This is a genomic window from Ruegeria sp. BG3 (assembly GCF_056538485.1).
In genome coordinates this window covers 338364-449577 of record NZ_JBQFTE010000002.1, presented here as the reverse complement: position 1 = coordinate 449577, position 111214 = coordinate 338364, and the positions used below count along the sequence as shown (strand labels likewise).

The window sequence follows — 111214 nt, the reverse complement described above, 5'->3', positions numbered from 1 at the left end:
CCATGGGCCAGTTGCGCAGTTTGGGGCGGTCGGGCCAGTAGGGTTGGGTGACAAAGGGAATGATGATCCCGAGAATCAAACCAAAAACGAGCGAGTTTAACGACCCGTTATTGGCAAGCAGAACCCAGACCAGTGTCAGCAGAAAGCTCAGGTGAGGGTGCGGGAATATGCGGTGTAGCAGCTTGATCATTCTGCCTCTCCCAATACGGCCGAGATGTAGTCTTCGGGTGTGAACAGTTGCTCGGCGGTTTTGCTGGTGTATTCGAGCGCGGGGCCCGCAAACAAGGTCAGCAGGACCAGACCGCCGACCAGACCGAAGACCGCTGTAAATGCCAGACCCGGGTGCGGTTCAGGGGTGGGTTGCGGCTCGGCGTCTTCCTCCTCGGGCTGAGGGTTATGGTCCGCGTCGTGGCTTTTCCAGAAGATCAACGTGCCGGCCCGTGCGAGACCCACGATGGTGACAAAGGACCCGATCAGGATGACCGCCCAGACAGAGGTTGCGTCAGGTGCATCCCGGGCCGCATCCAGAACCAGCAGCTTGCCGATAAAGCCGGACAGCGGAGGCATCCCGGCCATCGCAATCGCCCCCACAAAGAACAGCGCTGAGATCAATCCGGTCTGCGCCATTGGTATTGTGGGCGCGATGGCACCACCGCGGCGTTCCATCACCAGATCGGCTACAAGGAACAACAGGGCCGTCGCAAGCGTCGAGTGGAACACATAGTAGAGCGCGGCTGCACTGGCATCCGGCGTGAACAGCGAAATGGCGATCAGCAGCGTACCCATCGAGGCGATAGCACAAAAGGCGACCATTCGCGCGATATGTTTCGAGCCGAGGATGCCGATAGCTCCGACGGCAAGCGTAACTAACGCGGCAGGTTGCAGCCAATTGCCGACCAGCCCTTGCGTTGCTTCAACCTCGGGGCCGAAGGCCAGAGTGTACATCCGGATAATCGAATACGCCCCAACCTTGGTCATGATCGCGAACAAGGCCGCCACGGGTAGGGGCGCGTTGGCGTAGCTGGCCGGTAGCCAGAAATGCAACGGCAGAACGGCGGCCTTGATACAGAACACCAACAACAGCAACACGGCGCCAACCCGCAGCAGCGCGGTATCCTCAGGCGGTATCTCGGCCACGCGCAGGGCAATGTCGGCCATGTTGAGCGTGCCGGTCACACCATAGAGCGTGCCCAGGGCGAACAGGAACAGGGTCGATCCCAACAGGTTATAGGCCACGTATTGCACGCCAGCCTTCAGCCTGACCGATCCTCCGCCATGGGTCATCAGACCGTACGAGGCGATCAGTAGGACCTCGAAGAACACGAACAGGTTGAAGGCGTCTCCGGTCAGGAAGGCCCCGCACACGCCCATAAGCTGGAAATGAAACAGGGCGTGAAAATGCTTGCCACGCTCGTCCCAACCCGAACCGATGGCGTAGAGCACAATAGGCAGGGCCAGTAGGGCGGTCAGCAGAACCATCATGGCTGAAAGTCGGTCCAACACCATGACGATCCCGAAGGGGGCGGGCCAGTTGCCCAGCTCATAGACCTGAATGTCGCCTCCCGCGGCCTGCGCGGTGATGGTCAGGGCAATGCCTAACAGGCCAACGACCCCCGCGACCGAGAAGATGCGCTGCAGGTCAAGGTGATAGCGCAGGACCATTATGATGAATGGAGCCAGGATCGCAGGAAGAACGATCGGCGCAACGATCCAATGGTTCATGCGTCTTCTCCCGGCGCGTCCACGCTGTCATGCGGGCTCATGTCGATATGGTCATCCTTCGAGGACAGATAGGCCGAGAGCGAGATCATCACGATCACCGCCGTCATCCCGAACGAGATCACGATGGCCGTCAGCACCAGCGCCTGCGGCAGCGGATCGGTATAGGGAACGTCTTCGTATTTGTTCAGAACGGCAGGTGAATTCAGCGCCAGACGTCCGGTTGCGAACAGGAACACATTCACCGCATAGGTGATCAGCGACAGGCCAAGAATGACCGGGAATGTCCGGCGACGCAGGATCAGGAAAATCCCGGCGGCGGTCAGAATACCTACGGCAGAGGCAACGAGCGCTTCCATCAGGCCTGCTCCTTCTCTTGTTCTTCTTCCGGCGGAGCGTCCCGCAGCGGGTTGATATCCATCGGGAATTCCTGCGCCATGCCCGGCTGCCACGCAAAGCGCGACAGGCTATCCAGCGCCAGCATCACCGCGCCCAGAACGGCAAGGAACACTCCGGTGTCGAACAACATGGCAGTGGCCCATTCGAATTCTTCCAGCGGGGGCCAGTTGATGTAGCCAAAATCGCTGGTCAGGAAGGGGCGTTCATTGAACCAGGCACCGAGACCGGTGGCGGCGGCGATCAGCACGCCCCAGCCGATGGTGCCGTGATAGTAGAACCTCTGCCGTTCGATCGCCCAGGTGTAGCCGCTGGCCATGTATTGCATCAGATAGGCGATGGCGACGATCAGGCCGGCGATAAAGCCGCCTCCGGGCTGGTTGTGGCCACGGAAGAAGATGTAGGCACCCACCATCAGGGCAATCGGCATCATCACGCGGGTCACGACGACCATCATCAGCGGATGCGAGTCGCCCGATTGCGGCCAGTGTGGCTTGCGGTTCAGCAGGTAGCCTCGGACATTGCTGCTCAGGACTGCTTCGGTCAAGGCAAAGATGATCAGCGCTGCGATGCCCAGAACGATGATCTCGCCAAAGGTATCAAAGCCCCTGAAATCCACGAGGATGACGTTCACCACGTTGGTGCCGCCACCACCTTTGTACGAGTTGGCAAGGTGGAATTCGGAAATCGTCGGGAAGGCGAAATCACGCAGCATGATCGCATAGACTAGAGCACCTGTCCCAATCCCGGCCACGACCGAGATCGCGGCATCCCGCCAACGCCGCGCGGCGGTACTGTCCCATGGGGTCTCGGTCGGCAGGAAATTCAGCGACAGCAGCAACAGGATCATCGTCACCACCTCGACTGAGATCTGCGTCAGTGCCAGATCCGGAGCCGAGAGGTAGTTGAACGCAACCGAAACGATCAGCCCGACAACACCAATCAGAACCAGCGACAACAGGCGGTTACGGTGGAACCACATGATGCCCAGCGTTGCGCCCACCAGACAGATCCAGCCAACGATCGGAATGATCTGCGCAGGCAGCGGCACGCGGGTTTCAACTCCGATCGTCCCGGTGGAATAGGCGTAGTAGCCAAGGCCGACCGTAAAGGCGACAAAGATGATCGCATACCGGCTGAGGACACCATTGTGCAGCTCATCTGTGATCCATTGGCTGAGCCGCGTAAACGCATTGATAATGGCCTCAAAGATCACTTTGGCCTCAGGCCGGGGCAGGGTGTTCCAAAGCTGCTGCGCGCGTTTGTGTTGCGACAGCAGGAACAGACCGCCCAACGTCGCGACAACGGACATATACAGCGCAGGGGTAAAGCCGTGCCACAGTTTCAGCGAATAATAGGGCAGCTTTTCGCCACCGATCACGGCGCTGGATACGACGGCCACCAGCGGGCCGACGATGGCCGCTGAATAAAGGCCGATCAGCACGACCAGAACGACCATGAAGGCGGGGGCCAGCCAAAGCCCGACCGGAGGGTCATGCGGATGGGCCGGGTAATCCTCGCGCTTTGGTCCAAGGAAGACATGGCTGACAAAGCGGAAGGAGTAGGCCGCCGAGAACAGCGCTGCCAGCAGGGCCAGACCCGGCACCAAATAGTGAGAGTTCAGCCATGTGGTGTGGACGGTCTCCTCCAACATCATCTCTTTCGATAAAAAGCCGTTCAGCGGAGGCAGCCCGGCCATGGACAAAGCTGCGATGGTGCCGATGGTGAAGGTGATCGGCATCAGATGGCGCAGGCCGCCCAGCCGCTTGACATCACGCGTCCCGGTTTCGTGATCCACGATCCCGGCAGTCATGAACAGCGCGGCTTTGAACGTCGCGTGGTTGATGATGTGGAACACGGCGGCCACGGCTGCAAACTTGGTGCCAAAGCCCAGCAGCATGGTGATCAGGCCCAGATGTGACACGGTTGAGAACGCCAGCAGAGCTTTCAAATCGTCCTTGAACAGGGCGATCACGGCCCCCAGCAACATGGTCACCAGCCCGGTGGTTGCGACGATATAGAACCAAGCCTCCGTCCCCGCCAGAACCGGCCACATCCGCGCCATCAGGAACAGCCCGGCCTTCACCATGGTGGCCGAGTGCAGATAGGCGGAAACCGGCGTCGGGGCGGCCATAGCGTGAGGCAGCCAGAAATGGAACGGGAACTGCGCCGATTTGGTAAAACAGCCCAGCAGGATCAGGATCAGCGCGGGCAGATAGTATGGCGAGGCCTGGATCAGCTCTTTGTTCTGCAAAATCACGCTGAGGTCATAGGACCCGACGATATTCCCCAAAATCAGCATCCCGGCAATCATCGCCAAGCCACCGCCTCCGGTGACAGCAAGTGCCATGCGGGCGCCTTGTCGGCCTTCGGGCAGGTGTTTCCAATAGCCGATCAGCAGGAATGAGCTAAGCGATGTTAGCTCCCAGAAAATTAGCAAAAGCAGGATGTTATCAGACAGAACAATCCCAACCATCGCGCCCTGGAACAGCAACAGATAGGTGTAGAACTGCCCCATCGGGTCCTCTCGCGACAGGTAGAATCGCGCATAAAGGATGATCAGCAGGCCAATGCCGAGGATTAGCAGGGCAAACAGAAAACCCAGCCCGTCCAGCATGAAATTCGCGTTCAGCCCCAGCCCCGGTATCCAGTCAAACCGCGCTGTCACGACATCGCCGCGCATCACGCTGGGGATATGGATCAGCAACCCCATCAGGGCGAGGAAAGTGGTCAACCCTGCGGCCGAAGCGGCTGCATTTCGTCCCGCCCGTATCAGGAGGGCTGGGAAAACAGCTCCGAGGAAGGGAAGGGCCGCGATGAGGAATAGGGACAAGTGCGATACTCCGGTCTGGGCGGTCAATATGACAGATTTTGTAGGATAATTTAATGATTGTCCAAAAATTGCAAGGTTTTGACAGATGTTAAAAGGTGTATATCGAACCTATCTTTCTGCGTGATAATGACGCGAACTTGATCCTGCTGCCGGAATTCCCCGGCGCGCGATTGCAACCCTTGTGATAGAACCAAGCCATGAGTGCAGGAGAACGCCATATGGCAGACGGGAAAAGCCGAACGCGACGGTGGGTTTTGATGGGCGGGGCAGGCGCAATTGCCGCAGGATTTGCCATTCGTGAGTACAGCCTGATCCCGCAGGATTATGCGGGTGGTCAGCTGGAGGTGACGCAGGCGCATCAGAAGGCTGTCGCCGGAGATGTGTTGCTGGTGGACATCCGCACACCTCGGGAATGGAAGGCCACAGGCGTCGGACAGGGGGCGAAGCCGCTGGATATGCGGCGCGAGGATTTCATTCCGGCATTGGTGCAAATGGCAGGTGGAGACATGTCCGCCCCTGTGGCGTTGATCTGTGCGCGCGGGGTCCGTTCGGCACGGTTGAGCAATCAACTGACCGCAGCCGGGTTTGCCAATATTATTGACGTGCCTGAGGGTATGTTGGGTTCGGCCGCCGGGCCGGGCTGGGTGCGGGCCGGTCTACCGGTTGAGACCTTTGTTGAGGGGGCGTGATGAAACACAAATACTGGCTATCTTTCTGTCTGACCGCAGCGGCGCAACCGGCCTTTGCCGATTGTGGCCCGGATGAAGGCACCTGCGAGATCGCCTCGGGCGCGTATCACATCGAGCTGCCCGAAGCTGACAACCCGCCTCTGGTCGTGTTTCTGCATGGTTACGGAGGCAGCGGCTCAGGAACCATGAACAATCGCAGCATGGTCGAGCCTCTGCTGGCGCGCGGCTATGCGGTGATGGCGCCGGAGGGGTTAGAGCGGCCAGACCGGGGCGGCATTCAAAGCTGGAACTTCTATCCCGGCTTTGGTGAGCGTGACGAAACGGCCTTTCTTAGCGAAGCGGTGGATGACGCTGCGGAACGGTTTGGAATTGACGGCGAACGCGTTGTTCTAGGAGGGTTTTCCGCCGGCGGTTTCATGGTGAATTACCTCGCCTGCGACGCGCCCGAGACCTTCTCGGCCTATGTTCCCGTTTCAGGAGGTTTCTGGCGTCCGCACCCGGAATCCTGCGCTGGGCCGATCCGAATGTTTCACACCCATGGCTGGATCGACAATGTCGTCCCGCTCGAAGGGCGTTTGCTGGGCGGTGGCCGTTTCCATCAAGGTGATATCTTTGCCGGTCTTGAGATCTGGCGCGAGGCAAATGGCTGTGTTGATACCAAGCCCAGCGGGTTTTCGACCACGGGCCAGTTCATGCGGCGCAACTGGATGGGATGTGCCGAGGGCAGCGCTCTGGAGTTCGCGCTGTTCCCCGGCGGTCATACGGTGCCCACCGGGTGGGCGGACATGATGCTGGATTGGTACGAAGGATTGCCCGGCGGTTGATTATTCCGCCGGGGTCATGCTGCCCTTGCCCTCGATCAGGCGCTTCAACTCATTTCGGTGACGACGGGCCGAGCGGGTGATGGCGGGCTCGGCAAAATCCTCACGCATACCGACCATACGGCGGGCGGTTCCGGCGGATACACCGCTGAGCGCCGACAGCGGGATCGCCAGTGCAAGGCTGATCGCAATCGGGGCCAGCCAGACCGAGACCAGCCCGGCCAGAATTCCAACGCTAAGTGCTATGCCACTGAAGGTTTCCAGCGCGTGGCACAAGACCAGTGTCCGCAAGGAATAGCTGCCACCGTCGCGCGCCTGCGGGGACCAGCCTTTCTGGATGCCCAATGCGGTGCGGAACACGGCGATCATCTGCTGCACCATAAGGATCGGCGCGTAGAGGATCGACAGGATGACCTCGAACAGGAACGAGGTGAAGAACCGCCGCCAGCCGCCGAAATCGGAATAGCGCACTCCGCTGAGGGGGAGGGCGGCCACACCCAGCACTTTGGGGGCTAGTAGCATCGCATACATTACGAGAATGATCAGCACATGGCGTGTCTCAGACATCTCCGGCCATTGTGGGAACAGGGGGTTGTCGGGGCTGAAATAATGCAGGACCGAGGCGTCCTCTCCCTGACCAATCAGTGCCCACATCAGAAGCAGGGCGAACCACAGCGGCGACATCAGATAGCCGACCGCCCCATGGAACATATGAAACCGCGAAACGGACCGAAACCCGCGCGAGCCCAGCAGTTTCAGATGCTGAAGGTTCCCCTGACACCAGCGGCGGTCCCGCATGGCGTGGTCGATAAGGGTGGGTGGTGTTTCTTCGTAAGAACCGCGGATACGGGGCAGAAACCGCACGGCCCACCCCGCACGGCGCAGCAGACCGGCCTCGACAAAGTCGTGGCTCATGATCAGCTTTTCCTGCCCGTTTAACGCGCGCAGCTTGGGCAGTCCGGCACAGGTGGCAAAGGCCTTGGTGCGGATGATGGCGTTGTGGCCCCAATAATTGCCCTCTTGCCCACACCAGCGGGCCAGACCTTCGGCGAAGGCGATGCCGTAGACGCCATTGGCGAATTGCTGCATCCGGGCAAAGACCGACTGAGCACCAATGAGTTGAGGGTAGCTTTGAATCAAGCCCGCGCCGGGATCACGCGCCAGAGAATCCGTCAGCCGGGCAATCGCGCGGCCCGTCATCAGACTGTCGGCATCAAGCACCAACATCGCGTCCCAATCCGCGCCCCAGCGGTTGACCCAATCGGCGATATTGCCAACTTTGCGGTCGGTATTCTGTTCGCGACGGCGGTAGTAGAGCTTCAGGTCGGGGGCCAGCGTCGTGCGTAGCGCCTCGATACTGGCTTGTTCTTGCGCGGCAATGTCCGGGTCGCGGGTGTCCGAAAGGATGAACATTGCGTATTCATGCTGTCCACCTCGGGCGCGCAGTTCTTCCAGCATGGTGCGGGCATTGCCCAGCACGAACCACGGCACCTCGTTGTAGGTCGGCATCAGCAGGGCAACCCGCAGCGGTTGCGCGCGCTCTTGCCGGACGGGGCGCTCTTGCCGGGACAGAGAGATCATGCCCAGCAGCACGGTGCAGACCGTGAAGGAGATCCAGAAGAAGTTGAACGAGATCAGCGCCAGCAGGATGGCCTCGACAAGGTTGATGCCTTCAGATCCGAACCAGTCGCTCATGACCCATAGCAAACCCAGTGTGGCTGCCATTGCGGGCGAAAACGCCAGCGCACGCCAGAACCCGGCCGATGGGCGGGTACCCGCAGGGACCTGCGCATCGCGGAACCCACTGCGGAAGTCCTGCGCGGGCATTGCAAGCGGTGCCTCGGGTGGCATGATATGCAGGTCGCGGCTCATGCGGTCCAACGGTACAGCCATACTTCGGAGGCGGGTTGCTTTCCGACCAGCAATTGCGCGCGAAGCTCCACATGGTCTCGTTCGCCCGGCTGGAACGAGAACGCCAGACGCACACCGCCGGTATCGGGGTTGCGCTGCAACACACCGTCCGAGGTTTCCGCATGAGGCGAATTCGCGAAAATGCTGACCGCCTCCAGATCGTCGAACAGAGGGCTGGGCTCAAAATCGATTACGGCCAGACGGCCTTCGCCAAAGGTGTTTTCACCCATCGCCGTGTTGATGACCCGCGGCATCGGCGTGCGCTGTGGTTCCTCACCCCAGATTAGGCGGTAGCTCAGGTCTACCTGGCTGCCTGCGGCATAGGGCTCGGCGGGCCGCCAGTAGGCGACGATATTGTCATAGATCTCCTGATCGGCGGGGATCTCGACTAGCGTCACCGTGCCCTTGCCCCAATCGGAGCCGGGCTCGACCCACAGGCTGGGACGCTTATGATAGTTCGCCTCAAGATCCGCGTAGTCCGAGAATTCGCGCTTGCGTTGCATCAAGCCAAAGCCCTGAGGGTTCATGTCCACGAAAGACGAGATTTGCAAACGGGTCGGGTTCGCCAAGGGACGCCAGATCACCTCACCCGCGCCGTTGCGGATCAGCAGCCCGTCGCTGTCATGGACGGCAGGTCGGAAATCGTCGAACCGGCTGTGATTGGTCTGATCGAACAGGAACATTGAGGTGCCGGGCGCGATACCCACATGCGGCAGCTCTTCGCGGGGGAAGAGGGTGGCCTCGATATCCATAGTGCAATCTGCACCGGCGGTGACGTTAAAGCGGTATGCACCGGTTACGCTTGGGCTGTCCATCAGGGCGTGGACAACCATGTTGCGCTGGCCGGGTTCGGGTCGTTCCAGCCAGAATCGGATGAACTCGGGGAATTCCTCGCCATCCGGGTCGCCGGTTTTCAGGGCCAGACCGCGCGCGGATAGGCCGTAGACTTCGTGCAGACCAATCGCGCGGAAATAGCTGGCCCCCTGCCAGACGCAGAATTCATCGGTCTTGCCGGGGCGGTGCATTTCCGTGCGCAGGCGCAGGCCCGAGAAGCCAAGCGTTTCGTCGATTGGAAGGGTCGGGACCTCTTCGGCCTTGTCGAACATCTCAAGGTCGAAAGCGACCGGCTTTGTCATCCCGTTCTCGACGGTCGAGACCTTGACGGTGCGTGGGAAATACAGGCCGGGGGTGAAAAAATCGACTTTGAAAGGGGTCTCGGTCTCGTACCAAAGCGCGCGGTCCAGCCGGAACCGGATCGAGCGGTATTGCGTGTAGGTCAGGTCCTGCCATTCCTGCGGCACCATCTCGCGCTCGGCAAAGGGGCGGCTGGCCAGTTCTCGGGCCAGTTCAACCACGTCGTTGCGGTCGAACGGAACCTCTGACCCCGAGGCAAAGGTGGCCGGCGCCAGAAACAGCGCAGAGGTCGAGGCCAGAAATGCGCGGCGAGTCAGATTCATTTCTTTGATTTCCATGGCTGAGATTTGAACCAGGCGGCCAGATAGGCCACCCCGATGATCATGGCAAAGCCAATCATGTTGGCGACAAAGACACTGGCAACATCCCGCTCGGTCTGATCCAGCGCGACCCCGATCAGGCGGGCTGCGGCCATCGAGAAGACAAAGACCGCCAGCGATTGCTGCCCGACTTTAGTGATCAGTTTCAGAACCACCTGCCAGATGCGCGCGCCCAGAGAGTGCCCGGTGGCGATCAGACGGTGACCATGCTCACCTGCAACGACCCAGCCCAGATAGGCCAGCGACAGGAAGTGGATGTAGCGGAACAGGCCGAACTCGGTCTTACCACGCAGTTCTTTGGTCAGAGGCCAAATCTCGCGGATTTGCTCGGCCAGACCGGGGGCCGCGGATTGAACCCACAGGAAAACCTTCCACGATCCAAAGGGCGCGGACAAAACCAGAAAGGCAATGGCCGCCCAGATCAGCGTTTTTGAGACCGGAGGGGCCGGAATCCAACCGCGCATGAAGGCGAAGCCGGTGAAGAACAGCAACTGCCAGCCGAACGGGTTGAAGAACCATTGACGGTCCGACCAAGGCTCAGCCGGAAGGGCCAGCGCGCCGGTCTGTGCCACAAGCCAGATCGCGACCGACACAGCCGCCATCAGCCAAAAGCTGACGCGGTAGAGGGCCATGTAGAGCGGCATCATCGCCAGAACGACCAGATACATCGGCAGGATGTCGAAGTAATTGGGCACATAGGTCAGGGTGAAAATCCCAACCATTTGCGGCAGCGGGTCATTGAAGAAATGCTGCAGGTTCAGCGATGAGACATAGCTTTTTTCAAAAAGGCCAGAGTTGTCCAGCGCGGCCATGCTCATGGCGACAAAGAAGAACAGGCAGATATGCGCCCAGTAGACCTGCCAGATGCGGAACGCAACGCGGGCCGTGCCCATCCACCAGCCTTTGCGCAGGAACGCGCCGCCGAATGCGATGGCCGACGCCATGCCCGAGCAGAACACGAAGATCTCGGTCGCGTCCGAGAACCCGAAACGGGCCGGGATCCATTTGGCCCATGGGTCGTTCGGGATATGGGCGATCAGGATGATGAACATCGCGATGCCGCGATAGAAATCCAGTCGCGGGTCGCGCACACGGGCAGCGGGCGCTGCGGCCGGGGCCGCAACAGGCGCAAAATCAGAAGCGGGCGAAACAGTCGCCATACGTTTTCTGTCCTTCTTGGTCTTTTTGTTATTCAGCCGGAACGCTTTGTGCGTCGCCGTTGTCGCGGGCCGCGCCGATCAGGGCGCGGCGCGCGAGTGCGTAATTGTCCTCGCCTCCGGCGCGTTTGGCGCGGCGGTCATCCAGAATGCGCTCGACCGCATCCAGACGCCCCGCGCGCAGGCCGGAATCAATTGTGATGCGCTCGAATACATCACGTTGGGCGTGACTGCCACCGGCCAACTGCATGCCAGCGCGGGCGGTCGACAGGAAATCAAACGCCGCGCCGTACAGCCCATCACCAAAGGCCTCTAGCCCTTTGGCAGCGGCAATGCCGGGGTCAGACATGCGGATCGGCGTGTCACCTTGATTGCGCTGGGCGTCTTTCTGGATGCGCTGCAGCATCTTGCCCGTCGCGTCCGAGCGGTTGTCGCCGGTCAGAGCCAGCAGATAATGCAGGTCGGCGAAAATCAGGCAGCCATCTTCGGTGCGGGCGGCGCTGAGATCGGCCAGCTCCTCCCACCGGTCGCCAACATCAATGCCTTCAAGCTCCATCCGGGACAGCAGCGAGGTTGCGTTGGAGATATCGCGATAATCGTCGGTCTTGTCTTTGCGGATATGCTGGTCATAGAGGTCAATGACCTGATCGACCTGACCCAGATCCAGATGCATCAGCGCCTTGTGCCACCAGACGTGATAGCGGAAGTTGTTGCAATGGGCCCAGGCATCCTCACGCCCCGCCAGCCAATCCAGACCCAGCTGCGCATTGCCCGTCATCTCGTGAACATGGGCGACCGCGTGCAGACCCCAGGCATCGTCGGAAACCATCCACAGGGCCTGACGACCGGCAATCTCGGCCTTTTCGTAGGAACCGGTCTCTTCTAGTGCGAAGGAATGACAGCCCAGCAGATAGCCACGGCCCGCATGATCCGGCTCATAAGCGGGCATGACGCGTTCGATCGAACGCCGCATGCCCTCTGCATCGCCAAGCACAAACCGGGTCGCATGGCTGAGCTTCATCGCCAGCGAATCCGTCGGATGGGCGCGCAGCACCTCTTCGAATTTCTGCACGGCCTGCGAGGGCAGGTCCGCCACATAAAGGGACAGGGCCTCAACAAATAGCTGCTCGCGCGTAGAGACGGGCTGACGTTTCATCGCTTCTGTGGCGGCGCTCAGCGCGTCGACGGCGACGGGTAGCATCTCGCGTCGGCCCAGAAGAACCATGAACAGGCCCTTGACCGCGTGGCCCAGAGCAAAGTCGGGCTCAAGCTCCAACACTTTTCCCAAATGCTGAGGAGTAATCGCCGCATGCGCCATGAACCCAAGCAGAACACCGTCCCATGCCTCGACGGCCGCCGGGTGGGTCAGAGTGTTCATCTGTCCAAAAACGTCTTGTTTCATACTTGGGTCCAATCTGGTTGCGGTATTTGACACTGTTCGATTTACCAGAGTCTGCGACGGCCTCGTAACAGTATCGACCCTGCTCTCGAATTGGTGAAATCGCGTGTGTGAAAAAAGTGAAAAAAACCGCCGATTCAAGGGCATGTTTCAGCAAGTTGCCGCCGAAACATGCAAGTGTTTCAATCTTCGAACGGGTTTTCAGCGCTTAAAATATCATCAGTATCGGCCCCGAAGACCGGCGGCGCATGCCGATATGTTACAGGCGTGAGCGACAGGTTCAGCGGATTGCCGATCAAATTCACCTCTCCCGGTTGGGCTTGCATGGCGATCTTCATCTGCCGCGCGGCGACCTGATCGGTGTCAAACACCTGATCCAGCGTTTGCACCGGGCCGACGGGCACTTTGCGGGCCTCAAGCTCGGAAATCACAGTCGTCGTCGGATGCTGTTTCATCGCCGGGCGCAGGATCGCGTTCAATTCGTCACGGTGCTCCAGCCGGGCTGGGTTGGTTGCAAACCGGTTGTCGTCGGCAAGATCGGCGTGGCCGATGAATGCGCAGAACCTGCGGAACTGGTTGTCATTTCCAACGGCCAAAATCACGTGGCCATCTGCTGTCTCATACACCTCATACGGGACTATATTCGGATGTCCGTTGCCGCGTCGCTGAGGGACCTGGCCCGAGGTCAGGTAGTTTGTGCCCTCATTGATCAACCATGAGATCTGGGCATCCACCAACGCAAGGTCGATCTGTTGCCCTTCACCAGTTAGGTCGCGGTGGCGCAGCGCGGCCAAAATGCCGACGGTTGCGTACATGCCGCACATCACATCGGCGATGCCCACGCCCACCTTCATTGGCGCGCCCTCGGGGTCGCCTGTCAGGGACATGATCCCACCATACCCTTGCGCCATCAGGTCATAACCAGGTTTGCTGGAGTTGGGGCCTGTCTGCCCGTAGCCGGAAATCGAGCAATAGACGAGGCCGGGAAGATCCTGCGACAAGCTGTTGTAATCCAGCCCGTAATTCGCCAGCCCGCCGGGTTTGAAATTCTCGATCAGGATATCAGCATGCGAGGCCAGCCGCTTGATCTCGGCTTGTCCTTCAGGCGTTGCAATGTCGATGGCAACGGATTTCTTGTTCCGGTTGGCCGACATGAAATACGCGCTCAGGTCGGAACGGTTGCCCGCTTCATCCTCAACATACGGCGGGCCCCATTGCCGCGTATCATCGCCTCCGGTCGAGGGGTTTTCGATCTTGATGACGCTTGCGCCCAGATCGCCCAGAAGTTGGGTGCAGGTCGGTCCGGCCAGAATGCGCGACAGGTCCAGAACCTTTACGCCTTTGAGCGGCCCATTAGATTCGGCCATCATATCCTCCACGCTCGATCTCGGCAGCGATGACGGTGAAGCGGTCGGCTTTGACCGCCTCATCAAGTGCTGCACGCAGTTCTGCGCGGTTGCGGACCGTGTGTCCATAGCCTCCGAACGCGCGGCCTAGGGCGGCAAAGTCATGGCGGTCAAAATCGACCCCGTTGTTACCCATCTGCCGTTGGCGTTGTTTCAACTCGATCAGGGCGAGGGAGGCGTCGACAAAGACGAGAAAGATCGGGTTGCCGCCCATTTCGGCGGCGGTCGACAACTCTCCGGCTACCATCAGGAACCCGGCATCGCCCGAAAAGCTGATCACCGGTCGGTTCGGTTCTGCCAGTTTCAGCCCGATCGCCATTGGAACAGCGCAGCCCATGGTGCAAAGGGCTGAGGACTGGATCAGCCCGCGTGGCTCCGAACACTCCCACATCTGGCTGAGGAGAATGCGGTGCGCGCCGCTATCCGCGGTTGCCAAAGTATTCGCGGGTAGGGCGGCACGGGTTTCGGCGATCACGCCAGCTGGCCCCCAATCGTCATTCTGTGGGAAGGCTTCCGCCAAAGCGGCTTTGACCTTCGCAGGCTCTCGGGCAGGCCATGTGGCGCGGGCGGGGTTGCCTTTGGCAATGGCTTCAAGGGTCTGGCCAGTATCGGCCACAAGGTTCAGACCGGCCTGATGCATGTAGTGATCATTGACCACGGCCGAGATATCGATGACGCGCGTTTCTTCGGGATCCCAGATCTCACGCCAGCCGGGGCGCATTTCGATGGGGTCATAGCCTAGGCACAGAACCAGATCGGCCTGTTCCACCAGCGGGACAAGGTGTTTGTCGGCCAGAGGGGACAACCCGGCACCGCCCAGACACAAGGGATGATCTTCGGGCACTACGCCTTTTGCTTTGTAGGTCGTGACGAAGGGGATGCTGAAATGCTCCAGAAACGCCTGAACCACGCTGCGTGAATCGTCATAGAGGACGTCCAGCCCGATGATCGCAATCGGACGCTCGGCTTCGGCCACCCAGCGACGGGCCTTGGACAGGCAATCGCCTTCGGGCGCCACGGCGGCAACCTTGGCCAGACGGCGGCGTTTCGTCGATGAGACGTGGGTATCCGCGACCGAGATCGGCACGTCGATGTGCACCGGGCCGGGGCGGGGCTGGTTTGCAAGCGACACCGCCTTGTCGGCGATGATATCCGCGCCCTCAGCGGTGAGGGTAAAGGTCCCTTTGGTGATCGAGCGATAAACCTGGCTGTGGTCCATGACCTGATGCGTGTAGGTCAGCGCCTCATCCGCGTCGACGCAGCCAGTCAGCACGATCATCGGGACCCGGTCTTGCAGCGCGTTGGCTACTACGTTGATCCCGTTCATCGCGCCGGGGCCAAGGGTTGCAACCAGTATCGCGGGCGCGCCGTCGCGGTGATGGACGGCTTCGGCCATGAACCCGGCTGCGTTCTCGTGCTTGGTCAAATGAAAGGTGATGCCGGCCCGTTCGAGGGCATCCACCAGCGTCAGAACCTCGCCGCCTGGCATGCCGAACGCATGGCGGCACCCTGCCTCATACAATCGTTGAGCCAGTAGATCCGCCGCGCGGGGAGAGAGGTCCTGCATCAGTCATGCTCCGAGAAAAAGATATGTGACAGCAAATGTCTGACACACCAGCAAGAGGCAAGCGGGTTCACATCAGTGTGACTATTTGACGGCTGTTTTCGCGATGGATTGAAACTTTTGGTCCAGTTCTGCGGCAATATCGGACAGGGCCTGCCCGCCCTGATCCGCGTAAGGCGCAAACACAAAGCTGGGGGTTTTGTAGGACAAGCGCGCGCTGCCGTCGTCATTTTCGGTGACATAGAGGCGAATCGGCGCCTCGATCATCGCCGCGGTCGAGGTTTCCAGCACCCGCACCGCATAGTCGTTGTTGAACACGCCGATCACGCGATTGCCCGGAATGTTGATCCCTCGGGCCGCCGCCGCTTTGGTCGGCCCGGCCTGAGTGACAACGATCAACCCGTGTTCCTTGACGGCAGCCTTGGTGTCGGCCACCAGCGCGTCATAGGTTTTCCCTGTGTCATGAACGGCCCATCCCGGCAGGGCCTGATCCGCCAGAGCAGGCGAGGCCAGCAAATAGACAGCAGCGCAGATTGCTCTCATCAAAGGGTCTCCGTCTTGTTGGTACCCAACTAGAGCAGGTTTCGCCCATCGCTGCATTCACATTTTCGTATGAGTCTTCAGGGTGACCGCTTTTGCAGCAGGTAGATATCCATGATCCAACCATGATCGGCGCGTGCCTGCGCACGGGTGGTCAATATAGTCTCGGCCACCGCATCCAGCGGGCCGTGGATCAGGATCTCTTCCTTCATGCCGACATAAGCGCCCCACCAGATATCGAACGCCTCCATGTCCAGAGCCTGGAACGAACACTCGCCGTCCAGCATCACGGCAACCTTGGTGGCGTCCGAGGGCCAGCCTTCGTCGCGGATGCGTCGGCCAGTGGTCACCACATAGGGCGCGCCGATGTCGTTGATGGGAATGGCATGGGCGGCTGTCAGCGCTTGTAGCGCGGTGATCCCCGGAATCACGCGTTTACGCGGCTGCGGGTCCAGCCGCGCTGCAATGCGAAGCGAGCTGTCATAAAGCGAGGGATCCCCCCAGATCAACAGGGCGATCTTCGAGGCCTCAGGATGCGCCGCCATCGCCTCTTGCCAGCGCAGGGCAATAGCATCATGCCACTCGTCGACACCTTGCAGATATCCGTCGTCGGATCGGCGCTTGGGGATGTCAAAATATGCGATCTGCGGAGGGGTCTCAGTGACCTTGGCTATGATCTCCTCCCGCAGCCCGGCCAGATCGGCCTTGTTTTCACCCTTGTGCGGGATCAGGATCAGATCCGCCTCGCGGATTGCCTGCGCGCCTTGCAGGGTTACGTGGTCGGGATTTCCGGTGCCGATGCCGATCAGGGACAGTTCATACATCCTCGAACTCCGCCAATGGACCGTATAGGATAAGGGCAGGGGCCGTTCCGATCTCGGATTTCAGCGTGTCGGCCAGCGCGCCAATGGTCGAACGGTGCAGCTTTTGATCTGGCGTGGAAACAGACTCCGCCATCAGGGCGGGCGTATTCAGCGGCAGGCCGTTGGCGTGCAGGTCCTCGACCAGCAGCGGAAAGGTCCGTTTGCCCATGAAAACAACGGTGGTCGCCGCAGCATCCGCCAATGCGGTCAGGTTCAGATCGGGGGGCAGCTGCCCGCTGACATCGTGGCCAGTGACGAACTGTACCCGCCGGGCCGTCAACCTGCGGGTCAACGGAATACCGGCAGCTGCTGCGGCTGCGATGGCAGAGGGGACGCCTGGAATGATCTCATAATCGATCCCGGCAGCACGCAGGGCGACGATTTCTTCCTCAAGCCGTCCGAACATGCCGCCATCGCCAGATTTCAGCCGCACGACACGCTGTCCGGTCTGCGCGTATTCCACGAGCAGGCGGCTGACATGATCCTGTTTGGGCGAGGGCCGTCCGGCGCGTTTGCCGACGCCCACAAGATCAGCATCGGGTTGCGCGTGGCTCAGAATGGGCCCGCTGCTCAGATCGTCGAACAGAACGGCGTCGGCCTTCTGCATCCGGTCCACGGCCTTCAGGGTCAGCAATTCCGGGTCTCCCGGACCGGACCCGATGAATGACACAAACCCACTCATGCCGAGGCCTCAGCGATGAGGTGAAAGAACGTACCGGTGACATTGCCACGGCGCGATCCGGTCTGCGGGCCTTCATCCCCTTCAGCATCGAACACACGCGCCAGCGGGGCATCAGGCTGTTCGATGATCGAGGAATAGTGGAACTCATGCCCCCGCAGCGATGCGCCCTGCGCAAACCCTGGCATCGGAGTCAGCAGTTCGGCTCGGCGATACCCCAGATTGAATTTGCGTTTCTGGTACGAGGTCTGCAGCCCCAGCAATCCAGCCATCTGGTGCGGTACGCCCTCTTTGTCGATCAGAACCTCACCAAGGGCCATGTAGCCACCGCATTCCCCATGCACCGGCTTGGTTTCTGCGTGTTTCCGCAAACCGGTCAGGAACGTGTCCGCGGCGGCCAGAGTGCCTGCGTGCAGCTCCGGATACCCACCCGGCAACCAAACCAGATCGGCATCATCTGCGGGGGCTTCATTGGCCAATGGCGAAAACGGCAGGATCTCGGCCCCCGCCGCGCGCCATCCCTCCAACAGATGCGGATAGGTGAACGAAAACGCTGCATCCCGGGCCAGCGCGATTCGTTGCGCCGGAGGCCGCGGCAGCGCGGCTGACGATGGCCCTTTGGGGCCTGAGGAAACCGCTAGTTTGATTGCCTCAAGGTCCACATGCTCCCGCAGGAATGCCGCATAACCCACAATGGCACTTTCCAGATCGGGATGCTCAACCGCTTGGATCAACCCCAGATGACGTTCCGGCAGAGTCAGGTCTCCGCGACGGGGCAATACGCCCAGAACCGGCAGGCCTGCCCGTTCCATACCCAACCGTGTCAACCGCTCATGCCGAGGGCTGGCGCAGCGGTTCACGATCACTCCGGCAAAGGGCAGATCGGGGTTGTACATCTTGAACCCCAGCGCGGTCGCCGCTGCCGATTGGGCCTGACCGCCCACGTCCAAAACCAATACAACGGGCCAGCCCATGCGTTGCGCGGTTTCGGCACTGGACCCGTGGCCCAGCTCGCCGGGTTTGGCGACGCCATCGAAAAGACCCATCGAGCCTTCGGCCACCACGATGTCCGCCCCTTCGGCCTGATCCGAGATCGCGCCAAGCAGCCCGTCGCCCATCGCCCAACTATCAAGGTTGAACGAAGCTCGCCTCGCCGCCGCGCGGTGGAAGGCCGGGTCGATATAGTCGGGGCCGCTCTTGAACGGCTGCACGGTGAGGCCATCCTCGGCCAGCGCCCGCAAAAGGCCCAGCATCACGGTGGTTTTGCCAGTCCCCGAAGAAGGGGCCGAGATCAGAATGCCCGGAGGGTTAGTCATCACCATGACTCCAGCTTGACCATGGGCTGTCTGCGCTCTGAGGGCGATAGCGGCGGTCATAGTCTTTCGAATACAGGCAGCTCTCGTCGAACCCTTCACCCGCTAGCGCAGGCCCAACCATGATCAGCGCGGTGCGCGAAATGCTCTCATCCAACGCATCTTTGAGGGTGGCCAGCGTCGCGCGGATGATCCGCTCATCCGGCCAGCTGGCCCGGTAGACGACCGCTACTGGGCAGTCCGCGCCATAAGCAGGGCTCAGATCGGCAATCACCTTGTCCAAGTTGCCGATCGACAAATGAATGGCCAGTGTCGCGCCGGTGCGGGCGAAGTTCTCCAGTGTTTCGCCTTCGGGCATTGAGGACGCACGGCCCGGGGTCCGCGTCAGGACCACCGATTGCGCCAGGCCGGGCAAGGTCAACTCAGTGCCCAAAGACGCCGCAGCCGCTGCGAATGAAGGTACGCCCGGGGTAACGCTGACGGGGATGCCCATCTCTTTCAGACGGCGGATTTGTTCACCCATTGCCGACCAGACCGACAGATCGCCCGAGTGCAGGCGTGCCACGTCTTGACCCGCCTGATGCGCCGCGTCGATCTCGGCCATGATCTGATCCAGATCCATCGGCGCGGTGTTGATGATCTTCGCGCCGTCGGGGCAGTGGCCCAGAATCTCTTCGGGCACCAGAGATCCCGCATAGAGGCAAACAGGGCAGGACGCGATGATATCGCGCCCGCGCAGGGTCAGCAGATCGGCGGCGCCCGGTCCGGCGCCAATGAAATGAACGGTCATGAGTGTCCTCCGATGGCTATGGCGCATGTCGCCAGCCGGTCGTCCGAGATATGTCTGGGTGAAAGAAGCCGCGCGCCAGTTCCGGCGGCGGCCAATGCGGATGCTTCGGCCACGCTGCCGGTGCCATAGGTGGCGCGGCTGCGGTTCGAGCATGTCAGGGTGCGTTGCCCGGCCAGATCGGCTGCGGCAACGAAATGCACGGGCAGGGCAAGGCCTTCTGCGAAACTGGCCAGAGCCAGGTGGCCCTCTTTGTCGGCAACGGTTGCCAAGGCTTGAACGTCATGATCAGCGGCAGCGGCGTTATAAGCCGCGCGCAGGCTGTCCACTGTTGCGCTTGATGAAAAGCCAAGGCCAGCGACGATCATAACGTCACACTCCATTGCACGACCGGATAGGCTGATTTCCACCCACGCCGAGGGCCGAGAGGTGCCGATTGCGCAAGCTCAATCCGCAATAGATCTCCGCCCAACTCTTCGTGCCAGCGGGCCAGCAGCGCTTCGCTTTCCAAAGTAACGGCGTTGGCGACCAAGCGGGCGCCTGATGGAAGGGCATCGCGCAGCCACGCCAAGAGATCGGCGCTGAGACCGCCTCCGATGAAAACTACATCAGGTAAAGGCAGACCTGACAGCGCATCTGGCGCCGTGCCGTGCACAACGTTCAGGCGGTCTTGCCCCAACGCATCTGCATTGCGCCGGATGCGTTCGGCGCGATCTACGCGGGGTTCGATGGTTGTAGCCGTCAAGGTCGGATCACACATCAGCCATTCAATGCTGATCGAGCCCGTGCCACCACCGATATCCCACAGATGCTCACCGCGTTGCGGGGCCAGCGCCGACAGGGTGAGCGCTCGGATCGGGCGTTTGGTGATCTGGCCGTCGGTCTCGAAAATCTCGTCGGGCTTGCCCGAGGCTTTGGGGAAAACGCGCCCTTCGCCCGCAACCTCCAGCCCGACGCAGACCGGGTGATCGAACGTGCCCAGAAGCGCTTCGGTCAATGAGACCGAGCGCGCGCGTTCACGCGGGCCGCCCAATGCCTCCATCACGTGCAACTGGGTATCGGCGAACCCGGTCTCAGTCAGATAGGTCGCAAGCTCTGCAACGGCAGCACCATTGCGCAACAGGATGATCGCCCGCAGCCCCGGAGACAGGTGCGGTCGCAAACGCGTCAGAGGAGCGGCGTGCAGGCCAAAGGTCTGGGTGCCCTCTAACGGCCAGCCCAAACGCGCGGCGGCCAGCGAAAAGGTCGATTGGCCGGGCCGCGCGGTCCACTCGGCAGCCTCGAAATTGCGTGCAATCACCGAGCCCGCACCGAACCAGAAGGGATCGCCCGAGGCCAGAACCACCGTCGCACGACCCCGAAGCCCGGTCAGAATCGGCAGACCGTCGGAGAAAGGCACCGGCCATTCGATCCGCTCAGCCCCTGTTTCGGGCACCAGTGACAGGTGGCGAGGCGGGCCCATGATGACCTCGGCCCGATGCAGCACTTGACGGTTTGCGGGCGACAGGCCATCAAGCCCATCTTCACCCAGGCCCAGAACGGTCAACCACGGAGTATCAGACATGACCCACCTCCTGATCCCCAATGTGCTTATTCTGGGCGGCACGACCGAGGCGAACGCTCTGGCCAAAGCCGTTTCCGAACAGGGGCTTGCGGCGACCTATTCCTACGCAGGACGGGTTGAGAAACCGCGCCCGCAACCCTTGCCGGTTCGGGTCGGCGGGTTTGGCGGCGTGCAGGGGCTGGTTGCTTACATCCGCGACAACGGGATCAGCCATGTGATCGACGCGACCCATCCCTTCGCCTCGCAGATGAGCCGAAACGCGATTGAGGCCTGCCGTGAGGCGCAAACGCCATTGGCCGCGCTGACGCGACCTGCATGGCGCGCGCAACCCGGCGATGACTGGCGACACGTTCCCGATATCCCCGCCGCAGTTGATGCGTTGAACGTCGAGGCGCAACGCGTTTTCCTTGCCGTTGGCCGGATGCATCTTGAGGAGTTCGCGGTCCAGCCCCAGCATCACTATCTGCTGCGTCTTGTTGATGCGCCCGATGAGTTGCCCTTGCCGAATGCCGACGTGGTTGTCGCCCGCGGGCCGTTTGCCGAGGCCGATGACCGCGCGTTGATGCAGAGGCACGAGACGCAGTTGGTTGTGTCCAAGAACGCAGGCGGCACCGGCGCGCGGGCCAAGCTGGACGCGGCGCGGGCGCTTGGCCTGCCGGTGCTGATGATCGACCGTCCGATCCTGCCAGAGCGGACCGAGCTGTCGACGATTGCACAGGTTCTGGACTGGTTGGCTCATTCCGGTGTGAACCTCGGCGTGTAGACGATGGGCGCGCCGTCGCGCTCGATCACGCGGGTGCGCGATGATCCGACAATAACCACCGTCTGCATATCGGCCATCTCGGGCGTGGCCTCGGCCAGAGTGGAAATCCGGATCGCTTCGTCCTCGCGCGACACGGCGCGCGCGAACAGGATTAGACGTTCAGGCTCACATTCCTCGCGCAGGATTTCCAGCGTTTTAACAAACCCTTCTGGCCGCGACTTCGAGCGCGGATTGTAAAAGGCCATCGAGAAGTCCGCCTGCGCCGCCAGACGCAGCCGCTTTTCGATCAGGGACCAGGGCTTGAGGTTGTCACTAAGATTGATGGCGCAGAAATCATGCCCCATAGGCGCACCGGCAAGAGCAGACGCGGCGAGCATCGCAGTGATCCCCGGCAGCACATCAATCTGAATGTTGCGCCATTCGGCGGGGCCGTTCTCCAGCGCCTCAAACACCGCAGCGGCCATCGCAAAGACACCCGGATCACCCGAGGACACAACAACCACGCGTTTCCCCTCGGCCGCCATCTGCAACGCATGTTGCGAGCGATCGATCTCAACCCGGTTGTCACTGGCGTGCAGCGTCAGGCCGGGGCGTTCGGCCACGCGCGCGACATAGGGGATGTAGCCGACCACATCGGTCGCCTCGGCCAGTGCAGCGGAGACTTCGGGCGTGACCAGGTCTTCATTTCCCGGCCCGAGGCCCGCGATCTTGACCCAGCCGCTCATGGCCGTCGCCCCTGACCGTGTACCAGAATGATCGAGAAATAGGGGGTGATCCCCTCACAATTCTCGGACAATTTGCAGACCCGCTGGTTTGGCATTTGTGCGTATTCCACGATCCACGCCCGGTCATACATCCCGGCGGTCTTGAGCGCGCGTTTGACTTTGTCGATATTGCGCCCGATCTTCATCACGACCAGCGCATCGGTCTGTGCCATGCGTTCGGCCAGAACCTCCTCGGGTAGGGTGGCGGCCAGAACGGTCAGGATATCGTCGCCCCAGGTGATCGGATCGCCTGTTGCTGTCCAGGCGCCGGACATGCCGGTGATGGCCGGGACGACCTCGACGAGGGCGATATCGCGCAAACGGGTGTAGAGATGCATGAACGAGCCGTAGAAAAACGGGTCACCTTCACACAGGACAACGACGTCTTCGCCCTTCTCAGCAAGGGCTTTCAGATGGTGCGCGCAGTCCTCATAGAACGCGGCCAACAACTCATTGTAGCGCGGATCGTTCAGAGGGATCTCGGTTGTGACGGGGTATTCCATCGGGAACTCCACCACACCTTCCGGGATCATACCATTGACGATTTTACGTGCCTGACCACTGCGGCCCGGCTTGCGGAAAAACGCCACGTGGCGGGCATTGCGCAGCAGGCGGTCGGCCCGCACGCTCATCAGGTCGGGGTAACCGGGGCCGAGACCGACGCCATATATCTTGCCCGCGCTCATTCGGCGCGGCTCGCGATGGCGTTGATGGCGGCGACTGTGATGGCGCTGCCACCGAGACGGCCTTTGACAATGCAGGACGGCACCGGCTGTGCCTCCCACAGGGCGTCCTTGGATTCGACCGCGCCGACAAAGCCCACGGGGCAACCGATGATGGCGGCGGGGCGTGGGCAGTCAGGGTCTTCCAGCATGTTCAGCAGGTGAAACAGAGCCGTCGGCGCATTGCCGATAGCGACCACAGCGCCCTCAAGATGCGGGCGCCACAGCTCAAGCGCTGCGGCCGAGCGTGTGTTGTTCATCTCAGCGGCTAAGGGGCGCACGCGCTCGTCATGCAGGGTGCAGATCACCTCATTCTCGGCGGGCAGGCGGAACCGGGTCACGCCTTCGCTGACCATACGTGCGTCACACAGGATCGGTGCGCCGTTTTCCAGCGCGGTGCGTGCGGCGCTGACGAAACCGGGCGAGAAATGTACGAATTCTTCCAGCCCGACCATGCCAGCCGAGTGGATCATCCGAACGGCGACCTGCTCTTCATCGGCGTCGAACCGGGCCAGATCGGCCTCGGACCGGATGGTTGCAAAGCTCTCCTTGTAGATCGCCGCGCCGTCGGTTTCGTAAGTGTAGGGCATCAGGTGAAGTCCATCGTCATCAGTGTTGCGGGGGTCAGCCCGCGCAGGATTGGCTCATCCCCCGCGCGGCCCTGTTTGACAAGATCAAATCGTTCGTTCTGGCCGACTAAAGTCACATCCGCGGGACTCATCCGAGCGCACCCTTTGGAACAGCCCGAGACATGAAGGGTGCCGGGCACACGCGGGGCCAACGCACGGGCAATATCGCGGGTTTCCGCTTGCGCCTGCGGGCAGAACGGAGCGCCGGGGCAGGCGTCAGTGGTCATAAGCGGGTCGGTGCCGTCCGTGACAAAACCCGGTGCGGGTATCGCCGCCCCGCCTTCAAGCAGGATCAGTCGCCAAGGGGTGACACGCAGGGCAGAGGCGCCGCTGACGCGGATCAGCGCGTGCAACTCATTTGCGGGCAATTGCCCTAAGGCCGCTCCGTAGAGGTTGCCCAGATCGCAAGCGCCTGGTTGTAACGACGCGCCAATTGGTCCGGGGTCGCGGCCCTGCCATTCCGCAGGCAGACCAAAAGCCGCCACGGCCCGGGCCATGCGGCGGGTGTCTGGTGTGAAGACCTCGGCAAACCATGTGGCCAGAGCAATCAGGTGATCAATGGCCTCCGCCTCGGAGACGACACGTCCGGTCTGCGCCCCATCTGCGCGAAGGATCAGACGTTCGGCGGAACGCTCCAACCGGATATCGGCCGAATCCGCCGCCAGCAGGCGCGCCGGTCCTGTATCGATGGCAAAGCCGAATTTGGCCGGCAGCGCGGGCAACTCGTTCAGGCGGTCGATCAATTCCTGCGCTAGCCGCGCGGTCAGGTCACCCGACCGGTAAAGCGGTGAGACCAGAATGTTGCGCCGGACCTCAATACCCGGCTCCGTGTCCAACAGCCCAAGCGCGGACAGCTCGGACAGCAATGCTTGGTGATCACCTTCCTTTACGCCACGCAACTGCAGGTTTGCGCGGTTGGTCAGGTCGATTGTGCCATTGCCAAACTGCTGGGCCAGTTCACACAGACCAAGCGCTTGTGGTGCGGTCAGCCGAGCCAGCCGAGGGCGCACGCGCACCACCAGCCCATCCCCAGACATCATCGGTCGGTGGGCGCCGGGGCACCAACCTTGGACGACTGGTTTTGGGCTGGGCGCGCTCATCCCAGCCCCTCCAGATCCGCCCGGATTGAGTTGCGCCGGGTGTTCCACAACCCGGCATCCAGCAGTGCGCGGAACCGGTCCTGCATCGCCTGATGGGCCTGCGGATTGGCCTGCTGCAGGAAGGCATCCACGTATTCATCGCCCAGTGTGGCATCGTGGTAGAGGTCGAACAGATGCGGCGCAACGGAACCCGACAGATGCGCAAACGAGGCCATGTGATCCAAAGTCGCCGCGATCTCGGCCGCGCCACGGAAGCCATGCCGCTGCATCCCGGCGATCCAGTCCGGATTGGCAGCGCGGGCGTGGACGACGCGGCTGATTTCTTCCGGAAGGGTGCGGGCGCGCGGGTTTTCGGGATTGGTATTGTCCAGATGATACAGCTGCGCGGTCCCACCCGTGGCCTTCTTGGCGGCGGCAAAACCTGCCTCGTGCGTGGCGTAGTCATTGGCCAGCAGAAGGTCTGTTTCGGTCAGGTCCTGCAGGTGAACAAAACTGTCGGCATGCGCCACGCGTTGGGTGATGCCCGCTTTGTCTTGAACGATATTCTCTCCCTCCAGCGCGAAGGAGCTGGCCTCAAGCCACGCCTCACCTGCCTGCGCGCGCGCCTCGTCGGTATAGATCTCGGACAGTTGGGTCATGTTGACGCCATAGCTGCCGGGCGCGGGGCCGAAGACGCGGGCCGACGGGGCCTGACCGGCATAGGGGTTCCAGTCGGTCGCCTCATCTCGCGCGGCCAACGCGCGGATAGCCTGACCGTAAAGCGCCGAGAGGGTCGGGAAGACGTCCCGGAACAGGCCCGACACACGCAGCGTCACGTCCAAGCGCGGGCGGCTGAGATCAGTGATCGGCAGCACCTCGATCCCCGAGACCCTTTCGGAGCCTTTGTCCCAGACCGGTTTCACGCCCAGTAGGTGCAGCGCCATGGCGAATTCCTCGCCTGCAGTGCGCATGGTGGCCGAGCCCCATAGGTCGACGATCAGCCCCTTGGGATAGTCGCCTTCTTCCTGAAGGTGACGGCGGACCAGTTCCTCGGCCAGTTTGACGCCTTGGGTGTAGGCCGCCCGCGTGGGCACCGAGCGGGGGTCGGTGGTATAGAGGTTCCGCCCGGTCGGCAGAACATCCGAGCGACCGCGATAGGGGGAGCCGGACGGCCCGGCCTCAATCCGTTTCCCGGCCAGCGCGTCGATCAGAGCGCTGCGTTCCGCATGGGCCGAAGGCGCGGAGTCGAAAGTGCCGGACACCTCCGGTGCACGGCCATAGATATGCAGCCCGTCGCCGAACTGGCTTTCCTTGATGTCACAGACAAAGCGGTCGATGCGGGTAATCGCCTCGGCGGTGCAGGTGGCCTGATCGAGGCCCAAATCGCTCTCCAACCCGATGGCCTGCGCCTCGTCGCGGATATCTTCCTGAAGGCGGTCGCGGCGTTTGGGATCCAGTCCGTCCGCATTCGAGAACTCATCCAGCAGCGATTCCAGACGCACCATGCGATCCGGGGTGCCGCTTTCCTTCATCGGGGGCGGGATATGGCCCAGCGTGACAGCCCCGATCCGACGCTTGGCCTGCGCGGCCTCGCCCGGGTCATTGACTATGAAAGGGTAGATCACTGGCAAGTCGCGGATCAGCGCCTCGGGCCAGCAATTCGCCGACAGAGCAACGGACTTGCCCGGAAGCCATTCCAGAGTGCCATGCGCGCCGATATGGATCAAAGCGTCTGCGCCCAGCCCCTTGCGCAGCCACAGATAGAAGGCGACGTAGCTGTGACGCGGGGTGCGAGACAGGTCGTGATAGTCGTCATCGCGCAGTTCGGGTGTGCCGCGTTCGGGCTGTAGAGCAACGAGCGCGTTGCCTCGGCGCAGGGCGGAGAAGTGGAACGCGCCTTCAGTAAAATCCGGGTCGTCTTCGGGCTTGCCCCAAACGGTTTGGAGATCGGCGCGCAGTTGCTCGGGCAAGTCAGCTAGGGCTGCCTTGTAATCTTCCAGAGGCCACGAAATGCGCGCGTCCAGCAGGGTTTCCGCAATCGGCTCAGCCGGCGCGGTTCTGTAGCCCTCGGCCTGAAGATCGGTCAGCATCGCCTCGGCCGAGGCCAGTGCGTCGAGGCCCACCGCATGCGCCATTTGCCAGTCTTTGCCGGGATAGGTCGACAGCACCAGCGCGGGCACCTGATCCGCCTTGGGCTTGTCATGCAGGGTTAGCCAGCCGGTGACGCGGTCGATAATCGCTTCGATCCGCTCTTGCTCGGCCCGGTGGGCAAAGCGGGAATATTCCAGATGCGGATCACGCTTGCCCGGTTCCTTGAACGAGGCGATGCCCGCCGAAATGCGTCCGTCGACTTCGGGCAACACCACATGCATGGCGAGATCGGCGGGGGAAAGGCCGCGTTCCGCCTCGGCCCAAGCCTTGCGGCGGGATGTGGCGAGGGCCATCTGAAATACCGGCACGCCTGCTGCGTCGAGAGGGGACGTTCCCGATGCGCCTTTGCCCGAGAAAGAGGTGGCGTTGATGATCGCCGAAGGCTTCAAAGCGACGATGTTGTCACGCAGCCATTCAGCGGCAGCAGGTGCTTTGAGCGAGGGGGCAAAGAGGCCCACGGCCTGAAACCCGCGATCCCGCAAGCTGCGGATCACGGCGGCGACAGGGGCCGTATCCGCCGAGGTCAGATAGGCGCGATAGAAGGTGATGACGATACGTTTTGCGTCGCCCGCAAAGGCTGTATCAACTGGGATCACGCCGCGCACAGGGCACCACGCGCCGGATTCGGGCAGGGTCTTGGCCCCCATAACAGGGCCGGCGTAGAGCCCCGCCGCCAATGCCATCTGCGCCAAGGCGGCCTGTGCCGCGACTTCACCGCCGGTGTCGCAAAGATGTGCCAGACGGCGCAGGGTCGAGACGGGCAGGGTTGAATACTCATCCAGCCGCGTATCCTCACGCCCGTCGGCGGGAAGGACGGCCAACGCGATCCCCTTGGCCTGCGCCAGCGACAGAACTTGCTGCAACCCGTAGGCCCAGTAAGGCACGCCACCAATCAGGCGGATCAGAATGCCCTTGGCGCCCTCAAGCGTCTGTTCCACGTATGTGTCGACGGACAGAGGGTGTTTCAGCGCCGTCAGATTGGCCAGTCGCAGGGTCGGCATCCGCCCCTCTGGCCCGCCACCACGGTGCCAGCCTGCCGCGAAAGCGCCAAGGTCGCTGTCCGAGAAGGACAGCACCACCAAATCCGCCGGGCTCTGGCCCAGATCGGTTGGGGTTTCTGTTTCTTCTAACCCGTGGCTTTCGCGGAAGACGACGTGCATTGGTCTTACTCAGCGGCCTCGGTGACACCAGCGAGGATATCGCGGATTTCTGCTTCTCTGATGTCGTCATGTTCGGCGATCACCACCATACGCGAGCGGCGGTCTTCACCGGGCTCCCACGGACGGTCATACTGGTGACGCACACGAGCACCCACGGCCTGAACCAGCAGGCGCATAGGCTTGCCTTGAACGGCGGCATAGCCTTTTACGCGTAGGATGTTCAGTTCATTGGCCAGACGCTCGATCTTGGCGACCAGATCGGAAGGATCGGACTGTTCCGGCAGATCAACGATGATACTTTCGAAATCGTCGTGCTCGTGATCGTGGTGACCATCGTGATGCGACGGGCGAGCGTCCATGTCATCCTCGGCTGCGGCCTCAAGACCCAGAACGACGCGCACATCCACGGCGCCTTCGGCCACTTCGACAACGGGAAGCGGGCGAGGGGCCTCGGCGGCGATGATCTCTTTCGCTTTGGCCACGCCTTCGGGACCGGCCAGATCAGGCTTGGTCAGCAGGATGATGTCGGCGCAGGAAATCTGATCCTCAAACACCTCGGATAGGGGTGTTTCATGGTCGATCGAGTCGTCGGCCAGGCGCTGAGCGTCCACGGCTTCGACATTCGGAGCAAAGCGCCCATCTGCGACGGCCTCAGCATCGGCCAACGCGATGACGCCATCAACGGTGATTTTTGATCGGATATCGGGCCAGTCGAACGCCTTCAGCAGCGGCTTGGGCAGGGCGAGGCCCGAGGTTTCGATCAGGATGTGATCGGGGCGCGGCTCCAGCGCCATAAGGGCTTCGATGGTCGGGATGAAATCATCGGCCACAGTGCAGCAGATGCAGCCGTTCGCCAGTTCCATGATGTTTTCCGCCGGACAATCCGGGATCGCGCAGGATTTCAGGATATCGCCATCGACGCCGACATCGCCGAACTCATTGACCACCACGGCCAGACGCTTGCCCTGCGGGTTCTGCATCAGGTGCTTCACGAGCGTGGTTTTGCCCGAGCCCAAGAAGCCAGTGATCACGGTGACGGGGAGTTTTTCCAAGTTGCTCATTTCAGGGCTCCAATCGGGGGAATGCGGGCTGCGCAGTTTTTGCGGAAATGTTCGGGGCGTTCGCGCCATTTGACCAAGCCGTCCTCGGTCGCGAGGTACTTGGTGGCGCCGTCAACGATCACGTCGACATGGTCTGTTTCGTTCAGATGTTCATAAACGAAGGTCCAGCGATCCGGGCCGCCGCGCAGCACGATGGAGCAGCCCTCGTTGCAGTTCGACAAGCATTCCACGGCTTTAAGGGTAATCCCTTCCGGCAGGTCCGCCTGCTCAAGCGCCTTGTGCAATAGGGTGCCGGGGCGTTGCGCATCGTCTTCAACGGGCAGCCCGCGACGACAGGTGGTGCAAACCAGCAATTCGACCGGAGCGGTCTCGGTCATGTCTCTCATCCCCCCAAATCCTCATCGTGGGGGACGGGGTTTCATGCGGGTCCCTTGACCCGACACCGGAACACCCCGTCCGGTTTCATCTTCGGGCGCTGGCAGGTCTCCCGGCTTGCGGATGTCAGAGGCGTCCTCTGTCGGATGTCCCGCCTTCCCGGCTTTGCGCCAGTGGCTTGGGCACCCTCTCCGGTCACGGTCGCGGGGGCGGCTGCGTTTGGCGGAAAACCCGTTGACGCATTCCCTTTTCATCTGTTCTCACAGACACCAACACGAGGCTCATGCGGCACGCACCCGCAGCTTGTCAAGCGCGATGCAGCCCAGACCGCTGCGGCACGTTGAAAAGCGACCTGCCAGCGTCGCTAGGCGGCATGAACATGGCGCTGATGCATGGTCGCATGGCCTCAAATCGCAAACGGAGGCGAAATCCATGAAAGTAGGTTTTATCGGGCTTGGGAATGTGGGTGGCAAGCTGTCGGGGTCATTGCTGCGCAATGGAATCGATCTGACAGTTCATGACCTGAGTTCCGATCTGGTCGAGGCCTTTGTCGCGCAAGGCGCCAAAGCGGCTGAAAACCCGGCCCAGATGATGCGCGATTGCGATGCCGTGATCACCTGCCTACCGTCGCCTGCGGCCTCGGACGCGGTGATGCAAGAGATGCTGCCTGAGGTTGGCCCCGGTAAGATCTGGATGGAGATGTCCACCACCGACGAGGCTGAGGTCAAGCGGTTGGGGGCATTGGTTCTGGAGCGCGGAGGGGCCGCCGTCGATTGCCCTGTCTCGGGTGGCTGCCACCGCGCGGCGACCGGCAATATCTCGATCTTCGCTGGCTGCGATCGCGACACCTTCGAACGCATTCTGCCCTTCCTTACGACCATGGGGCGGCGCGTTCTGCACACCGGAAAGCTCGGCTCAGCCTCGGTTCTTAAGGTGCTGACCAACTATCTGGCCACAGCCAACCTGATCACTTGTGCTGAAGCGTTGGTTACCGCCAAGGCCGCCGGGATGGATTTGAACACCACCTATGAGGCCATTAAGATTTCGTCAGGAACCTCGTTCGTGCACGAAACCGAAAGCCAGGTGATCCTGAACGGCTCGCGCGATATTTCGTTTACGATGGATTTGGTGAAAAAGGATATCGGCCTGTTTCAGGACGTCGCCGACCGCGCCGGTGTTCCGCTGGAAATCAATCCGGTAATGATCAAGATTTTTGAAGACGGCATCGCCCGGTTTGGCGAGCGTGAGCTTTCGCCAAACATCATCAAACGCCTGGAAGAGGCCACGGGTTTGGACATCCGCGCACCGGGTTTTCCTACGGAAATGCAAGACGATGAGCCGGAAGAACCAGGGTACGAGGTTGTGCCTCAGGGGCGTTCCTCCTGAAAACTGATTTCCGGAGATGGTATTAAGAGGAAGGGGATGTGGAGGCGAGTACCGGAATCGAACCGGTGTACACAGATTTGCAATTTGCCGGATCTAACTGTTCACGGATCAAGGTCCGGATTTCTTCACGATAAATAGCTTCTACGTCCATAGTCTAACTCCTTATAGATAAACAACTATATCGGATTTTTCATTATTATAGTGTGAAAAGTTCTCATAACTTGTGGGTACCAAGTTAGGAGAATGAAATGGCCAGAGGATTAGATTCCACGGACCGTGTGACGGTTCCAATGAAGCCGGAAACTGAGCGTCAGATCGACACCGTTGCAAAGAGCAAGGGCGTGTCGCTGGCAACGATCAGTCGCTGGGCGATTGAGAAGTATCTCAAAGATGCGGAGAACGCCGCATGACGCCCGGTCGGATGAATTCGGATCAGCTATACCGCCCTAATGGAAGAACGCGAACTGACACTACTTGACAACGCGCTAAAGGATTGGGAACCGCAAAAATGAAAAGATGGTGGTTCGGTTCCATTTCATCATCCAGTGAAAGCACTCAGAGGAAGACTTTGTGGGGTTCTCCGGCCGTATTGGCACCATTGTTTTAAAGCCAAAGCAAAGAATACCGAGCAGAGGCCAATCTCAAGCAGTCTATGAACAGCGCGAGGGCAGTGAGTCTGGATACTAGGTAGGTATTGCCAGTACTCGCAGCGCAATGCTCCACTGACGGAAGCACTGCGCAGAGTCCGTTTTTTCAAAAACAGCTATCTGGACGTTCGTGATAGTCGGCGATGTCGCATTGCCTTACTCGACTTGATTGGGTTCAATCTCGAACTTCTAACTCCTTTATTTCTTTGCCGATCATACAACTCAGAACTTGGCGTGCGGGATCATAAATCGCGATAAGCTCTTTCTTGCTCTCTGCGAAGTCAAACCAACCTAGAGGTTGTCGGGTTTTTCCTCGGCGTTTCGAAGAATACTCTCCTAACAATACCGAACCGACGAATCGGCCGTTAATTGTAACGTCGTATGTGTCCTTTGGCTTCTCTTGAGTGTCTGTCACTGAAGCTGTAAGAGCATTCTCTGCATCCGTTTTTTCATAGCTACCAGATGCTGTGACACGATCATTTTCCTTGCTAACTGCAAGCGAGACGCCACCATCTATCCAAACGCGGCCAATTTCAGTAGGGCTGGGCTGCCAGATACAATGACCAACCGCTGAAAGAAATTGGCTTAGTTCAGGTGCCCCATCCAACTTTTTTGCTTTGTCTTCTTCTTCATCCAACGGAATCGAGTCGAGTCTCACTTGCGATTTCGCGACGTTCTTGTGAGCTTCTTGGTCATTTGCGCGTTGAAGCTCAATCTGAGCTTCCTTTAAGAAACCTGCCGACATGAGCATTTCGGCTAGATTGCTCATTGCCAACGTTTCGCCTTCGTCGGCAGCAGTTTGATAAGCAGATACCCAACGATCATAGGCCCACTCTCCGCTCAACTTACAGATGACGGTCTTGTGGTGGAGGTGATCTTCCACACGTTGCTTCGCAGCGTTTCCAGTATTTGTTCTTAGTCCCGGCCCGTCTATGCAATTCGGCCTCACTGGAACGCCTAAAAATTACGTTGGTGGCGACATCTCGAACATAGGCAATACATGCCACTGCGCGATGGTCAGGCGGGCTGTTGTCAAAGCTGGTGAACAATATCGCGGCTCTGATAAGAGTGGCCATCCTGAGTATTGCTGACCAACCCGGTGTCAGTGAAATGACCAGAATGCGTCCGATGATAGCTGCGAACATCATAGCGGGGTTCTCAAATTGGAGCAAAACGGTTTCCCAGACGCTTGTTCAGCAAACGAAATCTGATCACCATGTGAAATACATGGCGAGATTCGAATGTATTTGTTCAGCTAAGCCAAAAAACCGTTAACTCCCTACTTTTTTGGCAGAAATTCAAATGCAAGTATTTAGCATAGTTCTTATTTCCAGCTTGAAGGAAAGGAGAACTAAGCGATGAAGATCAAAAAGACAATTCCAGTATTTGCTGTGTGTGGGACTCTGCTCACAACCGCCTGCGCACAACAGCCGGGGGCAATCGCGCCTGTTTCCATGGGTGATACTTATGGCGATGTATCGTGTTCCCGCGCTGCAAATTTATACAAACAAGAAGCGGCAAAAGTTCCCACACTGGTGGCGGCGCAAAAAAACGCCGTAACTGGCGATGCTTTGGGCGTTTTTTTGATTGGCGTACCGGTCTCCAGCCTTTCAGGTGCCGATTTGGAAGGAGAGATTGCTGCGACAAAAGGTAAACTAATTGCTTTGGCAGGACGTCTAGAAGCATGTGGCACATCTCCCGCTGCCGTGGCGTGGGGTTAAGCCCCCCGTATCGCCGAAAGGCGCAAGCCGCAATATGAACCGCGCATCCCCAAGTGGTAGGTAGAAAAGGACTAAAATGTATATCTCTGAGATGCCTGAAGTTCTGCGCAGAGGACCGAGCAAAAACAAGTTCAAGAACATGTGCATGCTCAAACGCGAACGACATGATGTGTTTGGCGTAAAAGACGATTGCATGATCTGGCAGGGCTGGACCAATGAGAATGAAACCGCGCCCCGCCCGAAACTACTCTACCAAGGCCGCAAGGTTTCGGCGGTTCGTCTGGCATACAATATGTGCTGTGATCCTAATTTTCCGATTGATGGTGGGCAGGGGCATAAAAATGGGGTTGTGCGTCATCTGTGCGGAAATAGCCTTTGCATCAATCCCCATCATTTGATTGCAGGTTCTCAACGGAAAAACAAAGCTGATGATGCCCTGCTTGGTCTTTTCAAGGCTATGACGCGTGTGTTCGAAGACCTGTCTCTGTCTGAAGACTCTAAGGAAAAAGTGGGGGTACACCTTGAATCTGTCGTGGCCGAGTTGCGCAAAAAATATCGGGTTGCGTGATGGATGGCCGCAAATGCGCCAAATGTGCTGTGTCACTGGATGGCCATAACGCCCGGACCAAGTTGTGCAGCCTGAAGTGCCGAATGGCCCCACATGCGGGACCGACGACGGAAGCAAGGCCTCATAGCCGATGGCAAGTCGCGTGCGATTGGTATGGACCCAACCGAGTTTGACCGGCGCGTGATGGAAGGAGTTGAACGGCGTTTGTCTGTACTGCCGTGCGAACAGAAGCCTAGCGCGTGTCCGAAGTAGATGGACAAACTCTTGTGGGCGGCGGGGTATCTTATCGACGTCGATGATGAAACCAAATGGAACAGACTGCGCGAACCGGTAAAACTCGAAGCCGCTGAACTGCTGGGGGCCATATGCAGCAAGTCGGAAAGAATGACAAAAAGTCCGATCAAACTGGCAGACGACCGGGCCAATAAGTTTCGAATAACCCCATATGCTACGGTGAGTTTTTTAACCGTTAGCGAAAAGCAGCCCTTCCCAGAGGTTCATGATGTCCCGACGTTGTTTGAGGCGTCGAGACCGGTTGTACGTCCTCTGTACCCCTCTGGCGGTCGCTGCGGCCTGATGGTTCAAGATCCGGTCGACATCGTTTTCATCCGCGCCGTGTTCGCACAGATGCGTGGCGAAAGATCTGCGGATGTCCCGAAGCTGGAAGCGGGTGGTCGGAATGTATGCGTCAGCAAACCAGCGTTTTTTGACGTGCGCCGTGGTCTTGTAGTCCTGAAACCGATTTGGCTGCATAGCGGCCAGAACGAAAGCCCGACCAGCTAACGGGATGACATGGCTGGTACCGTTCTTGGACGACGGGATGACCATGCACTGGTCGCGCACCAGAGCGGGGTTGAACTGCATCAGATCGCTTGGCCGTTGCCCGGTCAGGATCAGGAGTTGCAGGAACTGCGACCACGCCTTGCCCTGATAGTCTGCGACCCGGTACAGCATCCGAAGCTGATCCAGCGCGAGAACCACGTCACGCGGATTCTCCTTGGCCGTCAGGATCGTCGGCACCAGCGATGTCCAGTCATTGGCCCGACCGTACCGCCAGAAGTGCGAGATGGCCGCGATGTACCGATTCCTTGTGGACGTCTTCCACCGACTCAGTGCGGTCGACAGGTCGGAATTTGTGATGGTGTGCATCTCGGAACATGAGTTTGATTCAAGTACCCGTTCCAACTGCGTCAGGCGTTCGTCGCCGTGCTTCAGTGAGTCGAGATGGTCGGTCTTGTAGCGCGTCAGCGCGTGCTTGATCAGCATAGGCGTTCCCCTAAAATCCGTGAACATGCCCTGCTGACAACCGTCAGGGTCGATTTGTGCAGCCGTGGCAACGGCTTGCAGTTTGGAGGCGAGTACCGGAATCGAACCGGTGTACACGGATTTGCAATCCGCTGCGTCACCACTCCGCCAACTCGCCTTTTCAAGTAAAATCAAATACTTGACGTGGTGTGGTGGGCGTTTTAGCAGCTTTCATCGGGGGCGTCCAGAGGATTGGCGCCGATTTTGGGTAGCAAATCAATATTTGTGGGCGGCCGGTTTAAACGGATCGTGAACAAGGCTTGCGGCATCTGGGCCGTTGTCGAGACAGGTCGAGTGTGGCACAAGCCAAATACCCAAGGGATTGAAAAGAGAGATCAGATGTCAGATTTCGCAGCCCGGCGCCGCACCATGGTTGATACGCAGGTACGACCCTCGGATGTGACCAAGTTTCCAATCATCGACGCGATGTTGTCCGTTCCGCGTGAAAGCTTTGTACCGACCGCGCAGCGCGAAGCGGCCTATGTCGAAGGGTTGATCGATTTGGGCAACAACCGCTGCATCCTTGAGCCGCGCACTCTAGCCAAGATGTTGGATACGCTGAATATCTCGAATGACGAAATGGTCCTCGATATCGCGTCGGCCTATGGGTATTCGACCGCCGTTGCCGCGCGGATGGCGCAGCTGGTAGTGGGCGTCGAATCCGACGAGCACCTTGCCTCTGAGGCGCAAAGCGTGCTGACCGAAGAAAACGTCGACAATGCCATCATTCATTTTGGACCTCTGGAAGAGGGAGCGGCTGAGCATGGCCCTTACGACGTGATTATGATACAAGGCGGTGTAGAGCAGGTGCCCGACACGGTACTGGACCAATTGAAGGATCAGGGCCGGATCGCCTGTCTGTTTGTGGATGGGCAACTGGGTACGGTTCGCATCGGTCGCAAGGCCGGTGGTGTGGTCAGTTGGCGGGATGCCTTCAACGCCAGTGCGCTGGTTTTGGACGGTTTTTCCCAAGAGTGTGCATTTTCGCTATAGTCCGCTGACTGTTGTTTCCACCACCTTGATTAGTTGAACATAAAGACGCAAACTGCCGGAGAGGCAGCGTAATTTCGATTTGAGAGGATTTGGTATGCGTGGAAAGACAGCGGGAAAGCTGGTCAAAGCGCTTGCAGTGACTGCGGCCATTGCCCTGAGTACTGTTCCCGGACGGGCCGTCTGGGCTGACAATCTGACAGATGCGTTCATCGGAGCGTATAACACCAGCGGTCTGCTGGAACAGAACCGAGCCCTGTTGCGGGCAGCGGATGAAGACGTAGCAATTGCACTTTCCGCGCTGCGCCCGATCATCAACTGGACGGTTCAGGTCAGTCAGGATTACACGAGAACAAGAACTGACTCCGTCAGAACAAGCACCGACCCGTCGCGATTCTTCTCGGGTCTGACGCTCAGCCAGCTTTTGTATGATGGCGGGGCATCGGTGCTGGGCAAGCAGTCGGCACAGGAAACGGTTCTGTCGACGCGCCAGTCGCTGATCGATATCGAGCAGCAAGTTCTTTTCCGGGCCGCAACCGCGTATCTGAGCGTCCTGCTGCAAGAAGAAACAGTTCAGATTCGGCAAAACAACGTCGATCTGTCGAGCGAGGAACTTCGGGCCTCGAACGACCGCTTCGAAGTGGGTGAAGTCACGCGTACCGACGTGGCTCTTTCCGAGGCGCAGCTGGCCAGTTCACGCGCGGATCTTGCGGATGCCAGAGGGGATCTCAGCACCGCTCAGGCCGAGTATGTTAATGCGGTCGGCAAACTGCCAGGGCGTACGGCTGGGCAGCCGGGGCTTCCGAATCTCCCACGCTCGCAATCCGAGGCAATCAGCCTCGCGCAGCGTAATCACCCGGCGATTCTATCGGCCCAGCACCAGGTGCGGGCACTGGATTTGATCGTGCAGCAACAACGCGCCAACCTAGGGCCCAATGTCAGCCTGAACGCGGATGCGGGTGTGACGCAGCGATATGACAATGATGATTACATCAACGACGCCACTGTTTCGCTGAACTTCAACCAGCCGATCTATGCGGGTGGTCGTCTTGCGGCCAACGTGCGTCGCGCGATGGCAACCCGGGACTCTTCGCGGGCCAATCTGCTGAATGTGCAGAAGAACATCACTCAGGGCGTGACAGACGCCTTTGTGCGGTTTCAGACGGCCACGGCCAGCCTGACGGCCTCGACCGAGCGGGTTCGCGCCTCGCAAGTGGCCTTTGACGGGATTCGCGAAGAGGCAACGCTGGGCGCGCGGACCACGCTGGACGTGCTGACCGCTCAGCAGGATCTTCTGGATGCGCAATTGGCCGAGGTCGCCTCGCGCACCGAACGGTCTTTGGCAGCATACCAGCTGCTGCAGGCGCAAGGTCTTCTAACGGCTGAACGTCTGGGGCTTGCGGTGCAGATCTATGACCCGACGCTGTATTACAACCTGGTCAAAAAGGCTCCGGCGCAGGTCAGCAAGCAAAGCAAGGATCTAGATCGCGTTCTCAAAGCGTTGCGGCGGGACTGATCTATACTACTGGTTGTGACGCCCGACGTGTTTGGCTACACTTGGTCTCAAGAATAGAGCGGTAGAGAACAATGTCGGATAGCGTCATGACCTCAGGTATCGAGGATGTACTGTCGTCGGTAAAACGACTGGTGAGCGAAGACGGTCGCAAAGTGTCGGATGCCGATACTGCGACCGCTCCACGCAAGCCGGGCCGATTGGTCTTGACGGACGCGCTGCGCGTTGGTGACGCGCCAAAATCCGAACCCCTAAAACTGGAACCCAAATACAGTCCCGAGGATTCGGCAAAGCCGATGCTCCTGCGGGCCTGCGATATTGTTCAGCCGGGCGAAGCAGCCAATCACGATGGTGCTGAGGAGGTCGGTGACGAGACCACGTCGGAAAACCTATCTGGCAGCCTGAGTGCCAAGATTGAAGCCCTTGAGGCCGCCATCGCGCGAACCGAGGACCAATGGGAGCCGGACGGAGACAGCGACGACGCGTATTCCGGCACGCCCTCGAAGGCGCTTCACTGGATACCTGCGCCCACCTTTGAAGAAGAGGATGCCGAGGATGTGGATGCGCCCTCAGGCGAGGCGGATGCTGCGACAGAAGAACCGGCGACATTCGTTCGGCATGGGGACACTCCTAAAGCAGACCCAGTGGAAGACGACGCGTCTGAGGAAACGATCGAGGACGAGATCGGGTTGTCAGCGTCCGAGGAAGAAGCTCTGCGTGAGATGATCGCCGAGGTTGTCCGGTCCGAGCTTCAGGGCGCGTTAGGGGAACGCATCACCCGCAATGTCCGCAAGATGGTTCGGCGTGAGATTCACCGCGCGCTGACCGCCAAAGAGCTGGAATAGAAGCTCAGGCCCGTTGCGGCGTCTGAGCAAGCTCCAGCAGTAGATCCAGATCCATATGCTGTTCAAGATGGTCTGCCAGATCATCCAGCGCCTGTTCGACTCCGTCTTCATAGGCGTTCTCGGATGTGACACCCAAACGCGATAGGTATTGCGCGCGGAAGGCATCGGATGAGAAAATCCCATGCAGATAGCTGCCCAGAATGCGCCCATTGGCACTGGCTGCTCCTTCAGGGCGTCCTTGCACCTCAAGCCAGGCACGTGCGCAATCGGGCCCTTCGGTGCGGCCCATGTGAATCTCGTAGCCGCTGACGGGTTCGCGATTGGGTAGGGCGCAGGCCTCGGTCAGAGTCACGTGTTTCTTGCCCGCCATGACCGTGTCAACGTCCAGCAGCCCGAGGCCCTCAACCGTGCCGGTGCGGCCATCCACGCCTTCGGGGTCTGAGATCGTTTTCCCCAGCATCTGATACCCACCGCAAAGGCCCAGCACGTGACCACCACGGCGTACATGCGCGTATAGGTCGATATCCCAGCCCTGCTTCCGGAAATAGGTCAGATCACCGATGGTCGATTTGCTGCCGGGCAACAGCACCAGATCGGCATCACCGGGCAGAGGATGGCCTGCGGGAATGATCTCGACACTGACGCCGGGCTCAGCCGACAGAGGGTCCAGATCGTCGAAATTAGCCATGCGCTCCAGTTGGGGCACCACAACCTTGCAGGCCCCACCGGTATGAGAGCGGATGTCCATCATATCCTCGGCGGGTAGTTTCCAAGCGTCGTGGAACCAGGGCACAACACCCAGACAAGGCCAGCCGGTCCGCGCGGCGATATCATCGCGCCCTTCATCAAACAGAGATACATCGCCTTTGAAGCGGTTGACGGCAAAGCCACGGATCATCGCCAGATCGCCCTCGTCCAGCACGGCCTGAGTGCCAACGATCTGCGCAATAACGCCGCCCCGATGGATGTCGCCCACCAGCACCACTGGAACTCCGGAGGCACAGGCGAAACCCATATTGGCGATATCACCTTTGCGCAGGTTGGTCTCAGCCGGGCTGCCCGCGCCCTCGATCAAGACCAGATCAGCGTCGCCGCACAGCCGGTCAAAGCTTTCAAGCGCGGCCCCCAGCAGTTTGGATTTGTCCTTGCGATAGTCGCCCGCCTTCATGGTGCCGGCACGCTGACCTTGCACGATGATCTGCGCTCCGGTGTCGGTTTCGGGCTTGAGCAGGATCGGGTTCATATCCGTATGAGTCGGGCGTTTGGCTGCGCGCGCTTGCAGGGCCTGTGCGCGTCCGATTTCGCCTCCGTTTTCTGTCACAGCCGCGTTGTTCGACATGTTCTGGGGTTTGAACGGAGCGACCTTCAGACCGCGCCGCGTGAACGCCCGCGCCAACCCGGCAACCAGAACCGATTTGCCGACATTGCTGCCGGTGCCTTGAATCATGATGGCGCGAACCATGGGCGTCTCCTATACGTTGGGGGCAAATGACCTGATTTGACACCAAAGGGAAAGCCCCAGATGAATACGCCTGCGCATCTTTTGATCGGTGCAGCCGCCTTTGCGCGGCCTGCACGCGGGCGCATACTCTGGGCGGCTGTGCTGGGATCGCTGCTGCCGGACCTGTCGCTCTACCTGATGGCGGGGGTATCGCTGCATATTCTGAACATCCCGCCCCATGTGGTGTTCGACGAGTTGTATTTTTCACCGCAATGGCAGACGGTTTTCGCCATCGACAACTCGTTCATCCTGTGGGGGCTGGCGCTGGCGCTGGGGCTCTGGCGGGGATGGCGCGTCCTGACGGTGGCCGCGTCGGCGGGTTTATTGCATTTGCTGATGGATTTCGGGCTGCATGCGGGGGACGGGCGCCCTCAGTTCTGGCCGCTGAGCGATTGGGTCTTTCACAGCCCGGTCAGTTATTGGGACACGTCGCACCACTCGATTTGGGTCATGCCGGTGTCAATCGTGCTCTGCGTCGGTTCTTATGTCGTGCTTTGGAGCAGGGGGCTGTCGGTATCCGCAAAGCTCTTCTTCGCGCTGCTGCTGGCGGCCGAGATCTGGGTCGCGCGGCAGTGGGTTCTGTTTTTCTAGGCAGAGCCAAAGAAAAACGCGCCCCAAAGTCTGGAGGCGCGCTTTTTCGTAGTGAAATCGCCTGGGATCAGGCGGCTTCGGCTTGTTGGGCGGCGTTGCGACGCTCGCTTTCTTCGCGCGACAGGGCGACGGAAGTCCGCACACCGCGGCCAACGAAGTCCATCAGTCCGCTGACAACCCGCTCGTTCGGGTCGATACCCGCGCAGGACAGCACCTCGCGACCATCGCGCGAGCGGGCCCAGCGGGCGATTTGTTCGGGGCCATTGCCGTATTTTTTGTCATCGGCGATGGCATCATCCAGTGCGGCCAGCACAACAGCCGCGAAAAGTTTACGCGCACGATTGCCTTGCTCATTGTTAAAGGCAGTGCCGTCAACGAAATCTCTCATCTCGTCTTCCTTGTTGTTCTTGCTCTTGCATTTTCGGCGTGACGGTCCTTATGACCTATTAGCTCCGATTCGGATACAGCTAAAATGCATAGTTGCGTTGCGTCATTTGCATGGCTTGCTGCATGTGCAGCACTAGGTGTCGTTGTCTTGTCAGGGATGGTCCTGCCAGATATAGGGACGACAACTGACGCATCAACCGTTTGTGAAGGAATTATGTCATGCCCAAGATCAATGGGAACGAAATTCGCCCCGGCAACGTGCTTGAGCATAATGACGGGCTGTGGGCGGCTGTAAAAGTAGACCATGTAAAGCCCGGTAAAGGCGGCGCTTTTGCACAGGTCGAACTGCGCAACCTGCGCAACGGGTCTAAATTGAACGAGCGGTTCCGGTCGGCGGACAAGGTCGAGCGTGTGCGGCTGGAACAGAAGGATCAGCAGTTCCTGTACGAATCCGACGGCATGCTGGTGTTCATGGATGCCGAGACCTATGAACAGATCGAACTGCCTGCCGACCTGCTGGGCGAGCGTCGCCCGTTTCTGCAGGATGGCATGACCATCGTGGTCGAGTTCTACGAATCCGAGGCGCTGAACGCCTCGCTGCCACAAAAGGTCACCTGCCAGATCGTTGAGACCGAACCGGTGGTCAAAGGTCAGACGGCTGCGAACTCGTTCAAACCGGCGGTTCTGGACAATGGCGTGAAGGTCATGGTGCCTCCGTTCATCGGTCAGGACGAGATGATCGTGGTGAACACCGAAACCATGGAATATTCCGAGCGCGCCTAATAGCCGCCTATGTGTATATTGGAAGAGACCGCGTCAGCCTGCAGCTGCGCGGTCTTTTTTATGCGCGGTGGCGATAGCGTGTCGGGTCGGAGCCAAACAGCTCTAGCATCAGTTCATATTTGATCCGGTTGGCGCTGACTTGCCGGTAGAAGGCGATCAGGAAGGCCGTGGGTCCCTGAATGCGGCCGAGGCCACTGGTGGCGGCCACAACCGTCCCCACATCGGTTTTGCCTTCAAGCACCAGCCAGCCGCCTAGCATCAAAATGCCGACCGTTCCCGCGCCGTTGATCACGCTCAGCAGGAACTTGGCCGAAAGCTTCCACAGAAACATTCGTTTGCGGGTTTCATAGATGTCGTCGAACAGGGCGTTGATATCCTGCTCGACCGCTTCAAGATCCTCGGTTGTTAGTTGATCTGTCGCACTGCGCAGGATGCGGACGCGCTCGGCCACGAAGACATTCACTTTGCGCTGCGAGACCAGAACGATGATGATCTGCGGAACGATCATAGAAAAGGCGATCAGACCCAGCCCGGGTTGCGTGGATGAGATGTAACCAATCACACTGATCAACGTACCGATCTGGACCACCGGGTCCGAGAATGCGCCGCCTGCGAATTTGCCCAACTCCTCCGCCTCGGCCGAGATTGCGGTGGTCATGGTGCCTTTGCGCACGCTCTCGCCGGTTTCGTTGATGTCTGAGGATCGCCAAAGCAGGCGTTGGCGGATCAGGCGGATCATGTCCTCACCCAACGTACCGGCGCGGAAGCCCAGAACCCATTTCAACGCGAGGCTCAGCAGGATCACCCCCATCATGCCGAGGCCCAGAAAGACAATGCGTTCCGCCCCAACATCGAGCGAGGTCAGGTGGTTGATGATGTCGCGTTGAAACTCCAGCGGAACAGCGGCCAGAGCGGCCACGGCCACCGAGAGTAGGATCAGTAGGATCTGACGCCCGGCGCTTGCGCGCCAGATTGCGGAATAAAGTCTGAGCATGCGGGTATCCGGTTCTTTCGAATAGCCGCACTGTGGCAGGCCAGAGACCGGGGTTCAAAGGGTCAGCGTTGAGACCGCTTTGGTCACGTGCCGATTGGGCAACAAAAATCAGTCGATCAGACGGATCGTAGCCGCGTCGGCCTGCATGTCACCGGTTGCCCGATCAAAGCGCAGATAGGCGATGGCGTGGCCGCCCGATTGCGTGAACAAGGTGCCCACCGGCTTGCCATTAGCCTCAATCGCGCTGCCCACAGGTGCTGCCCCGTCGATGGCGACGCGACACAGACCTTTGCGCAATTCGGTCTTGTGTTTCATGCGCGCAGTCACTTCCTGACCGACATAGCAGCCCTTTTTAAAGTCGACGCCTTGCAGCGGTTCGAACCGGGATTCGAGGATATAGCTGTCCGGGTGCAATTCGATTCCGGTTTCAGGGATGCAATGGCGCACGCGGATTGCGTCCCAATCGGTCCCATCATCGCTTTCCGTCGACGCGATATAGGCCCGCCAGCCCAAGTCAGGATGACGCGGGTCAGGCAATGCGCCCTCTGGCGCGGGCCCTGTACCACGATGCAGATTCAGGTCCGAGGCCTCGATCGCCACATCCGCCCGCAGTTTGTACATGCTCAACCGTTTGATCAGGCCATCCGCCAACGACTCGGCCACGTCCAGCAACACGGCGTTGCCGTCGCGTTTTAGGAAGAAATCGGCCAGATATTTGCCCTGCGGCGTCAATAAAGCCGCATAGACCAGCCCTGCATCCAGCCCGCTGATGTCATTGGTGATCAGGTCCTGCAAAAAGCTCTCGGTATCCGAGCCGGTCAGGCGCAATATGCGACGGGTTGGCATGGCGTGGTCCTTATCATCTGCGTCGGCCCCGAGATATAGGGAGTTTTGCGGTCAAGACCAGTGGGTTTCGGCGCTTTGCAACGCCCGAACTAGCTGTCTGTCTGCGGTTTTCTTGGGCTGTCAGGCGCTGTTTCGGCCACCTCCTGCGGCGCGTCGGGATGCAGCGTTGTGCGCAGCTCGACAATGGATTTCCCCAACCGGAAGGGCGCGGCAAAGCTGACGAGGCACAGCGCCACGATCTGTAGAACAAGAATGTGGGCGTTGGCCTGCAGATACTCCCATTCATCTTTCAGCTTGCTGACCTGCTCGATCAATTCGTCGTAGCTTTGGGCGAGGATCAAATAGTCCCCAGCAATCGCGGGGACTTTGCGGCGCATATTGTCGATGGCGGTTTGGGTTTCTTCATCCAGCGAGGTGAAGACCAGAAACTGTTCAATATCGAAGGCATCGGCTTTGGCGGCCATTTCCTCCATCTCGTCCTTGTCTTGCCGGCCGAACAGGAAGTGCAAACCCTGCAGGGGGGCGACCTCGTTTGTGACCGCGATGAAAAGAGGCAGATCGGTATTGCTGGCGGTTGAGGCCGACAGAAACTCAACCTTTTCGCACAAGACGCCGGTGTCGGGGTCATAGGCCGGGTCGCAAAACCGCAACCGGAACCGCGCCGCATCGCGGTCAAAGGCCGAGGACGCCGCGTATGCCACGTCTATCTGCCGATCCAGCCGCGAGCTGTCGGATGTATAAAGCCCCGCCAGAACGGCTACCAGAGCGCCGATCCCGCCGAGGACCACCCAAACCAAATCGGCCAGCTTCCACGCCCTGTGCCCGGCTGGTTTGCGAAAAAGAAAGCCCGTTCCAACCGATCCGATCAGGAAGAATAGGATCAGCAGAGGCAATTGGTTTTCGGTCACAAAAGTCATGAGACAAGTTTAAGTGGTCCGCCCCCCCACGCAACAGCGATCACGCGCTGTTGTTTCGTCTTTCAGGATGATCATACTGGGCGGAAAGAGGTGGGAGGTTTTGATGTCGAAGCATATTGTCTTGATCCACGGCGCGTTTGCTGGCCCTTGGTGTATGGAGGGCTACGCCGATTTCTACCGTGACCGAGGTTGGACGGTCCACACCCCGGCGCTGCGGTATCACGATGCGGACCCAAAGGCCGAGCCGGACCCGGGTCTGACCGATACCAGCGTCATGGACTATGCGGATGATATCGCTGCGTTGGTTGAAGGGCTCGACAGCAAACCCGTGCTGCTGGGCCACGCTATAGCCGGTGTCGTGGCGCAACAGGTCGCCGCGCGTGGCCTGGCCAGCGCAATCGTTCTGATCAACCCCAACGCCGCCTGGGGCACTCTGCCCGCGACCGACGATGAACGCGCCGTGCCGCGTGCGTTGATGGAGGGTGGGGCCTTCTGGAAGCAGCCCATGCGGGTCGAATTCGACCTCATGGCCCCGTTCGCGCTGAACAAGCTGCCCGAGGCGCAACAGCACGCGGTCTTCGATCGGCTTGGCCCGGAAAGCGGGCGGGTGATGTTCGAAATGTTCTTCTGGATGTTCGACGACAACCACGCGATGAAGGTGGATATCGACAAGGTCGATTGCCCAGTGCTGATCGTGTCCGGGACCGAGGACCGGGCCGTGAACCCCAACACCTGCCGTGCCTTAGCGGACCTCTACGGAGACCGTGCGACTTTCATACCCGCCGAAAACCACGCGCATTTCCTGTTCATGGAGCCGGGGTGGGAGGGACCAGCCGCGCAGATCGCGGACTGGCTGGACCAGAAGCTGGGGTAGGCGCTGGAGGCTCGGATCGATCAAACCTTGTCGGACGCTAGCTATGCGGGTCGGTCTGACTTCAGCGCCCGTCTAGGTCTCTTGAATGCGCGGACCTGAGGGTGGTGTACCCGTAGGCCTCACTGTGTTTCGGACTGCAATTCACGGAAGTACCGGATCGTCGCCCCCAATCCTTCTTTTAGCTGCACTTTGGGTTCCCAATCCAGCAGCTTACGCGCCTGCGAGATATCGGGTTGTCGTTGCTTGGGATCGTCCTGCGGCAGGTCCTTGAAGATTATCTGTGTGTCCGACCCCACCTGCGCACAGACTTCGTTGGCCAGCTCATTCATCGAGAACTCGTTGGGGTTTCCAAGATTCACAGGGCCGGTGACGTCTTTGTCCGTGTCCATCAGGCGCAAGAAGCCCTCGATCAGATCGTCGACATAGCAAAACGACCGCGTTTGTGTGCCGTCTCCAAACACCGTGATTGGCGCACCGGTCAACGCTTGCATGACAAAGTTCGACACGACGCGTCCGTCGGCGGGATGCATTCTGGGCCCATAGGTATTGAAAATCCGAGCCACTTTGATCTCAAGACCCATCTGGCGATGGTAGTCGAAAAACAATGTCTCGGCGCAGCGTTTGCCTTCGTCATAGCAAGACCGCGGGCCGATCGGGTTGACGTTGCCCCAATAGTCTTCGGTTTGGGGATGGACCGAGGGGTCTCCGTACACTTCGGACGTAGAGGCCTGAAAGACTTTGCATTTCAGCCGTTTCGCCAGCCCCAGCATGTTGATCGCGCCGTGTACGCTAGTCTTTGTCGTCTGTACCGGATCGTGCTGGTAGTGAACGGGTGAGGCAGGGCAGGCCAGATTGTAGATTTCGTCCACTTCAACAAAGAGAGGAAATGTCACATCGTGGCGCAAAAACTCGAAACGAGGATTGTTGTGCAAGTGATCAATGTTGCGTTTTGTTCCCGTAAACAGGTTGTCGACGCATAAGACTTCATGCCCTTGATCCAAAAGCCGGTCGCACAGATGCGATCCCAGAAAACCCGCGCCACCAGTTACCAGAACACGTTTTCTACTGTCATATAGGCGAGCCAAATCGGGTCCCTCTCTCTATTTCCACGCAAGCGCGTCGCCGCGCAGCCATTTCTTGAATCGTTTTGTGAAACGAATTGGTTTGATCTTCAGGATATTGCGGGCCGCATGGTCATCCATCTCAGCACTGCGTATCACATCGGCAGGATGCACTAAAGGCCGAGGCAAGGGTTGAGCACACAAAGACGCCTCTTTGGCGTCAGGGTTGGTCGTATGAGTCGCCGACCCGTCAAAGCCGATATTCTGCACCATGTTATTTCCGGGGATGACCGTAAGACCCGAGTTCATCCATTGGGCAAACTGCCACTGGTAATCCCAGGTATCGATCTTGCCGTCTTTCACATTGGAATAAACCGCCATCCAATGCTGCAAACCCCCGGGGGTTGGGCACATGTGTGAAATCGCTTCGATGGAGGCTGGCGTGCCCAGATCCGATAGGCCAAAATCGTAGCGGGCCCATGCACGTCGCCAAGTTGCCCAGCCCCAAGCGCCCCAGAAGGCCGAGAAAAAGTAGCTGTCCCCCGAAGGCATGTCATCGTTCAATCTATTATAAGCAGAAATGGAGGTCACGCGCGGATCGTCTCGGTAGCGCTCCAGCATTTCGGCGGCAAACTCGAAGAAATCAGGATCGACCAGAATGTCATCTTCCAGAATTATCCCTTCGGGCTCATGTTCAAAAAACCATGTGATGGCGCCTGAAACGGCGCGCCCGCACCCAAGATTTTGTTCTCGAAACAGGGTCTGCACCTCACAGGGCCAATTAACCTCATTCAGAATAGAGCGTGTCTTGTCGCAGATTGCGGCTTCACTGTTGGACCGAGGTCCGTCAGCTGCAATGTAAAGTCGTGCTGGTCGTGCCTGCCGGATCGTCTCAAACACGGCCCTAGTTTTGTCGGGACGGTTGAAGATCAGAAAGAGGATCGGAGGCATTGATGGGTCTTTCCGTTCGTTGGGATGCGTAGTGGTTCTATTCCATACAATCATAGAGGGTTCAAACCGGTCTTTCCTAGGCTCTTTGGGGCGGCAGAAATATGAATTGAAGACCCCGTACCTGTCTCAAGAAATTGATCTCAAATGAGGCATTAAAAAAGGTTTACGTGGGCGCGTATTCAGATGGTGTGAAAAAGACAAGTTCTCGGCCTCGCCCCCAAAAAAAAGGGGTGGTTTGTGACAGGAATTCGGCAACGGATTATGTCGCCAAAAGCGGGAGGCAACGCTGCGAAACACTACCTAATTATTGGTCGAAAACGTACTCTGCGGTTTCCACTTCAGTGTGCCGTCACTGTCTCGATGGCAACGCAATAGGCGTTCCTGCACTGTGGATATCGTGTTGGTGACGGTGTTGTCGCCGACCAACAGGACAAAAGCGTCCTCGGAATAGGCCAGGCCTTCGTAGTAGCAGAATCGGGTCTCGGCCCCGTCCGGCATAGGTGATGCAAGGCTAAGCGTTTGCTGCGCGCTAGTCGTTGAGGCCAGCAGGGTTAGCGCCAGCCCGAGGGTGAATGTTTTCATCTCGTCCTCCCTTGTTGGAAATCGGTTGGTCAAATGGGTCGTGGACGCTCGGAACCTCAGATGTCGTTCTTGGATAACGTACTGCATGTAAGTGTGAACGAGATCAACGGGTTAGGCAAGGGGATTGCACTCGCCGGCAGAAATATAGCTTTTCAAGTGCGGTAGCGGCTTAGCGGCGCAATTGAGATTGGACGCGCTCGCCGTTCTTTCCGATCGTTTGGATTCTCTTCGAAATTCACCTGCGGCGAACGCGGCACAAGCTCAATAGTTCTTGATCAGCCCTTCAATCTGCATCAAATCATAAAAACACAATCTACGAGCAGCTTTACCGCGCTGTCGCAACAAGGGAAGTCAGCATGAAAACAGGCGCAAAAGGTGACACCTATTACGGCAAAACCGCCCGAAACTACGAAAAACGCCGTACAAAGCAGGAATGGTGGGGCGTTGAGCAGCGTGAAATGGCCAGTTTGCTTGATCTGCTCCCGGACGGATTGCGCGTGCTGGATGTGCCCTTTGGCACGGGTCGCTTTGTACCCTACTACCTAAAAAAGAGCTTCACCGTTCAGGGTCTCGATGCCTCGCATGAGATGCTGGCGACAGCCAAGGATATTCTGGGTGACGATTTCGCCAAATGCACAACCACAACCGGCACTGCCATGTCGCTGGAGTTCGGTGACGGCGCCTTTGATCTCGTTGTCAGCACCCGGTTCATTCGGGACATCATTGTAGCAAGTGACGCGAAAAAAGCGCTGGCAGAGTTTGCGCGGGTGACCCGGAAATATGCAATCATCCAACTGGGCGAAAACACGCGCGATCAAAGTGATCCGGTGGACCCGAATGTGGTGTTTGGCAGCCGGTTGTCCGCTGCGGATAACGCCGAAATGCTGGCCTCTGTTGGCCTGAGGGTCGTCGAGAAACGTCTGGTGAAAAGCGACGAGAAGGAAAACTCTAACATCTATCACGTGCTGTGTGAAAAAGCCGCCTGATGATCGTTGAGATGGTAGGTCTTCCTGGCTCTGGGAAGACAACTCTGGCAAAGGCGGTGCGCGCGGCGGGCAAGCGTGAGGGGGTGGATATCCTGCTGCCCTACGGCTCGGAGCTAGAGACGATGCTGAACCCCCGAGCGCCGCGCTATGTAAAGCGCCACGGTCATCGAAGGCTTTTGTACAGCAGCATCCTGTTCGCGAATGACAACCCCGAACTGATCGCCTTTTGCAGGCAGATGCGGCCCGAGGGGGCCGAGGCCGATGAGTTCTTGTTCTCCCTCAACGGCGCGCTCTACCAGAACGCTAGGAACATGGGCGAGGGCATGTGCCTGTTTGACGAAAGCTTCCTTCAGCGTGGCGTGAACCTGCTGATGGATCAATCCCGGCTCGAGGCCTACCTGCCGCTTGTCCCTCTGCCGGATTTGCTCGTTCATCTGCATGTCGAGGCGCAGGTCGCCTTTGACCGCTGCATCGAACGCCGCGGGAGCGGTGACAGTATCCGCGAGAAGGTGACCTCTAAATTCGGAGATGCAGACCAATTCGAGCACCGTGCGGCGTTGAACCAGTTCAGCGTGGATGCGGTCGAAGAGAGAGGGGCCGAGGTCCTGCAATTGGACGGCACGGAGGCCGTTGAGCAGCTTGCTCAAACCGTGGTTGAGGCGTGTCTGGCGAAATCAAACAGTTGATCCGATTGGGTATGATGTCAGCAGACACCAGTATTTGGACGCATTTATCATTGCAACACGTTACCCGACCAAGGCTTGATACATAGCATAAAGAACGCGCCCGACTTGCCCCTAAAGGTGGGCACGACAAGTGTAGCTCTGTTGAATGGGTGTCTCCGCCTACCTGGAGTGATCCAAACGATAGGCGCGAGTACTGTGCCTGCGTCGGCGATTGATTGGATTTTAGTTAGTTTAGTCTAGTTGGGGTGCTGACACTTACTCCAGAAACTCTGAAGTTTTGGTCAAAGCTCAAAATCAACCGTTATTCGAATATCAATTCATAGCGAGTCAGCGAAGAGAGCTAGGATGGACTAACTTCTCTATACTGCTCGATCGTCCAGCGGGCGGTTACTTGGTAAACCGGCTGAGTGTTAATGCGCGGTTGGAAATTCTGGGACCACTGTCTATTCAGGCCACTAAATCGAAACTTTTGATACTGCAGCCATGTCATGGTGCGGTCAGCGCTCCCTAGACTACTTGCAACACGAAAAACTCAAATCTCTGCACCTGATCCCGTTCCCACCCGCTCCCAATCTAATTCAAGTAAGTTTGGCTCTTTTTTTCGCGCTCACTTTTTTCCAAACAACTCACAACGTCTGGATAGCGCCACAGAACTAGTCGGTATCTCATCCATTGCGGATGCAGGTTATCTACAATTTTTCCCAAAAAAGGGAGGGATCGGTTTCTTGATTGGCTAAGTGATCATATTCAATAGTGCAGCTATTTTCGGTACGGCAACTTTCCCAAAAACCGAGGGGGTTTTCGTCTGCAAGAACAATAAAACAGCTACAAACCCACAAGAGTGACAATGCAACTACCAAGACCTGAGTGCGCTTAATTTTCATTGACCTTACCGAAACGTAGCAAAGAGTATTTGGAAGCTCTGCTACCAATCTAAAAGTCCCAAAAAATTGGAGCTAGTCAGAAATACCCTGCCAGCGGTAAGTGCTATCTATCTTGTTAAAAACGCGGGTAATTGTTCAACGAACAATCACGCCCGTTGGTCAAACATCCAACTCCTCAACAAACCGCGCATTCTCCTGAATATACTGGAACCGCAGTTCGGGTTTCTTGCCCATCAGACGCTCGACCAGATCGCCGGTCTCGCCGGGTTCGTCCTCGTCGATGGTGACGCGGATCAGTTTGCGGGATGCCGGGTCCATCGTGGTCTCTTTCAGGTCCTTGGCATCCATTTCACCCAGCCCCTTGAAGCGTGAGACGTCGATCTTGCCTTTGCCGCCCAGACCTTTCTCCAGCCATTCGTCACGCTCGGCCTCGTCCAGACAGTAGACGCGTTTCGCGCCTTGGGTCAGGCGGTAGAGGGGTGGGCAGGCGAGGTACAGGTGACCCGCATCGATCATGGGGCGCATTTGGGTGAAGAAGAACGTCATCAGCAGCGAGGCGATATGCGCCCCGTCCACATCCGCGTCGGTCATGATGATGATCTTGTCATAGCGCAGGTCGTCGACATTGAACTTGGTGCCAAGCCCCACACCCAGCGCTTGGGTCAGGTCGTTGATCTCGGCATTGGTGCCTAGTTTCGAGCTGGCCGCGCCCAGCACGTTTAAGATCTTGCCGCGCAAGGGCAGCAGGGCCTGCGTTTTACGGTCACGGCCCATTTTGGCGGAACCGCCCGCCGAGTCGCCCTCGACGATGAATAACTCGGTGCCGTCGCGCGTTGAACTTGAGCAGTCCACCAGCTTGCCGGGGAGACGAAGTTTCTTAGTGGCGGATTTGCGTTGTGTTTCCTTCTCGGCCCGTCGGCGCAGGCGTTCCTCAGCCCTCAGGATGAGGAAGTCCAGAATCGCCCCGGCGGATTTCGTGTCGGCAGCCAGCCAGTTGTCGAAATGGTCCCGGACAGAGTTTTCGACCAGCCGCTGCGCCTCGACCGTGGCCAGACGATCTTTGGTCTGGCCGACGAATTCGGGCTCGCGGATGAAGCACGACACTAAGGCACAGCCGCCGGTGATCAGGTCATCGCGGGTGATCTGACCGGCTTTCTTGTTGTTGATCAGTTCCCCATAGGCCTTGATCCCCTTGAGAACCGCAGCCCAGAAACCGGCGACATGGGTGCCGCCTTCGGGCGTGGGAACGGTGTTACAATAGGATTGGATGAACCCGTCGCGCGAAGGTGTCCAATTGATCGCCCATTCGACTTTGCCCGGCGTTCCGAATTTTTCGTTGAAATCCACAGTGCCGGCAAAGGGCTGCTCGGCATAGGTGGACGAGCCGTTCATCGTCTCCTTCAAATAGTCCGACAGGCCGCCAGGGAAGTGGAAGGTGGCCTCGGTCGGGGTTTCGCCGTCGTCGATGGCCGATTTCCAGCGGATTTCCACGCCCGAGAACAGGTAGGCCTTGGAGCGGATGGATTTGAACAGCCGCGCCGGTTTGAACTTGTGATGGCCGAAGATCTCGGCGTCTGCGTGGAAGGTCACGGTCGTGCCGCGCCGGTTCGGCGCCGCACCGACCTTTTCGACCGGACCCAGAGGAATGCCGCGCGAGAAGCGTTGTTCAAACAGCGTTTTGTCCCGCGCTACCTGGACGACCATCGAATCAGACAGCGCGTTCACGACCGACGCGCCAACACCGTGCAGACCGCCCGAGGTCTGATAGGCTTTGCCCGAGAATTTACCACCGGCGTGCAGGGTGCATAGGATGACCTCAAGCGCGGATTTGTCGGGGAATTTAGGGTGCGGGTCGATAGGAATACCGCGCCCGTTGTCGCGCACCGTCAGGGCGTAGTCCGCGTGCAGCTCAACCTCGATCCGGTTGGCGTGACCAGCGACCGCCTCGTCCATTGAGTTGTCGAGAATCTCGGCGACCATATGGTGCAGAGCGCGCTCATCCGTGCCGCCGATATACATACCGGGGCGTTTTCGAACCGGCTCCAGCCCTTCAAGCACCTCGATCGAGGAGGCGTCGTAGGTGGCGGTCGCGCTGGGCGTCAACAGATCGTCGGGCATCGGTGCTGCTCTTGTTTTTGAGTTTCCCCCATTATGGCAGGTGATGTGGGTCGGGGGAAGAGGGACCCGAGGTCTTGTGGATGGATTGCCCAAATGTCGGCGATTGACATCCTACAAAGACAGCCAAAGCGCCCCATCCCTGTACCCGCCGCGCACGGAGTATTCCGGTTGCAAAACCGCGCCAAACTCCTCGGCCCAGTCGCGGAAGCGGTCGTTTGATACGACGATTGCCCCATAATCTTTAGCAACTTGCAGCATCAGGGGGTCGGCGGGCGTGCCGTTGGGGGCCACCATGACGCGATCCTCTGGCAGGTTTAGCAGATCGGCAAGGGCGTTGTGGTGCAAGTAGCGGCCCTTGATCTTGTAGCCCACGTTAGCGTCGAAGACTACGCCGGGCGTTAGACCGGCGCCGGTCAGTTTCTCGACTACTTCTCGCACCGTTTCTATGCGAGGCTCGCCATCCTTCCAATGCATGACATTCGATCCATCGACAACAGCCCAGCTGCGAGGCTTGCGTTTAAGCCATCGTGCCAGGATCAAAAGCGCACTGGCTATGGCGCAAGGGGCAGCTAGCAAAAGCCAATCGGTAGAAATCAGAGAAAGGACGGCAAAGGCAGTAGCGGCGGAGGATAGAAGAAAAGCAAAAATGAGAATACGCACAGTGGCCTCTGGAAATGAATCGCGTCTAAGGTGAGGAATCTGGACGGAGTTCAATCCTTTTGGCATCTGTTTTCAATACCGATTGATTGTTCGCCTCAAATGTAGCCAAGCTGTGTGTGACCTAAAACGTTCAAGGAAAAAGGGGCCTCGTTTCAATGAGCTGGATCAAGACCGTGCCATTTCAGGAAGCGACCGGTAAGCTAAAAAAGTTGTATGATCGGGTAACTGGGCCCGACAATAACGTGGACAACATCATGATGGCGCATTCCTTGCGTCCGCATTCGATGGAAGGCCACATGACGCTGTACAAGAATGTGCTGCACCATTCGGCCAACACGATCCCCAAATGGTTTCTAGAGACGCTGGGCGTTTGGGTCAGTGCGTTGAACACCTGTTCCTATTGCGTAGAGCATCACTTCAACGGTCTGCAACGGCTACTGGCCGATCCGCCAAGGGGTGATGCGATCCGCGCGGCGATTAAGGCGGGCGATCCGGAGGTCGCGCCTTTGAACGCGGCGCAGATCGCAGCTATGCACTATGCGCGCAAGTTGACCGAAGCACCTGGCGACATGGTCGAGGCGGATGTCACAGCCCTGCGCGACGCTGGGTGGGACGACGGAGAAATCCTCGAGATCAATCAGGTCTGCGCCTATTTCAACTATGCCAACCGGACGGTCTTGGGGCTTGGCTGTTCGACCAAGGGGGACTTTCTGGGGCTGTCGCCTAGCAACTCGGACAATCCCGATGATTGGGGGCATCGCTAGGCTGCTCGTCTCGGAAACACTGGTTTTTTCGTCGAAATTCGTTCCAATTTGATCCCAATCAACGCAGGATCTTGCGCTTTCTGCTAGCTCGTTCTCAAGACAAGAACAACAAGAGGACAGCTGAATGGAAACGACCGCCCAGAAGAAACCCGAAGCCGTTAACATCAAGGTAGTGCACACACCTGCACCCGAACCGGCTGTACCCAGCGCCGAGAAAATTCGGCACGCGTTCGAAAGCGGGAAGTACCCTTATGGTCGCAAGATGGCGCGCAGGGATTACGAGGCGCAGAAGGCCAAGTTGCAGGCCGAATTGCTGAAGGTTCAGCATTGGGCTCAGGATACGGGCCAGCGTTTCGTTTTGTTGTTCGAGGGTCGCGACGCTGCGGGCAAGGGCGGTACGATCAAGCGCTTCATGGAACACCTCAACCCGCGTCAGGCGCGTGTCGTCGCGCTGAACAAGCCGACGTGGGAGGAGAAAGGCCAGTGGTACTACCAGCGCTACATTCAGGAGCTGCCCACCGTTGGCGAAATGGTGTTCTACGACCGCTCCTGGTACAACCGTGCCGGCGTTGAGCGGGTGATGGGCTTTTGCGATCCCAACGAGTATCTGGAATTCATGCGTCAAACCCCGGATTTGGAACGGATGCTGGTACGCTCGGGCATCAATCTCTACAAATACTGGTTCTCGGTCACGCAGGAAGAGCAACAGCGCCGCTTCAAGAGCCGTGAAACCGATCCGTTGAAACAGTGGAAGCTGTCGCCCATCGACAAAGCGAGCCTGGACAAGTGGGACGATTATACCGAGGCGAAAGAGGCAATGTTCTTCTACACCGACACCGCTGACGCGCCATGGACCGTCGTCAAATCCAACGACAAGAAACGCGCGCGCCTGAACTGCATGCGCCATTTCCTGTCGACGCTGGATTATCCGGACAAGGACGCCTCGGTCGTCGGCGAACCTGATCCGCTGATCGTCGGTCAGGCGCATCATGTGATTCACCGTTCGGATCATATTCTGGGAACGGCGCTGCAACCGGACGCCAAATCCAACTAAAACGCAAAGTGGAAAGAAGCCGTTGAGTGAAAACATTCAACGGCTTCTTCATTTGGTTGGCATCTCTCTGAAGTATCACCTTGAGTTTTTAACTTCTGCCTTGATTTTGGGCAGGGCGCGGGCCTATGGCTGGCGAGATGACGAAAGTGATGACATATCCCGCCCATTTCCGGGCGATTGCTGTGCTTGGACTGCCGCTGGTTGGCGGGCATTTGGCGCAGTTCGCAATCGGCCTGACCGATACAGTGATGCTCGGCTGGTACGGGGTTGAGGCCCTGGCCGCAGTGACACTGGCAAGCAGCTACTACTTTGTGTTGTTCCTATTTGGGGCCGGATTTGGCTGGGCCGTTATGCCCATGGTGGCGACGGCCGCCGCAGAAGAGGATGAGACCAGCATCCGCCGCTCGACCCGCATGGGCTTGTGGCTGTCACTGCTCTATGCCGCGCTGATGATGCCGCTGCTTTGGTGGTCCTATCCCATCCTGATTGCACTGAAACAGGAGCCGCAGGTGGCGCAGACCGCCTCGGAGTATCTTCGCGTTGCAGGATGGGGGCTGTTTCCTGCGCTGCTGGTGATGGTGCTGAAGTCTTATCTGGCCGCGTTGGAGCGTACTCAGATCGTTTTGTGGATTACCGTGATCGCCGCAGTCGTGAATGGTGTCACGAATTATGCCCTGATCTTCGGCAATTGGGGGGCGCCCGAGCTTGGGGTCATGGGGGCGGCAATTGCGTCCGTGGTGACTCAGATCGTGTCTCTGGTTGCGGTTATCATCTATGCGGTTCGGGTTCTGCCGGAGCACAGTCTGTTTCAACGCTTCTGGCGCCCGGACTGGGATATGTTTGGCCGGGTTCTGCGACTGGGCGTTCCGATTGGTTTGACCACACTGGCCGAAGTCACGCTATTTGCGACCTCAGCGATCATGATGGGTTGGCTGGGGCAGGTGCCGCTGGCGGCGCATGGGATTGCGCTCAACCTCGCTTCGGCGACTTTCATGGTGCATCTCGGCCTGTCAAACGCGGCGACCATTCGCGCGGGCAATGCGCTGGGTCGCCGCGACCGCGCTCATCTGGAACGTGGCGCGATTGCGGTCACGGGCATGTCGCTGGTCGTGTCCGTGCTGACGATCATACTGTTCCTGACCTGTGCCGAGCCTTTGATCTCATTGTTTATGGAGGCCGACAACGCGCAGCGCGGCGAGATTTTGGCGATTGGCACGGGCCTTCTGGCCATGGCAGCCCTCTTTCAACTGGTCGATGGTGCGCAGGTGATTGCGCTGGGCCTCTTGCGCGGTTTGCAGGATGCAAAAGTGCCGATGATCATGGCAGCCCTCAGCTATTGGGTGATCGGAATCCCGGCCTCTTACTATTTCGGCTTCGTGCAGGGCATGGACGGGATCGGTGTCTGGATGGGCCTTGTGATTGGGCTGGCCTTTGCGGCGGTCTTGCTGATGGCGCGGTTCTGGATGCGATCTGTCCGCGAGGTGGGCGTACCGGCCGAGTAGCCCTTAGCCGCCTTTCAGCCGGTCCGCTTTCTTGCGCACCAGAACCGAGCGCAGATCGTGCATCGCCATCAACAGCCGGTCGGTCACCTCTTCAAGCTGTTCCTCCGAGGCTTTGGACTGCGCCCATTGCGCGGTCAGGTTCAGGTAGTCGACAGCCCGGTGAATATCGTCGATATCGCGCTGGGCCAGCAGGGTCTTGCGCGCGTCCATCCAGCGGGCGATCTCGACCTTGTCAGCCTCGGTCAAACTGCGTTGACCATGCGGTTTGACCTCGCCATTGCGGATGTTGATGACCGCAATCTGATCCATCTCGATCCGCTGCTGCCGATTCTCGGTGTCGATCTTGAACACCACGGCCCCGTTTTCTCGGACGCGGAAATAATACTCTGGCAGCTCTGCGGTCATGCGTGGCTCCGGCTTAGGTCAAAGAGGCACAGAAACGCTGGATACGCGTGCAGGCCTCGGTCAAAGCCTCATCCGACGTCGCGTAGCTGACCCGGAAGTTCGGCGACAGGCCAAAGGCTGCACCAAAGACGACGGCAACGTCATGTTCTTCCAATAGGGCGGTGGCAAATGCCTCATCCGAGTCGATCACCGTGCCTTGCGGCGTGGTCTTGCCAATCAGCCCCGCGATTGAGGGGTAGACGTAAAACGCGCCCTCGGGCGTCGGGCAGGTGATTCCGTCGATAGCGTTCAACATGCCGACGACCAGATCGCGACGGCGTTTGAATGTCTCATTGTTGGGGGCCAGAAAGTCCTGAGTGCCGTTCAACGCCTCAACCGCTGCCCATTGACTGACAGAGCACGGGTTCGACGTGGATTGAGACTGGATCTTGCGCATGGCGGCAATGATCTCGACCGGGCCAGCCGCATAGCCGATCCGCCAGCCGGTCATCGCATAGGCTTTGGAAACGCCGTTGCAGGTCAGCGTGCGATCATAGAGACCCGGCTCAACCTCGGCCGGGGTGCAGAACTCGAACCCGTCATAGGCGAGATGTTCATACATGTCGTCAGACATGACCCAGACATGCGGGTGGCGCATCAGCACATCAGTCAGCGCTTTCAACTCGTCCCGGCTATAGCCCGCGCCAGTGGGATTCGAGGGCGAGTTGAAAATGAACCATTTGGTTTTCGGCGTGATCGCGGCTTCAAGCTGCTCGGCTGTTAGTTTGAAGCTGTTTTCCAACGTGGTCTCGACCACAGCAGGCGTTCCACCGGCCAGCAGGACCATATCGGGATAGCTGACCCAATAAGGCGCGGGGATCAGAACCTCATCGCCTTCATTCATCGTCGCCATCAACGCGTTATAGAGCGTCTGTTTGCCGCCCGTTCCGACCGAGATCTGCGCGGGCGTATAGTCCAGCCCATGATCGCGTTTCATCTTGGCGCAAGCCCCCTGTTTCAACTCGGCAATGCCATCGGGCGCGGTGTATTTCGTCTTGCCCGCTGCGATGGCCGCGACGGCTGCATCCTTGATGTTCTGCGGCGTATCGAAATCTGGCTCACCTGCGCTGAGGGCGATGATATCGCGCCCGGCGGCTTTCAACTCGGCCGCTTTTGCGGTCATCGCGACGGTCGGAGAGGGTTTTACGCGTGACAATGTCGCAGACAGGAAACTCATGAGCGGCCTCGGTTTGTATGTTCAACTTGTCTGTCATAGGGTGCGCCCGATTGACGATCAAGCTGTATGACTCACCTGAATTGGAGACCCCGATGAACGACGAAACCGACTGGTACGGGCCGGATGCTGCAACGTTCGGAGACAGACTGGCCGGGGCGCGCGAAGCGGCGGGGATGACGCAGGTACAATTGGCACGCCGTCTGGGGGTCAAGAAGGCGACGATCGCAGCCTGGGAGAACGACTTGTCCGAACCGCGCGCCAATCGCTTGTCGATGATGGCAGGCATGGTCAACGTCTCGATCATGTGGCTGCTGACCGGTGAGGGCGAAGGCATGGAGGCCCCGGTAGAAGAGGGTGAAGCCAGTTTGGAACTGGCGGGCGCGGTCGCCGAATTGCGTGCCATTCGCGGCGAGATGCGGGCCAGCGCAGAGCGGGCCGCCCGCTTGGAAAAGAAACTGCGTTTGATGCTGGAGCAGGACAAGAATGACTGAAACACGCGAGGTCCGGATCAAACGCCTGAAGATGCGCTCCATGCGGCGGGGTATCAAAGAGATGGACCTGATCCTGTCGGCTTATGCCGAGCGCAACCTGAATTCGATGGATGTGGCCGGGCTGGATTTGTACGACGCGCTGCTGCAGGAAAACGATCAAGACCTGTATCAATGGGTCACAGGGCAGGTGAGTGCGCCTGATCCTTTCGCTGGTCTGATCGCGGAAATCGCGCAAACGTTTCAAAAATAAAGAAAATCCGACTTAACTGATTTTTCGGAAATTCAGGTCATCGTGTCTGAAACGACACGGCTGAATCGGAGGGTCGGATGAGTATGGAAATGCAGGTCTCTGCGTCGGGGGCCAAGGGCTTCATGACCAGTTATCTTGAGGCGCTTGCTTTGGTCGAGCGTCTGCATCGTCTGTTGCTGGATGTCATCAAGGATGAGTTCGAGCGGGTGGGCGTGCTGGAAATCAACGCGGTTCAGGCGCTTTTACTGTTCAACATCGGCGATCATGAGGTGACAGCCGGCGAATTGAAAAGCCGCGGCTACTATCAGGGCAGCAATGTCAGCTATAACCTCAAGAAACTGGTTGAGATGGGGTATATGCATCACCAGCGCTGCGAGATTGACCGGCGCTCGGTCCGCGTCCGCCTGACACCTCAAGGCCGCGAGATTCGCGATATCGTGTCCGAGCTGTTCCTGCGCCATGCCGAAGGGTTACAGAACCGCGGCGTTCTGGGGTCGGAAGGGATTGAGGATATCACCACTTCACTGCGTCGAGTCGAGCGGTATTGGACGGACCAGATTCGTTATATCTACTGATCAGAGGCTTGGGATAGGATGATCCCCTGCAGCTCTCGGATCAGTTTGCGGGTCATGGCGTCTTCATAGGCTTCAAACCCCAGTGCGACCTCGACAAACGCATCAGGGCCAAGGATGACCCAAGCGTTGTAGTAGGCGGACAACTCTCCAACTTGGACATATCGTTGGTCGCCGTAGTTCGAGTCGTCGACACCGATCACCAAACCGTTGATGGTGATGCCGTTGTCCTGCAGCAGCGCCTTGGCGGCGCGCGGGTGGAGGCCGAGATTATGTTTCCCATCTCCGGACAAATCCAGAGTGCGCCTCCAACACTCCGGTTGCTGGTTCAAAAGGTCCGCGCCAAACAGCATCGCATCGCCCACGGCTGTGCCTTGAGGGGCAGCGCTGCGGGTCACGTCGCCTAGTCTCGCCGCGATCCTGCCTAGATCAGATTCGGTGCGGATTTCGGTCCACTCCAAAAGCACGCGCTGATGGCCGGGTTCGCTCCATTCGAACACCGTGAGGCGAACGGGAAATGTGGGGTTTGCTAAAATGATCTTGCGGATTTCAGGGCGGCGCAACGCAGCGGCCATACCGTCGATCTGCAACCTGTACTCGTGAACGTCGACAGAGCCGGACACATCCAACCCAAGCGCCAGAGCTTGACGACATTGCGCCGAAACGGATCCTGCCAGAAGGCAAATAACAAGCGCGAGCAGCCGGGTCATCTATGGCCCGTTTCTTGCAGAGATCCCAGTTGCAGGCCGCTCAATTCTCGTTCCAACTTGCGGCGCATGGCACGCTCAAAGTCTTCAAACCCCTGCGCGATTTCAAGAAAAGCACCCGGTCCGTGCAGAACGTTTTCCTGGAAGAATGGAACCAGAAACAACTCGCCCTCGAAATCGGCGGCATTGATCACCAACCCGTTCACCGTAACGGCGTCGAAGGGAAAATGTTTGTAAGCGATTTTAGGGCCATAGCCGTCATTGTTCGCCCCATCTCCGGAGAGATCAATGGTCCGAAACAGACAGTTCGGACCATCCTTTAGCATGGTGGCTCCGTAAGCCAACGCATGCCCCATCGCGGTGGCAGACCCGGAATCTGAACGCTCGGACTGGCTGATCCGGGTTGCGGCTGCCAGCAGGTCGCCTTCGTTTTCTATCATCTTCCAAGGCAAGACAACGTGCTGCGTGGATCGGCCGCTCCATTCATAAACGGCCAGCGCAACAGGAGCGGGAGACGAGAAAAAAGCGGCCTGAACCTCGGGCGCGAGCATCGCGGCGGCAAGGCCCTGACGTTGCAGCGCATCCTCGGCCTGATCTACGGAGACCGAGATATCCAGCGCCAGCAAAAGGGCCAAACGGCAGTCTTCGGCCTGCGCGGGGCTGGCCAACGCGGCCAACCCCAGTGCTGTCAGAGTGCGGATCACCAGTGCCCGGTACTCTCCATGCTTCTCCATGGCTCGGCGGGCTCCAGCGCTTCACCGTTCTGCAGCAGTTCGACCGAGATGTTGTCGGGCGAGCGAATGAACGCCATCCGACCGTCGCGAGGCGGGCGGTTGATCACGACGCCATTGTCTTGCAGGTGCTGGCAGGTCTCGTAGATGTTGTCGACGCCATAGGCGAGATGACCGAAATGGCGGCTGTCACTCGGCAGCGCATCGTCACCGTCCCAGTTATAGGTCAGCTCGAGCGGGCGATCCTCCTGCCCGGGAGGGGCCATGAAGATCAGCGTGAACCGGCCTTGTTCACTTTCGTGGCGGCGCGTTTCCTTCAGGCCTAGCAGCTCATAGAACGCCATTGATTTCTCAAGATCCTTCACGCGGACCATGGTGTGCAAATATCTCAGCCCCATCTTGGCCTTCCTCCTTTTCTTCGCTTGGTGCGCAGCTTAGCGCGGTTGCGCGAGGTGTCGAGAGGGGCCGGGAACACGATTTCGAACTTCGCGCGGTTTACGGCAGATATCGCGGTTCCAGTGGTGGAGTTGACGATATATAGTGGGCATCGACTCATTCTTGGAAAGGATAATTTCATGCCTCTGTCTGCCGACCAACTGGCCGAGATCGAAGCGCAGCGCGCGCAATCGCATCCAACTCGCCGCGTTGTTGCACCGGGCATGGAAGACCATCTGTACACGGCCCATCAGGTGTTGGACCACGGTTTTGTCCGGGTCATCGACTATATGGGCGACGATGCAGCCATTTGTCAGGCGGCGCGCGTGTCCTACGGCAAGGGCACCAAATCCGTGCAAAACGATGAGGGCCTGATCCGCTATCTGATGCGTCACTGGCATTCGACGCCGTTTGAGATGTGCGAGATCAAGCTGCACGTAAAGCTGCCGGTTTTCGTCGCGCGCCAGTGGATTCGCCACCGGACCGCCAATGTGAACGAATACTCGGCGCGCTACTCAATCCTTGACCGTGAGTTCTATATTCCTGCCCCCGACAACGTGGCCGCGCAGTCCGAGGTCAACAATCAAGGACGCGGGTCCGCCTTGGAAGGGGAAGAGGCCGCGCGCGTGCTGGAAATCCTAAAGGCCGACAGCGCCCGCTGTTATGACAATTATGAGGCGATGATCAATCAGGACGGGCAACAAGGTTTGGCGCGCGAACTGGCGCGGATGAACCTGCCTGCAAACATCTATACGCAGTGGTATTGGAAGGTGGACCTGCACAATCTGTTCCACTTCCTGCGTCTGCGCGCTGACCCGCATGCCCAATACGAGATCCGGGTTTATGCCGATATGATGTGCAAGATCGTCGCCGATTGGGTGCCGTTCGCCTACAGAGCGTTCGAGGACTACCGATTGGGTGCCGTTAACCTCTCGGCCCAAATGGTCGACAGCCTGCGCCGGATGTTGGCAGGTGAGACAGTGACACAGGAAAACTCGGGCATGACGGCGCGGGAATGGCGTGAGTTCGAGGACGTAATCCGCAAGGATTGAGGCTCAGAAGCATATCTTTTGTATATACGTTTTGTCATGAAGCTGTTACATTGGCTTCATGACTTATCTGTTTCGCCTGATCCCATTGTGTCTTGTGCTGGCGTCACCGACGCAGGCCAAATCGCCCATAGCCGAAATCCTGTGTGAAGCGACCCCTCGGCTGCAAGAGAAACTGACCCGCCAATTCGGCGCAGAACGCGTGGCAACCGGCATGCGCGGGCCAGAACAGATCATGGAGGTCTGGAGCAGCGACCGTGGCGACTGGACCATGGTCGTTACTTACGCGACGGGAACGTCCTGCATCGTGGCAATGGGCGAAGACTGGCATGCCCGCACAAACGAGAAATCGACACGTGGGTAACGCCGATTGCTAGGGAATATTTGGCTGACGGCCTGAAATTGGCCGTCAGCCTTGATTGGAAACACCCCACATCTGGCGGGGTGGAAGTTACAACGGCTTCAAATCAGCTGCCATCTGGCGGCCGTCACGCCCGTCCTGCAACTCGTACGAGACTTTCTGATTGTCTGCGAGTCCGGTGAGGCCGGATCGTTCTACGGCCGAGATATGAACAAACACATCTTTGCCCCCCTCATCAGGGGCAATAAACCCATAGCCTTTGGTAGTGTTAAACCATTTCACGGTGCCGGTTGGCATGTCCCGTGTCTCCTTCTACTTGCGCATTGTCCCACAAATTGGTGGGGGCTTTGGTCGACTAAATGGCGTATCGGGCTGATTTCTGGGTCAGATACAGTCCAAAACGCACGTTTCGTCTTTTTCAACATTGCACGGTGAAGTAAAAAATCAAGAATTACCGCTGGAAACCAACCAGTTTGCATAAAAAAGTTACAAATGCAGGAGCAGCCCAAAAATGCGCCTTTATGGTTTGAAAAACTGCGATACGTGCCGTAAGGCGCTGAAATCGCTGCCAGAAGCGACCCTCGTGGATGTAAGAGCGGACGGAGTTCCGGCTGAGATACTTTCGCAAGCTTTTGCCAACTTCGGCGAGGCTTTGCTCAATACCCGGTCAACAACCTGGCGTGGATTGGACGACGCAGCACGCGCGCGCCCGCCGTTGGAGTTGCTGGCCGATCACCCGACACTGATGAAGCGCCCTCTGATCGAAAAGGACGGAGAGTTGTTTCTGAGCTGGACCGCTGAAACACGGGCCTCTCTTGGTGTTGCGTAGCCGCGTACCTATCTGCTGATACGAACTGTAAAGGAAGATACATGCGGAACGCTGCCATGATTTTGGGCGTCATCGCCGGTTTGATCGGTATGATTGTCGGGTTTTTTGGATATGGCTATGTCGAAGCCATCAAGCATTTTGGCGATATCGAAGGGATTGCCGAGCAGGTGGATAACCCTGACCTGATTCAGGCGGCCTCGATCCTTGCGCCTTTGTTGGCGATTGCGGGTGGGGCCATGGCCCATGCGCGCGCGTTGATTGCTGGGATCTTGCTGTTGGCCTCAGCTGCTGGGATGTACTACGCGTTTGGCTTCGGCGTTTTCACCATGTTCCCGATTGCATTTGCCGCAGTGGCCGGGGTGCTTGGGCTCGCCGCGGGAAAACCGGACGAACCCAGGGCTCATTTCTGAGTTATTTCAGGCGCAGGATGCGGTCCAGCGACAGCGGTCCTGCGCCATTGATGACCATCACCAGAAACAGGAAGGTCCACATGGTGCGCTGATCGACCAGATCGGGCGCCGCATTGAACAGGCTGCCGAGTTTCACGCCGTGGCCTGTCACGTCGACAATAGTTTGCACCCAGACAAACCCGATCATTGCGACCGCCGCCAGACGCGTGAACAGACCAACCAGCAGCAGTGCGGGCAGGACGAACTCGGCTACGGTGCCAAGGAAGATCACGATCCGCTGGAAGAAAGTCATCTGCGTGACGTCCCAAAGTACGGCCTCGGCAGCTTTCGGAAAGATCTGCCCAAAGGCACCGCTGGAGGGTGAGAAGATCGACCCATCAATCTTCAGCATCGCCGAGTTCCAGTAATAGACGAGCAATACAGCAATAAACACGAGCCGGGCGAGGGTTGGCGTCAGCCAACCGGACGCATGGTCCACCTTTCCCAAAACGGAGTTGTGGATTGAGATGAGCGCAGTCATGACTCCAGCCTTTCGATAGTCACAGAGGTTATTGCACAGCCTTGCAAAAGCAGTGCCAGAGTGGTTCCAAGATCAAAGTCGGGCGTGTCAGCGGCGGCCTTTTCGAACGCGCTGCCGATGGTGTCGCCCGTTTGTATATGTGCGATCCAGTCTGCTCCGCCTTTGGGCAGCAGGTGCGGGGTGGGATCATATTCAGGGCGGGTGATCAGTACGTCCTCGGCCTGAGCGGCCGGTTTCGGGGCGCCCGTTTCCGAATTGTAGCGCCAGATCGCGTGGATCGGCCAATCCGACCGGATCACTCGCATCGCCGGTGCAAAACTCAGCCGCGCGCGCATCACGTCTTCCGGGGGAACGGCCAGCGCATCGGCGGGCGCAGGTGTGCTGTCTGCTGCGTGGTAAGAGTGGCGCAAGGCAAGTTCCAGCTGAGCCATGTCGGCCAGGTAGCCCAGATGGGACAGCTGAGGCATTCCGGCGACAAAAGCGGGAAACTCATCACCATAAAACATCATCAGCGGGGATGTAGGCGGGTGCTGGCGCAGGAAAATGCCCGAAAGGCCGTCCATGTTCTGCGATCCCAGCAGTTTGGTGATCACGGGAAAGGCCTGCTGCATGGCCTCGGTCAGAGAGACGGCAACATTGTTGCGATAGACGCTAAACCTCCGGCCGGCGGGTTGATTCTCAGAATCCAGCAACCCTTCCGGGACCGGGGTCGAGGCGTCCAGAAGCGCGGCGCGGAACTGGGTTTGCGACACGCTCATGCCGGGATCCGCTCCAGTGCCGCCTGGGCGCGCACGGCCTCGTCCCGCAGGACCGGCCAATCGGGGACATTTGTGTCCCATTCGACCAAGAGCGGCTTGGGCCCCGACCGATCCAGAACATAGTCCAAAAGCGCCCAGACCGGATCAACGACCTCGCGACCGTGGCTGTCGATCAGCAGAGGTTTACCGTGGTCGTCTTCGTCTTCATCGTGACCGCCGAGGTGAATCTCACCAACCTTTTCAAGCGGGTAGGCGTCGATATAGCCTTGGGGCGAGAAGTCCAGATTGGTGGCTGAGACAAAGACGTTGTTCACATCCAGCAACAGCCCGCATCCGGTTCGGTTCGAAACTTCGCGCAGGAAATCAGGCTCGGACCAGGTGCTTTCCTCAAATGCCAGATAGCTGGAGGGGTTTTCGAGCAGCATTTGCCGTCCGACCACCTCTTGCACCTGGTCGATGTGATCGCAGATGCGGGTCAAAGTGGCATCGGTGTAGGGCAGCGGCAGAAGGTCGTTTAGGAAGTGGCTGTCATGGGTCGACCAAGCCAGATGCTCAGAGAAGCTGGCAGGATTCAGCCAGCCGACCAGATGTTTCAATCGCGCCAGATGGTTGGCATCCAGGAGGCCTTCGCCGCCGATGGACAGGCCAACACCGTGGACCGAGATTGGGAATTGTTCTGATAGATGGCGCAGTTGCGCCAGCGGGCGGCCCCCGTCGCCCATGTAATTCTCGGCATGGATTTCCAACCATGCGACGGGCTGCGCGTGTTCGAGGATCTGTGCAAAGTGCTGCGGTTTATACCCAACACCCGGCGCTGCGGGCAGTCGGTTCGACCTGAGTGCGTCGTCCAGCATAAGTCAGTTCCCTATGATCACGTGAAAAGGGGCGGGCGAATTGGCCCGCCCCTTGGATCTCGTATGGCAGATATTATGCCGGCAGGTCGCGGTTCAGCTCTTCCAGCGAACCTTTGCGCGGGGTGCCGTCTGCCTCTGCGGGCAGTTCGATATCGGCGCAGGTGCCTGCATCAACCAGAGTCCAGGCGTTGCCCTGATAGTCAACGGTCGAGGTGCCCGCGCATGTGGTGCCGGGGCCTGCGGCGCAATCGTTCTGACCGGCCAGCGAAACGCCATAGCATTTCTCTTTCGCTTGCGCGGAGGCGGTGGTTGCTGCGCCCGAAACGGCGGCTGCGACTGCTGTTGCGATAACCAGGGATTTGGCTGTGTTCGACATCTCGGTAATCCTTTTGATGACTGCGTATGTCTGCTTGTGACAATGACAAAGGTAACGTCTCGTGAGCCACAGTTAAATTCACGAGGCCGTGTCTCACAAGCGCGTCAGCCTATGTCATGTCCTCTTGCAGGTTAACAAATTGTTTTTGAATTGAAAAATGGAAAATGTTTCAATCCGGCCCCGTTTTCAGGGCCGGATGAGGGGTTAGAATCAACCCAATGTTACAGCAGGTCCGGTGGGGTGGCTGCCTTGGACAGCTCATTTGTTACAGTCTCAAGCGATTGAACCTGCGTTTGTTTTTCACCCAGACGCCGCACACTTACAGTGCGCTCGTCCACTTCCCGGTGACCTACAGCCAGAATGACCGGAACCTTGCCGACCGAGTGCTCGCGGACCTTGTAGTTGATCTTTTCGTTGCGGATATCCGCCTCGGCCCGGACGCCAGCGGCGCGGAGCGTTTCAACAACCTCGGCCACATAGTCATCCGCATCCGAGGTGATCGAGGCCACAACGACCTGCCGCGGCGCCAGCCAGAACGGCAGTTTGCCCGCGTGTTCTTCGATCAGAATGCCGATGAACCGTTCGAACGATCCCAGGCAGGCCCGGTGCAACATGAAGGGGCGATGCTTGGACCCGTCCGCGCCTATAAAGTTCGCATCCAGTCGCTCGGGCAGGTTGGGATCGACCTGTAGCGTGCCACATTGCCAGTTCCGGCCGATGGCATCTGTCAGAGTGAACTCCAGCTTCGGACCGTAGAACGCGCCTTCGCCTTCGAGGACTTCATACTCATACCCAGCGGCCTTGCAGGCATCGCCCAAGGCTTTCTCGACGAAATCCCAGCTTTCATCGCTGCCGATCCGCTTTTCCGGACGGGTGGACAGTTTGATAGTCCAGTCGTGGAAGCCAAGGTCGGCATAGACCTTCGACAGGAAGGCGATGAACTTCGCGGTCTCGGATTCGATCTGATCCTCTGCGCAGAAGATGTGACCATCGTCCTGAGTGAAGCCGCGCACCCGCATGATTCCGTGCAGCGCGCCCGAGGGCTCATAGCGCGCGCAGGAGCCGAACTCGGCCATGCGCAGCGGCAGGTCGCGATAGGATTTCAGGCCCTGATTGAACACCTGCACGTGGCAAGGGCAGTTCATCGGCTTCAAAGCGTTGATCGCCTTTTCGCGGGCATGCTCTTCGTCGACTTCAACGATGAACATGTTCTCTTGATACTTGTCCCAGTGGCCCGAGGCTTCCCACAGTTTGCGGTCGACGACCTGCGGCGTGTTGACCTCGACATAGCCGTCGCGGTCCTGCATCCGGCGCATGTAGTCCTGCAGGGTGGTGTAGATTTTCCATCCGTTGGGATGCCAGAACACCTGACCCGGAGCCTCTTCCTGCATGTGGTACAGGTTCATCTCACGGCCAAGCTTGCGGTGGTCGCGCTTGGCGGCCTCCTCAAGCATGTTCAGGTGCGCTTTGAGCTTTTCCTTGCCGGTAAACGCCACGCCGTAGATGCGCTGCAACATCGCGCGGTCACTGTCGCCACGCCAATAGGCGCCCGCAATGCTCATCAGCTTGAAGGCATCGCCCGGTAGTTGACCGGTATGCTGCAGGTGCGGGCCGCGGCAAAGGTCCTGCCAGTGGCCGTGCCAGTACATGCGCAGTGGCTCATCACCCGGAATGGCTTCGATCAGCTCGACCTTATAGGGCTCATTGTTGGCCTTGTAGAATTCGATCGCACGGTCACGGTCCCAGACCTCGGTGGTGACGGGATCACGCTTGTTGATGATCTCTTTCATCTTTTTCTCGATGAGGCCGAGATCTTCGGGCGTGAATGGCTCTTCACGGTCAAAGTCATAGTACCAGCCGTTTTCGATAACGGGGCCGATGGTGACTTTGGTCGCGGGCCAGATTTCCTGCACGGCGCGGGCCATGACATGCGCCAGATCGTGGCGGATCAACTCATTGGCCTGCGCTTCATCCTTCATTGTGTGGATGGCGATTTGGGCATCTGCATCGATGGGCCATTGCAGGTCCCAGTGCTGACCGTTCACTGTGGCCGAGATGGCCTTTTTCGCGAGCGAGGTCGAAATATCGGCAGCCACCTGCGCAGGCGTTACGCCTGCGTCATAGGAACGTGCATTGCCATCGGGAAAGGTGAGAGAGACGGATTTTGAATCCAGGGCCATATCGGCTCTCCTCGTCGGTTTGGCGCCCACTGAACGCCCGGTTGCGGGTTATTTGCGTCTGGCTGCTTTGGCAGGTGGTTGTGCTTGTGTCAAGTGGCGGAGCGAGGGGCCAGCCCCTCGCGCTCCCCGGGATATTTTTGGCCAGATGAAGGGCGGATCGGGGAATTGCGGTTGGGGTCGGGACGTGCATGATGTCAGGAAAGCAAAGAGGGCTTCATGGCAGCAACAGATTTTTTGGAATCGGCGCAGGGGCGGCGGTTGGCTTATCACAAGAGTGAGGGGGCCGGTCCGACCATTGTTTTTCTGGGCGGTTTGAAATCGGATATGGAGGGCACCAAGGCCGTTCATCTTGAGGCTTGGTCGAAGGCACGGGGGCAGGCGTTCTTGCGGTTTGACTATTCCGGGCATGGAGAAAGCTCTGAGGCGTTCACAGACGGCTGCATTGGAGATTGGCACGAAGACACGCTGGCAGCGGTGGGTGCCTTGACTGAGGGGCCTTTGGTGGTCGTGGGGTCCTCGATGGGTGGTTGGCAGGCGCTGCTGCTGGCAAAGGCGTTGCCGGAGCGAATTGTGGGCATGGTGACCATCGCGGCAGCCCCGGATTTTACCGAGGACGGCTATTGGGCGTCCTTTTCAGATGCGCAGAAGGTAGCGCTGGAGGAGGTTGGGCACGTAGAATTGCCCTCGGATTATATGGAGCCTTACATCATCACCAAACGTATGATCGAGGATGGTCGGCAACGCCTGGTTCTGCGGAACGCGTTGGATCTGCCGTTTCCCGTTCGTTTTTTGCAGGGGACGGCTGATACGGCGGTGTCGACTGAAACAGCCGTTCGCCTGCTAGAGCACGCGACCGGACCGGATATGCGATTGTTGCTGGTCAAGGATGCGGATCATCGGTTCTCGGACGGGCCATGCCTTGGCTTGATCGAAAAAGCCGTTCTCGACGTTTTGGGGAATGAATGATGCGCTGGTTTGGGTGGGCTCTTGGCCGGGTTTTGCTGGTTCTGATCGTTGTCGGAGGCCTGATTTATTGGTTTGGGCCGAGGGAAGAAGTGAACCTGAACCCGGATTTCGACCCCCGCAAGTTTGGCGAAGGCGTTCAGGTCTATTTTGAAAGTACGGAATCCGCCTTTGACGATATCGTCCCCGGTGTCGAAAAGCGTGTGATCTGGCAGGACGGGTTCAAAGAGCGGCGGACGCCCTATTCGGTGCTGTATGTCCATGGCTTCTCGGCCAGTTCAGAAGAGATCCGTCCCGTGCCTGATATGGTCGCTGACGCTCTGGGGGCCAATCTGGTATATGCGCGCTTGCAAGGACATGGGCGCAGTGGGGCTGCGATGGGCGATGCGACCGCCTCGGGCTGGATGCAGGACATGGCCGAGGGGCTGGCGGCGGCCAAAGCTGTTGGTAACAAAGTTGTAGTCATTTCGACATCGACCGGGGGCACGCTGGCGGCGGCGGCGGCTTTGAACCCGGACCTCAGCGAGGATGTCGCGGCGATGGTGTTCGTATCACCGAATTTCGGGGTAAATGCGGCAGGGGCGTTTATACCCGGTCTGCCGTGGGCTCGGGATTGGTTGCCGCTGCTGATGGGGCCGGAACGAGATGTATCCGGGCCGGATCCAGAAAAGAACAAGTACTGGACGTCGGTTTACCCGTGGGAGGCCGTGGTCCCGATGACAGTTCTCGTCGAAACGGTCTACGGTCTTGATTTCTCACAAGCTTTGGTGCCGGCGCTGTTCTGGTTCTCGGATGATGATCAGGTTGTGCGCCCGGACAAGACCCACAAGGTGGCCGAGGCCTGGGGTGCGCCAGCAACAGTTGAGCTTGTCACGATGGGGCCGGGGGATGATCCGATGTCGCATGTGATCGCCGGTCGCCTGATGTCTCCGGACCAGACAGAGCCGACGGTGAATGGGGTATTGGCGTGGTTGAAAACGCAGGGGATCGAATGACGCCTCCTTCAAGAGCATAGCGATGCGCAAGCCGGGTAGTATGTGGAGCCTTGAGGCGCTGGGTCGTGTGCGTCTGTCCCGGCATTTCTTCATGCGCGATTTCCTGTATTCCGAGATCGGGAATTTCCACCAAAAGCAGAACCTGCCTGAGAACCCGGACCTTGCCATCGAAACCGGCAGCGCCTTTTGCCAAACCTTGCTGGACCCGCTGGAGGAGACCTTTGGCCGGGTCGCAGTACGCTCGGGCTATCGGTCGCCGTCCTTGAATGCCTTTGGCAACGAAAACCGGTTGAATTGCGCGCGTAATGACAATCCGTTGGAGTGCCATATCTGGGATTGGGGGCAGGGTGAGGCGCGGGTCGCTGGGACATCAATCGTGATCCCCTGGTTTGCGGATCGCTACGCGCAGGGGCGGGACTGGCGCGATCTGGCGTGGTGGATGCATGATCATCTTGACTACTCCGAGATCTGGTTTTTCCCGAAACTCTGCGCGTTCAATCTGGTGTGGCGCCCCACGCCTCAGCGTCGGATCGACAGTTACATCGCGCCCAAAGGCTGCCTTTTGCGACCGGGTGCCGAGCCGGGCGAAACCCTTTCTGCCCGTCAGAAACGCTATGCTGATTTCCCGCCGTTCCGTGGAATCGCCTATCCGTAAAGATTCACTTGCTGGGCTGATCCAAACCTTCCATCCTGATGAGAAGGAACGACTCGGATAACCGAGCAGAAGGAGGCCCCACGTGATTGAGCCGCTGGTGTTGTTGCCGGGTTTGATGTGTGATGCCCGGCTGTTTCATCCTCAGATTGATGCGTTTTCACGCCGCCGCGCCGTGGTCGTCTCGGCGATCAGCCGGGGGGAGCGTATCGAAGAGATCGCCTCGGATTTGCTGGATCAGTTGCCGCACCGGTTCGCGCTGGCCGGGCATGGGTTGGGCGGCGTGGTCGCGTTGGAGCTTGTCCGTCGCGCCCCGGATCGGGTGGCGCGCCTGTGCCTGATCTCAACCGATGCGCAGGCCGACACACCGCAGATCGCGGCCGCACGGGAGGATCTGATCATCGGCGCGCAGGCCGGTCGGCTTGAAGAGGTGATGCGGCAGGTTGTGGGATCGGACACTCTGGCGCCGGGAACGCAGCGCATCCCTGTGTTGAATGACCTACTGGCGATGGCGCTGGATTTAGGCCCGGAGGTGTTTGTGACCCAGATGCGTGCGCTACAGAGGCGCGCGGATCAGCAGGGCACGTTGCGCCGGATCAAAGCGCCCAGCCTGATCCTGTGTGGAAAGCATGACCGGCTGACGCCCGAGCGCAAGCATGCCTTCATGGCGGACATGATCCCAAATGCGGTGATGCACACAATTGATGCGGCTGGATATCTGCCAACTCTGGAAGCGCCCGAGCAGGTGATCGACCTGATGCAGGCGTGGCTGGATGAACCCTTGCGCATGGCCTAGGGGTAAAGCGCTGCGCGTTCCTCTTTGCTGATAACCGTCGGTGTCACGACGGGTTCAAGACTCTCAGGATCAAAGAATGGTGTGTTTTTCCACCCACCGGATAGTCTTGATTTGATCACGCGGCGCAGCAACCCGATTGCCGCCGGGGCCAGATTTTCGTGCTTTTGCTTGCCGTTGGGCCGAGGCACAAATCCACGAGTCGCAATCGGGCCAAGCCGCGCGTGATCGGCGATACGCAAAGCGATAAACCCTGCAAAGGGAAATCTGGCGGTGCGTGGCGTCGTTGCCAATGGCGCGTTGCAGCATTTGGCATACCATCGCAGCATACCCTTTGGGCTCAGTGACATCGCCGCCAAATGTTCGGCACCGCTGTCAATCGTGACCTCGTCGGGGGCGATTTGAAACACCTCAACCGGGCCGGGGGCCGGGTCGGGTTGGCCGAAGTAAAGCTGGGCCGCACGGCAGTCGTGGCAAAAACACTCGGCATGGGTACCCAGACGCGCACCATCAGATGTGATGCGGCCTGTCAGTGTCCCGCAGGCGCAAGAAAAGGTGAGGTCAGGCTCTGACGCCAAAGCCCTTACGCGACTTTGTTGCTGTTGGCCGCCCGACGACGCGGTTTGCGGCTGTTCTCGTTCATGAAGTCGATGACCAGCGGGCGGATATTGTCGCGCCAGCTGCGGCCAGCAAAGATGCCGTAATGTCCCGCACCGGGTTCGACATGGCTGGCTTTCTTGCTGTCCGGCAGACCGGTACACAGATCAAGCGCGGCGATACACTGTCCGGGGGCCGAAATGTCGTCATTCGCGCCTTCCACGGTTTTCACGGCCACATCGGTGATCTTGCCCATGTCCACCTTGTGCCCGGCGACGACGAATTCGTTCCGCCCGATTTCGCGGTTTTTGAAAATGCGTTCGACCGTGGAAAGGTAAAACTCGGCCGGCATATCCATGACAGCGAGATATTCATCGTAGAAGCGGTTATGGGCGTCATGGTCCGAGGCCTCCCCCCGCATCACGCGCTGGATCTGATCCGTGAAAGCGGTGGAGTGGCGTTCTGCATTCATCGACATGAACGACGCCAGCTGCAACAGGCCGGGATAAACCATCCGACCCACGCCTTTGTATTTGAAACCAACGCGCTGGATCATGGTCTCTTCCAACTGGCCCATCGTCACGCGACGGCCAAAGTCGGTTACGTCGGTCGGGGTGGCGTCGGGATCGACCGGGCCACCAATCAGGGTCAGGGTACTGGGTTGGGCCTTTGGTTCGACCTCGGCCAGATAGGCGGTTGCTGCTAGCGTCAGCGGCGCGGGCTGGCAAACCGCGACCACATGGGTATCCGGGCCAAGCTCCTTCATAAAATCGACAAGGTAGAGGGTGTAATCCTCGACATCGAACTTTCCGGCGGACACGGGGATATCGCGCGCGTTATGCCAATCGGTGATGTAAACTTCGCAATTGACCAGAAGGCTTTTGACGGTCGAGCGCAGCAAAGTTGCGTAGTGACCGGACATCGGAGCCACCAAAAGCACCTTGCGAGGTTGCGTTTCGCGCCCGTTTACCTTGAAATGGAGAAGGTCCCCAAAGGGACGCTCCAGAACCGAGGTGACTTCGACCAGATGATCTTTGCCATCTTCACACGTGAAAGTCCGGATGCCCCAATCGGGCTTCGCGACCATGCGTTGAAAGGTGCGCTCGGTCACTTCACCCCAGGCGGCCATCCAGCTGAACGCCGGGTTCGGGACCATCGAAAACAGTGGGTAGGAGGCCATCGCATTTGCCGTCGAACCAAGCCATTGGTTCGTATTGCGCATGGTTTCCATCAGATCGTAGGTCATCATGTAGCGCATCGAAGGATCCTCCGGAGTATCAACCTAAGAGTTCGGACCATTCGTCGCTTTGTCGACCAACGTCCGCGACGTTATTCTGCATAGCAGCGAGAGTAGGGGTGAATTGTTAAAATGACAACAAGTGAAGACAATACGGGCCAAGTTACCGAAGAACATATTGAACGCATTAAAGAAAATATGGAGAAGGTTGAGGCTCTCTCCAAGCGCCTGATCGAAGTCATGGCTTCGAAGAAGTCTCATGTCCCCGCGTTGGACGGCCCGAATCAAGAGCTTTATGCACGTGCGGCAACAGCCTATTGGGCCGACGCATTGCAGAATCCCGCCAAACTGCTGGAACAGCAGATCGAATACTGGGGTAAGTCCGTTCTGAACTTTGCCGAGGCGCAGCAGGCCCTGACCACAGGCGAAGTGGATGAAGACGAACCCAAGTCCAAGGACAAACGTTTTGCTAACCCGCTTTGGGACACCAACCCCTATTTTCGCTTGATCCGCCAGCAGTACCAGACCAATGCCGAAGCCATCGCGCAGGCGGTGTCGTCGGTTGAGGACCTTGAAGAGAAGGACAAGCAGCGCCTTCAGTATTTCTCGCAGCAGATCATTGACCTGATGGCCCCCACCAATTTTCTGGCAACCAACCCCGATGCCTTGGAGAAAGCTGTCGAAACCGAGGGGCAATCCCTGATCCAAGGGCTTGAGAACCTCGTCTCGGATCTAGAGGCCAATGATGGTGAGCTTGTGGTCAAGCTTGCTGATGACAGCGCGTTCGAGGTTGGGGTCAATATTGCGACCAGCCCCGGCGACGTCGTCTATCGCAACCGTATGATGGAGCTGATCCAATACAAACCGGCAACCGAAACGGTGCATGAAACGCCCATCGTTCTGTTCCCGCCATGGATCAACAAATTCTACATTCTCGACCTCAAAACCCAGAACAGCCTGATCAAATGGGTGACCGAGCAGGGATACACGCTGTTTGTCGTCAGCTGGATAAATCCCGACTCCACCTACGCCGATGTGGGGATGGAAGACTATATTCAGGATGGGTTCCTGACTGCGATCGAGACGGTCAAGAAGATCTGCAAAGTAAAACAGGTCAACGCCGTTGGGTATTGCATTGCGGGCACGACGCTCAGCCTGACCCTGTCACTGCTCAAACAGCGCGGGGACAAATCGGTCAAGTCGGCGACCTTCTTTACGGCTCTGACTGATTTTGGCGATCAGGGAGAATTCACGCCGTTTTTGCAAAACGACTTTGTGGATGGGATCGAGGATCAGGTCGCCAAGGATGGCCTCCTCCGCGCATGGATTCTTGGGCGCACCATGTCATTCCTGCGTTCGCGCGACCTGATCTACACGCCAGCGATCCGCAGCTATATGATGGGAGAGACCCCTCCGGCTTTTGACCTGCTGTATTGGAACGGCGACGGCTCGAACCTGCCGGGGAAGATGGCGGTGCAGTATCTGCGCGGCCTGTGCCAGCACAACGAATTCGTGGGCGATGGCTTTGAGATGCTGGGCCACAAGCTGCATGTCAGGGATGTGGACGTCCCCCTGATGGCTATCACCTGCGAGACGGACCATATCGCCCGCTGGAAAGACTGCTATCGCGGTGTTCAGCAGATGGGGTCCAAGTCCAAGACTTTTGTTGTGTCAGAGTCCGGTCACATTGCAGGGATCGTGAACCCGCCCAGCAAGAAGAAATACGGCCACTACACCAACCCTAATCTGAAATTGGATGCCGAGGCCTGGTTGAAAGACGCTGACTTTCACGAAGGATCCTGGTGGCCGATGTGGGGCGCTTGGCTGAAGAAACGGTCTGGCAAGCAGGTTCCGGCGCGCGAAACGGGTGATTCGGAGCATCCGAGCCTGTGTCCGGCGCCTGGCAGCTATGTTTTGCTCAAGGCAAATCGTTGAGCAAATCGCTGATTTCAAAATGAAACTTGTTTTTTTCTGCATTGCAGCAAGAAAAAACTTGAAATGCTGCGATGCAGAAATCATATTGTCCTCAAGCCGATGGAAACCGGGGTGGGCCCGGTTCGGTGAAAAGGATTAGGACAATGGCAAAGACCCAAGACTTCACCGCGATCATGAAAGACGTCATGGGCGCGTTTCCGGTAGACACCACCGCAATGGAAGGTGCCTTCAAATCGACCGCAGCGCTGAACGAAAAGCTGTCGGGCGTTGCTCTGGACGCGGCTGAGAAATCGGCTGAAATCTCGAACAAATGGACCAAGGACACCCTGGCCAAGCTGACCGAGATGTCGAAAGCAAAGGCCGAGCCTGCTGACTACGCAAAAGCCGCAACCGACTTCGCAAGCGCGTCGGCTGAAGTTGCTGCTGAAAACCTGGCTGCTTTCGCTGAAATCGCGAAAAAAGTTCAGTCGGAAACCGTTGAGCTGCTGATGGCTGCTGGCAAAGACGCTGCTGAAGAAGCAACCGCAGCTGTCAAGAAAGCGACTTCTGAGGTGACGACTGCTGCCAAGAAAGCCGCAGCTGCCAAGTAAGAACGTCCGCGACGAGCATCTTATCCTCCCTATAGGTGCCATCGCGTTGGGCAGGTCGATTGACCTGCCCTTTCTTTTTGTGCTGCAGTCGCATAACCTCTGCTGCAACGCATCATCCTTGGGGAGGGTACAAGGTGTCGGACAAAGAAAAACCGCTGTTGATCAAGCGCTATGCCAGCCGTCGGCTGTATAACACCGAGACCAGCGATTACGTGACGCTCGAAGATATTGCGGGGTTCATCCGCGACGGGCGCGAAGTTCAGATCATTGATCTGAAGACGGGCGATGACCTGACCCGCCAGTACCTTTTGCAAATCATTGCCGAACATGAAAGCCGGGGCGAGAACGTCTTGCCGGTGAATGTTCTGAACGATCTGGTGCGCAGCTACATGGTGCCGGGTGGGGGCATGATGCCGCAATTCCTACAAAGTTCGTTCGACATGCTGCGCGAAAGCCAAAGCAAGATGATGGAGAACATGAACGCCATGAACCCGATGTCTCAGATGCCGGGTTTTGAGGCGATGCAGGCGCAGCAACAGGCGTTTCTCAAAGCGATGACTGGCGGGTTGTCCGGCAACTGGTCAGGCCCCGACAAAGAGGATGAGTCCGAGCCGAAAGAGGACCTGGACGACATCAAGAAGCAATTGGCCGAGTTGCAGCAGAAGCTTTCGAAATTGAACTAGAGACATAAGCGATGCGCTGGCTGGTCCTTTGTGTCGCTATGTTGTGTTCGCAAGCCGTTTGGGCCGAAGGGCAGTTCTCTGAAAACTGGTCCGCAGTCTGCCGGCTGGGCACAGATACCTCTTCGGGATGTCAAGATATCCGGGCGCGTGAGATTCTCGATGCGTCTCGGGCCCCTTGGCGCGCTATTGGTCGCGTGAACTACGCAGGGCGGGATCAGCGATCTCATTGTACGGGCGTTCTGATCTCGGAAAACCATGTGCTAACGGCGGCGCATTGTCTCTACAATCGATCACGCAAACGCTGGATACCACCCGAGAGTATTCGATTTGCTGCCGGGTACCAGCGGGGAGAGGCGGTCTCGGTTGCGCGGGCCGATGACTATATCTTGCCCGCAGGTCAGGATGTAACAGCCGAATTTTCCGTTCAACCCGACTTGGACTGGGCCATTCTTGTACTAGACGCTCCGATCGGTGCCGAGGTCGGTTTCGTTAAGCCGGCAAATCAAGAGGTCGAGGCAGGTTTCGTCGTGGGCTATCCGGGTCTGAGACCCCACGTTCTGAGCCAGACAGAGATCTGCGCAATGCGTATTTACGCAGGCCAAATGCTGCGTGGGATTTGCCCGGTGATGATGGGGGATTCCGGCGCCCCCCTGTTGGTGAATACCTCGGAAGGGCTGCGGGTTGCTGGTGTCCTGTCCCGCATTGCGCCGACCCCCGAAGGGATCGACGCGTTGTTCGTCTCAGTGCTTGGAGTTCAGGTGCCGTAAGCAGGAACCGGGCCAATCACCTCACCGACCGAGGCCAGCAGGATGTCGGCGATCACGTCCAGTTCCTCACGCGTCAGGCGCACGGGCAGGCGGACGTCACAGGCTGTCATCAGCATGGCACGCGTTTGCGGCAGCTCGAACTGCTCAGGCAGGAACTGCCAGTTCCAGAAGGCGCGGGCATTGTCTTCGCTCATGCCAAAGACCTGAACTTTGACGCCGCGCGCCTCGGATGCGGCGGCAAAGGCGCGGATTTCACCCTCATCCATGCCAACCAGATTGAACTGAATCGAATCCGGCGCACGACGTTCGGGCGCAAGCGGGGCGGGAACGTCGATATAGTCCGAGCTGTTCAGCCGTTCCGCTACATAGTCGTGGTTCGCCAGCCCGTCGCGCACGCGGCGCGCCAGTTCTGGGATCTGAGGGCGGATCACTGCGGCGCTGAGGTTGCTCATCCGCAAGTTATAAAGCGGCAATTTGTTCTGCCAGCGCGCAAAGGCCTGCTCCAACTCGGGCGAGTTGTCGCCATGCGGGGTTTTGTGCTTCTTCCAGTTATGCTCATAGGCCCCTGACATGATCACGGTACGGGCCACCAGATCGGCGTCGTCGGTGACCAGAATACCACCTTCGCCCGCGTTGATCATCTTGTAGGACTGGAACGAGAAGCAACCGATCTTGCCGATGGTGCCAATGTTGCGCCCATGCCAGGTGGTGCCCAGCGAATGGGCGGCATCTTCGATCACCGGGATATCGCGCGCGTCGCACAGCGCCATGATCGCATCCATATCCGAGGTATGGCCTCGCATATGGCTGATGATCACCGCTTGCACATCGTCCAGCTTGGCCTCGAAATCAGCCATGTCGATGCGGTAGTTCGGACCAACTTCGCACAGAACCGGAATGCAATCCGCGTGCACGACCGACGATGGCACAGCGGCGAATGTAAAGCCCGGGATCAGAACCCGCGCATCCCGCGGCAGGCCCAGTGCCTTCAGCGAAAGAAACAGAGCAGCCGAGCAAGAGGAAACGGCCAAAGCGTATTTCGTGCCCAGCAGCGCGGCGAACTCGGACTCCAGCAAAGAGACCGGCGCGTCCTGCGGCGCGGTGTAGCGAAACAGGTCGCCTGACTGCATCAGGGCGTCGATTGCGTCTCGTGCGGCGGCGGGGATGGGTTCGGCGTCATGAACGTTGGGTGGCAGCGTCATATTTGGTTTTCCCGAATTCTAACTTTCACTTTATTAAATCAAGCATCCCGCCCGTGCCAAGCCCCCAATCGCAAGATCGGCAAAATTTCACCAAATTGTCGTATTGAAGAGGGGGCTAGATCCCCAGCCGATCCCGCATCGCGTACCATGTCATCGCCAGCACCAGCAGGGGGTTGCGCAGGGCCGGACCACCGGGGAAGGGCAGGGCCGGGACGCGGGCCATTGTATCGAACCCTTCTGCCTGCCCTTGGATGGCCAATGCCATCAGTTGACCGGCATGTGTTGCCGTGCCGACGCCATGGCCGGAATAACCAGAGGCGGACAGGATATTCGGCGCGACACGCGTTAAATAGGGCATCCGCCGCATTGTAATCGCCAGAGTACCGCCCCACGCGTAGTCGAGCCTGACGTCCCGCAGATGCGGAAATATCTCGGTCATTGGTTTGCGCACGGTGGCGGCGATATCCGAAGGGAACCGGTAGCCATAGCTTTCGCCTCCACCAAACAGTAGGCGCCCGTCGGCGCTGAGCCGGAAGTAGTTCACGACGAATTTCGTATCGGCGACAGCAACGTCTTGCGTCAGCACTCGCGCGGCCTCATCCCCAAGCGGCTCCGTCGCGGCTATGAAGTTGTTGATCGGCATCACCCGCGCCGCGACCTGCCGGTTCAGCGTCCCAAGGTATCCGTTGCAGGCCAGAATGACGTGTCGGGCGCGGACCTTCCCGCCTTCGGTACAAACAGTGGCCGGCTCGCCCTGTTCGATCCCGGTCACCTCAGTGCCCTCAAAGACACGCACACCCGCTGCCTCAGCGGCACGGGCCAGACCGAGCGCATAGTTTAACGGGTGCAGATGCGCCGCCCCCTTGTCCAGATACCCACCCTTGTAAGCGGGTGAGGGGCAGAGGGCGTGGCCTGCCTCTTCATCCAGCAGCTCGATCTGATCGTAGCCGTAACGGTCCGACAGATGCGCGGCATGGGCGTGTAGCTCGCTCCCCTCGGACGCTGATAGACCCAAGTTGGCTATGCCAGGCTTCAGGTCGCAGTCAATTTTGTGTTTTTCAATCAGCGATTTGACCAAGGTCTTAGCATCTTCGGCCAGATCCCAAAGCTTGGCAGCGTCGTCTTGTCCGACGAGCCGCTCCAGATCCTCCTGGTCCATGCGCTGGGCGCTGCCCAACTGGCCGCCATTGCGGCCTGATGCTCCAAAGCCCACTCGGTGCGCCTCAAGCAGGACAACGTCCATCCCGGCCTCGGCCAGATGCAGCGCAGCCGACAAACCCGTATAGCCGCCACCGACGATGCACACATCGGCGCGCGTTTCGCCCTTGAACTCAGGGAACCGCGCGAGCGGATTGGCTGTCGCGGCATACCAGCTTGCCGGATACTCGGCCTTGCTATCGTTGGAATAGAGAAGGTTCATCCCTGGCGACCCCAAAAGGCTCAGACGTTCAGCAAGAGATGTTCCCGCTCCCACGGAGAGATCACCTGCAGGAACTCTTCATACTCAGCCCGTTTCACGATGCCATAGACGCGGGCGAATTCGGGGCCCAGAATCTCATGCAGTTCCGTGGCTCCGTCGAACAGGTCCAGAGCATTCCCCATCACCTGTGGAATATCCCCTTCGCCCTCATAAGCGTCACCGTAGAACTGACGGCGCGGGCGTTCCTGTTGGACCAGACCCAGATAGCCACAGGCCAGTGACAGCGCGATCCCGAGATACGGGTTGCAGTCCATCCCGGCGATGCGGTTTTCAACGCGTCGTGCCTCAGGGCCCGACAACGGCACCCGGATACCCGTGGTCCGATTGTCCCGCGCCCATTCCAGATTGATCGGCGCGGCATGGTCTTTCACGTAGCGACGGTACGAATTCACATACGGCGCCATCACGGCAAGACCGGCGGGCAGGTGGGTCTGCAGGCCCGCGATGAAGTGATAAAACGCGTCGGTCTCACCGCCTTGCGGCCCGGAGAAGATGTTCTGGCCGGTCTCAATGTCGATGATCGAATGGTGGATATGCATGGCCGAGCCCGGCTCATCCTCAATCGGTTTCGCCATGAAGGTCGCGAAGCAATTGTGACGCAAAGCGGCCTCGCGGATCAGGCGTTTGAAGTAGAAGACTTCGTCCGCCAGCTTCACCGGATTGCCGTGGCGCAGGTTGATCTCAAGCTGGCCTGCGCCGCCTTCTTGGGTGATCCCGTCGATCTCGAACCCCTGATGTTCGGCGAAATCATAAATGTCGTCGATCACCGGACCGAATTCGTCCACGGCCGTCATGGAATAGGCCTGACGCGCGGCGGCAGGACGGCCCGAGCGGCCCATCATCGGCTCAATCGACTGCGCCGGGTCAACGTTGCGGGCGACCAGAAAGAACTCCATCTCCGGGGCGACCACCGGCTTCCAGCCCTTGTCGTGATAGAGCTGCACGACACGCTTCAACACGTTGCGCGGGCTGTAGGGGATCGGATTGTCGTCGCGGTCATAGGCGTCGTGGATCACCTGCAACGTCCAGTCGCCGGTCCAAGGCGCAGCCGACGTGGTCGAGAAATCCGGCTTCAGGATCATGTCGCGTTCAATGAATCCGTCCTCACCGGCGGCTTCACCCCAGCCGCCCGTAATCGTCTGGTAGAAGATACTGTCAGGCAGGTGGAAATAGGATTGCCGCGCGAATTTAGATGCGGGAACGGCCTTGCCTCGGGCAATGCCCGGCAGGTCCGAGATGATGCACTCGACCTCATCCAGCCGATGTCCGGCGATGTAGTCCTGTGCGGCCTGCGGTGCTGCGTCTGTCCAATCGGCCATCAGGCCCTCGCTTTCTTCAGAAAATCCGCCATGATCTGCGCGATCCGGGCATTGTGGTCTGGTGCTGTTTGTCTGTTCGCTGCGGCTTGCATCAGGTCATCCGGCACCAAGCCTTTTCCGCGTGTGCGCATCAGGCCCGAAACGAAATCGTTGGAAAATTCAGGGTGGGCCTGAACGGTCCAGATCTGGTCACCGTAGCGCAGCATGGCGTTTTGGCAGAAGTCGTTGCTGCCGATCACCTCAGCACCTTCGGGTACGCCCACGACCTGATCCTGATGCCAGGCGTTCAGCCAGACGTTGTCGCCATCAAAGTCATATTTGGTGCGTCCAACCGACCAGCCGCCCTGGTATTTCTCGACCTTGCCGCCCAGCGCCTGCGCGATGATCTGATGGCCAAAGCACACGCCCACCAGCGGCTTATCGCTTTGGTGAATCTGTCGGATCAGATCCTCAAGCGGGGGAATCCATGGCAGATCCTCATAGGCCCCGTAGCGAGAGCCCGTGATCAGCCAGCCATCCGCGTCTTCTGCGCTGTCTGGGAAGATCCCGTCAACGACTGCGAAGGTTTTGAATTCAAACCCATGCCCGTCCAGCAATGCCGGGAACAGAGAGTCATAGTCCCCGAAATCCTGCATGAGCGCATCGGGGGTGTGGCCAGTTTGTAGAATGCCGATTTTCATAAGTCACCGAATTTGATCAAATTCAGAAATACCCGAGAGCGGGCCTTCGGGCAAGGGGGTCACACGGCCTCGAGATAGCTTAGCCAGTGTTCGTCTTCGGGGCGGTCTGCAAAACGTGCAATTTCCTGCCGTTTGGTCATCGCCAGATTGCGGATCAATTCCGATGGGAAAAGCCGGGTTATGATCGGGTCACTCTCGAATAGGTCGATGGCGGCGGCCCAGTTGCCAGCAAGCTGAGGCAGACCGTCAATTTCATAAGCATTGCCCGAGATCGGGGCAGGGGGCACCATGCCGTCCTCGATACCGACCAGCGCCGCGCCCAGAACGGCACTCAGCATCAGGTAAGGGTTGATGTCGCCACCAGCCACGCGGTGCTCGATACGTCGGGCCACCGGGGCACCGCCCGGAATACGGATGGCAGCGGTTCTGTTTTCGTAGGCCCAGCTTGCACCGGTGGGCGCATGCGCGCTGGGCACTAGCCGTGCGTATGAATTCCCATGAGGGGCAAAGATCAGAGTGCTGGCGGGCATGGCGGCGAGGCACCCGGCCGCAGCCGAGCGCAGCAGGTCGGTGCCCTCGGGCCCTCCATCGTCGAAGATGTTCCGCCCATCTTGGTCGAGGACAGAGAAATGCACATGCATCCCGTTTCCCGCGTCCTCGGCATAGGGTTTCGACATGAAGGTCGCAGCAAAGCCGTGTTTGCGGGCCAAACCGCGCGTCAAAGCCTTGAAAAGCCACGTATCATCGGCGCAGCGCATGGCGTCCTGATGATTGAGGTTGATCTCGAATTGACCGATACCGCTTTCGGATATTGCGGTTTGTGCGGGGATGCCCATTGCAGCGCACCCGTCATAGAGGTCGGTGAAGAACGCCTCGAACGCGTCCATTTCAGCGACGGACAGAACCGCCTCGTCTGTCAGGCGGCGCCCAGTGATCGGGTTGAGCGGCGCCAAGGGTTGGGGGCCGGACGCGTCGACAAGGGTGAATTCCAACTCAGTCGCCGCAACGACTGACCAGTCGCGATGCGCGTAACGCGACAGCACGGATGCAAGCGCATGGCGCGGGTCGCCTGCAAAGGGAACGCCGTCATCGTCATAGAGGCTCATGGGAACCAGGGCCGTCGAGGTTTCCAGCCATGGCACTGGCACAGGCCCGCGCTCGGTCGGAAGCAGGATGCCATCGGCGTCACCGGTTTCGAATACGAGGGGGCTTCCGTCGATGTCCGCGCCCCATAGATCGACGTTCAAGGCCGAGAATGGCATGCGCACGGCACCCTTGCTCAGCTTGTCGGCATAGGTAGGCGGGACACGTTTGCCTCGCATCTGACCGTTCAGGTCGCAGGCGGCAACGCGGAAATTATGCAAGGCGTTCAGGTCCATTGGGGCTGTAGCTCCTCTCGGTTATCCGAGATGTAGCGAAGCCAAACGGCCTTGTCACGAAATTTGATCAAATTTCCGAGGTGGTAGAAAGGCGCCGGCACAAATTGCGCCGACGCCTTGTGTCTTAGGATCAGACGAAGGTTACGCCGTTTTCCGCCATCGGCAGGGTCGTGACCTTCACGCCCGAAAGTGCGCGGATGGCATTCGCCAGAGCCGGGGCGGAAGGAGGCGTGCCCGGCTCGCCAACGCCCGTGGGCGCTTCGGCTGACGGGACGATATGAACGTCAATCGCCTGGATGTCGCCGATCCGCAGAGGCTCGTAATCCGGGAAGTTGAACTGGTCCACCGCGCCGCTGGTCAACGTGATCTGGTCGCGCATGACGTGACCAATGCCATAGCCGACACCACCTTCGATCTGCGCTTTGACCACATCGGGGTTCACCGCAATGCCGCAATCCACGGCGCAGGTGACTTTTTCGATGCGAACACCGTTGTCCAAATCGCCGGACACCTCGACCACTTCGGCCACGTAAGAGCCAAAGGACTTGTGGACCGCGATCCCCTGCGCGCGCCCGGCTGGTGCATTGCCCCATCCGGCCTTCTCGACCACCAGCTTCAGAACTCCGGCCTTGCGGGCCTGATCGGCGTTGGTGTCATCGCTTAGATGCGCCAGGCGGAACTCGACCGGGTCGCGACCGGCGGCCTCGGCGGCCAGGTCCATCATGGCCTCCATCGCATAGCCGGTGTGGGTGTGACCGACCGAACGCCACCACAACACAGTCGTCGCTTTCGGTGTATCCGTCAGACCCACGGCCATGCCGGGGATGGCGTAGGGGCTGTCAGCGACCCCTTCGACCGAGCTGTGGTCGACACCGTCATGCACCAGAACAGCTTCGAAGGGCGTACCTTTGATGACCGATTGGCCCGCGATCTGATGGTGCCATCCGACGATATTCCCTTCACCATCCAGACCGACGCGCACTTTGTGACCAAAGGCAGGGCGATAATAGCCGCTGCGTATGTCATCTTCACGTGTCCAGACCAGTTTGACCGGGCGAGAGCGGTCGGTGACCACGAAGGCCAACGCGGCCTCGACCTGATAATCCGCATCTGGTGTCGCGCGGCGGCCGAAGGACCCGCCTGCCAGCATCGTTTTGATATGGATTTTCTCGGCCGGAAGCTCGAAGATCTGCTGGTACGCCATGTGCGGGCCGGTCGGCATCTGCGCGCCATCATGCAGGACAATGTCTCCGTCCGCAGTCTGTTCGATGGTGCAGTTCAGTGGCTCCATCGGCGCATGGGCGAGAAGCGGGAAGTAGAAGGTCCGCTCAACCACCGTGTCGGCGCCGTCGATGGCGGCAGAGACGGCTGTAAAATCAGCCTTGTTGACGTTGTAGGTCGGCTCTGCCTCCAGCGCGTCCATGATCTCGGCTTTGATCTGATCCGAGTCGCGGGTTTCAGCGCCTGACATATCCCATTCGACCTCAAGCGCATCACGTGCCTGAATCGCGGCCCAGGTGTTTTCCGCGTAGACGGCGACACCCGCTTGGTTGGGGAGAACCGCGGCACTGATGTAGCCTTTGACCTCTTTCGAGGCGCTATCGTCAAACCCTAGCGCAATTCCGCCTTTGGATTCAGGGCGTTTGATCATGGCGATCATCTGGTTGGGCAGGTGGACGTCCATGGCATACATCGCCTGACCATTACCTTTGATGGCCGAATCCTTACGCCGAACGGCTTCGTTTCCGATCAGGCGGAACTCGGACGGGTCCTTCAGGCGCGGCTCGGACGGAGCGTCCAGTTGAGCGGCTGCGGCCACGAATTCGGCAATCGGAGCGGACTTGTCGCCGGATTTGACAATGCCTTCTTCGATGGTGATGCCCGATGCGTCGACGCCCCAGCTTTGAGCCGCCGCATTGATCAGCATTTCGCGTGCGGCTGCACCGGCCTGACGGTATTGCAGCCACGAATTCGCCATCGCGGTCGACCCTCCAGTACCTTGGAACGGGCCGAACAGAAGGTTGTTGTAGACGTTTGGATCAGAGGGCGCGAATTCATATTCGATCTGGTCCATTGTCAGGCCGATTTCTTCGGCAATCAGCGTGGGCAGACCGGTCGCAGGGCCCTGACCCTTCTCAAAGTGTTTGACGATGGCGGTCACGGTGCCATCCGCATCAATTTTCACGAAGGGGTTGAACTGAGCGGTCTCGGATGAAGCCGCCGCCAGCGCGCCGTCTGGGCGCGCGCCAACCAGTAGGACGGCACCAGCAGCAGCCGCGCCTTTCAGAAATCCACGGCGAGAGGTGTTCATGGTCATGGATCAGGCCTCCAGAATTTCAGATGCGCGCTGGATACCGGCGCGGATACGTTGATAGGTGGCACAGCGGCAGGCATTGCCGTACATGTATGCGTCGATCTCTTCTGCGCTGGGCTTGGGGTTCTCAGCCAGCAGACCAACGGCTGACATTACCTGACCCGACTGGCAGTAGCCGCACTGAACCACGTCCAGCTCGACCCAGGCCTGTTGGACAGCTGCACCGATCTTGTCCTCACCGACGGCTTCGATTGTGGTGATCTCGGAGTCTTCGACGTCTTCGATGTATGTCTGGCACGAGCGGACGGGCTCGCCGTTCAGATGCACGGTGCAGGCGCCGCAAGACGCGACACCGCAACCGAATTTGGTTCCTGTGAGCTTCAGCTCATCCCGGATCACCCAGAGCAGGGGCGTGCCGGGTTCGGCGTCGACTGTATGCGTCTCGCCGTTCAGTTTCAGATTGATGGCCATGAGGGGATACTCCGTGTTGGCTTGCTACCTGAGTCGGTAAACTGGCGGGTTTACATGTGGCACAGAAAGTCGCGCCTGTAAACTCCCGCGTTTACCTAGTGTTTGACCCGATGCTGTCAATGGGTCTATAGCAATGACATGAATGAGATCAGCGCGCCCAATGCGTCCAAATATGCACAGATCATCGAAGCTGCCGTGGCCGAATTCCAGGAAAAGGGGTTCGCGGCGGCCAGCATGGATCGTATTTCGCGTCAGGCTGAAGTCTCTAAAAGGACGCTCTATAAGTATTTCGAAAGCAAGGAAAACCTGTTCCGCTCAATCGTGACGGAACTGTCCAGTCGCTTTGCGGAAGTGTTGGAGATCAGGTACGAAAAAGGGCGCGATGTTCGCGAGCAACTGACCGAGCTGGCCTGGGCCGAGGGGCGCATTCTGATGCTGCCGGATGTGATGGCCATGTCCCGCATGGTGATCAGCGAAATCCTGCGCAACCCTACGTTGGCCGAACAAGCGCAGGGCAAGCTGGACAAGACGGCCTCGTTCATCGACATGCTGCGCGAGGCCGCTGCGGACGGGCAATTGAAGATCGACGACCCCGAAGAGGCTGGGCGCGAATTCATCGGCCTGATCAAGGCGCGGGCGTTCTGGCCGCTGTTGTTCTCAGGCACTGTTCTCAGCCATCAGGAAATGGCGGACACGATCAACAACAGCGTCGAGATGATGATGCGAAGATACGGCCCGGATGCCGCGTAGCGTTCAGCGCCACAGGACGGACAAACCCGCCCCTACATACCGTGGCGTGGGATTACGTGATTCCATTCCGTTTTGAAGAACAAAGTGTCTCCGTCCCAGCATTCGACCGCGGCGTTCAGCACGAAATCGGTTGCCGTGGCCGTCTGCTGAGACCAGGTCTTGATACGTGCATCCCAATCGCCACGCTCAAAGCGGGTTTCCTGCCGCATGGTCGCAGTCGCGGATAGGGGATCATCGGGCAGGATGGAGTAAATCCGCTCGGACGAGTCGGAAATCTCGGTCCCTGTTTCGAGCACCTTCTTCGCTGATGGGCCCATAACGCCGCCACCGATGAAGACGCGCTCCGTCAGCCTGCCGGTGTGGGCGTCCCGTGTCAGCGTCGTCTCGGACCCGCCCTGACCTCTGGTCGAGGTCTCGGGCACCGATCCCGGGGCCGGAACCGGAAGGTCCCGAGGCGCCGGCGCATCTGGTGCATCGGTGCGAACGGGCAACGACAAGGCCGAGGAGCCGGGCACGACAGTCGCGCAAACCGGGTTCGGCGCGGGCCACAAGATGGGCCAATAGGCGGTCGCAAGCTGCACCATGATCCGGTGACCGACAGGAACGTTGTAGCCGATGGCGTGCAGCTGGATCGAGATGTCCATCTCTTCTCCGGGCACGACTGGGGTTGGTTCTGTGTCACTGTCGCGGTGCATCAGGTTGAAGAACCCGCGCGAGATCAGGGTTTGCGCGCCGTCGGGGGCTTCATCAATCAGCAGGGCTGCGACAAAAGCCTGAGGTTGGTCGACACTGACCCGTAGCGCGAGTTCAGGTTGGCCCAGAATGTCCACCGATGACTCCAGCGTGTCACTGCGGAACACCATCGCCCCAGCGGCGTCGATCCGACAATCCAAAGGCAAATCGCCCGGAATACCGAAAGAACACATGACCCCACCGGCCGAGCCGAACGTCTGCGGAGAGGTAATCTGCATCGGCGCGCCTCTTTGCGCCTGGGCGTCCAGCGACCCCGCGTTCAGCCAATAGGTCTCGTTCGACACATTGGGCGAGGGCCAGCTGGGCTCCTCGACCCAGCGCCCGGGACGGTGCGTTTGCGTTCCAGCGGGGCGCATGCTGTCCATCAAATACAGGTGCAGCGGCGGGTCGTCCGCGATCCCGGTGTCGATCCCCTTCAGCCAATAGTCCCAGAACCGGAGCACCTCGGCGATGAAATCGACCTGAGGGGTGGGCTTGCCTTCATGCGGGTAGAGGTGCGACCACGGGCCCATCATCACCTTGACCGGCACATTCAGGTGTTCCGAAATACGGAACGGCGTGTCGCGATACAGGTCTGCCCAGCCGCCGAAATAGTAGACGGGCACATTGACTGCGTCATAGTCCTCGCAGATCGAGCCACGTCGCCACATCTCGTCATGAGTCTGGTGTTCCAGCCACATGGCAGGCCAGAACTCCATCGCATCAAGCCGGTCACGCCAGAGGTCGCGCCACTTGTCCTCTCCTACGATTTCTGGGTCCGGGGGGAAGGCGTTCAGCAATTGCATGATCGATCCCCACCAGAAATTGTCGCCGGCCAGGACGCCTCCGTAGAAATGGATGTCTTCGCGCCAGCGGTCGTCGCAACCCATCACCGGGGCGATGGCTTTCAGCGCAGGGGGGCGTTTGGCTGCAACCTGAAACGAGTTGTAGGCCCCCCAGCTTTTGCCGAACATACCGACATTGCCGTCGCACCATGGCTGTTCGGCCAGCCACGCGATGACATCAACGCCGTCCTGCGTTTCCTGATGAGAGTATTCATCCTCGGCCAGCCCACCGCTATCGCCGTTGCCGCGAATATCCACCCGGATCGAGGCATAGCCCGCCTCGGCAAAGCGCGGATGCATGGTTTCATCGCGCAGACGCGTGCGATCTCGGCGACGATAGGGGATGTATTCCAACAGGCAGGGCACCGGAGTCTCGCGCGCATTGGGTGGCAACCACAGACGAGCAGCCAATTGCGTGCCATCGGGCATCGGAATCAAGACGGTTTCGATCACCTCTACGCTATTCATCGCCGGGTCCTTCCTGTTGTTTCGGCTTGTGTTTCTCTCAAGCACCTATGTCGCGTCGCCGCTTTTGGTCGTATGAAACGCACAACCCGTTCAGCGTGCAACCTAATAGGAGGCTTCGGGCCGCAAAATGTGACTCAAGTTTGCCGTCCCGCTGTGATAGCCACACGCAGGCACAGACCGGGATTTGTCAGTTGACAGAGAAAAACGTGAAAAACTTGGACCGAGCAGCGCGTATAAGCGTGGCACCCATGATGGACTGGACCGACCGCCACTGCCGGTTTCTGCATCGGCTGCTGAGTGAGCACGCGCTGCTTTACACCGAGATGGTCACCGCGCCAGCGCTGGTGCGTGGAAGGGCGTTGCATCTGTTGGACTATAGCTCGCAAGAACATCCCGTTGCATTGCAGCTTGGCGGCTCGGACCCCGAGGAACTGGCGCAGGCGGCGCGGCTTGGGGCCGAGGCCGGGTATGATGAAATCAACCTGAATTGCGGCTGCCCCTCGGACCGGGTGCAATCGGGCACGTTTGGGGCTGTGTTGATGAAAGACCCCGCGCGTGTCGCCGACTGCGTGGCCGCCATGCGTGCGGCCGTCTCGGTGGATGTGACCGTCAAATGCCGGATTGGCGTGGACGATCAGGAACCGCGCGACGTGCTGCCGGACTTTCTGGACAAGATACGACAGGCAGGGTGCCGACGGGTGACGGTCCATGCGCGTAAGGCCTGGCTGCAGGGGCTCAGCCCGAAAGAGAACCGTGATATCCCACCGCTGGACTATGACCTCGTTCATCAGATGAAGGCCGATTTCGCGGATCTTCACATTTCGATCAATGGCGGCATCACCTCGTTGGACGAGGCGCTAACGCATCTGGAGGCCGGGCTGGACGGGGTGATGATCGGACGGGCGGCCTATCACCAGCCCTCGGACATTCTGTCCGAGGCGGATATGCGGATATACCAGAGCGGCAGCGCTCGGGACCCGATCGAGGTGGCGCGGCAAATGGTGCCCTATATCGAGCGGCACCTTGTCAACGGAGGGCGTTTGCACCAGATCACGCGGCATATGCTCGGCCTCTTTGCCGGTCGCCCTGGCGCACGGGCCTGGCGGCGCGCGCTGTCGGAAGGGGCGGTGCGGGATGGGGCAGGGCCCGAAGTGATGCTGAAGGCGCTCGATCACGTGGCGCCTCTGGCCGAGGTTTGAACGAATGAAGCCCGGTCTCTGACCGGTTTGGGGGGAAGATGCCCGAGACGATGTTGCTGGCCCAGATGCTGGGCCTTTTGCTTGTAATTGGCGCACTTGCGGGGGTTCTGGCGGGGCTGCTGGGCGTTGGCGGAGGCATCGTGCTTGTGCCTGCGTTTTTCTATGCGTTCCAAACGCTTGGATATGGTGGGCCACAGTTAATGCAGCTGTGTCTGGCGACCTCGCTGGCAACGATCATCGTAACTTCGATCCGGTCGGTACTGGCCCACAACAAGAAGGGCGCAGTCGATTGGGAGATCCTGCGCGGATGGGGGGCGGGTATCGTCGTGGGGGCGATTTTCGGCGTGCTGGTCGCCTCGGCGCTGCGGACAGAGGCTCTGCAGGCACTGTTCGGCGTTCTGGGCATGGTGATCGGCGCGTATCTGGGTTTTGGCCGTTCGGAATGGCGTTTGGGGGACGCGATGCCCAAGGGGATCAAGCGCGCGGTTCTGTCCCCATCCGTAGGCTTCCTGTCGGTGCTGATGGGGATCGGAGGCGGCAGTTTCGGTGTCCCGCTCATGAGCCTTTACAACACGCCCATCCACCGCGCCGTGGCAACTGCTGCAGGGTTCGGAGTGATCATTGCCGTGCCATCTGTATTGGGTTTTCTCTTTCTGGAGATTGCCCCTGAACACAGGCCTCCGCTGACGATCGGGGCCGTGAACTTGGTGGCCTTCGGGATAGTAGTCGCGATGACGATGATCACCGCCCCGTGGGGCGTTAAACTCGCTCATGCGATGGACCCGAAGCCGCTCAAGAGGGTCTTTGCACTGTTCCTGACACTGGTCGCTTTGAACATGCTGCGGAAGGCGTTGGGATGGTAGAGGATTTCTGGGCGAAGGGTTGGGTCAAATTCCCGTTCGACCCGGCTCTGGCGGAATGGATTGGGCAGGTTTTGCCCGCCGCTCAGCAGTCGGTCACGGCCCCTGAACATGCCGAATGGCTGGATTGCGAGGGCACATGGTTTGTTGGTGTCGACGCCTTGCCCAATGATGAACTGGGCAAAGTAGGGGCGTCAAATCCGCTGTCCGGGATGGCTATGGATTTCATCGCGGCGCATCTGGGCGCATTGCCGCTGCATCCGGGGCAGGTGTCGATCATCTATCCGGGGTATCCCCGCCCTCGGAAGGGTGAAAGCGAGGCCGCCGGGCGCTACAGGCGCAATCGCGACGCGGCCCATGTGGATGGGTTGCGACCTATGGGTCCGGATCGCCGCCGTCGCGTGGATGAACCGCATGCGTGGATTTTGGGCATTCCCCTGTCGGAAGCCAGCCCCGATGCCTCGCCCATGGTGTTGTGGGAAGGTAGTCATATCCCAATGGGCGAGGCCTTTAGAGCGGCTTTTGCGGATCAGTCCCAGACCGATCTGAGCCAGGTCGACATCACCGACATCTATCAAGCGACCCGCCGCGAGGTGTTCGAGACCTGCCCAAGGATCGAATTGCCTGCCAAACCTGGCGAGGCCTATCTGCTGCACCGCCATTGCCTTCACGGAGTCGCGCCATGGCCAGATGGGGCGACCGCCGGGCCGGATGGACGGATGATTGCCTATTTCCGCCCCGAATGCGCCAACGGCGTCGCGGAATGGATTGAAACACGCTGATGTCTCGTGAGGGAAACGGTTCCCGCGAATTACCCCAGCAGACCACGCCCACATCTCCCCGTTTCGCAACTTGTGGGCTTCAAAACCCGGCTTGTCACGAAAAATGACGTCGGGTCACTTTGCGATAAGTTTATTGATTGCTGAGTCAATGAATATACAACTGAGGGCGTTTTCTTCGTCGTTCCGGCTGAAAACTCTTTAGCCAGACCGTGCCGCTGCGGGTCGCCACTCACTCACGGAACCGGCTTTCGCCTCGCTTTTTTTCGAGGCGTGCGTCCGGCCCGCAGCAGGCAACTTAATTGATTGGTTCTTAATGTCTTTCAAAAGCTTTCTACAACGCTTTTCCAAGCTGCGAGATCACGCGCAACCCGTGACTGTCGACACCACGATGGAACGGCCTGCAAAACATCCAAGAACCAGCCGGTCCGAATACTCAGACCTGTTCAAGGATGAACTCGCGACCCGACAACAGGGCAGGTGTGACAAATCAAAGGATGAAACCAGCGCGGTGGACTGAGCGGTCAGCTTTTCAGGCGGGCCGAACGCCCGCCGCGCCGTTTGGCGAGGCGTGGTTTGCGGGCGGGTAGAGCCTCCATGATTTCGGCGCGTTCGCTGCTGTCCATGCGGGACCAGCGCGCGATCTCATCAAGGGTGCGGTAGCAGCCGGTGCAAATCTGTTCTGTCGGGTGGACAACACAGATTCGTACACAGGGGCTTTCGACCTCATCGCGCTGCCAAACCATGTTCGTCATTCGTCGTCTCCGACCCGTTACAAAAAGCGCAGCCTGTCCAGCGCTCCTTGCAAGATATACCCTGCTGCAACGTGATCAATAACCTGTCCGCGACGTTTTCGTGTCGTATCCGCCTCTAAAAGTGCCTTTTCTGCCGCAACTGTGCTCAGACGCTCGTCCCAGAAGCCGATGGGGCAGTCGGTCAGGCGGGTTAAGTTGCGGGCAAAGGCGCGGGTGGATTGGCAGCGGGGGCCTTCGGAACCGTCCATGTTTTTTGGTAGCCCGAGGATGACGCCGCCGATCTCACGATCCTTGATCAACTCAAGCAAACGTGCGGAATCGAGGGTGAATTTCTTGCGACGGACAGTCTCCAGAGGGCTGGCCACTCCGCGCATCCGGTCCGAGACCGCCACGCCGATGGTCTTTTCGCCCAGATCCAGCCCCATCAGCGCCGTCATCGGCGACAGGGAAGCGGCGAAACCCTCAAAATCGTCGTGGATCATTGGGCAATACCGGCTTGCAGGGCGGCTGCATCGATCATCTCAAGCGCCTCGGGGTTGTCGGCAAAGAGGATCTCGGCTTCGTCACGGATATCTATTGCACGCTGGGCCTGACCCAAGACACCCAGCGCCGCGATCAGGCGCGCCCAGTCTTGAGGAGGGCCGCCCTCGGTCGCCAGGCGATCGGACAGACGGTCAACCATGCCCTGGATCATCTGTTGCCGTTCTTCCGGGGTCATCTCGGCTGCTGCGGCGACATCGTCCTGACTTGGGCCGGGCTGGCCCAATGAGCTGGGGTCGGGGCCGTTGAAAACCCCCGCGCGGAAGGCAAGCTCATCCAACTGGGCGCGAATGGCATCAGCCCACGGTGCGCCCGCCGGCGCATCCTGCGCGGTGTCGACCCAGACACGATAGGCGAGGTCGGGACGTCCGGTCTGGGCCAGCATCTGCCCCCAGTAGTAGCGCGCCGGGCCGTGTCGGGGATCACGCTCAAGCGCGGCGGCCAGAACTTGCTCGGCCTCGGGCGAGATATAGCCGCCTGCCGCAAGGATCATCTTTTCGGCCAGATCCGAGTAGTCATCGGCAGTTGCGGCCTGACCCGAAAGCTCGATAACGCGTTGCTGCGCGGCATAAGCGGCCTTGAAGTTGCCCGCATTGGCTTCGTGCTGTGTCAGCAGGATATGCCCTTGCAGGTCATTCGGCCGGGCCGCCACTGTGTCGCGCAGTTGCTGGAGCAGCGTTGCGTAGCTTTCTTCCAGTTGTCGCGGCTGCGGCGGAGTGGCAAGAGCTTCGGCCGCTTCTTGCGCCGGGCGGTTTGTCCGGACCTCCTCGGCCAATGCCAGCCTTGCGGTCAGGGGTTGGTCGGGCAGGCCGACGGCACCGGTTCGGTAATACAACGCCAGCGCGCCGCCGATCACGACCAGCATTACGATCGCGATGGTGACGACGGAAACCCCGCGCGACGGGCCCGAGGTTGCCCGGTCGCCCTGCATCTGCGCGTCCGCCGCCAGAATGCGGCGCGAGATCTCGGTGCGGACCCTTTCGGCATCGGCTTCGCCAATGACTCCTCGGGCCAGATCACGGTCAACACCGGCCAGTTGTTCGCGGTAGACGCGCAGATCGTAGGCTGCGGTTGGCTCGTCCGCGCGGCGGCCGCGCAAAAGCGTGTAGCCAAGGAACCCTGCGACCAGTAGCGCGATCAGACATGAAATGACCCAGAACGTCATGCTCTCTCCTGAAATTCTGCCCTGACTTAGACCTGCGGGCCGCCTAAAAAAAGGGACAAATGGCCGCGAATGTGTCACATGTCGCAATAGTGCTATATTGCGGCGTTGACCGGCGTGGATATACCCGGTCGACGCGGCATACCTGCGCCAATCACCGAACCGGATGGATTCGCTTATGAAACACTATTCAGCCTTTGCTGTCGCGCGCGAAGCCTTGCGCTATCACACCGGATGGGAGCGCGCATGGCGCTCGCCTGAGCCGAAGAAAAAATACGACGTGATCATCGTCGGTGCCGGGGGGCATGGTCTGGCGACCGCCTACTACCTTGGTAAGAACTATGGCATTCAGAATGTCGCCATCATCGAAAAAGGATGGCTGGGCGGCGGGAACACGGGCCGGAACACGACCATCATCCGGTCGAACTACCTGCAGGATCCTTCGGCGGCGCTCTATGAAAAGGCGCGGGGTCTCTATGAGGACCTGAGCCAGGACCTGAACTACAACATCATGTTCAGCCCCCGCGGCGTGATCATGCTGGCGCAGACCCAGCATGAAATTCGTGGCTATCAGCGCACTGCGCATGCCAACGCACTGCAGGGCGTGAAGACCGAGTGGATCGGACCCGAACGCGTGAAAGAGCTGGTGCCAATCATCAATCTGGACGGTCCGCGCTATCCGGTTCTGGGTGGCCTTTGGCAGGAACGCGGCGGCACCGCGCGTCACGATGCTGTGGCTTGGGGCTATGCACGCGCCTGTTCGGCCATGGGCATGGACATCATTCAGAAATGCGAAGTCACCGGCGTGCGCTCGGACAATGGTCGCGTTGTTGGCGTTGATACCAGCAAAGGGGCGATCGACTGTGACAAGCTGGGGATCGTCGTTGCGGGCCATTCCGGTCAGCTGGCCGAAATGGCGGGCTTCCGCTTGCCGCTGGAAGCCGTTGCGCTGCAAGCGCTGGTGTCCGAGCCGATCAAACCCTGCATGGACGTGGTCGTGATGGCCAACACTGTTCACGGCTACATGTCGCAGTCCGACAAGGGCGAGATGGTGATCGGCGGCGGTACCGACGGCTTCAACAACTTCACCCAGCGCGGCAGCTTCCATCACATCGAGGAAACCGTCCGCGCATTGGTCGAGACCTTCCCGATGATCTCGCGCCTGAAAATGCTGCGCCAGTGGGGCGGGATTGTGGATATGACCGGTGACCGGTCTCCGATCCTGTCGAAAACACCGCTTCAGGGCTGTTTCATAAACGCAGGTTGGGGCACCGGTGGCTTCAAGGCCATTCCGGGCTCGGGCTGGGGTATGGCTCAGCTGATGGCCACAGGTCATTCACCGCTGACCGAAGCCTTCTCGATGGATCGCTTCAAAGAGGGCCGCTTCATCGACGAAAGCGTCGCCGCCGGGGTGGCTCACTAAGGGCGCTGCCCGAGGTGGCCACAACACAGAATTCTGGTCGGCCCGAGTGCCGACCAACCGAGAAAAGGATGACCATATGCTGATCCTGAATTGCCCCTATTGTGGCGTCGATGCCGAAGAAACTGAACTGGCCGCTGGCGGCGAAGCGCATCTGAAGCGCTTTGGCCCCGGCTCGTCGGATGATGATTTCCACGACTACCTGTTCATGCGTGAGAACCCAAAAGGCGTTCATTTCGAACGTTGGCGCCACGCAAATGGCTGTGGCAAGTGGTTCCACGCGGCGCGCTGCACCAACACGCTTGAGGTGTTCGGCACATATCCGGCCCAGACCACCGAGCCACCGCAAGAGATCAAGGACGCTATCACCGCGAAGCGTCCCGGCTGGACGTGGAGAGAGTTTAAATGATCCGCCCAGCCATCCGTAATTCCGCCTGCGAAAGGTCCGCAACATGAGCACCCGTCTCGCAAATCAAGGCCGGCTGATTGACCGGTCGAAACAGGTTACCTTTACCTTCAACGGCACCTCGATGCAGGGCTACGAAGGCGATACCCTTGCATCCGCCCTGTTGGCCAACGACCAGATGATGATGGGCCGGTCGTTCAAGTATCACCGTCCGCGTGGCGTCGTTGCCAGTGGCGCGGAAGAGCCGAACGCTCTGGTCGGTTTGGGCGAAGGCAACCGGTTTGAACCGAACCAGCGCGCCACCACGACCGAGCTATTCAACGGTCTGACGTCTGTGTCGCAGAACCACTGGCCGAACCTCGAGTTCGACATCGGGTCGATCAACACTCATCTGTCGCGCTTCCTGCCGGCGGGCTTCTACTACAAGATGTTCATCCATCCGAAGCCGTTCTGGAAACACGTCTACGAGCCGTTCATCCGTCAGTCCGCCGGTCTGGGCAAAGCGCCCGACAAGGACAATCGTGACGCGGACACCTATGAGCATTTCTACCACTTCACCGATGTACTGGTGATCGGTGGCGGTGTCGCTGGTCTGCAGGCGGCCAAAACGGCTGCTCAATCCGGTGCCAAGGTCATGCTGATCGAGCAGACTGCGCATTGGGGTGGTCGTGCTCCGGTTGATGGCGGCACGATCGACGGTGAGCCTGTGGATAAGTTCGTGGAACAATTAGTTTCTGAACTCGAAACAATGGACAACGTCATCCTGCGCAATCGCTGCATGGGGGCAGGGGTTTATGACCACGGTTACGTACTGGGCTACGAACGCCTGACGGACCACACTCCGGGCGTGCAAGGCCCCCGTCACCGCCTGTGGCGTATCCGTGCCAAACAGGTTGTCACAGCAACCGGCGCGATTGAGCGTCCGCTGTCTTTCGCGGGCAACGATGTTCCGGGCGTGATGCTGGCCTCGGCCATGCGGGATTATGTGGTGAACTGGGGCGTGACCCCGGGCGACCGCGTTATCGTTGCGACCAACAACGACGACGCCTATCGCACTGCAATTGCCCTCAAGAAAGCCGGTGTGGATGTTCTACGCGTGGTCGATGCGCGCGCAAGCGCCGGACCTCTGGCGGAAGAGGCGCGCCAACTGGGCATCCGTGTCGATCCCGGCAAGGCCATCGCCAAGGTCAAAGGCGGCAAGCGCGTCAAGAAAGTTGCGCTGTGCAACCAGGAAGGCATCGGTGGTGCGCGGGAAGAGGTCGAATGCGATGCAGTCGCCATGTCGGGCGGCTGGTCTCCGGTTGTTCACATGTGGTCGCATTGCGGCGGCAAGCTGATCTGGGATGAGGCGAACGCCCATTTCCGTCCTGATCCCGAGCGCCCTCCACTGGGTGCAGACGGTGAAGGCTTCGTGATTGCCGCGGGTTCGTCCAATGGTCCTTTGGCTCTCGGCGACGTTCTGACTGACGCGGATGCCGCAGGTAAAGCGGCGGCCAAGGCGGCCGGTTACAAGGCGAAACGCACCAAGGCTCCTACGGGCGAAACCACAGCTGAGGCTCCGATGGCAGCCGTCTGGCTGATGCCTGCCAACGCCGACATCCAGCTGCGCATGAAGTCGTGGTTGGACTTCCAGAACGACGTGAAGGTCTCGGACGTTCAGCTGGCTGCGCGCGAAGGCTATGAAAGCGTCGAACACACCAAGCGTTACACCACGCTGGGTATGGCGACCGATCAGGGTAAGTTGAGTAATATCAACGGCTTGGCGATCCTTGCTGATGCGCTGGATTCGGAAATTCCGAAGGTCGGCACCACCACGTTCCGTCCGCCCTATACGCCTATCTCGCTGGCGTCGATTGGTGGTGAAGCACGTGGTGAGGTGTTCCAACCGATCCGCCAGACCCCGATGCACAACTGGCACGACCAGAATGGCGCAGACTGGGAGCCGGTCGGCCATTGGCGCCGGACCTATGCCTATGTCCGTCCTGGTGAATCCGTGCATGACGCGGTGAATCGTGAGGTAAAGAACACGCGCGAAAACCTCGGCCTGCTGGACGCCTCGACACTAGGCAAACTGATCGTCAAAGGCCCCGATGCTGGCAAGTTTCTGGACATGATGTACACCAACATGATGTCCACGCTGAAGGTCGGTAAATGCCGCTATGGCCTGATGTGTTCAGAGAATGGCTTCCTGATCGATGACGGTGTTGTTGCCCGCATCGACGAAGATACATGGCTGTGCCACACCACCACCGGCGGTGCCGAGCGTATCCATGGTCACATGGAAGAATGGCTGCAGACCGAGTGGTGGGACTGGAAAGTCTACGTCGCGAACGTCACCGAGCAATACGCTCAGGTCGCCGTGGTTGGCCCCAACGCCCGCAAGGTGCTGGAGAAGCTGAACGCTCAAGCCGGTGGCGGCATGGACGTATCGAAAGAAGCGCTGCCCTTCATGGAATGGCGTGACGGTAAGATCGGCGCGTTCGACGCGCGGGCCTACCGCATCTCGTTCTCGGGTGAGCTGTCCTATGAGATCGCGGTTCCTGCAAGCCAGGGTCAAGCGTTCTGGGACGCTCTGATCGACGCGGGCAAAGAGTTCGGCGTGATGCCTTACGGCACCGAATGTCTGCACATTCTGCGGGCCGAGAAGGGCTTCATCATGATCGGCGACGAGACCGACGGCACCGTGATCCCGCAGGATCTGGGGCTGCACTGGGCGCTCTCTAAGAAGAAAGAGGATTACCTCGGGAAACGCGCCCATTCGCGGACCCATATGGCTGATCCAGAGCGTTGGAAACTGGTCGGTCTGGAGACTGTGGATGGATCGGTTCTGCCGGACGGTGCCTATGCGGTGGGCGAGGGCGTCAACGCCAACGGTCAGCGCAATATGATCGGGCGTGTGACCTCGACCTACCACTCGGCCAATCTGGACAAAGGCATCGCGATGGGTCTGATCAAGCACGGTCCTGACCGCATGGGCGATATTGTCGAGTTCCCGGGAACCGATGGCAAAACCTACAAAGCCAAGATCGTCGATCCGATCTTCTACGACAAGGACGGGGAGAAGCAGAATGTCTGAACCTATCAGCGCACTGAATCACGCCAGCTATGACGGCATCGCCAAGGTGGCCGAGGTCGGCCTGCAGGGCATGATCACCCTGCGCGGCGATCTGTCCGACAAGGTGCTGGCCAAGGCGATCAAGAATGCAACCGGGCAGAAAATGCCCGGTCAGCGTGAGGCTCTGGTCGATGGCGATACCGGCGTATGCTGGATGTCCACCGATGAGCTGCTGGTGCTTGTGCCCTATGCCGAGGTTGAGGCCAAACTGGCCGAGATGACCAATGCGCTTGGCGGTACGCATGCGCTGGCCGTCAACGTATCGGACGCCCGTGCGGTGTTCACAGTCTCGGGCAGCAACGCGCGTGAAGTTCTGGGCAAGGTTGCTCCGGTCGATCTGTCACCAGCGGCTTTCCAACCCGGCCAAATTCGCCGTTCGCGTCTGGCTCAGGTCGCTGGCGCCTTCTGGATGGACGATGCCGAGACCCTGCGCATTGTCTGCTTCCGTTCGGCAGCTGACTATGTGTTCAAACTGCTCAAGGTTGCGGCGCAGCCGGGTAGTGAGGTCGGGGTTTACTAAAGACCCGACGACTGATGTCAAAAAAGGCTCCGGTTTAGGCCGGAGCCTTTTGCGTTCTGACCTTGAGAATACCAGCTAAGAGTGGTCGGAGGCTCTAACGGCGCCCGCTTCAATCATGCAATAGGATCGTTTGATAGCGATTGAGCGCCGTGGGTTCCAATAGCGCCTGCACCGTCACCAGCTGTCCGTTTTCGTCGCACAGATTGCTATAGAACCGTAGGCTTTCCAGCAGGACTTCCATACGGGAACGCCTGTCTGCCTCTTCCAAAAGCGGCGCATGCAAGGACAGAAAAAGGGCGGGACGTTTCTGTTTCACCCAGTCCACAAGCGTGGGCAGGACAAAGAACTCCGCCCCTTCGATATCCATTTTCACCAGCGAGACCTGGCTTAAATCCTGGACAGCCTGGAACTGCTCCCATGCGATTGTCAAAGCATCCGTTCCATGCGCCGCGTCATGTAAAAGGGAACTGGTGGAATCGCCCGGCTCTCCTCGGGTTGAGGCCATGCGGGCCACTCCGAACTGATCTGACAACGCCACTCCGAAGGCCGAGACATTGCGGATATCGTTCAGGTCCAGGTTCCAGGCCAGATGACGAAAGGCGGTCGGGTCGGGCTCAAAACAGAACACATGGCGGGCTTTGCGCGCACCGTAAAGGACAGTCGGCCCGATCCATGCGCCGATATCCAGATAGTCGCTTTCCGGGGATAGGAACTGATCGAGAACTGCGAAGGTCTCAGGCTCCCAATCTCCGGCCGAGGCTTTGCGCCAGAATTTCGAATGGTAGGGATCCAGCCGGAACGCCTGACCATTCAGGTTCCCAGCATAGTATCCGCGGGCGCGGTAAAACATCTTGCGCGCCTGTGTCAGCATCGCGGACCTCCGGGTTTTATTGTCTCGCCCCTTGACCTGCGGCGGTTGCCAAAGCATTTAACCCTTGGGAACCGCAACTTTTATTTTACAGGGGGCCGACATGGCTTTTGAACTTCCTGATCTTCCTTATGCACATGACGCGCTGGCAGCCAAGGGCATGTCCGCCGAAACGCTGGAATATCACCACGACCTGCACCACAAAGCCTATGTCGACAACGGCAACAAGCTGATCGCCGGCACCGAGTGGGACGGCAAGTCGCTGGAAGAGATCATCGTAGGGACCTACGACGCAAACGCCGTCGCGCAGAACGGTATCTTCAACAACATCAGCCAGCTGTGGAACCACAACCAGTTCTGGGAAATGATGGGCCCCGGCGAAAGCGCGATGCCTGGCGAACTTGAAAAAGCGCTGGCCGAAAGCTTCGGCTCGGTTGACGAGTTCAAGTCGCAGTTCAGCGCGGCTGGCGCGGGTCAGTTCGGCTCGGGCTGGGCATGGCTGGTCAAAAACGCTGACGGCTCGCTGGCCGTGACCAAAACCGAGAACGGCGTGAACCCGCTGTGCTTTGGTCAGACAGCTCTGCTGGGTTGCGACGTGTGGGAGCATTCCTACTACATCGACTTCCGCAACAAGCGTCCGGCTTACCTGTCGAACTTCCTCGACAACCTGGTGAACTGGGAAAACGTCGCATCGCGCATGTGATCTGAGTGTCCCGATTGGGCACAAGGGCTTGCTGGCGGAGACGCTGGCAGGCCTTTTTCATTGGTATAGATTTCATGCCGCGCGGTTGGTCAATCCGCACAGCAAACCTTGCGAGACCGCGTCAACCGTGACAGTCCTGCTGTAACCAACTGGCAAACCGCCATTTTGACGATTGGACCCCAAGCTTGCGCGGAAACCATCTCCTCGATCACGCGATTCTTCTGGCAGGCGTTGCCTTGATGTGCGGGCCGGTCTGCCTGCTGCTTTGGCAGTTGCTCACGGCCCTTGATCTGTCCGAGCTTTGGGCCTTGGTTCAGCGGGTCTGGCGTGGTGGCCTCAGCAGCGCTGGGATTGGGGCAGGGGCGATGATGTGGAATTCGCTGGTACTGGCCCTTGGCGTTGCCATCTTGAAAAGCGTGATGTCGATGATGGCCGCCTACGCGCTGGTGTTTTTTCGACTGCCCTGCAGCGGGTTGATCTACGGCGTGATCCTGATCGCGATGTTCTTTCCGATCGAGACCCGGATCTTGCCAACCTTCGCCGTAGCCAGTGATCTTGGGCTGCTCAATTCCTACGCGGGGATGATCCTGCCGATCACGGCCAGCGGGCTGGGCGTGCTGGTCTTTCGCCAATACATGCGCCAGATCCCTAATGAGGTGATGGAGGCTGCCCAGATGGACGGCGCCGGACCGCTGCGTGTACTGTTTGATATCATTGTCCCACTGTCTCTGCCGATGATCGCGGCTGTTTTCGCGATCCTGTTTGTGCTGGGGTGGAATCAATATGTCTGGCCGATTATGATCACCACCACCAGTCAGGACCATGACACCTTGGTGCGCGGCATGGCCTATTCGGGTTTTGGCGGCATGGCAGGTATGGTTCTGGCGCTTTTGGCGCTGCTGCCTCCGGCTGTGGTGGTGATTGGGCTGCAGCGATGGTTGATGCGGGGTCTGACCGCGGGCATCCACTAGGTCCGCGATCTGCTCAAACATGAAGCGCAGGTGAAAACTTGCCGATACGTCAAGTTTCGGTGTGAGACGGGATTGTACCGGGTCCGCCAGCGCTTAAGTAAATACAGCGGAGGGAGAGAACCGCACCCATTGGAAGCACATGCAAACACCGCGCCAGAACGCTCTGGCCGCGAAGCAAAGAACTTGTGCCCAATACATGAGGGATAGCCATGGAAACCACTACGGGAGAGCATAATGGCTGCACTTGAACAGGGAACCTGGGTTGTTATCGCGGATGGGGAAAAGGCACTGTTCGTCGAGAACATCACTGATGCCGAAGACCCCAATCTGGTTGTTGTTTCGGTTGAGGAGCAAGAATCTCACGACCGCCCCACTGACAGGGCCGGTCGGCGGTCTGATCCGGGGCCGAACCAGAAATCGGCGGTTGAGGAACCGGACTGGAAATCCCATGCGAAATCGCTGTTCGTGCAGGACCTTGCCAATCTTCTGAACCGCAAGGGTTTGAAAGGCAAATTTAGCAGGCTTGTTCTGGTGGCCAGCCCGCACGTTCTGGGCCTGCTGCGGCGCAGGCTGCATAGTGAGGTGCTGGCCAAAGTTGTGGCCGAGGTGGATAAAACACTGACCAACCACCCGCTTTACAAGGTTGAACAGGTGCTGAAACAGCGCCTTCGCCCTGCGCCACGTCTGGCTTGAATGAAAACGGGCGGCTTCAGCCGCCCACATTTTTGCCTACCGCAAAGCGGCGATGGCCGCGTCGGCATCCTCGACCCAAGTCACGAAACTTGAAAGAGATTGATCGGCAAATCCCTGTTCGATCACCTGTTCCAGCAGGTCGCGGAGCTTATCCCAGTAGCCCCCCACATTCACCACCACAATCGGCTTATCATGCAGGCCCAACTGCCGCCATGTCAGCGCCTCGAACAACTCGTCCAGTGATCCCGGCCCTCCGGGCAGGACCACGACGGCATCGGCATTCATAATCATGACTTTCTTGCGCTCGTGCATCGTCTCGGTGATCACGTAATGCGTCAGGTCGCTTTTGCCGACCTCGCGCTGGACCAGATGCACCGGAATAACGCCGAAGGTCTCTCCCCCGGCAGATTGCGTGGCGCGCGCAACTTCCCCCATCAGACCCACATCTCCGGCCCCGTAGACCAGCCGCCAGCCTTCCTGCGCCAGCGCGGTTCCCAACTGCTTGGCGGCGTCAGAATAGGCGGGATTGTTGCCATTGCGTGACCCGCAATACACACAGACGGATTTCTGGGACATGACAGGTGCGCTCCGGGCTTGTTTCAGACGTTTTGACCCCTGATAGCGAGATTGATAGGTTGGCTCAACTGTCCGCCGGAACACGAGTCACTCACATCAGTTTCGCGGCGGAATGAAAGGGAAAGAATGAACGGCACATCGGGAAGCGGAAGCTCGGGCAGCTTCATCTGGGGGCTGCTTGTCGGCCTTGTGGCAATTCTTGCGGCCGGTGGTCTGTATTTGTCAGGCGTCTTTTCAAGCAGCCCCGAACCCGTGCAGGAACAGGTTGAGGTTGCAGAGGAAACTCCTGCGCCGGAGGTTGCACCCGAAGAAGAGCCCGCGCAGGAGCCCGCCCCCGAGCCAGAGGAGGCCACTGCCGAGGCTGAGGAACCCGCTGCAGAAAACCCCGAAGCCCAGCCCGAAGAGGTCGCGGTTGAAGCCGCTCCCACGACACCTCCGGCGTTGGACCAGATTTTCGTGTCGCCGGACGGCAGCGCGCTACTGTCGGGTGAGGCAGAGCCGGGCAGTGATGTTGACGTGGTGCTGAACGGCGAGGTCGTGCATCAGTTTTCGGTCGATGAGACGGGCCAGTTCGCCGAATTCGTTGCGGTCCCGTTCAGCGATGATCCGCGCGGCCTTGTTCTGCAGTCGACCGATGGGGATGAAACCGTTCGATCTGACGACTATCTGATCGCAGCCCTGCCAGAACCCGCCCCCGAGGAGCCAGCGCCAACGGTTGAGGAAACGTCCTCGGAACCGGAAGTTGCTGAAGATCCCGAGCCTGAGGCGGAAGATACGACTGCGGCAAATGTTGAGCCCGATCAGTCGACGGAAACCGCAGACGCTGGTAAGGAAGCTGAGGACGCCAGTACGGAAACTGCAGACGCGGGCACAGAAGCCGAGGGCACCGTTACAGAAACTGCAGATGCCGGTGCCGAAACCCATAACACTGGTGCGGATACAGAAGAGGCCGTTGCTGAGACTGAATTGGCCCCGGAAGAAGAAACCGAAACCCCTGCTGAAAATCAACAGGTTGCCATCCTGCGTTCAGGCGAGGATGGGGTAGAGCTGGTGCAATCCCCGTCCGAAGAGAACTCCGCGCCCCAGCAGGTTGAGCTGGACACAATCGGCTATTCAGACACCGGCGATGTGCAACTGACTGGCCGTCTCAACGAAGGATCGGCTGTACGGATATACCTCAACAACCGTCTGGTGGCCGATGTGACCCCGCAAGAGGATGGCAATTGGCGGGGCGACCTCGAAGGGATCGACCCCGGCGTTTACACCCTGCGAGTGGACGAGGTGCATTCGGACGGCACAGTCCTAAGTCGTGTTGAAACGCCTTTCAAACGTGAACCCGTTGAGGTGTTGCAGGCGGCCGAGGCGCAGACCTCGGAGCAACCGCAGGAAACCGTTGCACCGATCCGGTCGGTCACGGTTCAGGCGGGCGACACCCTGTGGGCCATCTCGCGTGAGCGGTTCGGAGACGGCGTGCTGTATGTCCGCCTGTTCGATGCCAACCGCGAGCTGATCCGCGACCCGGACCTGATTTTCCCGGGGCAGGTGTTCACCATTCCTGAATAAGCTCAGGCTCTGGCCTTTCTCAGGCCGGGGTCCATATTGCACTTCACACTAGGCAGGTAATGCGACGTATGCCCCCCATGACATCGGACGAATTGGCCGGAACTGACGAGCGCCGCTCTGGCTGGCGGACGATACGCAAGGTTGCGCCTTACATGTGGCCGGATGATGAGCCATGGGTGAAGCGCCGCGTTGTGATTGCCATGGCGATGCTGGTTTTGGCCAAGCTGATCGCCGTCTATACGCCGATCCTTTACAAGGGCGCGGTGGATGGTCTCGCGGGCGAGGGCGTGCCTCCTCTGGCGCTTGGCGCGGTGGGGCTGACGGTGGCCTATGGTGTCGCCCGGATGATGACCGTGGGCTTTCAGCAATTGCGCGATGCAGCCTTTGCCCCCGTTGGCCAACGGGCGTTGCGTGCGCTCGCGTTGGAGACCTTTCAGCATATCCACCAACTGTCCATGCGCTATCACGTTGGACGCCGGACCGGCGGCCTCAGCCGGATCATCGAGCGCGGCGTCAAGGGCGTCGAGTTCCTTTTGCGGTTCCTGCTGTTTTCCATCGGGCCGCTGATCCTTGAGCTGCTGCTGGTTGCTATCATCCTGATGTGGTTGTTCGACGTCTGGTATCTGGTTGTCGTGGCCGTCACCATCGCGCTTTACATCTGGTTTACCTTTGCCGTCACCGAATGGCGCGTGAAGCTGCGGCGCGAGATGAATGATCAGGATACCGAGGCGAACCAGCGCGCCATCGACAGCCTGCTGAATTTCGAAACTGTCAAGTATTTCAATGCTGAAAAGCGTGAAGCGAACCGGTATGACGTGTCGATGAAGGCCTATGCCGGGGCGGCTTTGAAGACCGCTTATTCGCTGGCCTTCCTGAATTTCGGGCAGTCCTTCCTGATCACCTGTGGCCTGATCGGGGTGATGGTTCTGGCGGCAATCGGGGTCCAGAACGGCGCGCTCACGGTTGGCGATTTCGTCATGGTGAATGCCTACATGATCCAGATTACCGTGCCGCTGAACTTTCTGGGCACGGTGTATCGCGAGATCCGGCAGGCGCTGGTCGATATGGGCCAGATGTTCGACCTGCTGGAACAGCCCGCCGAGGTGAAAGACAAGCCCGACGCCCCGGACCTGAAGGTCAATGGTGGCGAGGTGACCCTTCAGGATGTGCGCTTTGGCTATGACCCGGAGCGGGTGATCCTTAAAGGGGTGTCGCTGTCCGTGCCTGCGGGGCAGACTGTAGCCATTGTGGGCGCGACGGGGTCTGGGAAGTCCACCATCGGGCGGTTGTTGTTCCGGTTCTACGATGTGACCGGCGGGGCGTTGAAGATTGATGGTCAGGACGTGCGGGATGTGCGTCAGACCAGTTTGCACGCCGCCATCGGCGTTGTGCCTCAGGACACGGTGCTGTTCAACGACACCATCCGCTACAACATTGCCTATGGCCGCGATGGCGCATCTCAGGCCGATGTGGAAGAGGCCGCGCGTGCGGCACAAATCCACGACTTCATCGTCTCTCTGCCCGAAGGCTATGACACCAAGGTGGGTGAGCGTGGGCTCAAGCTGTCAGGCGGAGAAAAGCAGCGTGTGGGCATCGCTCGGACGCTGCTCAAGAACCCGCCTATTCTGTTGCTGGACGAGGCGACCTCGGCGCTCGACACCGATACTGAGCAGGAGATCAAGGATGCTCTGGCCCGTGCAGGCGAAGGGCGGACCGTGATCACCATCGCGCACCGTCTGAGCACGATTGCCGAGGCCGACCAGATTGTGGTTCTGGAAAGCGGTGAGATCATCGAACAGGGCACCCATGATGCGCTATTGGCGCGCGAAGGTCGCTACGCCCAATTGTGGAGCCGCCAGCAGGCCGACACACAGGCTGCCTGAGATTTTCCGTTTGACGCGGCTCGTCCTCTGGTTGACACCTTAACGAGCGCGCTATCGCGTCAGGCTTGGTTTTGCCATCGAACAGGAAATAGCAAAAATGAAGAAAATCGTCGCATCCTTGACACTCGGTTTGACACTCGCAGCATCTGCCGCGTCAGCCGAAGATCTGGAATTTCTGCTGGTCAATGAAACTAGTGCGGATCTGGTCGAATTCAATGTCTCCCCGGCCTCATCCGGCAGCTGGGAGGGGAACCTTCTGCAGGGTGGATACCTCGCGCCAGACTATGAGATCGATGTGTTGATCGCGGATGGGCTTGTGACCTGCGTCTACGACATTCGCGGCGTGTTTGATGACGGCAGCGCGGTTGAGGATTACGACCTGGACCTGTGCGACCTGGGCGAATACGCGTTCTCGGAATAGAAAAACGTTTGAAGAAATGAAAATGGCGGGCCATCGGCTCGCCATTTTTTTGTTAGTTATTCGGCTGCTTTTAGCGGTGACCCGGGCGGGATGGTCGGGTGATCCTCATCTGTCCCTGACGCCTGCTCGGGCTGAGGCGCAGACTGATCGTCCCAGACGATCTCGGTTGCTTGTGCAGCCCGTGCGCTTTGGCCGATGGCCATGTCCTGTGCAATCTGGCTGGACCGGCCTGCTGTGACACGCGCCAAGAGTTTGCCCAACCAGATGGCGTAAGTTGTCACCCAGACCCGCAGGGCCAGCATCGATGGCGTTACGATCAAGGTCAGCACGGTGGCGATGCCGAGGCCAAAGACCACAGCGGTAGCCAGCTGTTTCCACCACAATGCAGTGGGGCTGTCGATCGTGTAGCCGCCATTGATGAAGTCCAGCGACAGGCCAAACATCATCGGCGTCAGACCGGCCATTGTAGTCAGCGTTGTCAACAGAACGGGGCGAATCCGAGCCTCAGCCGTGCGCACGATCGCATCGATTCGCGGCATGTAGCGGCTGTACTCCTGATAGGTGTCGATGAGAACGATATTGTTATTCACAACAATCCCTGCCAAAGCGACGATCCCAGTACCGGTCATGATGATCGAGAAGGGTTGCTCCATCACCAGCATACCGATCAGAACGCCAGTTGTGGACAGCACAACCGCCAGCAAAACCAGAACCGAGTTGTAGAAGCTGTTGAATTGCGCCAGCAGGATCACGAACATCAGCCCCAAAGCCGCCAGAAATGCACTGGACAGGAAGGCCTGGCTTTCGGCCTGTTCTTCCTGATCCCCGGTCCATTCCCACGTGATCGAAGGGTCGAACGGGTTGGAGTTCAGCCACTCGGTCAGCACGGCGATACGTTCGTTGGGATTGATCGGCGCGATGCTGGCCTCTCCGTTTTCAACGGCGGTACGCAGTTCCTCAGTCGTCTCAGCCCCGGTCAATTGCACCAGATCGTACTGCTTGCCATTAGGCGCAGTGATCGCGGCTGAGGAGGGCTCTGCCCCATCCGCAACCGAGCGCAGAACGGCCAAACGTTTTTCACCACCGTCTGGTCCAGCGACCACTGCTTTGCTGAGGCCAGCTTCGACATCGGCTTTGACGTCATAGTAGCGTTCCTGATCAACACGGTTGATTTCAGCCAGTTTGGCGACCGGCTGACGGGTGACGAAGTTGGAAAGAGGCACAAGGCCGTCTGCCGTCCGCACCTTCAGGGTGTCCAGCGTGGAAAGGACACGGTCCTCTTCGGGCAGGCGGACGCGGATCTCGATCTCTTCATCTGTGGTGTCGGGGCGCATCTCGCCCAGAAGAATACCGCGCGTGACCAGCTGCACCATGGCCCCGACAGTGGCCACATCGGCGCCAAAGCGGCCTGCTTTAGCGACGTCAACGTCGATCTGCCAGTCGATGCCGGGCAGGGGCAGGGTGTCTTCTATCTTGATCAGGCCGGGGGTCGTGTCGAAAACCTCTCGGGCGGCGACTGTAGCGGCGGTCAGAGGCTCCCATCCGTCACCCTTGATTCGCAGATGCACGGGCTTGGCCGAGGCGGGGCCTTGTTCCAGCGCCAGAATCTCGACCTCGAAACCGGGCAGCTCGGCCAGTTGGGTGTTGAGTTCTTCCAGAACATAGTCGCCATCATATTCGGGGGCGATGAAATGCCGGTCAAACAGCCCACCCAGAATGGGCTCCGAGACGTTGGGACGGTCTTCCCATGGGATGATTTCGAACTGGACGCGTCCGACCGTGTCTGCCGGGTCTTGCGCGCCACCATTGTTCTGCGTCAGCCCACCTTCGCCCGCAAACGAGAAGACGTTGATCACGGCCGGGTGCGCGGCAATCACCTGTTCGGCGGCTAGCACCATGGCGTCTTTTTCCATCAACGAAAGGTTGCCTCGCGCGCGGACGTAAGCCGTGGCCTGTTCCGGCTCGCTTTCGACGAAGAACTCAACGCCCCGGTTGTTTTCGCCGAACACCGAAATCACCGTCATCACAGCCATGATAACGGCAGCGATCGAGACAATCGGCATCACCGGATTGCCCACTAGGAACTTGATGACGTAGCCGAAGGGCGTGTGTTCCTTGGCCGTGTGAACCTTGGTATCGGGTTTGCGCTCGATCCGGGCCGCGCCTAGCGTGACCGATCCGGCGAAAGCTCCAAGGATCATCAACACGGCCCCGAGGAGAGAGCCGCCGCCCTCGACCAGATAGGAGGGGTTCAGCACCTGCATCGCGCCCAGGAAAACCAGATAGAAGGAAGGGGGTACCATTACGGCGCGTAGCCACCATGGCGTGCGGCCGCGCAACCAGTCAGAGGCGCGGTCGAAGATGCGGCTCAAACGACCCGAAACACCGCCCATAACCGGCAGGTAGATCAGCGCCACAATCAGTGACGCGGAAAGAACAAAGATCAGCGTCACCGGCAGCATGCCCATGAACTCACCCGGAATACCGGGCCAGAACAGCATCGGCAGGAAGGCACAGAGTGTTGTCGCCGTGGAGGAGACGATGGGCCAGAACATGCGCTGCGCCGCCTCGACATAGGCATGCATCGGGCCGACCCCCTCTTTGATGCGCTTGTCGGCATATTCGACCACAACGATCGCGCCATCTACCAGCATACCAACGGCCAAGATTAGACCGAACATTACGATGTTCGAAATGCTGACGCCCATGACCGCAAGAAAGGCAAAGCACAGCAGGAACGAGGTCGGAATCGCAAAGCCTACCAACAGCGCTGCCCGCGACCCCAGCGAGGCCAGAACCACGATCATCA

110 protein-coding genes, 1 tRNA gene and 1 riboswitch (2 of these 112 only partly in view) are annotated in these 111214 nt (G+C 59.2%); of the genes, 47 read left to right on the top strand and 64 right to left on the bottom strand.

The window, feature by feature from the left end:
• The 4 genes in view from ACR0AI_RS05850 to ACR0AI_RS05835 are tightly spaced (each overlapping or abutting the next) and all read right to left on the bottom strand, a layout consistent with a single transcriptional unit that may run on beyond the window.
• Positions 1 to 187: the 5' portion of a Na+/H+ antiporter subunit E gene (locus ACR0AI_RS05850; RefSeq protein WP_170374373.1), read on the bottom strand. It extends 311 nt beyond the left edge of the window; only the first 187 of its 498 coding nucleotides appear in the window; its start codon is at positions 185 to 187; its stop codon lies beyond the left edge, outside the window.
• Positions 187 to 1722: a monovalent cation/H+ antiporter subunit D gene (locus ACR0AI_RS05845; protein ID WP_480672316.1), complete on the bottom strand. Its 1536-nt coding sequence runs from the start codon at positions 1720 to 1722 to the stop codon at positions 187 to 189. The genes ACR0AI_RS05850 and ACR0AI_RS05845 overlap by 1 nt, the downstream gene beginning before the upstream one ends.
• Positions 1719 to 2078, bottom strand: a complete 360-nt coding sequence (locus ACR0AI_RS05840; protein WP_170374216.1) for a Na+/H+ antiporter subunit C — start codon at positions 2076 to 2078, stop codon at positions 1719 to 1721. Before ACR0AI_RS05840 ends, ACR0AI_RS05845 begins: the two co-directional genes overlap by 4 nt.
• Positions 2078 to 4948 carry a monovalent cation/H+ antiporter subunit A gene (locus ACR0AI_RS05835; protein WP_480672314.1) on the bottom strand — a complete coding sequence of 957 codons (2871 nt, stop codon included), beginning with the start codon at positions 4946 to 4948 and terminating at the stop codon, positions 2078 to 2080. The genes ACR0AI_RS05840 and ACR0AI_RS05835 overlap by 1 nt, the downstream gene beginning before the upstream one ends.
• A gap of 218 nt (positions 4949 to 5166) precedes the next feature.
• Between ACR0AI_RS05835 and ACR0AI_RS05830 the strand changes: the two genes are divergently transcribed.
• Both ACR0AI_RS05830 and ACR0AI_RS05825 read left to right on the top strand, forming a co-directional pair.
• Positions 5167 to 5637: a rhodanese-like domain-containing protein gene (locus ACR0AI_RS05830; RefSeq protein WP_480672312.1), complete on the top strand. Its 471-nt coding sequence runs from the start codon at positions 5167 to 5169 to the stop codon at positions 5635 to 5637.
• Complete coding sequence (locus ACR0AI_RS05825; protein ID WP_480672310.1) at positions 5637 to 6461, top strand: CE1 family esterase; 825 nt, start codon at positions 5637 to 5639, stop codon at positions 6459 to 6461. Before ACR0AI_RS05830 ends, ACR0AI_RS05825 begins: the two co-directional genes overlap by 1 nt.
• Here ACR0AI_RS05825 and mdoH read toward each other — a convergent pair whose 3' ends face one another.
• The 13 genes from mdoH to cbiE all read right to left on the bottom strand — a co-directional run bounded on the left by mdoH (position 6462) and on the right by cbiE (position 21155).
• Positions 6462 to 8330, bottom strand: coding sequence for a glucans biosynthesis glucosyltransferase MdoH (gene mdoH, locus ACR0AI_RS05820; protein WP_480672385.1), 1869 nt, complete (start codon positions 8328 to 8330; stop codon positions 6462 to 6464).
• Positions 8327 to 9826, bottom strand: a complete 1500-nt coding sequence (locus ACR0AI_RS05815) for an OpgD/OpgG family glucan biosynthesis protein (RefSeq protein WP_480672308.1) — start codon at positions 9824 to 9826, stop codon at positions 8327 to 8329. The genes mdoH and ACR0AI_RS05815 overlap by 4 nt, the downstream gene beginning before the upstream one ends.
• Entirely contained in the window at positions 9823 to 11043 is a 1221-nt protein-coding gene (locus ACR0AI_RS05810; RefSeq protein ID WP_480672306.1) for an OpgC family protein, read from the bottom strand. The genes ACR0AI_RS05815 and ACR0AI_RS05810 overlap by 4 nt, the downstream gene beginning before the upstream one ends.
• A 28-nt stretch (positions 11044 to 11071) precedes the next feature.
• Positions 11072 to 12442, bottom strand: a complete 1371-nt coding sequence (locus ACR0AI_RS05805; protein WP_480672304.1) for a tetratricopeptide repeat protein — start codon at positions 12440 to 12442, stop codon at positions 11072 to 11074.
• A gap of 179 nt (positions 12443 to 12621) precedes the next feature.
• Complete coding sequence (locus ACR0AI_RS05800; protein WP_480672302.1) at positions 12622 to 13806, bottom strand: CaiB/BaiF CoA transferase family protein; 1185 nt, start codon at positions 13804 to 13806, stop codon at positions 12622 to 12624.
• Positions 13793 to 15412, bottom strand: coding sequence for a thiamine pyrophosphate-binding protein (locus tag ACR0AI_RS05795; protein WP_480672300.1), 1620 nt, complete (start codon positions 15410 to 15412; stop codon positions 13793 to 13795). The genes ACR0AI_RS05800 and ACR0AI_RS05795 overlap by 14 nt, the downstream gene beginning before the upstream one ends.
• Positions 15413 to 15493: 81 nt before the next feature.
• Complete coding sequence (locus ACR0AI_RS05790; protein ID WP_480672298.1) at positions 15494 to 15952, bottom strand: DUF302 domain-containing protein; 459 nt, start codon at positions 15950 to 15952, stop codon at positions 15494 to 15496.
• 77 nt (positions 15953 to 16029) lie between these two features.
• Complete coding sequence (gene cobF / locus ACR0AI_RS05785; protein ID WP_480672296.1) at positions 16030 to 16773, bottom strand: precorrin-6A synthase (deacetylating); 744 nt, start codon at positions 16771 to 16773, stop codon at positions 16030 to 16032.
• Positions 16766 to 17494, bottom strand: a complete 729-nt coding sequence (gene cobA, locus ACR0AI_RS05780; RefSeq protein WP_480672294.1) for a uroporphyrinogen-III C-methyltransferase — start codon at positions 17492 to 17494, stop codon at positions 16766 to 16768. Before cobA ends, cobF begins: the two co-directional genes overlap by 8 nt.
• Entirely contained in the window at positions 17491 to 18813 is a 1323-nt protein-coding gene (locus tag ACR0AI_RS05775; RefSeq protein WP_480672383.1) for a cobyrinic acid a,c-diamide synthase CobB, read from the bottom strand. The genes cobA and ACR0AI_RS05775 overlap by 4 nt, the downstream gene beginning before the upstream one ends.
• Entirely contained in the window at positions 18800 to 19594 is a 795-nt protein-coding gene (gene cobM, locus ACR0AI_RS05770) for a precorrin-4 C(11)-methyltransferase (protein WP_480672292.1), read from the bottom strand. The genes ACR0AI_RS05775 and cobM overlap by 14 nt, the downstream gene beginning before the upstream one ends.
• Positions 19591 to 19959 carry a cobalamin biosynthesis protein gene (locus tag ACR0AI_RS05765; protein WP_480672290.1) on the bottom strand — a complete coding sequence of 123 codons (369 nt, stop codon included), beginning with the start codon at positions 19957 to 19959 and terminating at the stop codon, positions 19591 to 19593. The genes cobM and ACR0AI_RS05765 overlap by 4 nt, the downstream gene beginning before the upstream one ends.
• Entirely contained in the window at positions 19956 to 21155 is a 1200-nt protein-coding gene (cbiE, locus tag ACR0AI_RS05760; protein ID WP_480672288.1) for a precorrin-6y C5,15-methyltransferase (decarboxylating) subunit CbiE, read from the bottom strand. The genes ACR0AI_RS05765 and cbiE overlap by 4 nt, the downstream gene beginning before the upstream one ends.
• Between cbiE and ACR0AI_RS05755 the strand changes: the two genes are divergently transcribed.
• Positions 21154 to 21918 (top strand): cobalt-precorrin-6A reductase, encoded by a 765-nt coding sequence (locus tag ACR0AI_RS05755; RefSeq protein ID WP_480672286.1) that lies wholly within the window; start codon positions 21154 to 21156, stop codon positions 21916 to 21918. The genes cbiE and ACR0AI_RS05755 overlap by 2 nt on opposite strands.
• Here the strand turns inward: ACR0AI_RS05755 and cobJ are convergent.
• From cobJ to ACR0AI_RS05720, 7 genes are read right to left on the bottom strand one after another with little or no spacing between them, the layout of a single operon-like run.
• The gene (gene cobJ / locus ACR0AI_RS05750) at positions 21891 to 22643 is read right to left on the bottom strand and encodes a precorrin-3B C(17)-methyltransferase (protein ID WP_480672284.1); all 753 of its coding nucleotides are present in this window, start codon (positions 22641 to 22643) and stop codon (positions 21891 to 21893) included. The genes ACR0AI_RS05755 and cobJ overlap by 28 nt on opposite strands.
• Complete coding sequence (cobI, locus tag ACR0AI_RS05745) at positions 22640 to 23368, bottom strand: precorrin-2 C(20)-methyltransferase (protein ID WP_480672282.1); 729 nt, start codon at positions 23366 to 23368, stop codon at positions 22640 to 22642. The genes cobJ and cobI overlap by 4 nt, the downstream gene beginning before the upstream one ends.
• The gene (locus ACR0AI_RS05740; protein WP_480672280.1) at positions 23365 to 23994 is read right to left on the bottom strand and encodes a precorrin-8X methylmutase; all 630 of its coding nucleotides are present in this window, start codon (positions 23992 to 23994) and stop codon (positions 23365 to 23367) included. The genes cobI and ACR0AI_RS05740 overlap by 4 nt, the downstream gene beginning before the upstream one ends.
• Complete coding sequence (gene cobG / locus ACR0AI_RS05735; protein ID WP_480672278.1) at positions 23994 to 25133, bottom strand: precorrin-3B synthase; 1140 nt, start codon at positions 25131 to 25133, stop codon at positions 23994 to 23996. The genes ACR0AI_RS05740 and cobG overlap by 1 nt, the downstream gene beginning before the upstream one ends.
• A complete protein-coding gene (gene cobN / locus ACR0AI_RS05730) occupies positions 25130 to 28423 on the bottom strand; it encodes a cobaltochelatase subunit CobN (protein ID WP_480672276.1) in 3294 nt (1097 codons plus the stop codon). Before cobN ends, cobG begins: the two co-directional genes overlap by 4 nt.
• A gap of 5 nt (positions 28424 to 28428) precedes the next feature.
• A complete protein-coding gene (gene cobW, locus ACR0AI_RS05725; protein ID WP_480672274.1) occupies positions 28429 to 29484 on the bottom strand; it encodes a cobalamin biosynthesis protein CobW in 1056 nt (351 codons plus the stop codon).
• On the bottom strand, positions 29481 to 29861 hold the full coding sequence (locus tag ACR0AI_RS05720; protein WP_170666380.1) for a DUF1636 domain-containing protein: 381 nt from the start codon (positions 29859 to 29861) through the stop codon (positions 29481 to 29483). The genes cobW and ACR0AI_RS05720 overlap by 4 nt, the downstream gene beginning before the upstream one ends.
• Before the next feature lie 83 nt (positions 29862 to 29944).
• Positions 29945 to 30148: riboswitch (cobalamin riboswitch) on the bottom strand.
• A gap of 26 nt (positions 30149 to 30174) precedes the next feature.
• Between ACR0AI_RS05720 and ACR0AI_RS05715 the strand changes: the two genes are divergently transcribed.
• Together ACR0AI_RS05715 and ACR0AI_RS05710 are read left to right on the top strand one after the other, a co-directional pair.
• Positions 30175 to 31245 carry an NAD(P)-dependent oxidoreductase gene (locus ACR0AI_RS05715; RefSeq protein ID WP_480672272.1) on the top strand — a complete coding sequence of 357 codons (1071 nt, stop codon included), beginning with the start codon at positions 30175 to 30177 and terminating at the stop codon, positions 31243 to 31245.
• A 248-nt stretch (positions 31246 to 31493) separates the two neighbouring features.
• Entirely contained in the window at positions 31494 to 31655 is a 162-nt protein-coding gene (locus ACR0AI_RS05710) for a hypothetical protein (RefSeq protein WP_480672270.1), read from the top strand.
• A 412-nt stretch (positions 31656 to 32067) separates the two neighbouring features.
• Here ACR0AI_RS05710 and ACR0AI_RS05705 read toward each other — a convergent pair whose 3' ends face one another.
• Positions 32068 to 32775, bottom strand: a complete 708-nt coding sequence (locus ACR0AI_RS05705) for a hypothetical protein (protein ID WP_480672268.1) — start codon at positions 32773 to 32775, stop codon at positions 32068 to 32070.
• Between the two features lie 475 nt (positions 32776 to 33250).
• Between ACR0AI_RS05705 and ACR0AI_RS05700 the strand changes: the two genes are divergently transcribed.
• Both ACR0AI_RS05700 and ACR0AI_RS05695 read left to right on the top strand, forming a co-directional pair.
• Complete coding sequence (locus tag ACR0AI_RS05700; RefSeq protein WP_480672266.1) at positions 33251 to 33613, top strand: hypothetical protein; 363 nt, start codon at positions 33251 to 33253, stop codon at positions 33611 to 33613.
• 76 nt (positions 33614 to 33689) lie between these two features.
• Positions 33690 to 34181, top strand: a complete 492-nt coding sequence (locus ACR0AI_RS05695) for an HNH endonuclease family protein (RefSeq protein ID WP_480701272.1) — start codon at positions 33690 to 33692, stop codon at positions 34179 to 34181.
• Between the two features lie 462 nt (positions 34182 to 34643).
• Here the strand turns inward: ACR0AI_RS05695 and ACR0AI_RS05690 are convergent, their stop codons facing one another.
• Positions 34644 to 35447 (bottom strand): tyrosine-type recombinase/integrase, encoded by an 804-nt coding sequence (locus ACR0AI_RS05690; protein ID WP_480672262.1) that lies wholly within the window; start codon positions 35445 to 35447, stop codon positions 34644 to 34646.
• Between the two features lie 83 nt (positions 35448 to 35530).
• A tRNA-Cys gene (locus ACR0AI_RS05685) sits at positions 35531 to 35604 on the bottom strand.
• 221 nt (positions 35605 to 35825) lie between these two features.
• Between ACR0AI_RS05685 and ACR0AI_RS05680 the strand changes: the two genes are divergently transcribed.
• The 3 genes from ACR0AI_RS05680 to ACR0AI_RS05670 all read left to right on the top strand — a co-directional run bounded on the left by ACR0AI_RS05680 (position 35826) and on the right by ACR0AI_RS05670 (position 38834).
• Complete coding sequence (locus ACR0AI_RS05680) at positions 35826 to 36479, top strand: protein-L-isoaspartate O-methyltransferase family protein (RefSeq protein WP_480672260.1); 654 nt, start codon at positions 35826 to 35828, stop codon at positions 36477 to 36479.
• Between the two features lie 94 nt (positions 36480 to 36573).
• Positions 36574 to 37992: a TolC family outer membrane protein gene (locus tag ACR0AI_RS05675; RefSeq protein ID WP_170465821.1), complete on the top strand. Its 1419-nt coding sequence runs from the start codon at positions 36574 to 36576 to the stop codon at positions 37990 to 37992.
• A gap of 86 nt (positions 37993 to 38078) precedes the next feature.
• Positions 38079 to 38834, top strand: coding sequence for a hypothetical protein (locus ACR0AI_RS05670; RefSeq protein WP_480672258.1), 756 nt, complete (start codon positions 38079 to 38081; stop codon positions 38832 to 38834).
• Positions 38835 to 38838: 4 nt separating this feature from the next.
• Here the strand turns inward: ACR0AI_RS05670 and ACR0AI_RS05665 are convergent, their stop codons facing one another.
• Positions 38839 to 40296, bottom strand: a complete 1458-nt coding sequence (locus tag ACR0AI_RS05665) for a cobyric acid synthase (RefSeq protein ID WP_480672256.1) — start codon at positions 40294 to 40296, stop codon at positions 38839 to 38841.
• 60 nt (positions 40297 to 40356) lie between these two features.
• Between ACR0AI_RS05665 and ACR0AI_RS05660 the strand changes: the two genes are divergently transcribed.
• Entirely contained in the window at positions 40357 to 40926 is a 570-nt protein-coding gene (locus ACR0AI_RS05660; RefSeq protein WP_480672254.1) for a cobalamin biosynthesis protein CobQ, read from the top strand.
• 67 nt (positions 40927 to 40993) lie between these two features.
• Here the strand turns inward: ACR0AI_RS05660 and ACR0AI_RS05655 are convergent, their stop codons facing one another.
• Complete coding sequence (locus ACR0AI_RS05655) at positions 40994 to 41314, bottom strand: DUF6280 family protein (RefSeq protein ID WP_108785849.1); 321 nt, start codon at positions 41312 to 41314, stop codon at positions 40994 to 40996.
• A 218-nt stretch (positions 41315 to 41532) separates the two neighbouring features.
• On the opposite strand from ACR0AI_RS05655, the gene efp reads away from it, so the two are divergent.
• Positions 41533 to 42096, top strand: a complete 564-nt coding sequence (efp, locus tag ACR0AI_RS05650; protein WP_170374158.1) for an elongation factor P — start codon at positions 41533 to 41535, stop codon at positions 42094 to 42096.
• A 58-nt stretch (positions 42097 to 42154) separates the two neighbouring features.
• Here efp and ACR0AI_RS05645 read toward each other — a convergent pair whose 3' ends face one another.
• The 3 genes from ACR0AI_RS05645 to ACR0AI_RS05635 form a co-directional block, all read right to left on the bottom strand.
• The gene (locus ACR0AI_RS05645) at positions 42155 to 43090 is read right to left on the bottom strand and encodes an ABC transporter transmembrane domain-containing protein (protein WP_480672252.1); all 936 of its coding nucleotides are present in this window, start codon (positions 43088 to 43090) and stop codon (positions 42155 to 42157) included.
• 108 nt (positions 43091 to 43198) lie between these two features.
• Entirely contained in the window at positions 43199 to 43936 is a 738-nt protein-coding gene (ygfZ, locus tag ACR0AI_RS05640) for a CAF17-like 4Fe-4S cluster assembly/insertion protein YgfZ (protein WP_480672250.1), read from the bottom strand.
• Between the two features lie 89 nt (positions 43937 to 44025).
• On the bottom strand, positions 44026 to 44853 hold the full coding sequence (locus tag ACR0AI_RS05635; protein ID WP_480672248.1) for a hypothetical protein: 828 nt from the start codon (positions 44851 to 44853) through the stop codon (positions 44026 to 44028).
• A 103-nt stretch (positions 44854 to 44956) separates the two neighbouring features.
• On the opposite strand from ACR0AI_RS05635, the gene ACR0AI_RS05630 reads away from it, so the two are divergent.
• The gene (locus ACR0AI_RS05630) at positions 44957 to 45727 is read left to right on the top strand and encodes an alpha/beta hydrolase (RefSeq protein ID WP_480672246.1); all 771 of its coding nucleotides are present in this window, start codon (positions 44957 to 44959) and stop codon (positions 45725 to 45727) included.
• A gap of 119 nt (positions 45728 to 45846) precedes the next feature.
• Here the strand turns inward: ACR0AI_RS05630 and ACR0AI_RS05625 are convergent, their stop codons facing one another.
• The 3 genes from ACR0AI_RS05625 to ACR0AI_RS05615 form a co-directional block, all read right to left on the bottom strand.
• Positions 45847 to 46812: a UDP-glucuronic acid decarboxylase family protein gene (locus ACR0AI_RS05625; protein WP_480672244.1), complete on the bottom strand. Its 966-nt coding sequence runs from the start codon at positions 46810 to 46812 to the stop codon at positions 45847 to 45849.
• Positions 46813 to 46827: 15 nt separating this feature from the next.
• Positions 46828 to 47739 carry a glycosyltransferase family 2 protein gene (locus ACR0AI_RS05620; RefSeq protein ID WP_480672242.1) on the bottom strand — a complete coding sequence of 304 codons (912 nt, stop codon included), beginning with the start codon at positions 47737 to 47739 and terminating at the stop codon, positions 46828 to 46830.
• Between the two features lie 300 nt (positions 47740 to 48039).
• A complete protein-coding gene (locus tag ACR0AI_RS05615; RefSeq protein WP_480672240.1) occupies positions 48040 to 48321 on the bottom strand; it encodes a DUF1496 domain-containing protein in 282 nt (93 codons plus the stop codon).
• Positions 48322 to 48677: 356 nt separating this feature from the next.
• On the opposite strand from ACR0AI_RS05615, the gene ACR0AI_RS05610 reads away from it, so the two are divergent.
• Positions 48678 to 49307 (top strand): class I SAM-dependent methyltransferase, encoded by a 630-nt coding sequence (locus ACR0AI_RS05610; RefSeq protein ID WP_480672238.1) that lies wholly within the window; start codon positions 48678 to 48680, stop codon positions 49305 to 49307.
• Positions 49307 to 49993, top strand: coding sequence for a hypothetical protein (locus tag ACR0AI_RS05605; RefSeq protein ID WP_480672236.1), 687 nt, complete (start codon positions 49307 to 49309; stop codon positions 49991 to 49993). The genes ACR0AI_RS05610 and ACR0AI_RS05605 overlap by 1 nt, the downstream gene beginning before the upstream one ends.
• A 1043-nt stretch (positions 49994 to 51036) precedes the next feature.
• On the opposite strand, the gene parE is transcribed toward ACR0AI_RS05605, so the two are convergent.
• Complete coding sequence (gene parE, locus ACR0AI_RS05600; RefSeq protein ID WP_480672234.1) at positions 51037 to 52995, bottom strand: DNA topoisomerase IV subunit B; 1959 nt, start codon at positions 52993 to 52995, stop codon at positions 51037 to 51039.
• 111 nt (positions 52996 to 53106) lie between these two features.
• Positions 53107 to 53721 carry an NYN domain-containing protein gene (locus tag ACR0AI_RS05595; RefSeq protein WP_480672232.1) on the bottom strand — a complete coding sequence of 205 codons (615 nt, stop codon included), beginning with the start codon at positions 53719 to 53721 and terminating at the stop codon, positions 53107 to 53109.
• Between the two features lie 89 nt (positions 53722 to 53810).
• On the opposite strand from ACR0AI_RS05595, the gene ACR0AI_RS05590 reads away from it, so the two are divergent.
• From ACR0AI_RS05590 to ACR0AI_RS05580, 3 genes are all read left to right on the top strand, one after another.
• A complete protein-coding gene (locus ACR0AI_RS05590; RefSeq protein ID WP_480672230.1) occupies positions 53811 to 54419 on the top strand; it encodes a carboxymuconolactone decarboxylase family protein in 609 nt (202 codons plus the stop codon).
• A 124-nt stretch (positions 54420 to 54543) separates the two neighbouring features.
• Positions 54544 to 55473, top strand: a complete 930-nt coding sequence (gene ppk2 / locus ACR0AI_RS05585) for a polyphosphate kinase 2 (protein ID WP_480672228.1) — start codon at positions 54544 to 54546, stop codon at positions 55471 to 55473.
• A 149-nt stretch (positions 55474 to 55622) separates the two neighbouring features.
• Positions 55623 to 56975, top strand: a complete 1353-nt coding sequence (locus ACR0AI_RS05580) for an MATE family efflux transporter (RefSeq protein WP_480672226.1) — start codon at positions 55623 to 55625, stop codon at positions 56973 to 56975.
• Between the two features lie 3 nt (positions 56976 to 56978).
• Here the strand turns inward: ACR0AI_RS05580 and ACR0AI_RS05575 are convergent, their stop codons facing one another.
• Positions 56979 to 57380 (bottom strand): hypothetical protein, encoded by a 402-nt coding sequence (locus ACR0AI_RS05575; protein ID WP_480672224.1) that lies wholly within the window; start codon positions 57378 to 57380, stop codon positions 56979 to 56981.
• A 13-nt stretch (positions 57381 to 57393) separates the two neighbouring features.
• Positions 57394 to 58596, bottom strand: coding sequence for a pyridoxal phosphate-dependent aminotransferase (locus tag ACR0AI_RS05570; protein WP_480672222.1), 1203 nt, complete (start codon positions 58594 to 58596; stop codon positions 57394 to 57396).
• Between the two features lie 92 nt (positions 58597 to 58688).
• Between ACR0AI_RS05570 and ACR0AI_RS05565 the strand changes: the two genes are divergently transcribed.
• From ACR0AI_RS05565 to ACR0AI_RS05555, 3 genes are all read left to right on the top strand, one after another.
• Positions 58689 to 59087, top strand: coding sequence for a helix-turn-helix domain-containing protein (locus ACR0AI_RS05565; protein ID WP_480672220.1), 399 nt, complete (start codon positions 58689 to 58691; stop codon positions 59085 to 59087).
• On the top strand, positions 59080 to 59337 hold the full coding sequence (locus tag ACR0AI_RS05560) for a succinate dehydrogenase assembly factor 2 (protein ID WP_480672218.1): 258 nt from the start codon (positions 59080 to 59082) through the stop codon (positions 59335 to 59337). Before ACR0AI_RS05565 ends, ACR0AI_RS05560 begins: the two co-directional genes overlap by 8 nt.
• A 77-nt stretch (positions 59338 to 59414) precedes the next feature.
• Positions 59415 to 59912: a MarR family winged helix-turn-helix transcriptional regulator gene (locus tag ACR0AI_RS05555; RefSeq protein WP_170459083.1), complete on the top strand. Its 498-nt coding sequence runs from the start codon at positions 59415 to 59417 to the stop codon at positions 59910 to 59912.
• On the opposite strand, the gene ACR0AI_RS05550 is transcribed toward ACR0AI_RS05555, so the two are convergent.
• From ACR0AI_RS05550 to ACR0AI_RS05540, 3 genes are read right to left on the bottom strand one after another with little or no spacing between them, the layout of a single operon-like run.
• Positions 59906 to 60619, bottom strand: coding sequence for a DUF1194 domain-containing protein (locus ACR0AI_RS05550; protein WP_480672216.1), 714 nt, complete (start codon positions 60617 to 60619; stop codon positions 59906 to 59908). The two genes, ACR0AI_RS05555 and ACR0AI_RS05550, sit on opposite strands and share 7 nt — an antisense overlap.
• A complete protein-coding gene (locus ACR0AI_RS05545; protein WP_480672214.1) occupies positions 60616 to 61350 on the bottom strand; it encodes a DUF1194 domain-containing protein in 735 nt (244 codons plus the stop codon). Before ACR0AI_RS05545 ends, ACR0AI_RS05550 begins: the two co-directional genes overlap by 4 nt.
• Positions 61317 to 61745 carry a VOC family protein gene (locus ACR0AI_RS05540; RefSeq protein ID WP_480672212.1) on the bottom strand — a complete coding sequence of 143 codons (429 nt, stop codon included), beginning with the start codon at positions 61743 to 61745 and terminating at the stop codon, positions 61317 to 61319. Before ACR0AI_RS05540 ends, ACR0AI_RS05545 begins: the two co-directional genes overlap by 34 nt.
• A gap of 177 nt (positions 61746 to 61922) precedes the next feature.
• Here ACR0AI_RS05540 and thyX point away from each other — a divergent pair, with 177 nt between their 5' ends.
• Together thyX and ACR0AI_RS05530 are read left to right on the top strand one after the other, a co-directional pair.
• Positions 61923 to 62834 carry an FAD-dependent thymidylate synthase gene (gene thyX, locus ACR0AI_RS05535; RefSeq protein WP_170688919.1) on the top strand — a complete coding sequence of 304 codons (912 nt, stop codon included), beginning with the start codon at positions 61923 to 61925 and terminating at the stop codon, positions 62832 to 62834.
• Between the two features lie 58 nt (positions 62835 to 62892).
• Positions 62893 to 63195: a hypothetical protein gene (locus tag ACR0AI_RS05530; protein WP_170640906.1), complete on the top strand. Its 303-nt coding sequence runs from the start codon at positions 62893 to 62895 to the stop codon at positions 63193 to 63195.
• 87 nt (positions 63196 to 63282) lie between these two features.
• On the opposite strand, the gene ACR0AI_RS05525 is transcribed toward ACR0AI_RS05530, so the two are convergent.
• Entirely contained in the window at positions 63283 to 63489 is a 207-nt protein-coding gene (locus tag ACR0AI_RS05525) for a cold-shock protein (RefSeq protein WP_008758035.1), read from the bottom strand.
• A 214-nt stretch (positions 63490 to 63703) separates the two neighbouring features.
• Here ACR0AI_RS05525 and ACR0AI_RS05520 point away from each other — a divergent pair, with 214 nt between their 5' ends.
• Positions 63704 to 64021 (top strand): ArsC/Spx/MgsR family protein, encoded by a 318-nt coding sequence (locus ACR0AI_RS05520; protein ID WP_480672209.1) that lies wholly within the window; start codon positions 63704 to 63706, stop codon positions 64019 to 64021.
• Between the two features lie 41 nt (positions 64022 to 64062).
• On the top strand, positions 64063 to 64431 hold the full coding sequence (locus tag ACR0AI_RS05515; protein ID WP_480672207.1) for a hypothetical protein: 369 nt from the start codon (positions 64063 to 64065) through the stop codon (positions 64429 to 64431).
• Position 64432: 1 nt separating this feature from the next.
• On the opposite strand, the gene ACR0AI_RS05510 is transcribed toward ACR0AI_RS05515, so the two are convergent.
• The 5 genes from ACR0AI_RS05510 to thrS all read right to left on the bottom strand — a co-directional run bounded on the left by ACR0AI_RS05510 (position 64433) and on the right by thrS (position 69119).
• On the bottom strand, positions 64433 to 64951 hold the full coding sequence (locus ACR0AI_RS05510) for a DoxX family protein (protein WP_170459064.1): 519 nt from the start codon (positions 64949 to 64951) through the stop codon (positions 64433 to 64435).
• Complete coding sequence (locus ACR0AI_RS05505; protein ID WP_480672205.1) at positions 64948 to 65709, bottom strand: HvfC/BufC family peptide modification chaperone; 762 nt, start codon at positions 65707 to 65709, stop codon at positions 64948 to 64950. The genes ACR0AI_RS05510 and ACR0AI_RS05505 overlap by 4 nt, the downstream gene beginning before the upstream one ends.
• Complete coding sequence (bufB, locus tag ACR0AI_RS05500) at positions 65706 to 66563, bottom strand: MNIO family bufferin maturase (RefSeq protein WP_480672203.1); 858 nt, start codon at positions 66561 to 66563, stop codon at positions 65706 to 65708. The genes ACR0AI_RS05505 and bufB overlap by 4 nt, the downstream gene beginning before the upstream one ends.
• A 73-nt stretch (positions 66564 to 66636) precedes the next feature.
• The gene (locus ACR0AI_RS05495) at positions 66637 to 66939 is read right to left on the bottom strand and encodes a BufA1 family periplasmic bufferin-type metallophore (protein ID WP_480672201.1); all 303 of its coding nucleotides are present in this window, start codon (positions 66937 to 66939) and stop codon (positions 66637 to 66639) included.
• Positions 66940 to 67160: 221 nt separating this feature from the next.
• Positions 67161 to 69119, bottom strand: coding sequence for a threonine--tRNA ligase (gene thrS / locus ACR0AI_RS05490; RefSeq protein ID WP_480672199.1), 1959 nt, complete (start codon positions 69117 to 69119; stop codon positions 67161 to 67163).
• Between the two features lie 216 nt (positions 69120 to 69335).
• Between thrS and ACR0AI_RS05485 the strand changes: the two genes are divergently transcribed.
• The 4 genes from ACR0AI_RS05485 to ACR0AI_RS05470 all read left to right on the top strand — a co-directional run bounded on the left by ACR0AI_RS05485 (position 69336) and on the right by ACR0AI_RS05470 (position 72525).
• Positions 69336 to 70085 carry an alpha/beta fold hydrolase gene (locus ACR0AI_RS05485; RefSeq protein ID WP_480672197.1) on the top strand — a complete coding sequence of 250 codons (750 nt, stop codon included), beginning with the start codon at positions 69336 to 69338 and terminating at the stop codon, positions 70083 to 70085.
• The gene (locus tag ACR0AI_RS05480) at positions 70082 to 71077 is read left to right on the top strand and encodes an alpha/beta hydrolase (RefSeq protein ID WP_480672195.1); all 996 of its coding nucleotides are present in this window, start codon (positions 70082 to 70084) and stop codon (positions 71075 to 71077) included. Before ACR0AI_RS05485 ends, ACR0AI_RS05480 begins: the two co-directional genes overlap by 4 nt.
• Before the next feature lie 40 nt (positions 71078 to 71117).
• Positions 71118 to 71732, top strand: a complete 615-nt coding sequence (locus tag ACR0AI_RS05475; RefSeq protein ID WP_480672381.1) for a hypothetical protein — start codon at positions 71118 to 71120, stop codon at positions 71730 to 71732.
• Between the two features lie 82 nt (positions 71733 to 71814).
• The gene (locus ACR0AI_RS05470; protein ID WP_480672193.1) at positions 71815 to 72525 is read left to right on the top strand and encodes an alpha/beta fold hydrolase; all 711 of its coding nucleotides are present in this window, start codon (positions 71815 to 71817) and stop codon (positions 72523 to 72525) included.
• On the opposite strand, the gene ACR0AI_RS05465 is transcribed toward ACR0AI_RS05470, so the two are convergent.
• Together ACR0AI_RS05465 and phaZ are read right to left on the bottom strand one after the other, a co-directional pair.
• Positions 72522 to 73100, bottom strand: coding sequence for a DUF6151 family protein (locus ACR0AI_RS05465; RefSeq protein WP_480672191.1), 579 nt, complete (start codon positions 73098 to 73100; stop codon positions 72522 to 72524). The genes ACR0AI_RS05470 and ACR0AI_RS05465 overlap by 4 nt on opposite strands.
• 5 nt (positions 73101 to 73105) lie before the next feature.
• Entirely contained in the window at positions 73106 to 74377 is a 1272-nt protein-coding gene (phaZ, locus tag ACR0AI_RS05460) for a polyhydroxyalkanoate depolymerase (protein WP_170374116.1), read from the bottom strand.
• A 111-nt stretch (positions 74378 to 74488) separates the two neighbouring features.
• On the opposite strand from phaZ, the gene ACR0AI_RS05455 reads away from it, so the two are divergent.
• The 4 genes from ACR0AI_RS05455 (at position 74489) to ACR0AI_RS05440 (ending at position 78331) form a co-directional block, all read left to right on the top strand.
• Positions 74489 to 76291, top strand: a complete 1803-nt coding sequence (locus ACR0AI_RS05455; RefSeq protein ID WP_480672188.1) for a PHA/PHB synthase family protein — start codon at positions 74489 to 74491, stop codon at positions 76289 to 76291.
• A gap of 143 nt (positions 76292 to 76434) precedes the next feature.
• Positions 76435 to 76881 (top strand): phasin family protein, encoded by a 447-nt coding sequence (locus ACR0AI_RS05450; RefSeq protein ID WP_170374114.1) that lies wholly within the window; start codon positions 76435 to 76437, stop codon positions 76879 to 76881.
• 134 nt (positions 76882 to 77015) lie between these two features.
• Positions 77016 to 77564 carry a polyhydroxyalkanoate synthesis repressor PhaR gene (phaR, locus tag ACR0AI_RS05445; protein ID WP_170552879.1) on the top strand — a complete coding sequence of 183 codons (549 nt, stop codon included), beginning with the start codon at positions 77016 to 77018 and terminating at the stop codon, positions 77562 to 77564.
• 11 nt (positions 77565 to 77575) lie between these two features.
• A complete protein-coding gene (locus ACR0AI_RS05440) occupies positions 77576 to 78331 on the top strand; it encodes a trypsin-like serine peptidase (protein WP_480672186.1) in 756 nt (251 codons plus the stop codon).
• Here ACR0AI_RS05440 and ACR0AI_RS05435 read toward each other — a convergent pair.
• The 7 genes from ACR0AI_RS05435 to ACR0AI_RS05405 form a co-directional block, all read right to left on the bottom strand.
• A complete protein-coding gene (locus ACR0AI_RS05435; protein ID WP_480672184.1) occupies positions 78319 to 79533 on the bottom strand; it encodes a DegT/DnrJ/EryC1/StrS family aminotransferase in 1215 nt (404 codons plus the stop codon). The genes ACR0AI_RS05440 and ACR0AI_RS05435 overlap by 13 nt on opposite strands.
• 115 nt (positions 79534 to 79648) lie before the next feature.
• On the bottom strand, positions 79649 to 80953 hold the full coding sequence (locus tag ACR0AI_RS05430) for an NAD(P)/FAD-dependent oxidoreductase (protein WP_480672182.1): 1305 nt from the start codon (positions 80951 to 80953) through the stop codon (positions 79649 to 79651).
• 20 nt (positions 80954 to 80973) lie between these two features.
• Complete coding sequence (locus ACR0AI_RS05425; RefSeq protein ID WP_170374109.1) at positions 80974 to 82332, bottom strand: glutamine synthetase family protein; 1359 nt, start codon at positions 82330 to 82332, stop codon at positions 80974 to 80976.
• Positions 82332 to 83012, bottom strand: coding sequence for a type 1 glutamine amidotransferase (locus tag ACR0AI_RS05420; RefSeq protein ID WP_170552894.1), 681 nt, complete (start codon positions 83010 to 83012; stop codon positions 82332 to 82334). The genes ACR0AI_RS05425 and ACR0AI_RS05420 overlap by 1 nt, the downstream gene beginning before the upstream one ends.
• 59 nt (positions 83013 to 83071) lie before the next feature.
• Positions 83072 to 84391: a glutamine synthetase family protein gene (locus ACR0AI_RS05415; RefSeq protein ID WP_480672180.1), complete on the bottom strand. Its 1320-nt coding sequence runs from the start codon at positions 84389 to 84391 to the stop codon at positions 83072 to 83074.
• A gap of 130 nt (positions 84392 to 84521) precedes the next feature.
• Positions 84522 to 86708 carry a xanthine dehydrogenase family protein molybdopterin-binding subunit gene (locus ACR0AI_RS05410; protein ID WP_480672178.1) on the bottom strand — a complete coding sequence of 729 codons (2187 nt, stop codon included), beginning with the start codon at positions 86706 to 86708 and terminating at the stop codon, positions 84522 to 84524.
• Positions 86709 to 86711: 3 nt separating this feature from the next.
• The gene (locus ACR0AI_RS05405) at positions 86712 to 87176 is read right to left on the bottom strand and encodes a (2Fe-2S)-binding protein (protein ID WP_480672176.1); all 465 of its coding nucleotides are present in this window, start codon (positions 87174 to 87176) and stop codon (positions 86712 to 86714) included.
• A 138-nt stretch (positions 87177 to 87314) separates the two neighbouring features.
• Here ACR0AI_RS05405 and ACR0AI_RS05400 point away from each other — a divergent pair, with 138 nt between their 5' ends.
• Positions 87315 to 87926, top strand: a complete 612-nt coding sequence (locus ACR0AI_RS05400) for a TetR/AcrR family transcriptional regulator (RefSeq protein WP_480672174.1) — start codon at positions 87315 to 87317, stop codon at positions 87924 to 87926.
• 32 nt (positions 87927 to 87958) lie between these two features.
• Here ACR0AI_RS05400 and ACR0AI_RS05395 read toward each other — a convergent pair whose 3' ends face one another.
• On the bottom strand, positions 87959 to 89971 hold the full coding sequence (locus ACR0AI_RS05395) for a CocE/NonD family hydrolase (RefSeq protein ID WP_480672172.1): 2013 nt from the start codon (positions 89969 to 89971) through the stop codon (positions 87959 to 87961).
• A 191-nt stretch (positions 89972 to 90162) separates the two neighbouring features.
• On the opposite strand from ACR0AI_RS05395, the gene dusA reads away from it, so the two are divergent.
• The 3 genes from dusA to ACR0AI_RS05380 are packed head-to-tail and all read left to right on the top strand — an operon-like array spanning position 90163 to position 92812.
• Positions 90163 to 91170 carry a tRNA dihydrouridine(20/20a) synthase DusA gene (gene dusA / locus ACR0AI_RS05390; RefSeq protein WP_480672170.1) on the top strand — a complete coding sequence of 336 codons (1008 nt, stop codon included), beginning with the start codon at positions 90163 to 90165 and terminating at the stop codon, positions 91168 to 91170.
• A 38-nt stretch (positions 91171 to 91208) separates the two neighbouring features.
• Positions 91209 to 92033 (top strand): sulfite exporter TauE/SafE family protein, encoded by an 825-nt coding sequence (locus ACR0AI_RS05385; protein ID WP_480672168.1) that lies wholly within the window; start codon positions 91209 to 91211, stop codon positions 92031 to 92033.
• Positions 92027 to 92812 carry a hypothetical protein gene (locus tag ACR0AI_RS05380; protein WP_480672166.1) on the top strand — a complete coding sequence of 262 codons (786 nt, stop codon included), beginning with the start codon at positions 92027 to 92029 and terminating at the stop codon, positions 92810 to 92812. Before ACR0AI_RS05385 ends, ACR0AI_RS05380 begins: the two co-directional genes overlap by 7 nt.
• 521 nt (positions 92813 to 93333) lie before the next feature.
• On the opposite strand, the gene ACR0AI_RS05375 is transcribed toward ACR0AI_RS05380, so the two are convergent.
• The 3 genes from ACR0AI_RS05375 to ccmI are packed head-to-tail and all read right to left on the bottom strand — an operon-like array spanning position 93334 to position 95269.
• Positions 93334 to 93564 (bottom strand): DUF1289 domain-containing protein, encoded by a 231-nt coding sequence (locus tag ACR0AI_RS05375; RefSeq protein ID WP_170374099.1) that lies wholly within the window; start codon positions 93562 to 93564, stop codon positions 93334 to 93336.
• A gap of 17 nt (positions 93565 to 93581) precedes the next feature.
• Positions 93582 to 94046 (bottom strand): Holliday junction resolvase RuvX, encoded by a 465-nt coding sequence (gene ruvX / locus ACR0AI_RS05370; RefSeq protein WP_480672164.1) that lies wholly within the window; start codon positions 94044 to 94046, stop codon positions 93582 to 93584.
• The gene (gene ccmI, locus ACR0AI_RS05365) at positions 94043 to 95269 is read right to left on the bottom strand and encodes a c-type cytochrome biogenesis protein CcmI (RefSeq protein ID WP_480672162.1); all 1227 of its coding nucleotides are present in this window, start codon (positions 95267 to 95269) and stop codon (positions 94043 to 94045) included. Before ccmI ends, ruvX begins: the two co-directional genes overlap by 4 nt.
• 175 nt (positions 95270 to 95444) lie before the next feature.
• Here ccmI and ACR0AI_RS05360 point away from each other — a divergent pair, with 175 nt between their 5' ends.
• The 4 genes from ACR0AI_RS05360 (at position 95445) to ACR0AI_RS05345 (ending at position 100727) form a co-directional block, all read left to right on the top strand.
• Complete coding sequence (locus tag ACR0AI_RS05360; RefSeq protein WP_480672379.1) at positions 95445 to 96689, top strand: sarcosine oxidase subunit beta family protein; 1245 nt, start codon at positions 95445 to 95447, stop codon at positions 96687 to 96689.
• A 76-nt stretch (positions 96690 to 96765) separates the two neighbouring features.
• Positions 96766 to 97095, top strand: a complete 330-nt coding sequence (locus ACR0AI_RS05355; protein ID WP_170721715.1) for a sarcosine oxidase subunit delta — start codon at positions 96766 to 96768, stop codon at positions 97093 to 97095.
• 43 nt (positions 97096 to 97138) lie between these two features.
• Complete coding sequence (locus ACR0AI_RS05350; RefSeq protein WP_480672160.1) at positions 97139 to 100168, top strand: sarcosine oxidase subunit alpha family protein; 3030 nt, start codon at positions 97139 to 97141, stop codon at positions 100166 to 100168.
• Positions 100161 to 100727 (top strand): sarcosine oxidase subunit gamma, encoded by a 567-nt coding sequence (locus tag ACR0AI_RS05345; RefSeq protein ID WP_480672158.1) that lies wholly within the window; start codon positions 100161 to 100163, stop codon positions 100725 to 100727. Before ACR0AI_RS05350 ends, ACR0AI_RS05345 begins: the two co-directional genes overlap by 8 nt.
• Positions 100728 to 100836: 109 nt before the next feature.
• Here the strand turns inward: ACR0AI_RS05345 and ACR0AI_RS05340 are convergent, their stop codons facing one another.
• Positions 100837 to 101598 (bottom strand): FkbM family methyltransferase, encoded by a 762-nt coding sequence (locus tag ACR0AI_RS05340; RefSeq protein WP_480672156.1) that lies wholly within the window; start codon positions 101596 to 101598, stop codon positions 100837 to 100839.
• A gap of 100 nt (positions 101599 to 101698) precedes the next feature.
• Here ACR0AI_RS05340 and ACR0AI_RS05335 point away from each other — a divergent pair, with 100 nt between their 5' ends.
• From ACR0AI_RS05335 to ACR0AI_RS05325, 3 genes are all read left to right on the top strand, one after another.
• Positions 101699 to 102298, top strand: a complete 600-nt coding sequence (locus ACR0AI_RS05335; RefSeq protein WP_480672154.1) for a superoxide dismutase — start codon at positions 101699 to 101701, stop codon at positions 102296 to 102298.
• 185 nt (positions 102299 to 102483) lie between these two features.
• Positions 102484 to 103269, top strand: a complete 786-nt coding sequence (locus ACR0AI_RS05330) for an ABC transporter permease subunit (RefSeq protein ID WP_480672152.1) — start codon at positions 102484 to 102486, stop codon at positions 103267 to 103269.
• 234 nt (positions 103270 to 103503) lie between these two features.
• On the top strand, positions 103504 to 103962 hold the full coding sequence (locus ACR0AI_RS05325; RefSeq protein ID WP_480672150.1) for a baeRF12 domain-containing protein: 459 nt from the start codon (positions 103504 to 103506) through the stop codon (positions 103960 to 103962).
• Positions 103963 to 103998: 36 nt separating this feature from the next.
• Here the strand turns inward: ACR0AI_RS05325 and ACR0AI_RS05320 are convergent, their stop codons facing one another.
• Positions 103999 to 104538: an LOG family protein gene (locus ACR0AI_RS05320; RefSeq protein ID WP_480672148.1), complete on the bottom strand. Its 540-nt coding sequence runs from the start codon at positions 104536 to 104538 to the stop codon at positions 103999 to 104001.
• A gap of 126 nt (positions 104539 to 104664) precedes the next feature.
• Here ACR0AI_RS05320 and ACR0AI_RS05315 point away from each other — a divergent pair, with 126 nt between their 5' ends.
• The 3 genes from ACR0AI_RS05315 (at position 104665) to ACR0AI_RS05305 (ending at position 108405) form a co-directional block, all read left to right on the top strand.
• Entirely contained in the window at positions 104665 to 106101 is a 1437-nt protein-coding gene (locus ACR0AI_RS05315; RefSeq protein WP_480672146.1) for a LysM peptidoglycan-binding domain-containing protein, read from the top strand.
• Positions 106102 to 106178: 77 nt separating this feature from the next.
• The gene (locus tag ACR0AI_RS05310; protein ID WP_480672144.1) at positions 106179 to 107984 is read left to right on the top strand and encodes an ABCB family ABC transporter ATP-binding protein/permease; all 1806 of its coding nucleotides are present in this window, start codon (positions 106179 to 106181) and stop codon (positions 107982 to 107984) included.
• 97 nt (positions 107985 to 108081) lie between these two features.
• Positions 108082 to 108405 carry a hypothetical protein gene (locus ACR0AI_RS05305; RefSeq protein ID WP_480672142.1) on the top strand — a complete coding sequence of 108 codons (324 nt, stop codon included), beginning with the start codon at positions 108082 to 108084 and terminating at the stop codon, positions 108403 to 108405.
• A gap of 56 nt (positions 108406 to 108461) precedes the next feature.
• Here the strand turns inward: ACR0AI_RS05305 and ACR0AI_RS05300 are convergent, their stop codons facing one another.
• Positions 108462 to 111214, bottom strand: the 3' portion of a protein-coding gene (locus ACR0AI_RS05300; protein ID WP_480672140.1) for an efflux RND transporter permease subunit. Its footprint extends 1039 nt past the window's final position; the window shows 2753 of its 3792 coding nt (coding positions 1040-3792); the start codon falls outside the window, past its right edge; it ends in the stop codon at positions 108462 to 108464.

Excerpts from the sequence above, each read along its gene's own strand:
- ACR0AI_RS05845 (WP_480672316.1), bottom strand. The coding sequence starts at position 1,722 with ATGAACCATTGGATCGTTGCGCCGATCGTTCTTCCTGCGATCCTGGCT.
- ACR0AI_RS05840 (WP_170374216.1), bottom strand. The coding sequence starts at position 2,078 with ATGGAAGCGCTCGTTGCCTCTGCCGTAGGTATTCTGACCGCCGCCGGG.
- ACR0AI_RS05830 (WP_480672312.1), top strand. The coding sequence starts at position 5,167 with ATGGCAGACGGGAAAAGCCGAACGCGACGGTGGGTTTTGATGGGCGGG.
- ACR0AI_RS05825 (WP_480672310.1), top strand. The coding sequence starts at position 5,637 with ATGAAACACAAATACTGGCTATCTTTCTGTCTGACCGCAGCGGCGCAA.
- mdoH (WP_480672385.1), bottom strand. The coding sequence starts at position 8,330 with ATGAGCCGCGACCTGCATATCATGCCACCCGAGGCACCGCTTGCAATG.
- ACR0AI_RS05815 (WP_480672308.1), bottom strand. The coding sequence starts at position 9,826 with ATGAATCTGACTCGCCGCGCATTTCTGGCCTCGACCTCTGCGCTGTTT.
- ACR0AI_RS05810 (WP_480672306.1), bottom strand. The coding sequence starts at position 11,043 with ATGGCGACTGTTTCGCCCGCTTCTGATTTTGCGCCTGTTGCGGCCCCG.
- ACR0AI_RS05805 (WP_480672304.1), bottom strand. The coding sequence starts at position 12,442 with ATGAAACAAGACGTTTTTGGACAGATGAACACTCTGACCCACCCGGCG.
- ACR0AI_RS05800 (WP_480672302.1), bottom strand. The coding sequence starts at position 13,806 with ATGGCCGAATCTAATGGGCCGCTCAAAGGCGTAAAGGTTCTGGACCTG.
- ACR0AI_RS05795 (WP_480672300.1), bottom strand. The coding sequence starts at position 15,412 with ATGCAGGACCTCTCTCCCCGCGCGGCGGATCTACTGGCTCAACGATTG.
- ACR0AI_RS05790 (WP_480672298.1), bottom strand. The coding sequence starts at position 15,952 with ATGAGAGCAATCTGCGCTGCTGTCTATTTGCTGGCCTCGCCTGCTCTG.
- cobF (WP_480672296.1), bottom strand. The coding sequence starts at position 16,773 with ATGTATGAACTGTCCCTGATCGGCATCGGCACCGGAAATCCCGACCAC.
- cobA (WP_480672294.1), bottom strand. The coding sequence starts at position 17,494 with ATGAGTGGGTTTGTGTCATTCATCGGGTCCGGTCCGGGAGACCCGGAA.
- ACR0AI_RS05775 (WP_480672383.1), bottom strand. The coding sequence starts at position 18,813 with ATGGTGATGACTAACCCTCCGGGCATTCTGATCTCGGCCCCTTCTTCG.
- cobM (WP_480672292.1), bottom strand. The coding sequence starts at position 19,594 with ATGACCGTTCATTTCATTGGCGCCGGACCGGGCGCCGCCGATCTGCTG.
- ACR0AI_RS05765 (WP_480672290.1), bottom strand. The coding sequence starts at position 19,959 with ATGATCGTCGCTGGCCTTGGCTTTTCATCAAGCGCAACAGTGGACAGC.
- ACR0AI_RS05755 (WP_480672286.1), top strand. The coding sequence starts at position 21,154 with ATGACCCACCTCCTGATCCCCAATGTGCTTATTCTGGGCGGCACGACC.
- cbiE (WP_480672288.1), bottom strand. The coding sequence starts at position 21,155 with ATGTCTGATACTCCGTGGTTGACCGTTCTGGGCCTGGGTGAAGATGGG.
- cobJ (WP_480672284.1), bottom strand. The coding sequence starts at position 22,643 with ATGAGCGGCTGGGTCAAGATCGCGGGCCTCGGGCCGGGAAATGAAGAC.
- cobI (WP_480672282.1), bottom strand. The coding sequence starts at position 23,368 with ATGAGCGCGGGCAAGATATATGGCGTCGGTCTCGGCCCCGGTTACCCC.
- ACR0AI_RS05740 (WP_480672280.1), bottom strand. The coding sequence starts at position 23,994 with ATGCCCTACACTTACGAAACCGACGGCGCGGCGATCTACAAGGAGAGC.
- cobG (WP_480672278.1), bottom strand. The coding sequence starts at position 25,133 with ATGAGCGCGCCCAGCCCAAAACCAGTCGTCCAAGGTTGGTGCCCCGGC.
- cobN (WP_480672276.1), bottom strand. The coding sequence starts at position 28,423 with ATGCACGTCGTCTTCCGCGAAAGCCACGGGTTAGAAGAAACAGAAACC.
- cobW (WP_480672274.1), bottom strand. The coding sequence starts at position 29,484 with ATGAGCAACTTGGAAAAACTCCCCGTCACCGTGATCACTGGCTTCTTG.
- ACR0AI_RS05720 (WP_170666380.1), bottom strand. The coding sequence starts at position 29,861 with ATGACCGAGACCGCTCCGGTCGAATTGCTGGTTTGCACCACCTGTCGT.
- ACR0AI_RS05715 (WP_480672272.1), top strand. The coding sequence starts at position 30,175 with ATGCAGCCCAGACCGCTGCGGCACGTTGAAAAGCGACCTGCCAGCGTC.
- ACR0AI_RS05710 (WP_480672270.1), top strand. The coding sequence starts at position 31,494 with ATGGCCAGAGGATTAGATTCCACGGACCGTGTGACGGTTCCAATGAAG.
- ACR0AI_RS05700 (WP_480672266.1), top strand. The coding sequence starts at position 33,251 with ATGAAGATCAAAAAGACAATTCCAGTATTTGCTGTGTGTGGGACTCTG.
- ACR0AI_RS05695 (WP_480701272.1), top strand. The coding sequence starts at position 33,690 with ATGTATATCTCTGAGATGCCTGAAGTTCTGCGCAGAGGACCGAGCAAA.
- ACR0AI_RS05690 (WP_480672262.1), bottom strand. The coding sequence starts at position 35,447 with ATGCTGATCAAGCACGCGCTGACGCGCTACAAGACCGACCATCTCGAC.
- ACR0AI_RS05680 (WP_480672260.1), top strand. The coding sequence starts at position 35,826 with ATGTCAGATTTCGCAGCCCGGCGCCGCACCATGGTTGATACGCAGGTA.
- ACR0AI_RS05675 (WP_170465821.1), top strand. The coding sequence starts at position 36,574 with ATGCGTGGAAAGACAGCGGGAAAGCTGGTCAAAGCGCTTGCAGTGACT.
- ACR0AI_RS05670 (WP_480672258.1), top strand. The coding sequence starts at position 38,079 with ATGACCTCAGGTATCGAGGATGTACTGTCGTCGGTAAAACGACTGGTG.
- ACR0AI_RS05665 (WP_480672256.1), bottom strand. The coding sequence starts at position 40,296 with ATGGTTCGCGCCATCATGATTCAAGGCACCGGCAGCAATGTCGGCAAA.
- ACR0AI_RS05660 (WP_480672254.1), top strand. The coding sequence starts at position 40,357 with ATGAATACGCCTGCGCATCTTTTGATCGGTGCAGCCGCCTTTGCGCGG.
- ACR0AI_RS05655 (WP_108785849.1), bottom strand. The coding sequence starts at position 41,314 with ATGAGAGATTTCGTTGACGGCACTGCCTTTAACAATGAGCAAGGCAAT.
- efp (WP_170374158.1), top strand. The coding sequence starts at position 41,533 with ATGCCCAAGATCAATGGGAACGAAATTCGCCCCGGCAACGTGCTTGAG.
- ACR0AI_RS05645 (WP_480672252.1), bottom strand. The coding sequence starts at position 43,090 with ATGCTCAGACTTTATTCCGCAATCTGGCGCGCAAGCGCCGGGCGTCAG.
- ygfZ (WP_480672250.1), bottom strand. The coding sequence starts at position 43,936 with ATGCCAACCCGTCGCATATTGCGCCTGACCGGCTCGGATACCGAGAGC.
- ACR0AI_RS05635 (WP_480672248.1), bottom strand. The coding sequence starts at position 44,853 with ATGACTTTTGTGACCGAAAACCAATTGCCTCTGCTGATCCTATTCTTC.
- ACR0AI_RS05630 (WP_480672246.1), top strand. The coding sequence starts at position 44,957 with ATGTCGAAGCATATTGTCTTGATCCACGGCGCGTTTGCTGGCCCTTGG.
- ACR0AI_RS05620 (WP_480672242.1), bottom strand. The coding sequence starts at position 47,739 with ATGCCTCCGATCCTCTTTCTGATCTTCAACCGTCCCGACAAAACTAGG.
- ACR0AI_RS05615 (WP_480672240.1), bottom strand. The coding sequence starts at position 48,321 with ATGAAAACATTCACCCTCGGGCTGGCGCTAACCCTGCTGGCCTCAACG.
- ACR0AI_RS05610 (WP_480672238.1), top strand. The coding sequence starts at position 48,678 with ATGAAAACAGGCGCAAAAGGTGACACCTATTACGGCAAAACCGCCCGA.
- ACR0AI_RS05605 (WP_480672236.1), top strand. The coding sequence starts at position 49,307 with ATGATCGTTGAGATGGTAGGTCTTCCTGGCTCTGGGAAGACAACTCTG.
- parE (WP_480672234.1), bottom strand. The coding sequence starts at position 52,995 with ATGCCCGACGATCTGTTGACGCCCAGCGCGACCGCCACCTACGACGCC.
- ACR0AI_RS05595 (WP_480672232.1), bottom strand. The coding sequence starts at position 53,721 with ATGCCAAAAGGATTGAACTCCGTCCAGATTCCTCACCTTAGACGCGAT.
- ACR0AI_RS05590 (WP_480672230.1), top strand. The coding sequence starts at position 53,811 with ATGAGCTGGATCAAGACCGTGCCATTTCAGGAAGCGACCGGTAAGCTA.
- ppk2 (WP_480672228.1), top strand. The coding sequence starts at position 54,544 with ATGGAAACGACCGCCCAGAAGAAACCCGAAGCCGTTAACATCAAGGTA.
- ACR0AI_RS05580 (WP_480672226.1), top strand. The coding sequence starts at position 55,623 with ATGACATATCCCGCCCATTTCCGGGCGATTGCTGTGCTTGGACTGCCG.
- ACR0AI_RS05575 (WP_480672224.1), bottom strand. The coding sequence starts at position 57,380 with ATGACCGCAGAGCTGCCAGAGTATTATTTCCGCGTCCGAGAAAACGGG.
- ACR0AI_RS05570 (WP_480672222.1), bottom strand. The coding sequence starts at position 58,596 with ATGAGTTTCCTGTCTGCGACATTGTCACGCGTAAAACCCTCTCCGACC.
- ACR0AI_RS05565 (WP_480672220.1), top strand. The coding sequence starts at position 58,689 with ATGAACGACGAAACCGACTGGTACGGGCCGGATGCTGCAACGTTCGGA.
- ACR0AI_RS05560 (WP_480672218.1), top strand. The coding sequence starts at position 59,080 with ATGACTGAAACACGCGAGGTCCGGATCAAACGCCTGAAGATGCGCTCC.
- ACR0AI_RS05555 (WP_170459083.1), top strand. The coding sequence starts at position 59,415 with ATGAGTATGGAAATGCAGGTCTCTGCGTCGGGGGCCAAGGGCTTCATG.
- ACR0AI_RS05550 (WP_480672216.1), bottom strand. The coding sequence starts at position 60,619 with ATGACCCGGCTGCTCGCGCTTGTTATTTGCCTTCTGGCAGGATCCGTT.
- ACR0AI_RS05545 (WP_480672214.1), bottom strand. The coding sequence starts at position 61,350 with ATGGAGAAGCATGGAGAGTACCGGGCACTGGTGATCCGCACTCTGACA.
- ACR0AI_RS05540 (WP_480672212.1), bottom strand. The coding sequence starts at position 61,745 with ATGGGGCTGAGATATTTGCACACCATGGTCCGCGTGAAGGATCTTGAG.
- thyX (WP_170688919.1), top strand. The coding sequence starts at position 61,923 with ATGCCTCTGTCTGCCGACCAACTGGCCGAGATCGAAGCGCAGCGCGCG.
- ACR0AI_RS05530 (WP_170640906.1), top strand. The coding sequence starts at position 62,893 with ATGACTTATCTGTTTCGCCTGATCCCATTGTGTCTTGTGCTGGCGTCA.
- ACR0AI_RS05525 (WP_008758035.1), bottom strand. The coding sequence starts at position 63,489 with ATGCCAACCGGCACCGTGAAATGGTTTAACACTACCAAAGGCTATGGG.
- ACR0AI_RS05520 (WP_480672209.1), top strand. The coding sequence starts at position 63,704 with ATGCGCCTTTATGGTTTGAAAAACTGCGATACGTGCCGTAAGGCGCTG.
- ACR0AI_RS05515 (WP_480672207.1), top strand. The coding sequence starts at position 64,063 with ATGCGGAACGCTGCCATGATTTTGGGCGTCATCGCCGGTTTGATCGGT.
- ACR0AI_RS05510 (WP_170459064.1), bottom strand. The coding sequence starts at position 64,951 with ATGACTGCGCTCATCTCAATCCACAACTCCGTTTTGGGAAAGGTGGAC.
- ACR0AI_RS05505 (WP_480672205.1), bottom strand. The coding sequence starts at position 65,709 with ATGAGCGTGTCGCAAACCCAGTTCCGCGCCGCGCTTCTGGACGCCTCG.
- bufB (WP_480672203.1), bottom strand. The coding sequence starts at position 66,563 with ATGCTGGACGACGCACTCAGGTCGAACCGACTGCCCGCAGCGCCGGGT.
- ACR0AI_RS05495 (WP_480672201.1), bottom strand. The coding sequence starts at position 66,939 with ATGTCGAACACAGCCAAATCCCTGGTTATCGCAACAGCAGTCGCAGCC.
- thrS (WP_480672199.1), bottom strand. The coding sequence starts at position 69,119 with ATGGCCCTGGATTCAAAATCCGTCTCTCTCACCTTTCCCGATGGCAAT.
- ACR0AI_RS05485 (WP_480672197.1), top strand. The coding sequence starts at position 69,336 with ATGGCAGCAACAGATTTTTTGGAATCGGCGCAGGGGCGGCGGTTGGCT.
- ACR0AI_RS05480 (WP_480672195.1), top strand. The coding sequence starts at position 70,082 with ATGATGCGCTGGTTTGGGTGGGCTCTTGGCCGGGTTTTGCTGGTTCTG.
- ACR0AI_RS05475 (WP_480672381.1), top strand. The coding sequence starts at position 71,118 with ATGTGGAGCCTTGAGGCGCTGGGTCGTGTGCGTCTGTCCCGGCATTTC.
- phaZ (WP_170374116.1), bottom strand. The coding sequence starts at position 74,377 with ATGCGCTACATGATGACCTACGATCTGATGGAAACCATGCGCAATACG.
- ACR0AI_RS05455 (WP_480672188.1), top strand. The coding sequence starts at position 74,489 with ATGACAACAAGTGAAGACAATACGGGCCAAGTTACCGAAGAACATATT.
- ACR0AI_RS05450 (WP_170374114.1), top strand. The coding sequence starts at position 76,435 with ATGGCAAAGACCCAAGACTTCACCGCGATCATGAAAGACGTCATGGGC.
- ACR0AI_RS05440 (WP_480672186.1), top strand. The coding sequence starts at position 77,576 with ATGCGCTGGCTGGTCCTTTGTGTCGCTATGTTGTGTTCGCAAGCCGTT.
- ACR0AI_RS05435 (WP_480672184.1), bottom strand. The coding sequence starts at position 79,533 with ATGACGCTGCCACCCAACGTTCATGACGCCGAACCCATCCCCGCCGCC.
- ACR0AI_RS05430 (WP_480672182.1), bottom strand. The coding sequence starts at position 80,953 with ATGAACCTTCTCTATTCCAACGATAGCAAGGCCGAGTATCCGGCAAGC.
- ACR0AI_RS05425 (WP_170374109.1), bottom strand. The coding sequence starts at position 82,332 with ATGGCCGATTGGACAGACGCAGCACCGCAGGCCGCACAGGACTACATC.
- ACR0AI_RS05420 (WP_170552894.1), bottom strand. The coding sequence starts at position 83,012 with ATGAAAATCGGCATTCTACAAACTGGCCACACCCCCGATGCGCTCATG.
- ACR0AI_RS05415 (WP_480672180.1), bottom strand. The coding sequence starts at position 84,391 with ATGGACCTGAACGCCTTGCATAATTTCCGCGTTGCCGCCTGCGACCTG.
- ACR0AI_RS05410 (WP_480672178.1), bottom strand. The coding sequence starts at position 86,708 with ATGACCATGAACACCTCTCGCCGTGGATTTCTGAAAGGCGCGGCTGCT.
- ACR0AI_RS05405 (WP_480672176.1), bottom strand. The coding sequence starts at position 87,176 with ATGGCCATCAATCTGAAACTGAACGGCGAGACGCATACAGTCGACGCC.
- ACR0AI_RS05400 (WP_480672174.1), top strand. The coding sequence starts at position 87,315 with ATGAATGAGATCAGCGCGCCCAATGCGTCCAAATATGCACAGATCATC.
- ACR0AI_RS05395 (WP_480672172.1), bottom strand. The coding sequence starts at position 89,971 with ATGAATAGCGTAGAGGTGATCGAAACCGTCTTGATTCCGATGCCCGAT.
- ACR0AI_RS05385 (WP_480672168.1), top strand. The coding sequence starts at position 91,209 with ATGCCCGAGACGATGTTGCTGGCCCAGATGCTGGGCCTTTTGCTTGTA.
- ACR0AI_RS05380 (WP_480672166.1), top strand. The coding sequence starts at position 92,027 with ATGGTAGAGGATTTCTGGGCGAAGGGTTGGGTCAAATTCCCGTTCGAC.
- ACR0AI_RS05375 (WP_170374099.1), bottom strand. The coding sequence starts at position 93,564 with ATGACGAACATGGTTTGGCAGCGCGATGAGGTCGAAAGCCCCTGTGTA.
- ruvX (WP_480672164.1), bottom strand. The coding sequence starts at position 94,046 with ATGATCCACGACGATTTTGAGGGTTTCGCCGCTTCCCTGTCGCCGATG.
- ccmI (WP_480672162.1), bottom strand. The coding sequence starts at position 95,269 with ATGACGTTCTGGGTCATTTCATGTCTGATCGCGCTACTGGTCGCAGGG.
- ACR0AI_RS05360 (WP_480672379.1), top strand. The coding sequence starts at position 95,445 with ATGAAACACTATTCAGCCTTTGCTGTCGCGCGCGAAGCCTTGCGCTAT.
- ACR0AI_RS05355 (WP_170721715.1), top strand. The coding sequence starts at position 96,766 with ATGCTGATCCTGAATTGCCCCTATTGTGGCGTCGATGCCGAAGAAACT.
- ACR0AI_RS05350 (WP_480672160.1), top strand. The coding sequence starts at position 97,139 with ATGAGCACCCGTCTCGCAAATCAAGGCCGGCTGATTGACCGGTCGAAA.
- ACR0AI_RS05345 (WP_480672158.1), top strand. The coding sequence starts at position 100,161 with ATGTCTGAACCTATCAGCGCACTGAATCACGCCAGCTATGACGGCATC.
- ACR0AI_RS05340 (WP_480672156.1), bottom strand. The coding sequence starts at position 101,598 with ATGCTGACACAGGCGCGCAAGATGTTTTACCGCGCCCGCGGATACTAT.
- ACR0AI_RS05335 (WP_480672154.1), top strand. The coding sequence starts at position 101,699 with ATGGCTTTTGAACTTCCTGATCTTCCTTATGCACATGACGCGCTGGCA.
- ACR0AI_RS05325 (WP_480672150.1), top strand. The coding sequence starts at position 103,504 with ATGGCTGCACTTGAACAGGGAACCTGGGTTGTTATCGCGGATGGGGAA.
- ACR0AI_RS05320 (WP_480672148.1), bottom strand. The coding sequence starts at position 104,538 with ATGTCCCAGAAATCCGTCTGTGTGTATTGCGGGTCACGCAATGGCAAC.
- ACR0AI_RS05315 (WP_480672146.1), top strand. The coding sequence starts at position 104,665 with ATGAACGGCACATCGGGAAGCGGAAGCTCGGGCAGCTTCATCTGGGGG.
- ACR0AI_RS05310 (WP_480672144.1), top strand. The coding sequence starts at position 106,179 with ATGACATCGGACGAATTGGCCGGAACTGACGAGCGCCGCTCTGGCTGG.
- ACR0AI_RS05305 (WP_480672142.1), top strand. The coding sequence starts at position 108,082 with ATGAAGAAAATCGTCGCATCCTTGACACTCGGTTTGACACTCGCAGCA.